Origin of the sequence: Streptomyces sp. CBMA152 (assembly GCF_014596475.1) — a bacterium.
In the GTDB taxonomy this organism is placed as follows: domain Bacteria; phylum Actinomycetota; class Actinomycetes; order Streptomycetales; family Streptomycetaceae; genus Streptomyces.
The window spans coordinates 1-109,378 of record NZ_MECJ01000023.1; the positions used below are offsets into that span (position 1 = coordinate 1).

Annotated in this window: 102 protein-coding genes, 5 tRNA genes and 1 riboswitch; of the genes, 78 read left to right on the forward strand and 29 right to left on the reverse strand. The window is 70.8% G+C overall.

Translation table 11 applies throughout. From position 1 onward, the window contains the following. On the reverse strand, positions 1 to 2,414 hold a 2,414-nt coding region (locus tag BG418_RS19790), incomplete at its 3' end, for a nitrate- and nitrite sensing domain-containing protein (RefSeq protein WP_188275264.1). A 583-nt stretch (positions 2,415 to 2,997) separates the two neighbouring features. Between BG418_RS19790 and BG418_RS19795 the strand changes: the two genes are divergently transcribed. From BG418_RS19795 to BG418_RS19835, 9 genes are all read left to right on the forward strand, one after another. Further along, positions 2,998 to 3,177, forward strand: coding sequence for a hypothetical protein (locus BG418_RS19795; RefSeq protein WP_188275347.1), 180 nt, complete (start codon positions 2,998 to 3,000; stop codon positions 3,175 to 3,177). Between the two features lie 92 nt (positions 3,178 to 3,269). Further along, positions 3,270 to 4,043 carry a fumarylacetoacetate hydrolase family protein gene (locus BG418_RS19800; RefSeq protein WP_188275265.1) on the forward strand — a complete coding sequence of 258 codons (774 nt, stop codon included), beginning with the start codon at positions 3,270 to 3,272 and terminating at the stop codon, positions 4,041 to 4,043. After that, positions 4,036 to 5,511, forward strand: a complete 1,476-nt coding sequence (gltX, locus tag BG418_RS19805; protein WP_188275266.1) for a glutamate--tRNA ligase — start codon at positions 4,036 to 4,038, stop codon at positions 5,509 to 5,511. The genes BG418_RS19800 and gltX overlap by 8 nt, the downstream gene beginning before the upstream one ends. 109 nt (positions 5,512 to 5,620) lie before the next feature. After that, complete coding sequence (locus BG418_RS19810; protein WP_188275267.1) at positions 5,621 to 6,340, forward strand: HAD family hydrolase; 720 nt, start codon at positions 5,621 to 5,623, stop codon at positions 6,338 to 6,340. A gap of 89 nt (positions 6,341 to 6,429) precedes the next feature. Next, positions 6,430 to 6,501: transfer RNA gene (locus BG418_RS19815), tRNA-Gln, on the forward strand. Between the two features lie 41 nt (positions 6,502 to 6,542). Then, positions 6,543 to 6,615: transfer RNA gene (locus BG418_RS19820), tRNA-Glu, on the forward strand. 62 nt (positions 6,616 to 6,677) lie between these two features. Next, positions 6,678 to 6,750 (forward strand) — tRNA-Glu (locus tag BG418_RS19825). A gap of 24 nt (positions 6,751 to 6,774) precedes the next feature. After that, a tRNA-Gln gene (locus tag BG418_RS19830) sits at positions 6,775 to 6,846 on the forward strand. Between the two features lie 49 nt (positions 6,847 to 6,895). Beyond that, positions 6,896 to 6,968: transfer RNA gene (locus BG418_RS19835), tRNA-Glu, on the forward strand. Between the two features lie 93 nt (positions 6,969 to 7,061). On the opposite strand, the gene BG418_RS19840 is transcribed toward BG418_RS19835, so the two are convergent. Continuing rightward, positions 7,062 to 7,706, reverse strand: coding sequence for a MerR family transcriptional regulator (locus tag BG418_RS19840; RefSeq protein ID WP_188275268.1), 645 nt, complete (start codon positions 7,704 to 7,706; stop codon positions 7,062 to 7,064). An 82-nt stretch (positions 7,707 to 7,788) separates the two neighbouring features. Here BG418_RS19840 and BG418_RS19845 point away from each other — a divergent pair, with 82 nt between their 5' ends. Then, positions 7,789 to 8,310, forward strand: a complete 522-nt coding sequence (locus BG418_RS19845; RefSeq protein ID WP_188275269.1) for a DUF4188 domain-containing protein — start codon at positions 7,789 to 7,791, stop codon at positions 8,308 to 8,310. A gap of 129 nt (positions 8,311 to 8,439) precedes the next feature. Here BG418_RS19845 and ndgR read toward each other — a convergent pair whose 3' ends face one another. Further along, positions 8,440 to 9,156 carry an IclR family transcriptional regulator NdgR gene (gene ndgR, locus BG418_RS19850; RefSeq protein ID WP_005311436.1) on the reverse strand — a complete coding sequence of 239 codons (717 nt, stop codon included), beginning with the start codon at positions 9,154 to 9,156 and terminating at the stop codon, positions 8,440 to 8,442. Positions 9,157 to 9,327: 171 nt separating this feature from the next. On the opposite strand from ndgR, the gene leuC reads away from it, so the two are divergent. From leuC to BG418_RS19870, 4 genes are all read left to right on the forward strand, one after another. Continuing rightward, positions 9,328 to 10,752 carry a 3-isopropylmalate dehydratase large subunit gene (gene leuC / locus BG418_RS19855; protein ID WP_188275270.1) on the forward strand — a complete coding sequence of 475 codons (1,425 nt, stop codon included), beginning with the start codon at positions 9,328 to 9,330 and terminating at the stop codon, positions 10,750 to 10,752. Between the two features lie 6 nt (positions 10,753 to 10,758). Continuing rightward, positions 10,759 to 11,352 carry a 3-isopropylmalate dehydratase small subunit gene (gene leuD, locus BG418_RS19860; protein ID WP_188275271.1) on the forward strand — a complete coding sequence of 198 codons (594 nt, stop codon included), beginning with the start codon at positions 10,759 to 10,761 and terminating at the stop codon, positions 11,350 to 11,352. A gap of 259 nt (positions 11,353 to 11,611) precedes the next feature. After that, positions 11,612 to 11,839, forward strand: coding sequence for a hypothetical protein (locus BG418_RS19865; protein ID WP_188275272.1), 228 nt, complete (start codon positions 11,612 to 11,614; stop codon positions 11,837 to 11,839). Positions 11,840 to 11,983: 144 nt separating this feature from the next. Further along, positions 11,984 to 12,637, forward strand: a complete 654-nt coding sequence (locus BG418_RS19870; protein ID WP_188275273.1) for an HU family DNA-binding protein — start codon at positions 11,984 to 11,986, stop codon at positions 12,635 to 12,637. Between the two features lie 76 nt (positions 12,638 to 12,713). On the opposite strand, the gene BG418_RS19875 is transcribed toward BG418_RS19870, so the two are convergent. Then, on the reverse strand, positions 12,714 to 12,917 hold the full coding sequence (locus BG418_RS19875; protein ID WP_188275274.1) for a hypothetical protein: 204 nt from the start codon (positions 12,915 to 12,917) through the stop codon (positions 12,714 to 12,716). A 10-nt stretch (positions 12,918 to 12,927) separates the two neighbouring features. Then, complete coding sequence (gene cofC / locus BG418_RS19880; RefSeq protein ID WP_188275275.1) at positions 12,928 to 13,647, reverse strand: 2-phospho-L-lactate guanylyltransferase; 720 nt, start codon at positions 13,645 to 13,647, stop codon at positions 12,928 to 12,930. Positions 13,648 to 13,786: 139 nt separating this feature from the next. Here cofC and BG418_RS19885 point away from each other — a divergent pair, with 139 nt between their 5' ends. Genes BG418_RS19885 through BG418_RS19895 form a run of 3 tightly spaced genes read left to right on the forward strand, consistent with a single transcriptional unit; the run spans position 13,787 to position 16,750 of the window. Then, positions 13,787 to 14,539 carry a 1-acyl-sn-glycerol-3-phosphate acyltransferase gene (locus BG418_RS19885; protein ID WP_188275276.1) on the forward strand — a complete coding sequence of 251 codons (753 nt, stop codon included), beginning with the start codon at positions 13,787 to 13,789 and terminating at the stop codon, positions 14,537 to 14,539. Then, entirely contained in the window at positions 14,536 to 15,549 is a 1,014-nt protein-coding gene (locus BG418_RS19890) for an NAD(P)H-dependent glycerol-3-phosphate dehydrogenase (RefSeq protein ID WP_188275277.1), read from the forward strand. Before BG418_RS19885 ends, BG418_RS19890 begins: the two co-directional genes overlap by 4 nt. Before the next feature lie 34 nt (positions 15,550 to 15,583). Further along, positions 15,584 to 16,750 (forward strand): D-alanine--D-alanine ligase family protein, encoded by a 1,167-nt coding sequence (locus BG418_RS19895; RefSeq protein WP_188275278.1) that lies wholly within the window; start codon positions 15,584 to 15,586, stop codon positions 16,748 to 16,750. Positions 16,751 to 16,764: 14 nt separating this feature from the next. Here BG418_RS19895 and BG418_RS19900 read toward each other — a convergent pair whose 3' ends face one another. Beyond that, on the reverse strand, positions 16,765 to 17,247 hold the full coding sequence (locus tag BG418_RS19900) for a DUF3515 domain-containing protein (RefSeq protein WP_188275279.1): 483 nt from the start codon (positions 17,245 to 17,247) through the stop codon (positions 16,765 to 16,767). 20 nt (positions 17,248 to 17,267) lie between these two features. Beyond that, positions 17,268 to 17,501, reverse strand: coding sequence for an Lrp/AsnC family transcriptional regulator (locus BG418_RS19905; RefSeq protein ID WP_064070330.1), 234 nt, complete (start codon positions 17,499 to 17,501; stop codon positions 17,268 to 17,270). 248 nt (positions 17,502 to 17,749) lie between these two features. On the opposite strand from BG418_RS19905, the gene BG418_RS19910 reads away from it, so the two are divergent. After that, complete coding sequence (locus tag BG418_RS19910) at positions 17,750 to 18,712, forward strand: thiamine-phosphate kinase (protein WP_188275280.1); 963 nt, start codon at positions 17,750 to 17,752, stop codon at positions 18,710 to 18,712. Next, complete coding sequence (thiD, locus tag BG418_RS19915; protein WP_188275281.1) at positions 18,709 to 19,509, forward strand: bifunctional hydroxymethylpyrimidine kinase/phosphomethylpyrimidine kinase; 801 nt, start codon at positions 18,709 to 18,711, stop codon at positions 19,507 to 19,509. The genes BG418_RS19910 and thiD overlap by 4 nt, the downstream gene beginning before the upstream one ends. A gap of 107 nt (positions 19,510 to 19,616) precedes the next feature. Here thiD and rpmB read toward each other — a convergent pair whose 3' ends face one another. Continuing rightward, the gene (gene rpmB / locus BG418_RS19920; RefSeq protein WP_003957616.1) at positions 19,617 to 19,802 is read right to left on the reverse strand and encodes a 50S ribosomal protein L28; all 186 of its coding nucleotides are present in this window, start codon (positions 19,800 to 19,802) and stop codon (positions 19,617 to 19,619) included. Positions 19,803 to 20,051: 249 nt separating this feature from the next. Between rpmB and BG418_RS19925 the strand changes: the two genes are divergently transcribed. The 9 genes from BG418_RS19925 to mutM all read left to right on the forward strand — a co-directional run bounded on the left by BG418_RS19925 (position 20,052) and on the right by mutM (position 29,252). Then, on the forward strand, positions 20,052 to 21,635 hold the full coding sequence (locus tag BG418_RS19925) for a DAK2 domain-containing protein (RefSeq protein WP_188275282.1): 1,584 nt from the start codon (positions 20,052 to 20,054) through the stop codon (positions 21,633 to 21,635). 72 nt (positions 21,636 to 21,707) lie between these two features. Continuing rightward, positions 21,708 to 23,906 carry an ATP-dependent DNA helicase RecG gene (recG, locus tag BG418_RS19930; RefSeq protein ID WP_188275283.1) on the forward strand — a complete coding sequence of 733 codons (2,199 nt, stop codon included), beginning with the start codon at positions 21,708 to 21,710 and terminating at the stop codon, positions 23,904 to 23,906. A gap of 82 nt (positions 23,907 to 23,988) precedes the next feature. Beyond that, on the forward strand, positions 23,989 to 24,573 hold the full coding sequence (rsmD, locus tag BG418_RS19935) for a 16S rRNA (guanine(966)-N(2))-methyltransferase RsmD (protein ID WP_188275284.1): 585 nt from the start codon (positions 23,989 to 23,991) through the stop codon (positions 24,571 to 24,573). Between the two features lie 20 nt (positions 24,574 to 24,593). Next, positions 24,594 to 25,076, forward strand: a complete 483-nt coding sequence (coaD, locus tag BG418_RS19940) for a pantetheine-phosphate adenylyltransferase (protein WP_188275348.1) — start codon at positions 24,594 to 24,596, stop codon at positions 25,074 to 25,076. Positions 25,077 to 25,172: 96 nt separating this feature from the next. Next, positions 25,173 to 26,264 (forward strand): ATP synthase F0 subunit B, encoded by a 1,092-nt coding sequence (locus BG418_RS19945; RefSeq protein ID WP_188275285.1) that lies wholly within the window; start codon positions 25,173 to 25,175, stop codon positions 26,262 to 26,264. A 253-nt stretch (positions 26,265 to 26,517) separates the two neighbouring features. Next, a complete protein-coding gene (locus BG418_RS19950) occupies positions 26,518 to 27,156 on the forward strand; it encodes a DUF177 domain-containing protein (protein ID WP_188275349.1) in 639 nt (212 codons plus the stop codon). 2 nt (positions 27,157 to 27,158) lie between these two features. Continuing rightward, positions 27,159 to 27,332, forward strand: a complete 174-nt coding sequence (gene rpmF / locus BG418_RS19955; RefSeq protein ID WP_026165248.1) for a 50S ribosomal protein L32 — start codon at positions 27,159 to 27,161, stop codon at positions 27,330 to 27,332. 19 nt (positions 27,333 to 27,351) lie between these two features. Next, positions 27,352 to 28,185: a ribonuclease III gene (gene rnc / locus BG418_RS19960; RefSeq protein WP_188275286.1), complete on the forward strand. Its 834-nt coding sequence runs from the start codon at positions 27,352 to 27,354 to the stop codon at positions 28,183 to 28,185. 206 nt (positions 28,186 to 28,391) lie between these two features. Beyond that, positions 28,392 to 29,252, forward strand: a complete 861-nt coding sequence (mutM, locus tag BG418_RS19965) for a bifunctional DNA-formamidopyrimidine glycosylase/DNA-(apurinic or apyrimidinic site) lyase (RefSeq protein WP_188275287.1) — start codon at positions 28,392 to 28,394, stop codon at positions 29,250 to 29,252. On the opposite strand, the gene BG418_RS19970 is transcribed toward mutM, so the two are convergent. Further along, positions 29,225 to 29,632: a helix-turn-helix domain-containing protein gene (locus tag BG418_RS19970; RefSeq protein WP_188275288.1), complete on the reverse strand. Its 408-nt coding sequence runs from the start codon at positions 29,630 to 29,632 to the stop codon at positions 29,225 to 29,227. The genes mutM and BG418_RS19970 overlap by 28 nt on opposite strands. Before the next feature lie 65 nt (positions 29,633 to 29,697). Beyond that, positions 29,698 to 30,591, reverse strand: coding sequence for a CAP domain-containing protein (locus BG418_RS19975; protein WP_188275289.1), 894 nt, complete (start codon positions 30,589 to 30,591; stop codon positions 29,698 to 29,700). Between the two features lie 178 nt (positions 30,592 to 30,769). Here BG418_RS19975 and BG418_RS19980 point away from each other — a divergent pair, with 178 nt between their 5' ends. From BG418_RS19980 to BG418_RS19995, 4 genes are all read left to right on the forward strand, one after another. Further along, entirely contained in the window at positions 30,770 to 31,051 is a 282-nt protein-coding gene (locus tag BG418_RS19980) for an acylphosphatase (RefSeq protein WP_188275290.1), read from the forward strand. 381 nt (positions 31,052 to 31,432) lie between these two features. Continuing rightward, complete coding sequence (locus tag BG418_RS19985; protein WP_188275291.1) at positions 31,433 to 31,651, forward strand: hypothetical protein; 219 nt, start codon at positions 31,433 to 31,435, stop codon at positions 31,649 to 31,651. A gap of 251 nt (positions 31,652 to 31,902) precedes the next feature. After that, positions 31,903 to 35,460, forward strand: a complete 3,558-nt coding sequence (smc, locus tag BG418_RS19990; protein ID WP_188275292.1) for a chromosome segregation protein SMC — start codon at positions 31,903 to 31,905, stop codon at positions 35,458 to 35,460. Positions 35,461 to 35,679: 219 nt separating this feature from the next. Beyond that, positions 35,680 to 37,098, forward strand: coding sequence for a sugar porter family MFS transporter (locus BG418_RS19995; protein ID WP_188275293.1), 1,419 nt, complete (start codon positions 35,680 to 35,682; stop codon positions 37,096 to 37,098). Positions 37,099 to 37,140: 42 nt separating this feature from the next. On the opposite strand, the gene BG418_RS20000 is transcribed toward BG418_RS19995, so the two are convergent. Both BG418_RS20000 and BG418_RS20005 read right to left on the reverse strand, forming a co-directional pair. Next, positions 37,141 to 38,112 (reverse strand): LLM class flavin-dependent oxidoreductase, encoded by a 972-nt coding sequence (locus tag BG418_RS20000; RefSeq protein ID WP_188275294.1) that lies wholly within the window; start codon positions 38,110 to 38,112, stop codon positions 37,141 to 37,143. 58 nt (positions 38,113 to 38,170) lie between these two features. After that, entirely contained in the window at positions 38,171 to 39,628 is a 1,458-nt protein-coding gene (locus BG418_RS20005; protein WP_188275295.1) for a cytosine permease, read from the reverse strand. A gap of 188 nt (positions 39,629 to 39,816) precedes the next feature. Here BG418_RS20005 and ftsY point away from each other — a divergent pair, with 188 nt between their 5' ends. Next, the gene (gene ftsY, locus BG418_RS20010) at positions 39,817 to 41,031 is read left to right on the forward strand and encodes a signal recognition particle-docking protein FtsY (RefSeq protein ID WP_188275296.1); all 1,215 of its coding nucleotides are present in this window, start codon (positions 39,817 to 39,819) and stop codon (positions 41,029 to 41,031) included. 158 nt (positions 41,032 to 41,189) lie between these two features. On the opposite strand, the gene BG418_RS20015 is transcribed toward ftsY, so the two are convergent. Then, complete coding sequence (locus BG418_RS20015) at positions 41,190 to 41,837, reverse strand: bifunctional DNA primase/polymerase (protein ID WP_188275297.1); 648 nt, start codon at positions 41,835 to 41,837, stop codon at positions 41,190 to 41,192. Between the two features lie 424 nt (positions 41,838 to 42,261). On the opposite strand from BG418_RS20015, the gene BG418_RS20020 reads away from it, so the two are divergent. The 6 genes from BG418_RS20020 (at position 42,262) to ftsH (ending at position 52,243) form a co-directional block, all read left to right on the forward strand. Continuing rightward, positions 42,262 to 43,737: a hypothetical protein gene (locus tag BG418_RS20020; RefSeq protein ID WP_188275298.1), complete on the forward strand. Its 1,476-nt coding sequence runs from the start codon at positions 42,262 to 42,264 to the stop codon at positions 43,735 to 43,737. A 333-nt stretch (positions 43,738 to 44,070) separates the two neighbouring features. Next, positions 44,071 to 45,414 carry an ammonium transporter gene (locus BG418_RS20025; protein WP_188275299.1) on the forward strand — a complete coding sequence of 448 codons (1,344 nt, stop codon included), beginning with the start codon at positions 44,071 to 44,073 and terminating at the stop codon, positions 45,412 to 45,414. Beyond that, on the forward strand, positions 45,411 to 45,749 hold the full coding sequence (locus BG418_RS20030) for a P-II family nitrogen regulator (RefSeq protein ID WP_101390346.1): 339 nt from the start codon (positions 45,411 to 45,413) through the stop codon (positions 45,747 to 45,749). The genes BG418_RS20025 and BG418_RS20030 overlap by 4 nt, the downstream gene beginning before the upstream one ends. Before the next feature lie 47 nt (positions 45,750 to 45,796). Then, positions 45,797 to 48,262, forward strand: coding sequence for a [protein-PII] uridylyltransferase (locus tag BG418_RS20035; RefSeq protein WP_188275300.1), 2,466 nt, complete (start codon positions 45,797 to 45,799; stop codon positions 48,260 to 48,262). A gap of 326 nt (positions 48,263 to 48,588) precedes the next feature. After that, positions 48,589 to 50,130: a signal recognition particle protein gene (gene ffh, locus BG418_RS20040; RefSeq protein WP_188275301.1), complete on the forward strand. Its 1,542-nt coding sequence runs from the start codon at positions 48,589 to 48,591 to the stop codon at positions 50,128 to 50,130. Between the two features lie 196 nt (positions 50,131 to 50,326). Continuing rightward, entirely contained in the window at positions 50,327 to 52,243 is a 1,917-nt protein-coding gene (ftsH, locus tag BG418_RS20045; protein ID WP_188275302.1) for an ATP-dependent zinc metalloprotease FtsH, read from the forward strand. 28 nt (positions 52,244 to 52,271) lie between these two features. Here ftsH and BG418_RS20050 read toward each other — a convergent pair whose 3' ends face one another. Continuing rightward, positions 52,272 to 53,111 carry a methyltransferase domain-containing protein gene (locus tag BG418_RS20050; protein ID WP_188275303.1) on the reverse strand — a complete coding sequence of 280 codons (840 nt, stop codon included), beginning with the start codon at positions 53,109 to 53,111 and terminating at the stop codon, positions 52,272 to 52,274. 165 nt (positions 53,112 to 53,276) lie between these two features. On the opposite strand from BG418_RS20050, the gene proS reads away from it, so the two are divergent. The 18 genes from proS (at position 53,277) to BG418_RS20135 (ending at position 68,506) form a co-directional block, all read left to right on the forward strand. Next, positions 53,277 to 54,689, forward strand: coding sequence for a proline--tRNA ligase (proS, locus tag BG418_RS20055; protein ID WP_188275304.1), 1,413 nt, complete (start codon positions 53,277 to 53,279; stop codon positions 54,687 to 54,689). A 260-nt stretch (positions 54,690 to 54,949) separates the two neighbouring features. Beyond that, positions 54,950 to 55,543, forward strand: a complete 594-nt coding sequence (locus tag BG418_RS20060; protein ID WP_101390352.1) for a hypothetical protein — start codon at positions 54,950 to 54,952, stop codon at positions 55,541 to 55,543. A 245-nt stretch (positions 55,544 to 55,788) separates the two neighbouring features. After that, positions 55,789 to 56,229 (forward strand): 30S ribosomal protein S16, encoded by a 441-nt coding sequence (gene rpsP / locus BG418_RS20065; RefSeq protein ID WP_188275305.1) that lies wholly within the window; start codon positions 55,789 to 55,791, stop codon positions 56,227 to 56,229. 2 nt (positions 56,230 to 56,231) lie between these two features. After that, entirely contained in the window at positions 56,232 to 56,471 is a 240-nt protein-coding gene (locus tag BG418_RS20070) for an RNA-binding protein (protein ID WP_030287397.1), read from the forward strand. 170 nt (positions 56,472 to 56,641) lie between these two features. Further along, entirely contained in the window at positions 56,642 to 57,268 is a 627-nt protein-coding gene (gene rimM / locus BG418_RS20075; RefSeq protein ID WP_188275306.1) for a ribosome maturation factor RimM, read from the forward strand. After that, positions 57,268 to 58,089 (forward strand): tRNA (guanosine(37)-N1)-methyltransferase TrmD, encoded by an 822-nt coding sequence (gene trmD, locus BG418_RS20080; protein ID WP_188275307.1) that lies wholly within the window; start codon positions 57,268 to 57,270, stop codon positions 58,087 to 58,089. The genes rimM and trmD overlap by 1 nt, the downstream gene beginning before the upstream one ends. A 132-nt stretch (positions 58,090 to 58,221) precedes the next feature. Further along, complete coding sequence (gene rplS / locus BG418_RS20085; RefSeq protein WP_188275308.1) at positions 58,222 to 58,572, forward strand: 50S ribosomal protein L19; 351 nt, start codon at positions 58,222 to 58,224, stop codon at positions 58,570 to 58,572. 77 nt (positions 58,573 to 58,649) lie between these two features. Continuing rightward, positions 58,650 to 59,423: a signal peptidase I gene (lepB, locus tag BG418_RS20090; protein ID WP_188275309.1), complete on the forward strand. Its 774-nt coding sequence runs from the start codon at positions 58,650 to 58,652 to the stop codon at positions 59,421 to 59,423. Beyond that, a complete protein-coding gene (gene lepB / locus BG418_RS20095; protein WP_188275310.1) occupies positions 59,416 to 60,795 on the forward strand; it encodes a signal peptidase I in 1,380 nt (459 codons plus the stop codon). Before lepB (BG418_RS20090) ends, lepB (BG418_RS20095) begins: the two co-directional genes overlap by 8 nt. A gap of 100 nt (positions 60,796 to 60,895) precedes the next feature. Next, a complete protein-coding gene (lepB, locus tag BG418_RS39995) occupies positions 60,896 to 61,612 on the forward strand; it encodes a signal peptidase I (protein ID WP_317453702.1) in 717 nt (238 codons plus the stop codon). A 93-nt stretch (positions 61,613 to 61,705) separates the two neighbouring features. Then, the gene (gene lepB / locus BG418_RS20100; RefSeq protein WP_188275311.1) at positions 61,706 to 62,455 is read left to right on the forward strand and encodes a signal peptidase I; all 750 of its coding nucleotides are present in this window, start codon (positions 61,706 to 61,708) and stop codon (positions 62,453 to 62,455) included. A gap of 97 nt (positions 62,456 to 62,552) precedes the next feature. Further along, positions 62,553 to 63,041 (forward strand): NUDIX hydrolase, encoded by a 489-nt coding sequence (locus tag BG418_RS20105; protein ID WP_188275350.1) that lies wholly within the window; start codon positions 62,553 to 62,555, stop codon positions 63,039 to 63,041. A 55-nt stretch (positions 63,042 to 63,096) separates the two neighbouring features. Then, on the forward strand, positions 63,097 to 63,405 hold the full coding sequence (locus BG418_RS20110; RefSeq protein WP_003965949.1) for a DUF2469 domain-containing protein: 309 nt from the start codon (positions 63,097 to 63,099) through the stop codon (positions 63,403 to 63,405). A 105-nt stretch (positions 63,406 to 63,510) separates the two neighbouring features. After that, entirely contained in the window at positions 63,511 to 63,873 is a 363-nt protein-coding gene (locus tag BG418_RS20115) for a YraN family protein (protein WP_188275312.1), read from the forward strand. Beyond that, the gene (locus BG418_RS20120; protein ID WP_188275313.1) at positions 63,874 to 65,490 is read left to right on the forward strand and encodes a YifB family Mg chelatase-like AAA ATPase; all 1,617 of its coding nucleotides are present in this window, start codon (positions 63,874 to 63,876) and stop codon (positions 65,488 to 65,490) included. Positions 65,491 to 65,534: 44 nt separating this feature from the next. Further along, a complete protein-coding gene (dprA, locus tag BG418_RS20125) occupies positions 65,535 to 66,776 on the forward strand; it encodes a DNA-processing protein DprA (protein WP_398999514.1) in 1,242 nt (413 codons plus the stop codon). A gap of 242 nt (positions 66,777 to 67,018) precedes the next feature. After that, entirely contained in the window at positions 67,019 to 67,861 is an 843-nt protein-coding gene (gene whiG, locus BG418_RS20130) for an RNA polymerase sigma factor WhiG (protein ID WP_188275314.1), read from the forward strand. Between the two features lie 87 nt (positions 67,862 to 67,948). Then, on the forward strand, positions 67,949 to 68,506 hold the full coding sequence (locus tag BG418_RS20135) for a TetR family transcriptional regulator (RefSeq protein WP_188275352.1): 558 nt from the start codon (positions 67,949 to 67,951) through the stop codon (positions 68,504 to 68,506). A 74-nt stretch (positions 68,507 to 68,580) separates the two neighbouring features. On the opposite strand, the gene BG418_RS20140 is transcribed toward BG418_RS20135, so the two are convergent. After that, the gene (locus BG418_RS20140; protein ID WP_398999518.1) at positions 68,581 to 69,003 is read right to left on the reverse strand and encodes a murein hydrolase activator EnvC family protein; all 423 of its coding nucleotides are present in this window, start codon (positions 69,001 to 69,003) and stop codon (positions 68,581 to 68,583) included. Between the two features lie 525 nt (positions 69,004 to 69,528). On the opposite strand from BG418_RS20140, the gene rpsB reads away from it, so the two are divergent. From rpsB to BG418_RS20185, 9 genes are all read left to right on the forward strand, one after another. Next, on the forward strand, positions 69,529 to 70,431 hold the full coding sequence (gene rpsB, locus BG418_RS20145; RefSeq protein ID WP_188275316.1) for a 30S ribosomal protein S2: 903 nt from the start codon (positions 69,529 to 69,531) through the stop codon (positions 70,429 to 70,431). A gap of 119 nt (positions 70,432 to 70,550) precedes the next feature. Beyond that, positions 70,551 to 71,387, forward strand: a complete 837-nt coding sequence (gene tsf / locus BG418_RS20150) for a translation elongation factor Ts (RefSeq protein WP_188275317.1) — start codon at positions 70,551 to 70,553, stop codon at positions 71,385 to 71,387. A 169-nt stretch (positions 71,388 to 71,556) separates the two neighbouring features. Next, entirely contained in the window at positions 71,557 to 72,336 is a 780-nt protein-coding gene (gene pyrH, locus BG418_RS20155) for a UMP kinase (protein ID WP_188275318.1), read from the forward strand. 117 nt (positions 72,337 to 72,453) lie between these two features. Next, entirely contained in the window at positions 72,454 to 73,011 is a 558-nt protein-coding gene (gene frr, locus BG418_RS20160; protein ID WP_188275319.1) for a ribosome recycling factor, read from the forward strand. Beyond that, positions 73,011 to 74,132 carry a phosphatidate cytidylyltransferase gene (locus BG418_RS20165; protein ID WP_188275320.1) on the forward strand — a complete coding sequence of 374 codons (1,122 nt, stop codon included), beginning with the start codon at positions 73,011 to 73,013 and terminating at the stop codon, positions 74,130 to 74,132. The genes frr and BG418_RS20165 overlap by 1 nt, the downstream gene beginning before the upstream one ends. A gap of 80 nt (positions 74,133 to 74,212) precedes the next feature. Next, positions 74,213 to 75,319 carry a 23S rRNA (adenine(2503)-C(2))-methyltransferase RlmN gene (gene rlmN / locus BG418_RS20170; protein ID WP_188275321.1) on the forward strand — a complete coding sequence of 369 codons (1,107 nt, stop codon included), beginning with the start codon at positions 74,213 to 74,215 and terminating at the stop codon, positions 75,317 to 75,319. A 19-nt stretch (positions 75,320 to 75,338) separates the two neighbouring features. After that, a riboswitch (TPP riboswitch) is annotated at positions 75,339 to 75,448 on the forward strand. An 83-nt stretch (positions 75,449 to 75,531) separates the two neighbouring features. Beyond that, positions 75,532 to 76,629: a thiamine ABC transporter substrate binding subunit gene (locus BG418_RS20175; protein ID WP_188275322.1), complete on the forward strand. Its 1,098-nt coding sequence runs from the start codon at positions 75,532 to 75,534 to the stop codon at positions 76,627 to 76,629. A gap of 53 nt (positions 76,630 to 76,682) precedes the next feature. Further along, entirely contained in the window at positions 76,683 to 78,293 is a 1,611-nt protein-coding gene (locus BG418_RS20180) for an iron ABC transporter permease (protein WP_188275323.1), read from the forward strand. Next, positions 78,293 to 79,306, forward strand: coding sequence for an ABC transporter ATP-binding protein (locus BG418_RS20185; RefSeq protein WP_188275324.1), 1,014 nt, complete (start codon positions 78,293 to 78,295; stop codon positions 79,304 to 79,306). Before BG418_RS20180 ends, BG418_RS20185 begins: the two co-directional genes overlap by 1 nt. 81 nt (positions 79,307 to 79,387) lie before the next feature. On the opposite strand, the gene BG418_RS20190 is transcribed toward BG418_RS20185, so the two are convergent. The 6 genes from BG418_RS20190 to BG418_RS20215 form a co-directional block, all read right to left on the reverse strand. Next, complete coding sequence (locus BG418_RS20190; protein WP_317453701.1) at positions 79,388 to 80,305, reverse strand: hypothetical protein; 918 nt, start codon at positions 80,303 to 80,305, stop codon at positions 79,388 to 79,390. A 123-nt stretch (positions 80,306 to 80,428) separates the two neighbouring features. Next, positions 80,429 to 81,502: an LOG family protein gene (locus BG418_RS20195; protein ID WP_317453703.1), complete on the reverse strand. Its 1,074-nt coding sequence runs from the start codon at positions 81,500 to 81,502 to the stop codon at positions 80,429 to 80,431. Positions 81,503 to 81,667: 165 nt separating this feature from the next. Then, on the reverse strand, positions 81,668 to 82,819 hold the full coding sequence (locus BG418_RS20200; protein WP_188275326.1) for a hypothetical protein: 1,152 nt from the start codon (positions 82,817 to 82,819) through the stop codon (positions 81,668 to 81,670). Further along, the gene (locus BG418_RS20205; protein WP_188275327.1) at positions 82,801 to 83,538 is read right to left on the reverse strand and encodes an ABC transporter ATP-binding protein; all 738 of its coding nucleotides are present in this window, start codon (positions 83,536 to 83,538) and stop codon (positions 82,801 to 82,803) included. The genes BG418_RS20200 and BG418_RS20205 overlap by 19 nt, the downstream gene beginning before the upstream one ends. 193 nt (positions 83,539 to 83,731) lie before the next feature. Next, positions 83,732 to 85,111: an aspartate aminotransferase family protein gene (locus BG418_RS20210; protein WP_188275328.1), complete on the reverse strand. Its 1,380-nt coding sequence runs from the start codon at positions 85,109 to 85,111 to the stop codon at positions 83,732 to 83,734. Next, the gene (locus BG418_RS20215; protein ID WP_188275329.1) at positions 85,096 to 85,587 is read right to left on the reverse strand and encodes an Lrp/AsnC family transcriptional regulator; all 492 of its coding nucleotides are present in this window, start codon (positions 85,585 to 85,587) and stop codon (positions 85,096 to 85,098) included. Before BG418_RS20215 ends, BG418_RS20210 begins: the two co-directional genes overlap by 16 nt. A gap of 229 nt (positions 85,588 to 85,816) precedes the next feature. Here BG418_RS20215 and BG418_RS20220 point away from each other — a divergent pair, with 229 nt between their 5' ends. Then, positions 85,817 to 87,256: a gamma-aminobutyraldehyde dehydrogenase gene (locus BG418_RS20220; RefSeq protein ID WP_188275330.1), complete on the forward strand. Its 1,440-nt coding sequence runs from the start codon at positions 85,817 to 85,819 to the stop codon at positions 87,254 to 87,256. A 204-nt stretch (positions 87,257 to 87,460) separates the two neighbouring features. Next, complete coding sequence (locus BG418_RS20225) at positions 87,461 to 88,630, forward strand: spermidine/putrescine ABC transporter substrate-binding protein (RefSeq protein ID WP_188275331.1); 1,170 nt, start codon at positions 87,461 to 87,463, stop codon at positions 88,628 to 88,630. Between the two features lie 78 nt (positions 88,631 to 88,708). Here BG418_RS20225 and BG418_RS20230 read toward each other — a convergent pair whose 3' ends face one another. From BG418_RS20230 to BG418_RS20250, 5 genes are all read right to left on the reverse strand, one after another. After that, positions 88,709 to 89,923, reverse strand: a complete 1,215-nt coding sequence (locus tag BG418_RS20230; protein ID WP_188275332.1) for a serine hydrolase — start codon at positions 89,921 to 89,923, stop codon at positions 88,709 to 88,711. Between the two features lie 159 nt (positions 89,924 to 90,082). Beyond that, positions 90,083 to 90,754: a response regulator gene (locus BG418_RS20235; RefSeq protein ID WP_188275333.1), complete on the reverse strand. Its 672-nt coding sequence runs from the start codon at positions 90,752 to 90,754 to the stop codon at positions 90,083 to 90,085. Between the two features lie 3 nt (positions 90,755 to 90,757). Beyond that, positions 90,758 to 91,876 carry a sensor histidine kinase gene (locus BG418_RS20240; RefSeq protein WP_188275353.1) on the reverse strand — a complete coding sequence of 373 codons (1,119 nt, stop codon included), beginning with the start codon at positions 91,874 to 91,876 and terminating at the stop codon, positions 90,758 to 90,760. Between the two features lie 68 nt (positions 91,877 to 91,944). Next, the gene (locus tag BG418_RS20245; RefSeq protein WP_188275334.1) at positions 91,945 to 92,649 is read right to left on the reverse strand and encodes a glycerophosphodiester phosphodiesterase; all 705 of its coding nucleotides are present in this window, start codon (positions 92,647 to 92,649) and stop codon (positions 91,945 to 91,947) included. A 20-nt stretch (positions 92,650 to 92,669) separates the two neighbouring features. After that, positions 92,670 to 93,701, reverse strand: a complete 1,032-nt coding sequence (locus BG418_RS20250; protein WP_188275335.1) for an adenosine deaminase — start codon at positions 93,699 to 93,701, stop codon at positions 92,670 to 92,672. A 338-nt stretch (positions 93,702 to 94,039) separates the two neighbouring features. On the opposite strand from BG418_RS20250, the gene BG418_RS20255 reads away from it, so the two are divergent. Continuing rightward, on the forward strand, positions 94,040 to 94,777 hold the full coding sequence (locus BG418_RS20255; RefSeq protein WP_188275336.1) for a DUF4190 domain-containing protein: 738 nt from the start codon (positions 94,040 to 94,042) through the stop codon (positions 94,775 to 94,777). Between the two features lie 140 nt (positions 94,778 to 94,917). Here the strand turns inward: BG418_RS20255 and BG418_RS20260 are convergent, their stop codons facing one another. Next, complete coding sequence (locus BG418_RS20260) at positions 94,918 to 95,466, reverse strand: NADAR family protein (protein ID WP_188275337.1); 549 nt, start codon at positions 95,464 to 95,466, stop codon at positions 94,918 to 94,920. A gap of 181 nt (positions 95,467 to 95,647) precedes the next feature. Between BG418_RS20260 and BG418_RS20265 the strand changes: the two genes are divergently transcribed. From BG418_RS20265 to BG418_RS20295, 7 genes are all read left to right on the forward strand, one after another. Further along, the gene (locus BG418_RS20265; protein WP_188275354.1) at positions 95,648 to 97,189 is read left to right on the forward strand and encodes a gamma-aminobutyraldehyde dehydrogenase; all 1,542 of its coding nucleotides are present in this window, start codon (positions 95,648 to 95,650) and stop codon (positions 97,187 to 97,189) included. Between the two features lie 77 nt (positions 97,190 to 97,266). Next, entirely contained in the window at positions 97,267 to 98,517 is a 1,251-nt protein-coding gene (locus BG418_RS20270; protein ID WP_188275338.1) for a spermidine/putrescine ABC transporter substrate-binding protein, read from the forward strand. 61 nt (positions 98,518 to 98,578) lie between these two features. Then, a complete protein-coding gene (locus BG418_RS20275) occupies positions 98,579 to 99,733 on the forward strand; it encodes an ABC transporter ATP-binding protein (protein ID WP_188275339.1) in 1,155 nt (384 codons plus the stop codon). Further along, positions 99,730 to 100,650: an ABC transporter permease gene (locus tag BG418_RS20280; protein ID WP_188275340.1), complete on the forward strand. Its 921-nt coding sequence runs from the start codon at positions 99,730 to 99,732 to the stop codon at positions 100,648 to 100,650. The genes BG418_RS20275 and BG418_RS20280 overlap by 4 nt, the downstream gene beginning before the upstream one ends. Then, the gene (locus BG418_RS20285; RefSeq protein WP_188275341.1) at positions 100,650 to 101,444 is read left to right on the forward strand and encodes an ABC transporter permease; all 795 of its coding nucleotides are present in this window, start codon (positions 100,650 to 100,652) and stop codon (positions 101,442 to 101,444) included. The genes BG418_RS20280 and BG418_RS20285 overlap by 1 nt, the downstream gene beginning before the upstream one ends. Positions 101,445 to 101,481: 37 nt before the next feature. Beyond that, complete coding sequence (locus tag BG418_RS20290) at positions 101,482 to 102,903, forward strand: FAD-binding oxidoreductase (protein WP_223185159.1); 1,422 nt, start codon at positions 101,482 to 101,484, stop codon at positions 102,901 to 102,903. A gap of 237 nt (positions 102,904 to 103,140) precedes the next feature. Further along, positions 103,141 to 103,599 carry a hypothetical protein gene (locus BG418_RS20295; RefSeq protein WP_188275342.1) on the forward strand — a complete coding sequence of 153 codons (459 nt, stop codon included), beginning with the start codon at positions 103,141 to 103,143 and terminating at the stop codon, positions 103,597 to 103,599. 91 nt (positions 103,600 to 103,690) lie between these two features. Here the strand turns inward: BG418_RS20295 and BG418_RS20300 are convergent, their stop codons facing one another. Together BG418_RS20300 and gabT are read right to left on the reverse strand one after the other, a co-directional pair. Further along, the gene (locus tag BG418_RS20300; protein WP_188275343.1) at positions 103,691 to 104,527 is read right to left on the reverse strand and encodes a phosphatase PAP2 family protein; all 837 of its coding nucleotides are present in this window, start codon (positions 104,525 to 104,527) and stop codon (positions 103,691 to 103,693) included. A 123-nt stretch (positions 104,528 to 104,650) separates the two neighbouring features. Then, entirely contained in the window at positions 104,651 to 105,985 is a 1,335-nt protein-coding gene (gabT, locus tag BG418_RS20305; RefSeq protein WP_188275344.1) for a 4-aminobutyrate--2-oxoglutarate transaminase, read from the reverse strand. A gap of 305 nt (positions 105,986 to 106,290) precedes the next feature. On the opposite strand from gabT, the gene BG418_RS20310 reads away from it, so the two are divergent. Next, the gene (locus tag BG418_RS20310) at positions 106,291 to 108,663 is read left to right on the forward strand and encodes an ATP/GTP-binding protein (RefSeq protein WP_188275345.1); all 2,373 of its coding nucleotides are present in this window, start codon (positions 106,291 to 106,293) and stop codon (positions 108,661 to 108,663) included. A gap of 124 nt (positions 108,664 to 108,787) precedes the next feature. Further along, positions 108,788 to 109,378, forward strand: a 591-nt coding sequence (locus BG418_RS20315; protein WP_188275346.1) for a PucR family transcriptional regulator ligand-binding domain-containing protein, incomplete at its 3' end; no start/stop codon positions are given.

The window sequence follows — 109,378 nt, forward strand, 5'->3', positions numbered from 1 at the left end:
GCACCCGGACCACCGGCCGGGCCGCTGCCGAGCGCGGCCGCGAGACCGGCCCGGGCACCGGGGCCCGGGGTGACACCGGGACGGCCGGCGCCGGGGCCCGAAGGGGCCTGCGTCTGGGGGCCGCCGGGCTTGCCCGGGGCCTTCTTGCCGCCCTGGGCGACATCGACGGGCAGCATGACGAGCGCCGTCGTACCGCCGGAGTCGGAGGGGCGCAGCTGGATGCGGATGCCGTGTCGCAGGGACAGGCGGCCGACCACGAACAGACCCATGCGGCGCGAGACCGAGACGTCCACGGTGGGCGGCGACGCGAGCCGCTCGTTGATCGCGGCCAGGTCCTCGGGGGAGAGGCCGATGCCGGTGTCGTGGATCTCGACCAGGACGCGGCCGTCGGGCAGCGCGTGACCGGTGACGCGGACCTTGGTCTGCGGCGAGGAGAAGGAGGTCGCGTTCTCCAGGAGCTCGGCGAGCAGGTGCACGAGGTCGTTGACCACGCGGCCGGCGACGTCGGTCGCGGGCACGGCGGCCAGTTCGATGCGCTCGTACTGCTCCACCTCGGAGGCGGCGGCGCGGAGCACGTCGACCAGCGGGACCGGGCGGGTCCAGCGTCGGCCCGGCTCTTCACCGGCGAGGACGAGGAGGTTCTCACCGTTCCGGCGCATACGGGTCGCGAGGTGGTCGAGCTTGAAGAGCGAGGAGAGCTGGTCCGGGTCGGCCTCGCGGGACTCCAGTTCGGAGATGAGCGAGAGCTGACGCTGGATGAGGCCCTGCGAGCGGCGCGAGAGGTTGGTGAACATCGCGTTGACGTTGCCTCGCAGAAGGGCCTGCTCGGCGGCGAGTCGTACGGCCTCGCGGTGCACGTCGTCGAAGGCCGCGGCCACCTGGCCGATCTCGTCCCGGGAGTGCACACCGACCGACTCCACGGAGGTGTCGACGTCCTGCGGGTCCGACTCGGAGAGCTGCTTGACGAGCTCGGGCAGCCGGTCCTGGGCGACCCGGGTCGCGGTGTCCTGCAGGCGCCGCAGCGAGCGGATCATGGACCGGGCCACGACGAACGCGCCGACCAGCGAGACGCCGAGGACGATGAGGATCAGGGCGCCGTTGAGGATCGCGTCCCGCTGCGACTGGTCGCGCAGCTCACGGGCCTTCTGCTCCATCTCGCCGAGCAGGGTCTGCTCGATCGTCTTCATCTGGTTGATCTTGTTGGAGTCCTGGTCGTACCAGTCGAGGTACGAGCGCTTGGTCTCCGTGGCCAGACCGCCCTTGAGGACACGCTGGGAGTACGCGTTGGCCGCGGTGATCTCCGAGTTGCCCTTGTCGAGGGGCGCGGTGAGCTCCTCGGCCTTGCCGCCGTTGCCGTTGTAGACCGTGGCGAACGACTGCAGCTGCTGGCGCTCGCCGTCCTGGGCGGACTTGGCGTACAGGCGGTCGGGCTCGGAGAGCGTGCCGGTCTTGTCCTTGGTCGCGGGCAGCGACGCGGCGATGATCGCGCGCTGGATCGAGGCGTACTCCTTGGCGGAGGAGAACGCGGCCAGCGCACGGGTCCGCTTGATCATCTCCGGGTTGGAGGTGGCCTGCGCCATGTCCTGGGAGAGGCTGAGCAGACCGCGGATGAGACGGCTGTAGCTCTCGACCGTCTGGGAGTCCGAGACATTGCCCTGGTAGGCGCTGCGGCGGATGTTGTCCAGGTCCTGGAGCTGGATCGCGATCGCCGTGACGTTTTGCCGGATCGATTCGAGCGCGTCGTCGTTGTCCGGGTTGTCGACGTCCTGGGTCGCGGTCATGAAGGACTGCTTGACCCGGTCGGTGGTGGACCGCGCCGTGGAGACCATGTCCGCGCCGGTGCCGGTGGCCAGCGGGCCGGCCGACTTGTCGCGCTCCTCCTGGAGCGCGGCGGCCAGCTCGGTGGCCTGCTTGGTCATGTCGGTGAGCAGCTGCATGTGGTCGAGCTGCTTCATGTCGTTCATCGACTGGTTGATGCGCAGCCCGCCGAGGGTGGTCGCGGCGACCACGGGCAGGGTCAGCAGCGCGACCAGTCGGGTGGAGATGCGCCAGTTGCGCAGGGCTATTCGCGAGCCGGTGTCGATGACGGGCTTCGCCGTGGGCGCGGCCGCGGGCTTCTCGGCGCCGGCGGACTTGGTGCCGCTCGACTTGGCGTTGCCCGCCTTGCCGCTCGCCTTGGCCGCCGCCTTGCCGGCCTTGGAGCCGCCCTTGCCGCCGCCCGACTTGCCCGGGCGACCGGGGGAGCCGGCCGGACCGGAGACCTCGTCGCCGCCCGGCGACGGAGCCGACGGGTTCTGGGTGGCCCGGGGGTTCTGGGCGTGCTGGGGCGAGGAACTGACTGATGTGGGGCCAGTCCCGCCGTGCGGCTCCTGCTCCGCCGCAGCGCTGCCATCCCTCTTGAAACGTCCCTGCACTAGCGTCGCAACCTCTGGACCAGGCGTCCCCCCGCTCTGAACGGAAGGGACGGTGTCGGCGTCGTGGGGCAAGTGTGCGCCCCATGTGTTGGTCGTGAGTGACCGGCGCTTGTTGGTCTCCCCCTCCCCGCCGCCACTCGGCGCTGCGTTGCGCCCCTGCGCGCCGGTCAGTGACCCGCGGCGGTGCGTGGAATTCCAGCACAGTGCCGGATCTCCAACAAGGCCCGCGTACCGGGCTGTGACCTAGGTGACACATGGTGATGGGTGGGTGACAAGCCGTAGAAACTGTCTACGGATGATTCGGACGTTTACGGACGAGTCGTTTAGGTGTGGGGAGTGACCCAGTCGCCATGATCAAGAGCGGAATGGAGGGTTCAGTGGTGCAATGTCCGTTTCGGTGGCCTGAATTGACGGGGCGTAATGCCCGGATTGTTCACCAACTCGTGAGCAAACTCACACGATGATCGTCGCCTCTACGGCCCTTTGCCGGGAATTCGAATGTTTAGCCTGACGCTTTACAGGGATGGCCAATCCGACAACCGGCGCCGCCGCGCGCCCACAACCGACAGGGTTCGAACGGCAGATGAAGACGACGATGATCATGCGCAACATAGCCAACCCCCGCCGCACCACCCTGGCGCACCTGACGGACGCCGAGGAGATGCAGGCGGAGCTCCTGCCCGAGCACTCCGTCGACCTGCCCACCCAGACGGCCAACCCGCGCCGCACCGTCCTCATGGACGCCCCGGTCGTCGGCGCGTAACGCGCCTGCACAGGGACGGTCGCCCCCCTCACCCGCGTTAGCCTGGAGCGTCAGTCTCCAGCCAGCGACCAAGTGAGGGGCGACAGCATCCCGTGCGCATCGCCAGGTTCTCCATCGACGGCAATGTCGCCTTCGGCGCGGTCGAGGACACCCCGCAAGGGCCCGTCCTCGACATCATCAAGGGCATCCCGTACGCCGAGTTCGAGCTCTCCGGTACGAAGGTGCCGCTGAGCAAGGTCCGGCTGCTGCCGCCGGTGCTCCCCAACAAGGTCGTGGCCATCGGCCGCAACTACGCGGAACACGCGAAGGAGCTCGGCAACGAGGTCCCCGAGGTTCCGGTCGCCTTCTTCAAGCCCACCACCTCGGTGATCGGCTCCGGCGACGCGATCGAGTACCCCTCCTTCTCCAACGAACTGCACCACGAGGCGGAGCTCGCCGTCGTGATCGGCCGGATGTGCCGCGAGGTCCCGCGCGAGCGCGTCAAGGACGTCATCTTCGGCTACACCTGCGCCAACGACGTCACCGCGCGCGACGCGCAGCAGCGCGAGAAGCAGTGGGCCCGGGCCAAGGGCTTCGACACCTCGTGCCCGCTCGGCCCCTGGGTGGAGACGGACCTCGACCCCACCGATCTCACGATCCAGGCGACGGTCAACGGCGAACAGCGCCAGCTGGGCCGCACGAGCGACATGATCCGCTCCATCGAGGACCTGGTCGTCCACATCACCGAGGCGATGACGCTGCTCCCGGGCGACGTCATCCTCACCGGCACCCCCGCCGGGGTCGGCCCCCTCAACGTCGGCGACGAGGTCGCCGTCACCATCGAAGGCATCGGCACTCTCACCAACAAGGTGATCAAGCGTGGCTAACGCGAACGTCCGCGTACGTTTCTGTCCCTCCCCGACCGGCAACCCGCACGTCGGTCTGGTCCGCACCGCCCTGTTCAACTGGGCGTTCGCGCGGCACAACCAGGGCACCATGGTCTTCCGCATCGAGGACACCGACGCGGCTCGCGACTCCGAGGAGTCGTACAACCAGCTGCTCGACTCGCTGCGCTGGCTGGGCCTCGACTGGGACGAGGGCCCCGAGATCGGCGGCCCGCACGCGCCCTACCGGCAGTCGCAGCGGATGGACATCTACAAGGATGTCGCCGAGAAGCTGCTCGCGGGCGGTTACGCGTACCACTGCTACTGCACGACCGAAGAGCTGGATGCGCGCCGCGACGCGGCCCGCGCGGCCGGCCGTCCCTCCGGCTACGACGGCGCCTGCCGTGAGCTGAGCGCGGAGCAGAAGAGCGCGTACGAGGCGGAGGGCCGCACGGCGATCGTGCGCTTCCGGATGCCCGACGAGCCGATCACCTTCACGGACCTGGTCCGCGGCGAGCTCACCTTCACCCCGGACAACGTGCCGGACTACGGCATCGTCCGCGCGAACGGCGCCCCGCTGTACACGCTGGTGAACCCGGTCGACGACGCCCTGATGGAGATCACCCACGTCCTGCGCGGCGAGGACCTGCTCTCCTCCACCCCCCGCCAGATCGCGCTCTACAAGGCGCTGATCGAGCTGGGCGTGGCCAAGGAGACCCCGGCCTTCGGCCACCTCCCGTACGTCATGGGCGAGGGCAACAAGAAGCTCTCCAAGCGCGACCCGCAGGCCTCCCTGAACATCTACCGGGAGCGCGGCTTCCTCCCGGAGGGCCTGCTCAACTACCTGTCGCTGCTCGGCTGGTCCTTCTCGGCCGACCAGGACGTCTTCTCGATCTCCGACATGATCGCGAAGTTCGACGTGGCGGACGTCAACGCCAACCCGGCGCGCTTCGACCTGAAGAAGGCCGAGTCGATCAACGCGGACCACATCCGCATGCTCGACGTGAAGGCGTTCACGGCCGCGTGCGAGCCGTGGTTGACCGCCCCGCACGCCAACTGGGCGCCCGAGGACTTCGACCGCGCCGCCTGGGAGGCCATCGCGCCGCACGCCCAGACCCGCGTCACCGTCCTCTCGGACATCACGGCCAACGTCGACTTCCTCTTCCTGAAGGAGCCGGTCGAGGACGAGGCGTCGTGGACGAAGGCGATGAAGGAGGGCTCCGACGCCCTGCTGCGCACGGCCCGCGAGAAGCTGGAGGCGGCCGACTGGACGTCCCCGGAGTCCCTCAAGGAGGCCGTCCTGGCCGCCGGTGAGGTGCACGGCCTGAAGCTCGGCAAGGCCCAGGCCCCGGTCCGCGTGGCCGTCACCGGCCGCACGGTGGGCCTGCCCCTCTTCGAGTCCCTGGAGATCCTGGGCAAGGAGAAGACCCTGGCACGGATCGACGCGGCCCTGGCGAAGCTGACCGCGTAACCGATTCCTCCTTCACGTCCCCGAGGGGCGGCGGCCGATCCGGCTGCCGCCCCTCGGGCATATGCGCAAAGCACCCGCCCGCCCCCGGTGGCCGGAGTACCGTCGGATCATGGTCACCCGAGCCGTTCTCTGGGACATCGACGACACGATCTTCGACTACGCGACGGCCGCGCGGGACGGGATGCGGGCGCATCTCGGGGCCGAGGGGCTGCCCGAGGCGTACGCGTCCGTCGAGCAGGCGCTGAAGAGCTGGGACGAGGTCACCGCGTACCACTGGACGCGGTTCGCGGCGGGGGAGACCGACTGGGCGGGGCAGCGGCGCGACCGGGTGCGGTCGTTCCTCGGGGCGGAGCTGGACGACGGCGCGGCGGACGCCTGGTTCGAGCGGCACGTCGTCCACTACGAGGCCGCCTGGTCGCTGTTCCCGGACGCCGTGCCCGCCCTCGACCTGCTCGCCGACGGCTACCGGCACGCGGTGCTCTCCAACTCCTCGCAGTACCACCAGGAGCGCAAGCTCAGCGTGCTCGGCGTACGCGACCGGTTCGAGGCCGTCGTGTGCGCGGCCGAGCTGGGGATCTCCAAGCCCGAGGCCGCGGCCTTCCACGCGGCCTGCGAGGCGCTGGAGCTGGCGCCCGACGAGGTCGCGTACGTCGGCGACCAGCCGGACATCGACGCGCGCGGCGCGGCCGACGCGGGGCTGCTCGGCATCTGGCTGGACCGCCGGGGGGTGGGCGGCAGGCCCGAACTCGTCCGCATCACCGGCCTGCACGAGCTGCCTGCGCTGTTGCGCGGCGATACCCGTTTTGGAGCGCCGGACACCTTCGGGTAATGTTCTTCCTGCGCCGAGGGGAGCGGGAAGAAAAGCCCGGAACCGAAAGCGCAAGCCGAGCAAGACCCCCCTCGGGGGTTGCGTTTTGGTGGCCTATGGTGTAATTGGCAGCACGACGGTTTCTGGTTCCGTTAGTCTTGGTTCGAGTCCAGGTAGGCCAGCTCGCAGAGCTTATCTGCACCGCGGATTCCAGATCCGCAAAGCCCCCGTTGTGTAGCGGCCTAGCACGCTGCCCTCTCACGGCAGTAGCGCCGGTTCGAATCCGGTCGGGGGTACAGATCCTTCCCAGGGAGGCAGTCCGGGTCGCACCCGCTGTCCCTCATGCAGGATCGCTAGGGCCCCCGTTGTGTAGCGGCCTAGCACGCCGCCCTCTCAAGGCGGTAGCGCCGGTTCGAATCCGGTCGGGGGTACGGTAGTACTGGTCTAAACCACCATGGGCTATGGTGTAATTGGCAACACTACGGTTTCTGGTACCGTCATTCTAGGTTCGAGTCCTGGTAGCCCAGCTGGATCCCACAGGATCCAAGGGTCTTCGTCAAGAAGATCCGAACGTGAGCCCCCGTTGTGTAGCGGCCTAGCACGCCGCCCTCTCAAGGCGGTAGCGCCGGTTCGAATCCGGTCGGGGGTACTTACGAAGCGAGGCCCTCCACTTCGGTGGGGGGCCTTCGCCGTTCCCGGGATCGGGGAGGCCGGGGACGCCGTACCGGCGTCGTGGCGACCGTCACTCGAAGCCGTACCGCCTCGCCGACTCCTCCTCCTGTGCCAGCCGGTGCAGCGCCTTCAGGACGGGCTCGACGAGGATCGTCGCAGCGACCGCCGTCTCGATCCGCTCCCGCTCCGTCGGTTGCGTCTCCACGTAGTCCAGATCGCGCACGGCCGCCTGGTGCATCAACTCGGCGTACGGCATGAGCAGTTCGGCGTCCCAGGTGTACCCGAGCCTTCTGAGCGCGGCGACCGCGAGCACCAGCGAGCGGTGGGCGGGGGAGATGGTGCTCAGGGCCTGGGCGTTCGTCCAGCCCAGCGTCCGGATGACCTTCTCCACCTCCTCGTGCGCCTCCCGCACGATCTCGTCGTCCTCCTTGGGCTCAGGTGCCTGCGGCAGTGCCCACAGCGCGGCCCCCAGCCGGATCGTGCGGCCCAGCGACTCGTCGTCGACGTGCCCGAGCACTTCCTTGGCCGTCGCCACCGACAGCCGCCCGACCTGGAGCATCGCGCGCACCAGCCGGAGCCGGCGCACATGCTCCTCGTCGTAGTCGGACGTGGTCGCGGTGATGCGGCGGCCGGGCGCCAACAGCCCTTCCCGCAGGTAGTACTTGATCGTCGCGGCGGGCACGCCGGTCTGCTCGCTCAACTCCGACAGTCGCATCCCTTGACACCTTTCCTTGGGTAGCGCCACTATCCAATCACCAGCACTTGGATAGTGCTGGTATCCAATGAGGGGGGTCGACATGTTTCGCAAGCCCGTCATGGGCAAGACGACCGCAGCCGCCGAGGGGGACGTGGTCGTCCTGCTGATCGGGATGCGCGTCAACCACTTCTGGGCGGTGCACCAGTGGGTGCCGGTGATGCTGTCGATGTTCCGCATGCTCAACGAGCTGGCGCGGAACCCCTCCCGGGGGCTGCTCAGCCGCGTCCTGCTGACGGGCTCGCCGCGGACGTACTACGTCGTCCAGTACTGGGAGTCCAAGGAGAAGCTCTACGCGTACGCCAAGTCCCCCGAGATGTTCCACCACCGGGCCTGGGCGGTCGTCAACCGCAAGGACCGTGCCGGGAAGATGCGCGGCCACGTCGGGATCTGGCACGAGACGTACATCGCGTCCAAGGGCTCGTACGAGGCCATCTACGCCGATATGCCGCCCATCGGCCTGGCGGCGGCCACGGGGGTGCTGCCGCTGGAGAAGCGCGGCCGGTACGCGGCGGACCGGTTCGCCCACCGCTCGGCCGGGGCGGAGGCCGAAAAGACCGGCTGAGCGGGTACGCGCACGGGGAGGGGCCTGCCACGGCGGCAGGCCCTTTCCCGTTCTATACACGTGCGGACACACCTACGGCCCACCGCTGCGGCGTTGAAGCGGTGGGCCGTAGATGGCAGAAGAGATACGTCAGCCGTTGCGGCGCAGGGCCTCCGAGAGGCGCGCCGCGGCGTCGATGACCGCCTGGGCGTGCATCCGGCCCGGGTGCCGGGTCAGGCGCTCGATCGGTCCGGAGACCGAGACGGCGGCGACCACGCGGTTGGACGGGCCGCGCACCGGCGCCGACACCGAGGCCACGCCCGGCTCGCGCTCTCCGATCGACTGGGCCCAGCCCCGGCGCCGTACGCCCGACAGGGCTGTCGCCGTGAAGCGCGCGCCCTGGAGACCGCGGTGCAGGCGCTCCGGCTCCTCCCAGGCCATCAGGATCTGCGCGGAGGACCCGGCCTTCATGGTGAGCGTGGAGCCCACCGGCACCGTGTCCCGCAGTCCGGACAGCCGCTCGGCCGCCGCCACGCAGATCCGCATGTCGCCCTGACGGCGATAGAGCTGGGCGCTCTCGCCCGTCACATCGCGCAGATGCGTGAGCACGGGGCCCGCCGTGGCCAGGAGGCGGTCTTCGCCGGCCGCGGCCGCGAGCTCCGCGAGTCGCGGGCCGAGTATGAACCGGCCCTGCATGTCCCTCGCCACCATGCGGTGGTGTTCCAGTGCCACGGCGAGACGGTGTGCCGTGGGTCGTGCGAGTCCGGTGGCCGCGACCAACCCCGCGAGGGTGGCCGGACCGGACTCCAGGGCGCTCAAGACGAGAGCCGCCTTGTCGAGAACGCCGACGCCGCTAGAGTTGTCCATGAAACGATACTCGCGTCTCACTCTGTGAAACGCAAGTTCAATTTTCTCCGGAACTTGCGAACCTGTACTGGCGGTCCGCACAACGGCCGCAGCCACCGTCCGGCCCCGGGGGCCCGGCGGTACACCCGGTCTCTAGTGGGGCCGGCGACGAAGCCGGCCGGAGGGAAAGCGATGGGTAGGACACTCGCCGAGAAGGTCTGGGACGACCATGTCGTCAGGCGCGCCGAGGGCGAGCCCGACCTCCTCTACATCGATCTGCACCTGCTGCACGAGGTGACCAGCCCGCAGGCGTTCGACGGCCTGCGCGCCAACGGCCGCCCGGTGCGGCGCCTCGACCTCACCATCGCCACCGAGGACCACAACACCCCGACCCTCGACATCGACAAGCCCATCGCCGACCCGGTCTCCCGGGCCCAGCTGGAGACGCTGCGCAAGAACTGCGCGGAGTTCGGGGTGCGGCTGCACCCGCTGGGCGACGTCGAGCAGGGCGTCGTCCACGTGGTGGGACCGCAGCTGGGCCTGACCCAGCCCGGCACCACCGTGGTCTGCGGCGACTCGCACACCTCCACGCACGGCGCCTTCGGTGCCCTGGCGTTCGGTATCGGCACCTCACAGGTAGAGCATGTGCTCGCCACCCAGACCCTGCCACTGGCGCCGTTCAAGACGATGGCCATCACGGTCGAGGGCGAACTGCCCGACGGCGTCACCGCCAAGGACCTGATCCTGGCCATCATCGCCCGCATCGGCACCGGCGGCGGCCAGGGCTACGTCCTGGAATACCGCGGCCCGGCCATCGAGAAGCTCTCGATGGAGGCCCGGATGACCATCTGCAACATGTCGATCGAGGCCGGTGCCCGCGCGGGCATGATCGCCCCGGACCGCACCACGTTCGACTACCTCCAGGGCCGCGCGCACGCCCCGAAGGGCGCGGACTGGGACGCGGCCGTCGCGTACTGGCAGACGCTGAAGACGGATGAGGACGCGGTCTTCGACGCCGAGGTGGTCATCGACGCCTCCGCGCTCTCGCCGTTCGTCACCTGGGGCACCAACCCCGGCCAGGGCGCGCCGCTTTCGGCGTCCGTCCCCGACCCGGCTTCGTACGAAGACGCTTCGGAGCGCCTGGCGGCCGAAAAGGCCCTGGAATACATGGGGTTGACGGCCGGGCAGCCGCTGCGCGCCATCGACGTCGACACCGTCTTCGTAGGTTCCTGCACCAACGGCCGCATCGAGGACCTGCGCTCGGCCGCCTCGATCCTGGAGGGCCGCAAAGTCGCCGACGGCGTACGGATGCTGGTCGTCCCGGGCTCGGTCCGGGTGGCGCTGCAGGCCGTGGAAGAGGGCCTGGACAAGGTCTTCACGGCCGCCGGCGCCGAATGGCGGCACGCGGGCTGCTCGATGTGTCTGGGCATGAACCCGGACCAGCTGGCCCCGGGCGAGCGCTCCGCGTCCACCTCCAACCGCAACTTCGAGGGCAGGCAGGGCAAGGGCGGCCGTACGCACCTGGTCTCGCCGCAGGTCGCCGCCGCGACGGCGGTTCTCGGCCATCTGGCCTCGCCCGCCGACCTCTCCGACGCCCGTACGCCCGCTGGAGTCTGATCAGCCATGGAAGCATTCACCACGCACACCGGCCGGGCCGTCCCGCTGCGCCGCTCCAACGTCGACACCGACCAGATCATCCCGGCCCACTGGCTGAAGAAGGTGACCCGGGACGGCTTCGAGGACGGTCTGTTCGAGGCCTGGCGCAAGGACCCCGCCTTCATCCTGAACAAGCCCGAGCGCCAGGGCGCATCGGTGCTGGTCGCGGGCCCCGACTTCGGTACCGGATCCTCCCGTGAGCACGCGGTCTGGGCGCTGCAGAACTACGGCTTCAAAACCGTGATCTCGTCCCGGTTCGCCGATATCTTCCGGGGCAACTCGCTGAAGAACGGCCTGCTCACGGTGGTTCTCGACCAGAAAGTCGTGGACGCGCTCTGGGAGCTGACGGAAAGCGACCCGAACGCCGAGATCACGGTCGACCTCCGGGACCGCCAAGTACGCGCCGAGGGCGTCACGGCGGACTTCGCACTGGACGAAAACGCCCGCTGGCGGCTCCTGAACGGCCTGGACGACATCAGCATCACGCTGCAGAACGAGCCGGACATCGCCGCGTACGAGGCGAAGCGGCCCTCGCACAAGCCGAGCACCTCGCAGGTCTGACCGCCGAGTACGGCCGGTCCGGAACACCTCCCGTAGGCCGTTCGGAACCTTTCGGCCCAACACGCCCCCCGTCTTTCGAGACGGGGGGCGTGTTGCGTCGGGGGGTGTCAGGGTGGCGTCAACTAGCCTAGTCTGCACCGTAGATGGCCGGATAGGGGCTTGTGCCCACGGCGGTGCTTGAGGGAGCCGGAAACCACCCGGAATCCCTCAGTTGCCCCCGCCGGAGGCGACAACTCGCCCCAGATGGCACAATCGGCGCATGGAACGCGACAGCCAACTCAAGCTCTACCGGGTCGTCGCGGACCAACTGAAAGAAGCGCACACAGCAGTGCGCGAACTGCAAGTCCCGGAGGGCGTACGGATGGCGCTGTCCCGGAAGCTGCTGGTCATCACAGCGGCTGCCAAACACGATCTCGCCGATGCGGCAAGGCGTCTGGACCGGTTGATGAAGGACCTCGACGAGGGCCGATTCCCCGAAGACGACTGAGCCACAAGGAACTCGGCGAAGGCCGACTTCGTTGCGGCACTAGGGTGATTAGCCCGTTTCGTGTTTGATTTGCGGTATATATCTGCCTAACGTGCGAAAAAGCCAGAACAGATTCGTTCCGGCAATGTCTCCGAAGGGGAAGACGTGAACAAGGCGCAGCTCGTAGAAGCGATTGCCGACAAGGTCGGCGGCCGTCAGCAGGCCGCGGACGCCGTGGATGCGGTCCTGGACGCGATCGTCCGGGCCGTCGTCGGCGGCGACCGTGTCTCGGTCACCGGTTTCGGTTCGTTCGAGAAGGTCGACCGCCCGGCCCGGTACGCCCGTAACCCGCAGACGGGTGAGCGGGTGCGGGTCAAGAAGACCTCGGTGCCGCGCTTCCGCGCGGGTCAGGGCTTCAAGGACCTGGTGAGCGGCACGAAGAAGCTCCCCAAGGGCGGCGAGGTCGCGGTCAAGAAGGCGCCCAAGGGCAGCCTCTCGGGTGGCACGACCGCCCGCTCCACGGTCAAGAAGGCCGCGGCCAAGAAGGCCACCGCCAAGAAGACGGTCGCCAAGAAGACCACGGCCGTGAAGAAGACCGCGGCGGCGAAGAAGACCACCGCCAAGAAGGCCACCACGGCCAAGAAGGCCACGGCGACGGCGAAGAAGACCACCGCCAAGAAGGCCACCACGGCGGCGAAGAAGACCGTCACCGCCAAGAAGACCGCGCCCGCGAAGAAGGCCGTGGCCAAGAAGGCCCCCGCCAAGAAGACCACCGCGCGCAAGACCACCGCCAAGAAGACGACCGCCCGCAAGAAGTAGGCACGTCGGACGGCTCACTCGCCGGGCCGGGCTCCCCTCGGGGAGCCCGGCCCGCGGTGTGATTCCAGGGCGCTTCTCAGAACGTCTGCAGGGTCACCAGCGTGATGCGCAGGGACTTGCCCTCGCCCTCCGTCTCGATGCGGACGCGCTGGCCCACCCGGAGCAGCCGCAGGCCGCCCGCTTCGAAGGCCTCGGGGCCGAATTCCACCGGGGTGCCGTCATCCAGCAGCACGCTGCCGCTGTGGGTCTCGAAGTCGTATGTGTACGCGGTCGCCTGCATGCCCAGCAGCCTAGTACCCGGGTACGACATCGACGGCGGCGCGCAGGGCCGTCGTGGCCGGGCCCGTGCCCAGCGCGAGCGCCGCGCGCAGATCGGCGCCGGTGTCCACGTCCCGGCGCACCGAGTCCACCCGGGCCAGCAGGATTTCGGCCGCCCCGGACGCCGAATGGGCGGCCCGCGACGGTCCGCCGAAAGCCGGGGCCAAATCCGTGCCCGACCCGGCCGAAAGAAATGTCGTGCCGATTCCGGCCGCATCGGCCAGAAATGCGCGGGGAAATAGGGACGCGGCGTCCAGGACCCGGCCCAATTCCCCCGGGCGCAGTGCGGGCAGATCGGCGTTGAGCGCGGCGACCGCGGCACCCGGCCGCGCCCGGCGCACCGTGTACGCGCCGTGCGCGAGGGCGGCGTTGAGGCCCGCGCCGGGGCGGTCGGCGACGATCCGGGCGCCCAGCGAGGCCAGCTCCGCGCCCGCCAGCGGATCGTCCGTGACGACCGCCACATCCCGTACCGCGGGGCAGGCCAGCGCGGCCGAAACGGTGTCCAGCGCGAACGCCAGCGCGAGCCGCGGGCGCAGCGCCGCGCCCACGGCGGCGGCGAGCCTGCTCTTGGCCAGTGCCAGCGGCTTCAGCGGTACGACGAGGGACCAGCGGGCGGTCGATGCGGTGTTCGTGGCGTCCCCTTCGTCCTCGGGCCTGGCCGGCGCGACGGCACTGGACAGGACGAGGCTCATTGTCACCCGGCCAGGAGCGGGCGTGGCACGGGCGGGGCGTACGGTGTTCTCGACAGACCGGAGGGCCGGGGCGACACTTGCTCCCTGCGTAAGTCGCGCAGTGGTCGACAGTGGTCTGTCCTAGAGGAAGGTGCTCCGAGTGTCCCGCCGCAGAATCGGCTTCTGGTACCGCCTTGCGGCGGTCATCGCCAAACCTCCACTGGTGGTGCTTTTCAAGCGGGACTGGCACGGAATGGAGAACATTCCGGCGGAGGGCGGTTTTATCACCGCCATCAATCACAACTCGTATCTCGACATGTTCTCCTACGGGCACTTCCAGTACAACACCGGACGAGTGCCCCGATTCCTCGCCAAGGCGGCCCTCTTCAAGGCCCCGGGTGTGGGACTGCTGCTGCGCGGCACGGGCCAGATTCCCGTCTACCGCGAGTCCACCAACGCGTTCGGCGCCTTCCGCGCCGCCGTCGACGCCGTGGAGCGCGGTGAATGCGTCGCGTTCTACCCCGAGGGCACCCTCACCCGCGACCCCGGCATGTGGCCGATGACCGCCAAGACCGGAGTCGCGCGCGCCGCGCTCCAGACCAGGGCGCCGGTCATCCCGATCGCCCAGTGGGGCGCCAACTTGGCGATGCCGCCGTACGCCAAGGAGAAGAAGGTCCGCCTCTTCCCCCGCAAGACCCTCCAGGTGCAGGCCGGTCCGCCGGTCGACCTCGCGCGCTTCTACGACAAGGAGCCCACCCCCGAGGTGCTGCGCGAGGCGACCGAGGCCATCATGGCCGCGATCACCCGCCAGCTGGAGGAGATCCGCGGCGAGAGCGCGCCCGCGAAGACGTACGATCCGCGCGAAGTCCGCGCACAGCAGCGCCGCAAGGCCGCTGGGGAGGGCACCAAGTGACGCACGCCGCCACCAAGGCAGCAGTATTCGGAAACGGCTCCTGGGGTACGGCGTTCGCCATGGTCCTCGCCGACGCGGGCTGCGAGGTGACCCTGTGGGGCCGCCGCCCCGAACTCGCCGAGGCCATCAACACCACCCGGACCAACCCGGACTACCTGCCGGGCATCGAACTGCCCGCGGGCGTACGGGCGACGACGGACGCGGCCGAGGCCGCCGAGGGCGCCGACTTCACCGTGCTCGCCGTGCCGTCGCAGACGCTGCGCGCCAACCTCGCCGCCTGGACGCCGCTGCTCGCGCCCGACACCGTCCTCGTCTCCCTGATGAAGGGCGTCGAACTCGGCACCGCCAAGCGGATGAGCGAGGTGATCGAGGAGGTCGCCAAGGTCTCCGCCGACCGCGTCGCCGTCGTCACCGGACCCAACCTCGCCAAGGAGATCGCCCAGCGCCGGCCCGCCGCCGCCGTGGTCGCCTGCCGCGACGAGGCCGTGGCCCAGCGCCTCCAGGCCGCCTGCCACACCCCGTACTTCCGCCCGTACACCAACACCGACGTCGTCGGCTGCGAACTCGGCGGCGCGGTCAAGAACGTGATCGGGCTCGCCGTCGGCATCGCCGACGGCATGGGCCTGGGCGACAACGCCAAGGGCTCGCTCATCACCCGCGGCCTGGCCGAGACCACCCGGCTCGGGCTCGCGATGGGCGCCGACCCGCTGACCTTCTCGGGTCTGGCGGGCCTCGGCGACCTCGTCGCCACCTGCTCCTCGCCGCTCTCGCGCAACCACACCTTCGGCACCAACCTCGGCAAGGGCATGACCCTTGAGGAGACCATCGCGGTCACCAAGCAGACCGCCGAGGGCGTCAAGTCCTGTGAGTCCGTGCTGGATCTGGCCCGTCGGCACGGGGTGGACATGCCCATCACCGAGACCGTGGTCGGCATCGTCCACGAGGGCAAGCCGCCGGTGGTCGCGCTCAAGGAGCTGATGTCGCGCAGCGCCAAGGCCGAGCGGCGCTGAAGTGCGCGAGGGGAGCGGGTACGCTCAACGCGATATGAGCAGCGAGAACCTCCCCCAGAGCCCTGAAACGGGCACCGAGCAGCCCCGCAAGCCGCGGGTGGCCGTCGTGTTCGGCGGCCGCAGCTCCGAGCACGGCATCTCGGTCGTCACCGCCGGTGCCGTGCTGCGCGCCATCGACCGGACGAAGTACGACGTGCTGCCCATCGGCATCACGACGGACGGCCGCTGGGCGCTGACCGCCGACGAGCCCGAGCGGATGGCGATCGCCGACCGCAAGGTGCCCAGCGTGGCCGAGCTCGCCGAGTCCGCCGACGGCGGCGTCGTGCTCCCCGTGGACCCGGGCAGCCGCGAGGTCGTCTACAGCGAGCCCGGCCAGGTCCCCAAGGCCCTGGGCGAGGTCGACGTCGTCTTCCCCGTGCTCCACGGCCCCTACGGCGAGGACGGCACCCTCCAGGGCCTCCTGGAGCTCTCCGGCATCCCCTACGTCGGCGCGGGCGTGCTCGCCTCGGCCGTCGGCCAGGACAAGGAGTACATGAAGCGCGTGTTCACCTCGTTCGGGCTGCCCGTCGGCCCGTACCTGGTGGTCCGGCCGCGCGAGTGGGAGCAGGACGAGCAGGGCGCGCGCAAGAGGATCGCCGCGTTCGCCGGTGAGCACGGCTGGCCGCTGTTCATCAAGCCGTCCCGGGCCGGCTCCTCCTTCGGCATCACCAAGGTCGAGTCCTTCGAGGGCCTGGACGAGGCCATCGAGGAGGCCCGCCGCCACGACCCGAAGTTCCTGGTCGAGGCGCTGCTGCGGGGCCGCGAGATCGAGTGCGGCGTCCTGGAGTTCGAGGACGGCCCTCGCGCGAGCGTGCCCGCCGAGATCCCGCCGGTCACCGCGCACGACTTCTACGACTTCGAGGCGAAGTACATCGACTCGGCGGACGGCATCGTGCCCGCGCCGATCGGCGCCGAGGCCACCGCCGAGGTGCGCCGGCTCGCGGTCGACGCCTTCGAGGCCGCGTCCTGCGAGGGGCTCGTCCGGGCGGACTTCTTCCTCCAGGAGAACGGCGAGTTCGTCATCAACGAGATCAACACGATGCCGGGCTTCACCCCGATCTCGATGTACCCGCGCATGTGGGAGGCCACCGGCGTCGACTACGCGGAGCTGGTCGACCGCCTGATCCAGGCGGCACTGCGCCGCAGGACGGGTCTGCGCTAGCAGGCGCTCAGCGGCTACAGGCTCTCCGGGACCGTCTTCTTGATGGGCCCGGAGAGCCCCGTGAGCCATCCGATATCCCCGGCCGGCCTGCCGGCCCCCGTGGGCATCGTCACTTCCACGTACGCCTTGCGATAGGTCGTCGTGAACCGGAAGCCGCCCTTGAGCTGCTCCAGGAGCCAGTTCACGCCGTCCACGGTGACCCCGTCCGCCTCGGGATCGCTCATCTTCTCCGGCCGGTCGATCCCGCAGCGCAGTACGATCCCGTCGTCACCCCACCCGGCGGTCAGCTCCGACGCCGGGCTGGGATCATTCCGCTTGAGCCCGTCGAGCTTCTGGGGCAGCGCCTTGTGCAGCGCCCCGCAGAGCGCGGCCGTGGCCTTCGGCGGACTGGGAACCGTGATCGTCGCCTTCGCGTCCGTGGAGGAGCAGCCCGCGGCGGCCAGCACGACCAGGGCGGCTGCGGGCAGGAGGAGGGACCGGCGGCGAGAGGAAGTCACCGGCCAAGGGTAAGCGGGGGCTACAGATGAACCACCGGGCAGGTCAGGGTGCGGGTGATCCCGTCCACCTGCTGGACCTTGGCGACCACCATGCGGCCCAGCTCGTCGACCGTGTCCGCCTGGGCCCGCACGATCACGTCGTACGGCCCGGTGACGTCCTCGGCCTGGATCACCCCCGGAATCTTTGCGATGGTCTCGGCGACTGTCGACGCCTTGCCCACCTCGGTCTGGATGAGGATGTACGCCTGTACCACGGAACCTCCAGGGCGGCCACGAGGATCATGTCCCCTCCCTACGGCGGGGAGGCCCAAGGGGGGAAGAAAGAGACGCCACGGTATCGCGTCGCCGTGCGCCCGGGGGAGTCCCGCGCAGGCGCGGGCGCTCGCACATCCGGGTGTGCCGAGAAGAAGTTGACGTATGTGTTGACGGTACCCACCGTGGTGACGGCTCGCGACCGCGAGCGCGCCGGGTGCCGAGGGGTACGAGGATGAGAGGTGGCACGGTGAAAGGCACTGTGGGCGAGTTGGGGGAGTTCGGGCTCATCAGGGAGCTGACCTCCCGGCTCACCTCGACCCCCGCGGTCCGGATCGGGCCCGGCGACGACGCCGCGGTCGTGACCGCACCCGACCGCAGGGTGGTGGCGAGCACGGACATCCTCCTGGAGGGCCGCCACTTCCGCCGCGACTGGTCGACCGCGTACGACGTGGGCCGCAAGGCCGCCGCGCAGAACTTGGCCGATATCGCCGCCATGGGCGCCGTGCCGACCGCCCTGCTGCTCGGGCTCGTCGTGCCCGCCGAGCTCCCGGCGACCTGGCCGATCGAGCTGATGGACGGGATCCGCGACGAGTGCCAGGTCGCGGGGGCGGCCGTGGTCGGCGGCGACGTCGTGCGCGGCGACACCATCACCGTCGCGATCACCGCGCTCGGCGATCTGCGCAACCACGAGCCGGTCACCCGGGGCGGCGCCCAGCCCGGCGACGTGGTCGCGGTCACCGGCTGGCTCGGCTGGTCCGCCGCGGGCTACGCGGTCCTCTCGCGCGGCTTCCGCTCGCCGCGCGCCTTCGTGGAGGCCCACCGCCGCCCCGAGCCGCCGTACCACGCGGGCCCCGCCGCCGCCGGGCTCGGCGCGACCGCCATGACGGACGTCAGCGACGGCCTGGTCGCCGACCTCGGGCACATCGCGGAGGCGAGCAAGGTCCGTATCGACCTGCGCTCGGGCCTCATCGACATCCCCACGCAGATGAACGACATCGGCCAGGCGGTCGGCGTCGACCCGCTCCAGTGGGTGCTGACCGGGGGAGAGGACCACGCGATCGTCGCGACGTTCCCGCCGGACGTGAAGCTGCCCGCCCGCTGGAAGGTCATCGGCGAGGTCCTGAACCCGTCGGCGCTGCCCCAGGTGACCGTCGACGGCGCCCCCTGGACCGCGAAGGGCGGCTGGGACCACTTCGGGGACGCGGAGTGACTCCCGCGCGCGTGCTCACCGTCGCCGGGTCCGACTCCGGCGGCGGCGCGGGCGTCCAGGCCGACCTCAAGACGATGCTGGCCCTGGGCGTCCACGGGATGAGCGTGATCACCGCGGTGACCGCGCAGAACTCGCTGGGCGTCCAGGGCGCCTGGGAACTGCCCGTCGAGGCGGTACGGGCCCAGTACCGCTCGGTCGTCGACGACATCGGCGTCCAGGCGGTGAAGACCGGCATGCTCTCGTCGGCCGCGCTGGTGGAGACGGTGGCGGAGCTGCTGTCCGGCACGGACGCGCCCGTCGTCGTGGACCCCGTAGGGATCTCCAAGCACGGCGACGCGCTGCTCGCGGCCGAGGCGCTGGATTCGGTACGTGAGCGGCTGCTGCCGACCGCGACCGTGGCCACGCCCAACCTCGACGAAGTGGCGCAGCTCACCGGCGTACGGGTCGAGGACGAGGCCGGGATGCGGCGCGCGGCCGAGGCGATCCTCGCCTTCGGCCCCCGCTGGGCCCTCATCAAGGGCGGCCACCTGGCGGACTCGACCTCGCCGCAGGCGGTCGACCTGCTCACCGACGGCACGCAGGAGCACTGGCTGCGCACCCCGCGTCTGGACAACCGCCACACCCACGGCACCGGCTGCACCCTGGCCTCCGCCCTGGCCTCGGGCCTGGCGAAGGGCCTCACGGTCCCGGAGGCGGCGCTGGCGGCGAAGGAGTACGTGACGGGGGCGATCGGGGCGGGGTTCGCGCTGGGGGGCGGGATCGGCCCGGTGGATCACGGCTGGCGGTTCAAGAGCTAGCCGCCCGCCACGCGCGTACGCGTGTGGGCACGACAAAAAGCCGGTCCACCGAGGTGGACCGGCTTTTTGGGCAACCGGAAAGGCTGCGCTACGACGAACCGTCGGCGTTAGCGCGAGACCTTGCCGGCCTTGATGCACGAGGTGCAGACGTTGAGCCGCTTCGGCGTCCGACCGACCACGGCACGCACACGCTGGATGTTCGGGTTCCAGCGACGAGACGTACGGCGGTGCGAGTGCGAAATGTTGTTGCCGAAGCCCGGCCCCTTGCCGCAGACGTCGCAGTTGGCAGCCACGGGTCACTCCAAAGACTTCAGATTTACAGTGAAATCCGGCGCACCGGAATCAGAGATCTGAAGTGGCTTGCCGGGGGAATGGCCCGACTCTCGCCGGGCAACCGAAGCAGCATACAACGGCTGCTCCTGAGATACGAAACTACCATGACGCCGGCCGCCGCCCACCCCGGGCCGACGGGTGGCCGCCCCGGGTCTAACCTGCCGCTAGCCCGGAGCTCAGCAGCTCAGCAGCCCCAAGGAGGACACCAGGTGCCGCAGACACTCGACGCCGTCGCGGTACGGACCTGGTGCTCGCTCGCGCTGGCCGGGCTCGGCCGGGACCGCGAGGAGATCGACTCGGTGAACGTCTACCCGGTCGCCGACGGGGACACCGGCACCAACCTCTACCTGACCGTGGAATCCGCCCACCAGGCCGTCGAGGCGGTCTTCGCCGCGTACACCGAGGCGCCCGGGACGGCCGACGTCATACGGGCCATGGCCCACGGCGCCCTGCTCGGCGCCCGGGGCAACTCCGGCACGATCCTGTCGCAGCTGCTGCGCGGGATGGCCGAGGTCCTGGCCCGGCCCGAAGCGGACCTCGCCGCGGCCCTGGCCCGCGCCGCGGAGGCCGCGTACGAGGCGGTCGCGCACCCGGTGGAGGGCACGGTGCTCACCGTCGCCACCGCCGCCGCCAAGGCGGCCCGGGACGCGTCCGGCGACGCCGCAGCCGTGGCCTGGGCGGCCTTCGACGGGGCCGGTGCGGCCCTGGAGGCCACTCCGGGGCAGTTGGAGGTGCTGGGCAGGGCCGGAGTCGTGGACGCGGGCGGCTGGGGCCTGGTGACGGTCCTGGGGGCGCTGGCGCAGGCACTGTCCGGCGAGGCTCCGGCCGTACGCCACGAGACGCATCCGCACCTCGACGCGCACGCCTGCCCGGCCGACCCCGCCGAGGAGTCCGGGCCCGCCTTCGAGGTGATCTACCTCCTGGACGCCGACGACGAGGCCGTGGCCCGGCTGCGGACCCGGCTCGACGCGCTGGGCGACTCCCTGGTGGTCGTCGGCGGCGACGGGCTGTGGAACGTCCACGTACACGTGGACGACGCGGGCGCGGCCGTCGAGGCCGGTGTGGAGGCCGGGCGCCCGCACCGGATCCGCATCACGCACTTCGGGACCCCGCCCGAGCCGCGCGAGCGGGTCCAGCGGGCCGTCGTCGCGGTCGTGCCGGGCGAAGGCCTGGCCGGGCTCTGCGCCGAGGCCGGGGCCCACGCCGTGCTGGCCAGGCCGGGCGAGGCCCCGGCCAGCGGCGAACTCGTCGACGCGATCCGCCGCGCCCACGCGCGCGAGGTCGTGCTGCTGCCCAACGACGCCGAGCTGCGCCACACGGCGGCCGCCGCCGTCGAACAGGCGCGCGCCGAGGGCGTACGGGTCGCGGTCATCCCGACCCGCTCCCCGGTCCAGGGCATCGCCGCCCTCGCCGTGCACGCGCCCGAGCGCCGCTTCGACGAGGATGTGGTCGCGATGACGGCGGCGGCGGGCGCCACCCGGTACGCCGAACTCGCCGTCGCCGAGCGGCAGTCCTGGACCACCGCCGGGATCTGCCAGGCCGGGGACATCCTCGGCCTGATCGACGGCGACGTCGCGGTGATCGGCCAGGACCTGGCGGCCACGGCGGCGGCGGTCCTGGACCGGATGCTGGCGGCGGGCGGCGAACTGGTCACCCTGGTGCTGGCCGCCGACACCCCGCCGGACCTGGCGCCGGGCCTTCAGGCCCACGTACGGGAGACGCATCTGGCGGTGGACACGCTGGTCTACGAGGGCGGCCACCAGGGGGCTCCGCTGCTGATCGGCGTGGAGTAGCCGTCTGCTCGCGGGGTGAGTTGTCCACAGGCGGCCGGGGGTTCCTGCGCGATGTCGGTGGTGTGGTGTGCAATGGATCGCGTGCCTGCGCTCGATGAACCTCTGAAGAAGCTGCTCGGCGGACCCACCGCGAAGGTGATGGCCGAGCAGCTCGACCTGCACACGGTCGGCGACCTCCTCCACCACTACCCCCGGCGGTACGAGGAGCGCGGCCAGCTGACCAAGCTCGCCGAGCTGCCCCTCGACGAGGACGTCACGGTGGTCGCGCAGGTCGCCGACGCCCGCGTGCACACGTTCAACGGCGGCCGCGGCCAGCGTCTGGAGATCACCATCACGGACGGCAGCGGCCGCCTCCAGCTGGTGTTCTTCGGGCGCGGTATCCACAAGCCGCACAAGGAGCTGCTGCCCGGCAGCCGCGCGATGTTCGCGGGCAAGGTGTCGATGTTCAACCGCCGTCTCCAGCTGGCCCATCCCACGTACGCGAAGCTGGGCGCCGACGGCGACGAGGACGGCGAGACGGTCGACTCGTGGGCGGGCGCGCTGATCCCGATCTACCCCGCCTGCAAGGGACTTGAGTCCTGGAAGATCGCCAAGGCGGTCGACGCGGTGCTGCCCAGCGCCCAGGAGGCCGTCGACCCGCTGCCCGGATCCCTGCGCGAGGGCCGGGGCTTCGTGCCGCTGCCCGAGGCGCTGCTCAAGGTCCACCGCCCGCACAGCAAGGACGACGTCGAGGACGCGCGGCAGCGGCTGAAGTGGGACGAGGCGTTCGTCCTCCAGGTGGCGCTGGCCCGGCGCCGGTACGCGGACGCCCAACTCCCGGCCGTTGCACGGCGACCCGCGCCCGGCGGCCTGCTCGACGCCTTCGACGCCAAGCTGCCGTTCACCCTCACCGACGGCCAGCGCAACGTCTCGAAGGAGATCTTCGACGACCTGGCGACCGAGCACCCCATGCACCGCCTGCTCCAGGGCGAGGTCGGTTCGGGCAAGACCATGGTCGCCCTGCGCGCGATGCTCGCCGTGGTCGACTCCGGGGGCCAGGCCGCGATGCTCGCCCCCACCGAGGTCCTCGCCCAGCAGCACCACCGCTCCATCACCGAGATGATGGGCGAGCTCGCCGAGGGCGGCATGCTCGGCGGCTCGGACCTGGGCACCAAGGTCGTGCTGCTCACCGGCTCCATGGGCATGCCCGCCCGCCGTCAGGCGCTGCTCGACCTGGTCACCGGCGAGGCCGGGATCGTGATCGGCACGCACGCGTTGATCGAGGACAAGGTGCAGTTCCACGATCTGGGCCTGGTCGTGGTCGACGAGCAGCACCGGTTCGGCGTCGAGCAGCGCGACGCCCTGCGCGGCAAGGGCAAGCAGCCGCCGCACCTGCTGGTCATGACGGCGACGCCGATCCCGCGCACGGTCGCCATGACCGTCTTCGGCGACCTGGAGACGTCGGTCCTGGACCAACTGCCCGCCGGGCGCTCGCCGATCGCCAGCCATGTCGTCCCCGCCCAGGACAAGCCGCACTTCCTGGCCCGCGCCTGGGAGCGGGTGCGCGAGGAGGTCGGCAAGGGCCACCAGGCGTACGTGGTGTGTCCGCGCATCGGTGACGATGAGGACGAGAAGAAGGCGGGCAAGAAGAAGTCCGCCGAGGACGAGGCCGAGAAGCGGCCGCCGCTCGCCGTGCTCGACATCGCCGACCAGCTCACCAAGGGCCCGCTCCAGGGCCTGCGCATCGAGGTGCTGCACGGTCGGATGCAGCCGGACGACAAGGACGCCGTGATGCGCCGGTTCGCCGCCGGCGAGGTCGACGTGCTGGTCGCCACGACCGTCATCGAGGTCGGCGTCAACGTCCCCAACGCCACCGCGATGGTGATCATGGACGCGGACCGGTTCGGTGTCTCACAGCTGCACCAGCTGCGCGGCCGGGTCGGGCGCGGCTCGGCCCCGGGACTGTGTCTGCTGGTCAGCGAGATGCCGGAGGCGAGCGCCGCCAGGGCCCGGCTCGGCGCGGTGGCCGCCACGCTCGACGGCTTCGAGCTCTCCCGGATCGACCTCGAACAGCGCCGCGAGGGCGATGTGCTGGGCCAGGCCCAGTCGGGCGTGCGCTCCTCGCTGCGGATGCTCGCGGTCATCGAGGACGAGGAGGTCATCGCCGCGGCCCGGGAGGAGGCGGTGGCGGTGGTGAGCCAGGACCCGGACCTGGAGCAGCTGCCCGCGCTGCGCACCGCGCTGGACGCGCTCCTCGACAAGGACCGTGAGCAGTACCTGGACAAGGGGTGACAGGGGCGCGCGGGCGGCGTCCGCGCCGGGTTCTGAGAAACTGGGGGACACCAGTGACGTACGTACACCGACAAGGACTCAGATGACCCGCGTGATCGCCGGCCGGGCCGGCGGACGCCGCCTGGCCGTACCGCCGGGCAACGGCACCCGCCCCACCTCCGACCGGGCGCGCGAGGGCCTCTTCTCCACCTGGGAGGCCCTGCTCGGCACCCTGGAGGGCATCCGGGTCGCCGATCTGTACGCCGGGTCGGGCGCGGTGGGCCTGGAGGCGCTGTCCCGGGGAGCCTCGCACGCCCTGCTCGTGGAGACGGACGCCCGGGCCGTGAAGACCGTCCGCGAGAACGTGCGCGTACTGGGCCTTCCGGGCGCCGAGGTACGTAACGGAAAAGCGGAACAGATCGTCGCGGGACCGGCCCCCGAAACCCCGTATGACGTGGTCTTTCTCGATCCGCCGTACGCCGTGACAGATGATGATCTTCGCGAGATCCTGCTCACACTCGCCACTGAGGGCTGGCTCGCGGAGGAGTGCCTGGTCACCGTGGAGCGCAGCACCAGAGGCGGGGAATTCGGCTGGCCGCAGGGGTTCGAGCCGCTGCGGGCCCGTCGTTACGGCGAGGGCACGCTTTGGTACGGTCGCGCCGCCTCTACGTGCGAAGACGCACCATGACCGGGAGCGAGGGACTTCAGTTGCGCCGAGCCGTTTGTCCAGGGTCGTACGACCCCGTCACCAATGGACACCTCGACATCATTGCCCGCGCCTCCAGGCTGTACGACGTGGTGCATGTCGTCGTGATGATCAACCAGGCCAAGAAGGGCCTGTTCACCGTCGAGGAGCGGCTCGACCTGCTCCGCGAGGTCACCGCCGACTACGGGAACGTCGAGGTCGAGTCCTTCCACGGCCTTCTCGTCGACTTCTGCAAGCAGCGGGACATCCCGGCCATCGTGAAGGGGCTCCGCGCGGTCAGCGACTTCGACTACGAGCTCCAGATGGCCCAGATGAACAACGGGCTCTCGGGCGTCGAGACCCTGTTCGTGCCGACCAACCCGACGTACAGCTTCCTGTCGTCGTCGCTGGTCAAGGAGGTCGCGGCGTGGGGCGGCGACGTCTCGCACCTGCTGCCCGCGACCGTCCAGGAAGCGCTGGTCGCGAAGATCGCCGAGCAGCGCTGAACTGACTGCCCGTCAGCTGGTGTCGGGCGGGGTCCGACTGGCCTTACAGTCGTCCCGTCCGTCTCCCAACCAGTCGTAGAGAGTGGCGAGCACACGGTGGACGTGCAGAAGAAGCTGGACGAGATCGTCGGTGCCGTCTCCGGCGCCCGCTCCATGCCGATGTCGGCCTCGTGCGTGGTCAACCGCGCCGAGCTGCTCGCGCTCCTCGAAGAGGTGCGCCAGGCCCTGCCCGGCTCGCTCGCGCAGGCCCAGGAGCTGATCGGCGGCCGCGAGCAGATGGTCGAGCAGGCCCGCCAGGAGGCCGAGCGGATCATCGAGTCCGCGCACGCCCAGCGCGGCACGCTGATCTCTGACACGGCCGTCGCCCGGCAGTCCCAGGACGAGGCCGACCGGATCCTCGCCGAGGCCAAGCGCGAGGCCGACGAGATCCGCGCCGAGGCCGACAACTACGTCGACTCCAAGCTGGCCAACTTCGAAGTGGTCCTCACCAAGACCATCGGCTCGGTCGACCGCGGCCGCGAGAAGCTGCTCGGCCGGGGTCCCGGCCTCGACGAGCAGGGACAGGCGGACGCGGACGCCCCCGAGTACAGCGCGGACCCGCAGACGCTCATCGCGCGGGCCGACGAGTACGTCGACGCCAAGCTCGGCGCGTTCGAGGCCGTGCTCGCCAAGACGCTGGAGGCGGTCGGGCGGGGCCGCGAGACGCTGCACGGCCGGATCGCCTCCGACGAGCTGGGCGCGCACATGGCCGCGCAGGACGCCGCGGGCGCCCTTGGCCGGCACACCAGTGACGCGGACTATCTGGCGGGGCTCGCCGAGCTGGCCGACCCCACGCCGCAGGCCGCCGCGCCCCAGGTCCAGGTGCCCGCGCAGGTGTACGACCCGTACGGCTACGGGCAGGCGCAGCCCCAGCAGGATCCGTACGCCGTCGCGGGTGACGGGTCGGCCGGGTACGCCACGCCGTACGCGGCGCAGACCCATCAGCAGTACGGGCAGTACGGCTACGACCAGCAGGTGCCGCAGCAGGATCCGTACGGGTATGAGCAGCAGGCGTACGGGCAGGTCCAGGGGCAGGCCCACATCCCGCAGCCCGCGCATCCGCAGCAGGGTGCGCTGGATGAGACCAGCCTCTTTGATACGAGCATGATCGACCTTGAGCAGTTGCGGCAGTACGAGCAGGGCCGGTAGGCGCGGATCTTCGGGTGCGGGCCGTCTGTGGCTGGTCGCGCAGTTCCCCGCGCCCCTAGGTAGGTACGGGTACCGCACCTGCATCCGCTCGGCGCGCCCCTGAAGCGCCGGGGTGGATTGGGCCAATCGGCGGCCGTCCAGTATCCTGGCTCTTCGGTCGCGCGTACGTCCGTGATCACCGCTGCCCGCGCAGCGCCGCACCCCACGGCGACGCCCGGCGGCCACCCTCCACGATCCGAAAGCGGGAAGAACCCTGAGCACGCACCTTGACCACCGCAACCCTCTCGTGTTCGACACACACGAGCTGGGTCGGCGTCCTGGTGCCCTGCAGCGGATCTCCCGCACGGTCGAGGCGCCCAAGGATCTCGGGATCCAGGACGTCGTGGGAGTGCCCGAGGGCGCGCCCGTGGAAATCGAGCTCCGCCTGGAGTCGGTCATGGAAGGGGTGCTTGTCACAGGCACCGCCCGTGCATCGGCCGAGGGTGAGTGCGTAAGGTGTCTGGAGCCGCTGGAGCTTGCGCTCGACGCGGACTTCCAGGAGTTGTTCTCGTACCCTGACGCCGACGACCGGGGCCGCAGCAAGCAGGCGGAGCCGGCCGACGACGCCGAGGACGAGGACATCATCCCGCTTGAGGACGGACTCTTCGACCTCGAGCCGGTGCTGCGTGATGCGGTGGTGCTCGCACTGCCGATGCAGCCGGTGTGCCGGGAGACGTGTCTCGGCCTGTGTTCCACCTGTGGATTCAGGCTTGAGGACGACCCCGACCACCACCATGACGCCGTCGACATCCGTTGGGCGGCACTGCAAGGACTCGCCGGGACCATCCAGGACGGCGAGAAGGACAACATGAGCGGCGCCGATTCGGGCGTCGACGAGAAGCAGGAGAAGTAGCCGTGGCTGTTCCGAAGCGGAAGATGTCGCGCAGCAACACGCGCCACCGCCGGTCGCAGTGGAAGGCTGCGGTCCCCACCCTGGTTTCGTGCGAGCGTTGCCAGGAGCCGAAGCAGCAGCACATCGCGTGCCCGAGCTGCGGCACCTACAACAAGCGCCAGGTCCTCGAGGTCTGAGCGGCTGGTGAGAGGCCCGATGTCTGATCTGTCGAATGCCGGCGCCAAGAAGGCGGGCACCAGCGACAACAACTCGGCCTCGTCCCACACGCTTCTGGAAGGGCGGCTCGGGTATCACCTTGAGTCCGCCCTTCTGGTGCGTGCACTGACCCACCGGTCGTACGCGTACGAGAACGGCGGTCTGCCGACCAACGAACGGCTCGAGTTCCTCGGGGACTCGGTGCTCGGTCTGGTCGTCACGGACACGCTGTACCGCACCCACCCGGACCTCCCGGAAGGCCAGTTGGCCAAACTCCGGGCCGCGGTGGTCAACTCTCGTGCGCTGGCGCAGGTGGGCCGCGGGCTCGACCTCGGCTCCTTCATCCGGCTCGGCCGGGGCGAAGAGGGCACGGGCGGCCGGGACAAGGCGTCCATCCTCGCCGACACCCTTGAAGCGGTGATCGGCGCGGTGTATCTGGACCAGGGCCTGGAGGCGGCTTCCGAGCTCGTCCACCGGCTCTTCGACCCCCTGATCGAGAAGTCCTCGAACCTCGGGGCCGGACTGGACTGGAAGACCAGTCTCCAGGAGCTGACCGCGGCCGAAGGCCTCGGTGTTCCGGAGTACCTGGTCTCCGAGACGGGTCCCGACCACGAGAAGACCTTTACTGCTGCCGCCCGCGTCGGTGGTGTCTCGTACGGCACCGGCACCGGCCGCAGCAAGAAGGAAGCGGAGCAGCAGGCCGCCGAATCGGCTTGGCTCGCGATTCGTGCGTCCGCCGACGAGCGGATCGCGAAGGCGAAGGCGGAGGCCGAGGCCCCCGCCACCGAGCAGGACGGCGGGACGCCGACCCCCGCCGCCGACCCGGCTGCCTGAACCGTTTTCTTCAGCCCCGCCCGCACGAGCTTCGTGCGGGCGGGTTTTTTTGCGCCCCCCGCTGTGGGCAGTCGTTCCGCTGGGGCGGAACGGGTGGGCACAGCGGACCACGGTCCGCAGACGAACAGGGGGCCAGGGCGTAGTCCCGGATGAGGAGCGGGATACCCTTCCAGCAACCCGCAAATCCGCCCCCTCCGGAGGACCCCGTGCCCGAGTTGCCCGAGGTCGAAGTCGTGCGCAGGGGACTTGAGCGCTGGGTCGCCGGGCGGACCGTCGCGGGCGTCGACGTGCTGCACCCCCGGGCCGTGCGCCGCCACCTCGCCGGCGGGGAGGACTTCGCGGCCCGCCTCAAGGGCCACCGCATCGGCGTCGCGCGCCGGCGCGGCAAGTATCTGTGGCTGCCGCTCGACGACACCGACCAGTCCGTGCTCGGGCACCTCGGCATGAGCGGGCAGCTGCTCGTACAGCCCGAGAGCGCGCCCGACGAGAAGCATCTGCGGATCCGCGTCCGGTTCCAGGACGCCGCCGGAACCGAGCTGCGCTTCGTCGACCAGCGCACCTTCGGCGGGCTGTCGCTGCACGACAACACCCCCGACGGCCTGCCCGACGTCATCGCGCACATCGCGCGCGACCCGCTCGACGAAGTCTTCGACGACGACGCCCTCTTCACCGCGCTGCGTCTGCGGCGCACGACGGTCAAGCGCGCGCTGCTCGACCAGTCCCTCATCAGCGGCGTCGGCAACATCTACGCCGACGAGGCGCTGTGGCGCGCCAAGTTGCACTACGAGCGCCCCACTTCGACCCTCACACGCCCCAAGTCCGCCGAACTCCTCGGCCACGTACGGGACGTGATGAACGCGGCGCTCGCCGTCGGCGGCACCAGCTTCGACAGCCTCTACGTGAATGTGAACGGGGAGTCGGGGTACTTCGACCGGTCACTCGACGCGTACGGGCGCGAGGGCGAACCGTGCCACCGGTGCGGTACCCCGATGCGCCGGCGCCCGTGGATGAACCGCTCCAGTTACTTCTGCCCGCGCTGTCAGCGGGCGCCGCGCGCCGTGTCGTAACTCTCGCGCGCCGCAAGGACCGTGGGCATCCGGTCCTCCATGAAGTGGATCAGGCCGACGAGCCGTTCGGCGACCTCTCGGCCGAGCGGGGTCAGGCTGTAGTCGACGCGCGGCGGATTGGTCGGCCGGGCGTCGCGGTGGACGAGCCCGTCGCGCTCCAAGGCGTGCAGTGTCTGGGAGAGCATCTTCTCGCTGACGCCGTCGACCCGGCGCCGCAGCTCGTTGAAGCGGAAGCCGCCCTCGTACAGCGCGCCCAGCGTGAGACTGCCCCAGCGCCCGGTGACGTGCTCCAGTGTGCCCCGGGACGGGCACGCCTTGGAGAACACGTCGAAGGGCAGGTCTGCGGGCGCGGTGACGGTCTCGGTGGCGGTCTCTTCCATGAACACCACCGTACTCCGACACAGCGCTAACCAGAAGTTAGCGCTGCATCAGGGGTGCGGGCGGCTCAGAAACCGAAGTCCTGCGTCCACCACGGGCCGCCCTCGCCGAAGTGCACTCCGACGCCCAGCGTCTTGTAGTCGCAGTTCAGGATGTTCGCGCGGTGGCCGGGGCTGTTCATCCACGCCTCCATGACCGCCTTGGCGTCCGCCTGGCCGCGCGCGATGTTCTCGCCGCCCAGGTTGCCGATGCCCGCCTTCGCGGCGCGGTCCCAGGGGCTTTTGCCGTCCGGGTCGGTGTGGTCGAAGAAGCCGCGCGCCGCCATGTCGTCGCTGAACGCGGTGGCCAGGGCGGCGAGCGAGCCGTCGGCCTTCAGCGGGGAACAGCCGGCCTGCGCGCGCTGCTGGTTGACGAGCGAGACGACCGTGGCGGCCGCTGCGGCCTCGGCGGTCGGCGCCTTGGCCTGCCGCTGCTCGGGCAGCACCGTGACCTTCGGCGCGTGCGTGAGAGGGGCCTCGGTCTTCGGCGCGACCGGAGCCGTCGACTTCTGCTCCGACGGGGTCGCGGAGGCCGACGGCGTCTTGCTGGGCGCTGAGGCCGAGGGGGAGGTGAGGGGCGCGTGGGTGCTCGGCGAGGTGGTGGCCGGCGTCGCCGAGGGGGCCGCGCTGGTCGGCTTCACCGCCTCGCCGCCCTGCTGGCGCAGATCGGACGTGCCGTCCGCCTGGACGTGCTTGTCGGCGCTGCTGCCACCGTTCAGTGCGAAGGTGGAGCCGCCCGGCAGCAGCCCCGAGGCTATGGCGACGGCGCCCACGGCGACGGCTGCGGACGCGCCGAGCAGGCCGGTGCGCACGGGCACCACGGGCCGCTTCTTGCGGCGCGCGGCACCCTGGGGCGTACTTCCCGTGCCCTGCGCGTGGTCTTCGGCGGCGGGCGCGGGGGCGGAGCGACGATGGCGTCCCATCTGCGGACCTTCCCTCATGGCTGCAGTGCTGTTCCGGTGCCTGAGCCCCCGGCGCCCGGTCGCCTTCGGGGGCGACTGGGTCTAGTCCGAACGGGTGAGGCTCATTGCGTCGGGACTGTACGCCATGACGCAGGAGGGCGAAGTGCTCCGTGTGCAATTGGCCGGTTAGCGTGCAGCCATGAACGAAGATGCACGGCTCGTCGCGTGGGTACGCGGCCGAGTACAGGGAGTGGGCTTCCGCTGGTTCACCAGGGCAAACGCTTTGGAGATCGGCGACCTCGTCGGATTCGCGCTCAATCTCGACGACGGCCGGGTGCAGGTGGTGGCCGAGGGTCCACGTGAGAATTGCCACCGTTTGCTTCAGTGGCTTCGCGGCGACGACACACCCGGCGAGGTCACGGGCGTCACCGAGATCTGGGACGCGCCGCGCGGCGGCTACGACACCTTCGCGATCCGCTAGGGCGCGCCCGCCGCGACCGGCGGGCCCCCGGCGCCGCTACTCGCGAGTCCGTTCCGTCCGCACGCCCCTGACCTCGTACGACTTCGTTGTTGCCATTCCGGTTCAGGCGTGCAAGGCTGCGGACGTAAGGATGATCTCCACGCCCCCAGGGCTCCGAGGAGAGGCCGCGCCCGAGTGCTTCCGGGCCGAACGGCCCCCGGAATGCCCGCCGATACGGGGCGTGATCGTGTTGACCGTCAAACTTTTTGGTGAGACGCTGGAAGCCCCGCGCACCTTAGCTGTTTGGCATGAAGAACCCCGTCAAGTCCAAGCACCGCGGGTGCGATTCCCTCACGACCCACACCGCTTCGGTCGGTCACTCAGTGTGGAGGACCATCCATCATGGCAAAGGCGCTTCTCGGTTACGTCGGCGGTTCCGACCCGCGACTCCTCGCCGAGATGCGACGGCTCCAGCAGCGTGTCCAGGACCTTGAGTCCGAGCTCGTACGGATCCAGTCCGAGAAGGACGCGCTGTCCGCTGCCGTTGCTTCGCACCACGGAGACTCGCTGCTCGAAGGCATCGACATCGACGTACCCCAGGCGGAGCCTGCGCTCACCTGATCCGGGCCGTACCCCGAAGGCCCGCAGGGTGAGGAACACTCTCCCAAGATAGATATGCAAGGGACGCTTTGGCGTCCCTTCTTTCTTGTCGCTCGCCGTTGCCAGGCGCTGCTCGTCGGTGACGCACGCTCGCGCGCGCAGACCACGGTTGATCTGTTCACGTCTGATCTGCCCCTGGTTCCCGGTGGTGAAACCGCCGCGACCGCGCCTTCCCGGTGCTTCGCTGTGGGCGGAGAGTAGAGTCCGACGGCGTGCACCTCAAGGCCCTGACCCTGCGCGGGTTCAAATCCTTCGCTTCCGCGACGACACTGAAGTTCGAACCGGGCATCACCTGTGTCGTGGGACCGAACGGCTCCGGCAAGTCCAATGTGGTGGACGCGTTGTCGTGGGTCATGGGCGAGCAGGGCGCCAAGTCGCTGCGCGGCGGCAAGATGGAGGACGTCATCTTCGCCGGGACGACCGGCCGCCCGCCGCTGGGCCGCGCCGAGGTCTCCCTCACCATCGACAACTCCGACGGCGCGCTGCCCATCGAGTACGCCGAAGTCACCATCACCCGGATCATGTTCCGGGGCGGCAGCAGCGAGTACCAGATCAACGGTGACACGTGCCGCCTGCTCGACATCCAGGAGCTGCTCTCCGACTCCGGCATCGGGCGCGAGATGCACGTCATCGTCGGGCAGGGCCAGCTCGACTCCGTGCTGCACGCCGACCCGATGGGCCGCCGCGCGTTCATCGAGGAGGCCGCGGGCGTCCTCAAGCACCGCAAGCGCAAGGAGAAGGCGCTGCGCAAGCTGGACGCGATGCAGGCCAACCTCGCGCGCGTGCAGGACCTCACGGAGGAGCTGCGCCGCCAGCTCAAGCCGCTCGGCCGGCAGGCGGCCGTCGCCCGCCGGGCCGCCGTCATCCAGGCCGATCTGCGCGACGCCCGGCTGCGGTTGCTCGCCGACGACCTGGTACGGATGCGGGAGGCGCTGCGCGGTGAGATCGAGGACGAGGCGGAGCTCAAGCGGCGCAAGGAGAGCGCCGAGGCCGAGCTGAAGGCCGCCCTCGCGCGCGAGGCGGAGCTGGAGGACGAGGTCCGCCGCCTCGCGCCCCGGCTGCAGAACGCCCAGCAGACCTGGTACGAGCTCTCCCGGCTGGCCGAGAGGGTGCGCGGCACCGTCTCGCTCGCCGACGCGCGCGTGAAGAGCGCCACCGCCCAGCCGCCCGAGGAGCGCAGGGGCCGCGACCCGGAGGACATGGAGCGCGAGGCCGCCCGGATCCGCGAGCAGGAGGCGGAGCTGGAGGCGGCCCGCGAGGCGGCCGACCGGGCCCTGGAGGACACCGCGTCCCACCGCGCCGACCTGGAGCGGGAACTCGCGCTGGAGGAACGGCGTTTGAAGGATGTGGCCCGGGCCATCGCCGACCGGCGCGAGGGGCTGGCCCGGCTGCACGGACAGGTCAACGCGGCGCGGAGCAGGGCGGGTTCGGCGCAGGCGGAGATCGACCGGCTGGCGGCGGCGCGCGACGAGGCGGGCGAGCGGGCGGCGCTGGCCCAGGAGGAGTACGAGACGCTGAAGGCCGAGGTGGACGGCCTGGACGCGGACGACCACGAGCTGGCCGAGGCGCACGACGGCGCCAAGCGCGAGCTCGCGGACGCCGAGGCGGCCCTGGGCGCCGCCCGCGAGGCGGTCACGGCCGCCGAGAGGAAACGTGCCGCCGTGGCCGCCCGCCACGACGCGCTCGCCCTCGGCCTGCGCCGCAAGGACGGCACGGGCGCGCTGCTCGCCGCGAAGGACTCGCTGACCGGGCTGCTCGGGCCCGCCGCCGCGCTGCTCACCGTCGCGCCCGGCCATGAGGTCGCGGTCGCGGCGGCCCTGGGCGCTGCCGCCGACGCGCTCGCGGTGTCGGGGCCCGCCACCGCCGCCGAAGCGATTCGCCTGCTGCGCAAGCAGGACGCCGGGCGGGCCGCGCTCCTGGTGGGCGGGCTGCCCGGGGCGGAGGAGCCCGTTCCCGTACGGCCGGGAGGTCCGCCGTTGGCGGCCGATCTCGTACGGGGGCCCGAGGAGTTGCTGCCCGCCGTGCGCAGACTGCTGCGCGGCGTCGTGGTCGTCGGCACGCTGGAGGACGCCGAGGACCTCGTCTACGCGCAGCCGGGGCTCACCGCCGTCACCGCCGAGGGCGATCTGCTCGGGGCGCACTTCGCACAGGGCGGGTCCGCCGGGGCGCCGAGCCTGCTCGAAGTACAGGCGTCCGTCGACGAGGCGGCCAGGGAACTCGCCGAACTGGCTGTGCAGTGCGAGGAGTTGGCAGGCGCCGAGCAGTCGGCGAAGGAGGTGCGCACGCACTGTGCGGCGCGCGTCGAGGAGCTGGGGGAGCGGCGCCGGGCCGCCGAGAAGGAGAAGGCATCCGTCGCCCAGCAGCTGGGGCGGCTCGCCGGACAGGCGCGCGGCGCGGCGGGCGAGGCCGAGCGCACCGCCGCAGCGGCCGCCCGCGCCCAGGAAGCGCTGGAGAAGGCGACCGAGGAGGCCGAGGAGCTCGCCGAGCGGCTGCTCGTCGCCGAGGAGATGCCCGTAGAGGAGGAGCCCGACACCTCCGTACGGGACCGGCTCGCCGCCGACGGGGCCAACGCGCGCCAGACCGAGATGGAGGCGCGCCTCCAGCTGCGTACGCACGAGGAGCGGGTCAAGGGGCTGGCCGGGCGGGCCGACGCGCTCGACCGGGGCGCACGCGCCGAGCGCGAGGCGCGCGCCCGGGCCGAGGAGCGGCGCGCCCGGCTGCGCCACGAGGCGGAGGTCGCCGGAGCCGTGGCGGCGGGCGCGCGCACCCTGCTCGGCCACGTCGAGGTCTCCGTCGTACGGGCCGAGCGGGAGCGGGCCGCCGCCGAGGCCGCGAAGGCCGCCCGCGAGCAGGATCTGGCGGGCGCCCGGGCCACGGGCCGCGACCTCAAGGGCGAGCTCGACAAGTTGACGGATTCGGTTCATCGCGGCGAGGTACTCGGCGCCGAGAAGCGGATGCGGATCGAGCAACTGGAGACCAAGGCGCTGGAGGAGCTGGGGGTCGAGCCGGCCGGGCTCGTCGCCGAGTACGGGCCCGACCAGCCGGTGCCTCCGTCGCCGCCCGCCGAAGGAGAGGAGCTGCCCGACGACCCGGACCACCCGCGCAACCGGCCCCGGCCCTTCGACCGGGCCGACCAGGAGAAGCGGCTCAAGTCAGCCGAACGGGCGTATCAGCAGCTGGGGAAGGTCAACCCGCTCGCCCTTGAGGAGTTCGCGGCGCTGGAGGAGCGGCATCAGTTCCTCTCCGAGCAGCTGGCGGACCTGAAGAAGACGCGCGCCGACCTTCTTCAGGTGGTGAAGGAGGTGGACGAACGCGTGGAGCAGGTCTTCACCGAGGCGTACCGGGACACGGCCCGGGAGTTCGAGGGCGTCTTCGCGCGCCTGTTCCCGGGCGGCGAGGGGCGGCTGATCCTGACCGACCCGGACAACATGCTGGCCACCGGCGTGGACGTCGAGGCGCGCCCGCCCGGCAAGAAGGTCAAGCGCCTGTCGCTGCTCTCGGGCGGCGAGCGCTCCCTGACGGCCGTGGCGCTGCTCGTCTCCATCTTCAAGGCGCGGCCGAGCCCGTTCTATGTGATGGACGAGGTCGAGGCGGCCCTCGACGACACCAACCTCCAGCGGCTGATCCGGATCATGCAGGAGCTCCAGGAGTCCTCGCAGCTGATCGTGATCACGCACCAGAAGCGGACGATGGAGGTCGCGGACGCGCTGTACGGCGTGTCGATGCAGGGCGACGGCGTCTCCAAGGTCATCAGTCAGCGCCTTCGCTGAGGCCCTCAAGATCACCTATCAAGATCTTTTCAAGACTTGAAGCATCATGCCCAAAAACTTCGTTCGAAGTCACACCTCACCCACTATTGACTTCGAAACTTGAAGGCATAGTCTCTGCAACGTTGCTTTTACCTTCAAGTGGTGGGTGACCCGAAGTTGTGCGCCACTTGAAGTGCCCCCAACGCCCGGCGACGCTGCCGGGCGGCCCCAGGAGTACACGTGACCAGCACTACGCGCCCACCGGCCTCGGGAGCCCGCACGGCACACCCCGAGCACCTCGGCCATGTCATCTTCATCGCGGCCGCCGCCGCCATGGGCGGTTTCCTGTTCGGCTACGACAGTGCCGTGATCAACGGCGCCGTCGAGGCCATCCGGGGCCGTTACGACATCGGGTCCGCGGCCCTCGCCCAGGTCATCGCGATCGCCCTGATCGGCTGCGCCGTCGGCGCCGCGACGGCGGGCCGCATCGCCGACCGCATCGGCCGCATCCGCTGTATGCAGATCGCGTCCGTGCTGTTCACGATCAGCGCCGTCGGCTCGGCGCTGCCGTTCGCCCTGTGGGACCTGGCGTTCTGGCGCATCATCGGCGGCTTCGCCATCGGCATGGCGTCGGTGATCGGCCCCGCCTACATCGCCGAGGTCGCTCCCGCCGCGTACCGCGGGCGCCTGGGCTCCTTCCAGCAGGCCGCCATCGTCATCGGCATCGCGATCTCGCAGCTGGTCAACTGGGGCATCCTCAACGCCGCGGGCGGCGACCAGCGCGGCAAGCTGATGGGCATCGAGGCCTGGCAGGTCATGCTCGGCGTGATGGTCATCCCGGCCGTCCTCTACGGTCTGCTCTCCTTCGCGATCCCCGAGTCGCCGCGCTTCCTCATCTCCGCGGGCCGCGACGCGCGCGCCCGTGAGGTGCTCAAGGAGGTCGAGGGCGACGACATCGACCTGGACGCCCGGGTCGCCGAGATCGAGCACGCCATGAAGAGCGAGCACAAGTCGACCTTCAAGGACCTGCTCGGCGGCGGCTTCTTCTTCAAGCCGATCGTCTGGGTCGGCATCGGCCTCTCGGTCTTCCAGCAGTTCGTCGGCATCAACGTCGCGTTCTACTACTCCTCGACGCTGTGGCAGTCGGTCGGCGTCGACCCCTCGCAGTCGTTCTTCTACTCGTTCACCACGTCGATCATCAACATCATCGGCACCGTGATCGCGATGATCTTCGTCGACCGGATCGGCCGCCGCCCGCTGGCGCTCATCGGCTCCGTCGGTATGGCGATTGGTCTCGCCCTGGAGGCCTGGGCGTTCTCGTACGACCTCGTCGACGGCAAGCTGCCGGGCACCCAGGGCTGGGTCGCCCTGATCGCCGCCCATGTCTTCGTGCTCTTCTTCGCCCTGTCCTGGGGTGTCGTGGTGTGGGTCTTCCTCGGCGAGATGTTCCCGAACAGGATCCGTGCCGCCGCCCTCGGCGTCGCCGCCTCCGCGCAGTGGATCGCCAACTGGGCCATCACCGCGAGCTTCCCGTCGCTGGCCGACTGGAACCTGTCCGCGACCTACGTGATCTACACGATCTTCGCCGCCCTCTCGATCCCCTTCGTACTGAAGTACGTGAAGGAGACCAAGGGCAAGGCGTTGGAGGAGATGGGCTAATCCCCGCTGCCCCTCTCTCCTCGAACCACGTACTGCCCCGGCTCAGCCCTTGAGCCGGGGCAGTACGTCGTCGGTGAACAGACGCAGACTGCGCCAGCCCTCCTCCGGCGGCATCCCGCCGCACAGCGGATGCAGGACCAGGCTGTCGGCGCCCAGGGACGCGCACTCGTCCGGGGTCAGCACCCGGTAGACGCCCTCGGCGCGCAGCTCCTCGACCGTGCCGGCCGCCGAACGCACCGCCGAGCGGATGTCCTTGGACTGCCAGGACGCGTACGTCCGTGCCTCGTGCAGGAAGTGCTCGCCGTACTTCGCCCAGGTGCGGTCGGGGTCCTCGCTGAGGTGCAGCAGCGGCGTGTGTTCGCCGGGCATCATCGTCCAGCCCTCGGTGCCGTGCGCCGCCAACTGCTCGCGGTAGTACGCCTCCAGCTCCGGCAGATGCGCGCTCGGGAAGAACGGCAGACCGAGCCGGGCCGCCCGCCGCGCCGCCGCCCTGGACGAGCCGCCGACGAGCAGCATGGGGTGCGGCTGGGTGAACGGACGCGGGGTGACCCGTACCGTGCGGCCCTCGTGCTCGAACGGCTCGCCCGTCCACGCCTTCAACAGGGTGTCCAGGAGCCGGTCCTGGAGCGCGCCGCGCCTGCTCCACTCGACGCCCGCCCGCTCGTACTCCTCGGGCCGGTAGCCGATCCCCGCCACCGTCACCAGGCGCCCGCCGCTCAGCAGATCGAGTACGGCGATGTCCTCGGCGAGGCGCAGCGGGTCGTACAGAGGCCCGATGATCGCGGAGACCGTGACCGCGATCCGGTGCGTGGCGCCCAGGACCGCGCCCGCGAAGGTGAACGGCGAGGGCAGCCAGCCGTTGCCGGTGCCGTGGTGCTCCTCGGTCTGGACGGTGTCGACGCCGTGCTCGTCCGCGTACGCGGCCATCTCCACGGCGGCCCGGTAGCGGGCCGAGCGGGACTCGGGCGGCTCGTGCGGGGCCACCAGGTTCATCCGGACGACCGTGAACGGCATGGCAAGTCCCCCTCCACCGGGCTGGGTTCGGTGCAGGGGGACGGTAGCTGACGACGCGTCAGACAGCCAGAGGCGCGCGCTCCTCGGCCGCTTCCGCCGCCTCGGCCTTCGCCGGGGCGTACACGGCGGGCTTCGGCAGGACCATGTACAGCAGGGCGGAGACCACGATGGTGGCCACCCAGCCCAGGCCGTACTCGCCGATCGGGTTGTTCGAGGAGAGCGGGCCGGTGAACCAGTCCGAGGTGGTGAACATCAGACCCGCCAGCAGACCGAGCGCCCAGGAGGCGACGGCGGCGGGGGAGAAGCCGCCCTTGTACCAGTAGGCGCTGGTGGGCGTGGTGTCGAGCAGCGCCTTCGCGTCGTACTCGGTGCGCCGCAGCATGTCCGCGCCGAAGACGCCGACCCAGGCCGAGAACGCGACGGCGAGCAGCGAGAGGAAGGCGATGAAGGAGCCCATGAAGCTCTTGGCGACCAGCATCAGGATGCCGCCGAAGACCAGCGAGATCACCGCGTTGACCGAGACCGCCCAGTGGCGCGGGATCTTGAAGCCGAGGGTCTGCGCGGTGAAACCGGCCGAGTACATCGACATCGAGTTGATCAGCACCATGCCGACCAGGGCGATCAGCAGATACGGCACCGCGATCCACATCGGCAGGATCTCGCCGAGGAAGGAGACCGGGTCCGCGGCCGAGGCCAGGTCCGGCGTGGAGACGGCCATGACCGCGCCCATCAGGACCATCGGCAGCACGACGATCCCGGCGCCGCCGACCGAGCTCGCGACCATGGCCTTGGAGGAGGCCGTACGCGGCAGATAGCGGGTGAAGTCCGGGGCGGACGGGATCCAGCTGACACCACCGGCGGCGATCAGACCGGTACCGGCGACCATCAGCGACATCTTGCCCGCCGGGCGGTCGAAGACCGCGCTCCAGTCGGTGTTCACGGCGAGATACGCGAGCACGAGCACGGAGAACGCACCGAACAGGTAGGTCGCGTACTTGTTGCACTTCTGTACGACGTTGATGCCGAGCCCGGAGATCGCGAAGGTCGTCACCACGAAGAGCAGCAGCGTCACGATGATCAGGAACGTGTTGCTCTTGATGCCGAACACGATGTCCAGGACGGTCAGCATCGCGTAGGCGCCGGTGACCGCGTTGATCGTCTCCCAGCCCCAGCGGGCGACCCAGATCAGGGCGCCGGGCAGCAGGTTGCCGCGCTGTCCGAAGACCGCGCGCGACAGCGCCATACCGGGCGCGCCACCGCGCTTGCCGGCGATGGATATGAGCCCGACGAGGCCGTAGCTGACGAGCGGCGCCGCGATCGCGACGACGATCGCCTGCCAGAAGTTCAGCTTGTACGTCACGACGAGGCTGGCGCCCATCGTGAGCAGCAGCACGCTGATGTTCGCGGCGACCCAGGTCGGGAAGAGGTCCCGGGTTCTGGCGGTGCGCTCGCTGTCGGGGACGGGCTCAAGGCCACGGGTTTCCAGTGCGCCTTCGGACTGGGAAGTGGTGCTCATGAGGTGCGGTTGCCTCTCGCTCGGCTCTGGCGGGAGCCGGTGGGGGTCATCTCGGGGGACTCTACGCGCGTTGACGTCACCTCTTCCATCGTAACTTAATACGACGATTGCCCCATAATTCCCTTTGATCTTCGGCGGAAGACACGAGCGGGGCCCGTCGGCGGCCCATGACTGATACTGGGGAGGTTATGGAATTCGTCATCCTTGCCGTAGTCATCGCCCTGGTCGCGGTCGGCGCGATCAGCGGGCTCGTGGTCAGCAGCCGCAAGAAGAAGCAGCTGCCGCCCTCGGCCCCGTCGTCCACGCCGACCATCACTGCCCCGCCCGCCGAGCCTCACGTCGGCGAAGAAGCCGCGGAGACCGCCGAGGAGCAACGCCGCACCATCGAGGAGGTCGCCCTCCCCGAGGCCCCGGCGAGCCCCGTGGTGGTCGAGGAGGCGCTTCCCGAGGCGCCCGCCGCGCCCGAGATCGAGGTGCCCGAGCCGACGGCCGGCCGCCTCGTGCGGCTGCGCGCCCGGCTCGCCCGCTCGCAGAACTCGCTGGGCAAGGGGCTGCTCACGCTCCTGTCCCGGGACAACCTCGACGAGGACACCTGGGAGGAGATCGAGGACACCCTCCTCACCGCCGACGTCGGCGTCGCCCCCACCCAGGAACTGGTCGAGCGGCTGCGCGAGCGCGTCCGCGTGCTCGGCACCCGCACCCCGGCCGAGCTGCGCGCCCTGCTGCGCGAGGAGCTCATCGCGCTCCTCGGCCCGGACTTCGACCGCGCGGTCAAGACCGAGGGCGGCCTGGAGAGCCCCGGCGTCGTGATGGTCGTCGGCGTCAACGGCACCGGCAAGACCACCACCACCGGCAAGCTCGCGCGCGTGCTCGTCGCCGACGGCAAGTCGGTCGTCCTGGGTGCGGCGGACACCTTCCGCGCGGCCGCCGCCGACCAGCTACAGACCTGGGGCGAGCGCGTCGGTGCCCGCACCGTGCGCGGCCCCGAGGGCGGCGACCCGGCGTCGATCGCCTTCGACGCGGTCAAGGAGGGCATCGCCGAGAGCGCGGACGTCGTCCTCATCGACACCGCGGGCCGGCTGCACACCAAGACCGGGCTCATGGACGAGCTCGGCAAGGTCAAGCGCGTCGTGGAGAAGCACGGCCCGCTGGACGAGATCCTGCTGGTCCTCGACGCCACCACCGGCCAGAACGGCCTGGTCCAGGCCCGGGTGTTCGCCGAGGTCGTCGACATCACCGGCATCGTCCTCACCAAGCTCGACGGCACCGCCAAGGGCGGCATCGTCATCGCCGTCCAGCGCGAGCTGGGCGTCCCGGTCAAGCTGATCGGGCTCGGCGAAGGCGCGGACGATCTGGCGCCGTTCGAGCCGGGCGCCTTCGTGGACGCGCTCATCGGCGACTAGCGCTCCGCGGGGAGGCGGGTTTTTCGACTGCGGACCGTGCTGGGCTGGTCGCGCAGTTCCCCGCGCCCCTTACAGGGCTTGGGTGTTGCGCAGGTAACGCCCGTACGCGTGGCAAGTGCCCCGCTCCATCGTGCAGATGGAGGCGGGGCACCGTCATGTCACGACGGCGCGCGATGGCAGATGTACGCCAACGTGCCGAGCAGTAGCCGGGCCTCCGGGGGGCGGATGGCGGTGTCCAGGGACGGCGGGCGCAGCCAGCGCACGTCGGCCGACGGGGGCGCCGGGACATACGTGCCCGGCCCCGGGCAGACCAGGTCCAGGTCGGCGTCGTCCCAGCCCATCCGGTAGAGCAGGCGCGGGAGTTGGGCCGCCGCTCCCGGGGCGACGAAGAAGTGCGTACGGCCCGCCGGGGTGGTGGAGACCGGGCCCAGCGGCAGCCCCATCCGCTCCAGGCGCACCAGCGCGCGCCGACCCGCCGGGGCGGCCACGTCCAGGATGTCGAAGGTGCGCCCCACCGGCAGCAGCACCGTGGCCCCCGGGCACTCGGCCCACGCCTTGCAGACCTCGTCCAGGGTCGCGCCCGCCGGGACCTCCGGGGCGAAGCCCAGCGGATGGGCGCCCGGCTCCGGGCACGCCGGGGCGCCGCAGGAGCACTCGCCGGACAGCTCCCGGGCCCCGGGGGCGACGTCCCAGCCCCACAGTCCCGTGTACTCGGCCACCGCGGTGACCTCGGTCGCGCGGCCGCGCCGCCGCGGGCCGGGCCGGATTTCGCGGATCCCCCGGCTGCCGCCGATCGTGAAGCCCATGCCCCCTCCAACGGATCTGACTCTGCGGTGGTTACGAACCGGAGTTTCCTCGTTACGCATTGCATACCCGGCGGCTTGCGGCGGAGGGAAGGGTGGTGTGAACCGGTCCGCGCGCCCCGGCGTGCACCGTTCCACCAACTCCGTTTCGGCCTGTGTCAAGTGAATCGCGCGCAGCGCCAGGGCAGTTCATTCGAAGGGGTGGCGAATGGTGGCGTTTCTGCAATCGCCCTCGCGGGAGCAGTGATCGTAGGATTACTTTCAGTACATGGACCCTGTAGACCCACGCGCTCGTGGGTATGCCAACGGCAAGGCGCATTCCCGTCCGAGGGGCCAGGTCCGGCGGACAGGAAGGCCCGACTAGCGGCATTCTGATAGCGGTTCGCGCGGAAAAAGCACAAGGCTTCAGCAGAATGGGGGCGTTCCAGTGGTCGGCAGTGGGGCTAGCGGTACGAGCGCCGGGAAGCGCCCCAACGAGCAGCTGAGTTCGTGGTTCGTACGGAGCGGCTGGTCGAAGGGCGAGCTTGCTCGGCAGGTCAACCGGCGGGCGCGTCAGCTCGGCGCGCACCACATCAGCACGGACACCTCCCGGGTGCGCCGCTGGCTCGACGGCGAGATGCCGCGCGAGCCGATCCCGCGCATCCTCTCCGAGCTGTTCTCCGAGCGGTTCGGCAGCGTCGTGGCGGTCGAGGACCTCGGCCTGCGCACCGCCCACCAGTCCCCGTCCGTCTCCGGCGTCGACCTGCCCTGGGCCGCCCCCCAGACCGTCAGCCTGCTCAGCGAGTACTCGCGCAGCGACCTCATGCTGGCCCGGCGCGGCTTCCTCGGCACCTCGCTCGTCCTGTCCGCAGGCCCCGCCCTGATCGAGCCCATGCAGCGCTGGCTGGTGCCCTCGCCCGGCAACGAGCGCATCCTCGCCGAGACCCCCGCCAACGCCCGGCGCCCCTCCCGGCTCTCCAAACCGGAGCTCGACCTCCTGGAGACCACCACCGAGATGTTCCGCCAGTGGGACGCGCAGTGCGGCGGGGGACTGCGCCGCAAGGCCGTCGTCGGCCAGCTCCACGAGGTCACCGACCTCCTCCAGGAGCCCCAGCCCGACGCCACCGCCAAACGCCTGTTCCGGGTCGCCGCCGAACTCGCGGAACTGGCCGGGTGGATGAGCTACGACGTGGGCCTGCAGCCCACCGCCCAGAAGTACTTCGTGCTCGCCCTGCACGCCGCCAAGGAATGCGGCGACAAGCCGCTCGGCTCGTACATCCTCTCCTCGATGAGCCGCCAGATGATCCATCTGGGCCGCCCCGACGACGCCCTGGAACTCATCCACCTCGCCCAGTACGGCAGCCGGGACTGCGCCACCCCCCGCACCCAGGCGATGCTGTATGCGATGGAGGCGCGCGCGTACGCGAACATGGGCCAGCCCAGCAAGTGCAAGCGGGCCGTCCGGATGTCCGAGGACACCTACGGCGACGCCGGGCTCGACGGCGAGCCGGAGCCCGACTGGATCCAGTTCTTCTCCGAGGCCGAGCTCAACGGGGAGAACGCGCACTCCTTCCGCGACCTCGCCTATGTGGCCGGGCGCAGCCCCACGTACGCCTCGCTCGCCGAGCCCGTGATGGAGAAGGCCGTCATGCTCTTCGGCAAGGACGACGTCCACCAGCGTTCGTACGCGCTCAACCTCATCGGCATGGCCACCGTCCACCTCCTCAAACGCGAGCCCGAGCAGTCCACGGTGCTGGCCGGAGAGGCACTGAAGATCGCCAAGACGGTCCGCTCGGAGCGGGTCAACACCCGGCTGCGCAAGACCGTCGACACCGCCCTGCGCGAGTTCGGCGACGTCGCCGAAGTCGTCGACTTCACCGATCTGCTCGGCAAGGAACTGCCCGAGACCGCCGAGGCGGTCTGACGCCCCCGGCCGCCCCGCGGCCGGCATACAAGGACGCCGGCCGCGGCGCCCGCCCCGTACAGCCCGACTCGGCTCCCTCACGCCAGGTCAACCGGGAGACGTCGCGGCCGGTCACCCGTTCGGGGGGCCGCGGAGGGTAGCCGTCCCTCCGGACACCGATCCGACGGTTCATGTGTGCGTAACACGCCCGACCTCTTCGTCACGGACGCGAAACATCGTGCGGCATCCCTCGAAACGGCGCTGCGCCAACCTCATGGCGCATAACCGGCCCACCGTTTTGACCCACTCGTTCGCCCCCGCACGGGCCGCCGTACCGACGACGAGGAGACGCCGATGCCCCCAGGCATCACGCTCGCAGCAGCCACGCCGCAGCTGTCCAGCGCCAACACCGGGTTCATGCTGATCTGCTCAGCGCTGGTGATGATCATGACCCCCGGCCTGGCCTTCTTCTATGGAGGCATGGTCCGCGTCAAGAGCACGCTCAACATGCTGATGATGAGCTTCATCAGCCTCGGCATCGTCACGATCCTGTGGGTGCTCTACGGCTTCAGCCTCACCTTCGGTGAGTCCAACGGCTTCATCGGCTGGAGCAAGGCCTACTTCGGGCTCAGCGGCATCGGCCTCGTCCAGCTCTGGCCCGGATACACCATCCCGATCTACGTCTTCGCGGTCTTCCAGCTGATGTTCGCGGTGATCACCCCGGCGCTGATAAGCGGCGCGCTGGCCGACCGCGTCAAGTTCAGCGCCTGGGCCCTGTTCATCACCCTGTGGGTCACGGTCGTCTACTTCCCGGTCGCGCACTGGGTGTGGGCCTCCGACGGCTGGCTCTTCAAGAAGGGCGTCATCGACTTCGCGGGCGGCACCGCCGTCCACATCAACGCCGGCGCCGCGGCCCTCGGCGTGATCCTCGTCATCGGCAAGCGCGTCGGCTTCAAGAAGGACCCGATGCGCCCGCACAGCCTCCCGCTGGTCATGCTCGGCGCGGGCCTGCTGTGGTTCGGCTGGTTCGGCTTCAACGCCGGGTCCTGGCTCGGCAACGACGACGGCGTCGGCGCGGTGATGTTCGTCAACACCCAGGTCGCCACCGCCGCCGCCATGCTCGCCTGGCTGCTCTACGAGAAGCTGCGCCACGGCACCTTCACCACGCTCGGCGCCGCCTCCGGCGCGGTCGCGGGCCTCGTCGCCATCACCCCGTCCGGCGGCTGCGTGAGCCCGCTCGGCGCGATCGCGGTCGGCGCCATCGCCGGTGTGCTGTGCGCCATGGCAGTGGGCCTGAAGTACCGCTTCGGCTACGACGACTCCCTCGACGTCGTCGGCGTCCACATGGTCGGCGGCATCGCCGGCTCGCTGCTCATCGGCCTCTTCGCCACCGGCGGCGTACAGTCCGACGCCAAGGGCCTGTTCTACGGCGGCGGCCTCGACCAGCTCGGCAAGCAGGCCATCGGCGTCGGCGCGGTCCTCGGCTACTCGCTGGTCGTCTCCGCGGTCCTCGCCTTCGCCCTCGACAAGACGATCGGCATGCGGGTCAGCGAGGACGACGAGGTCTCCGGCATCGACCAGGTCGAGCACGCCGAGACGGCGTACGACTTCAGCGGCGCCGGCGGCGGTACCGTCGCCCGCACGGCCGCCCCGGCCCCGAGCGGAACGGCGGCGCAGAACAAGAAGGTGGACGCATGAAGCTCATCACCGCGGTCGTCAAGCCGCACCGCCTCGACGAGATCAAGGAAGCCCTCCAGGCCTTCGGAGTCCAGGGCCTCACGGTCACCGAGGCCAGCGGATACGGCCGCCAGCGCGGCCACACCGAGGTCTACCGCGGCGCCGAGTACACCGTCGACCTCGTCCCCAAGATCCGGATAGAGGTGCTGGTCGAGGACGACGACGCCGAGCAGCTGATCGACGTCGTGGTCAAGGCGGCCAGAACCGGGAAGATCGGGGACGGCAAGGTGTGGAGCGTGCCGGTCGAGACGGCCGTACGCGTCCGCACCGGCGAACGCGGCCCCGACGCCCTCTGAGCCCGCCTCAGAAGTTGGCCTTAGTCGGTACGGACAGGAGCTGCCGGGTGACGAGCGTGGAAGTCAGCACAGAGACAGAAGACTCCGGACCCGGCGGCTACGCGGCGGCCCGGCTGCGCCTCCTGCACCAGGAGGCGCAGTCCGGGCCGCCGCGCCGTGCGGCCCTCGCCAAGCTCACCGACGAGTGGCTGGCCACGCTCTTCGTGGGCGCGGCCGAGGCGGCCGGTGTGCCGGGCGGCGCCGCTCTGGTCGCCGTCGGCGGCTACGGGCGCGGCGAACTCTCCCCGCGCAGCGACCTCGACCTGGTGCTGCTGCACGACGGGAGCGCGGGCGCGGGCGCCGTCTCCACGCTCGCCGACCGCCTCTGGTACCCCGTGTGGGACCTCGGCCTCGCCCTCGACCACTCGGTCCGCACCCCCGCCGAGGCCCGCAAGACGGCGGGCGCCGACCTCAAGGTCCACCTCGGCCTCCTGGACGCCCGCCATCTGGCGGGCGACGCGGGCCTCACCGCCGGGCTGCGCAGCGCCGTACTCGCCGACTGGCGCAACCAGGCCACCAAAAGGCTCCCCGAACTCGACGAGATGTGCCGCGAACGGGCCGAGCGCCAGGGCGAGTTGCAGTTCCTGCTCGAACCCGACCTGAAGGAAGCGCGCGGCGGACTGCGGGACGCGACCGCCCTGCGCGCCGTCGCCGCGTCCTGGCTCGCCGACGCGCCCCGCGAAGGACTCGACGAGGCCCGCCGGTGCCTCCTGGACGTCCGCGACGCGCTGCACCTGGCGACCGGCCGCGCCACCGACCGCCTCGCCCTCCAGGAACAGGACGCCGTCGCCGCCGGACTCGGTCTGCTGGACGCGGACGTCCTGCTGCGGCAGGTGTACGAGGCCGCGCGGACCATCTCGTACGCCGGTGACGTCACCTGGCGCGAGGTCGGCCGGGTCCTGCGGGCCCGCTCGGCGCGGCCCCGGCTGCGCGGGCTGATCGGCGGCGGCAGGACGGCCGCGCCCGTGCGCACCCCGCTCGCCGAGGGCGTCGTCGAGCAGGACGGCGAGGTCGTCCTCGCGCTCGCCGCCAAACCCGAACGCGACCCGGTGCTGCCGCTGCGGGCCGCCGCGGCCGCCGCCCGGGCCGGTCTGCCGATCTCGCTGCACGCGGTACGCCGCCTCGCCTCGGCGGTGCGGCCGCTGCCCGTGCCGTGGCCCGCCGAGGCCCGCGACGAGCTGGTCACGCTGCTGGGCGCGGGCGAGTCCACCCTGCCGGTGTGGGAGGCGCTGGAGGCCGAAGGCCTCATCACCCGGCTGCTGCCGGACTGGGAGCGGGTGCGCTGCCGCCCGCAGCGCAACGCGGTGCACACCTTCACCGTCGACCGCCACCTGGTGGAAACGGCGGTACGGGCCTCCTCGCTGACCCGCCGGGTGGGCCGCCCCGACCTGCTCCTGGTCGCGGCCCTGCTCCATGACATCGGCAAGGGCTGGCCCGGCGACCACAGCGTGGCGGGCGAGGTCATCGCGCGCGATGTGGCCGCCAGGATCGGCTTCGACAAGGACGACGTGGCCGTCGTCGCCACTCTCGTACGCCATCACCTCCTGCTCGTGGAGACGGCGACGCGGCGCGACCTGGACGATCCCGCGACGGTACGGGCGGTCGCCGAGGCGGTCGGCGGCGCCGCCACGCTGGAGCTGCTGCACGCGCTCACCGAGGCGGACGCGCTGGCCACCGGCCCCGCCGCGTGGTCGTCGTGGCGCGGCTCGCTGGTGGCGGATCTGGTGAAGCGGGTGGGCGCGGTGCTCGCGGGGGAGGCGGTGGAGCGGGAGGCGCCGGCGACCACGGCCGAGCAGGAACGGCTGGCGGTCGAGGCGTACCGCACGCGCGGTCCGGTTCTGGCTCTGCGTGCCCAGCCGGACGTTCCCGTCTCCGGGGAGGAGGGGGCGCGCGAGCCGCTGGGTGTCGAGCTGGTGATCGCGGTTCCGGACCAGCCGGGAGTGCTTCCCGCTGCGGCGGGCGTGCTGGCGATGCACCGTCTGACCGTGCGGGCGGCGGAGTTGCGCGCGATCGAACTCCCGGATCCGGTGGGGGGCGAGATCCTGCTGCTGGAGTGGCGGGTGGCGGCGGAATACGGCTCGCTGCCGCAGGCCGCCCGGCTGCGGGCGGATCTGGTGCGGGCGCTCGACGGCTCCCTGGACATCCGCTCCCGCCTCGCCGAACGCGAGGCGGCCCGCCGCCGTGGCCCCGCGGCCCCGCCGCCCCGCGTCACCGTCGACCCGGCGGCGTCCCGCCTGGCCACGGTGATCGAGGTCCGCGCCCAGGACGCGCCGGGTCTGCTGCATCGCATCGGGCGGGCGCTGGAGACGGCGGGGGTGCGGGTGCGGAGTGCGCGGGTGTCGACGTTGGGGGCGAATGCGGTGGACGCGTTTTACGTGACGGATGTGTCCGGTGCGCCGCTGGTGGCGGAGGTGGCGGGGGAGGTGGCGCGCCTGGTGGAACGGTCATTGGCCCCCACCCCACCCCTTCCCTGAACCCTCCGGGGGTGGGTGGGGGTGAGGGCGGTCTCCCATGGGCTGCGCCCCCGGACCCCGTTCGCGGGGCCTGCGGCCCCTGCACCCCGCTACGTCTGCGGATCGTGCTTGGTCGCTCGCGCAGTTCCCCGCGCCCCTTAGATGGGCCCTTCAGGCCCTCCTAGGGGCGCGGGGAACTGCGCGACAAGCCCCCACCGGCCCGCAGTCGGCGTACCCGGCCGCCCGCCCAGGGCTTTAGGTGAAGGGGCGGGGTGGGGAAAAGCCTGCCCGGGATACCCTGGGGGGCGTCACCCGACCGCCCTACGAGCCGAGGATCCGCGACCACCGTGTTCGATACCCTCTCCGACCGCCTCAGCGCGACATTCAAGAACCTCCGGGGCAAGGGCCGCCTGTCCGAGGCGGACATCGACGCCACGGCGCGCGAGATCCGTATCGCGCTGCTCGAAGCCGACGTCGCGCTCCCCGTAGTCCGCGCGTTCATCAAGAACGTCAAGGAGCGCGCCCTCGGGGCCGAGGTCTCCAAGGCGCTGAACCCGGGCCAGCAGGTCCTCAAGATCGTCAACGAGGAGCTCGTCACCATCCTCGGTGGCGAGACCCGCCGCCTGCGGTTCGCCAAGACCGCCCCGACGGTCATCATGCTGGCCGGTCTCCAGGGTGCCGGTAAGACCACCCTCGCGGGCAAGCTCGGCCAGTGGCTGAAGGGCCAGGGGCACTCGCCGCTGCTCGTCGCCTGTGACCTCCAGCGCCCCAACGCCGTCAACCAGCTCAGCGTCGTCGCCGAGCGCGCCGGTGTCGCCGTGTACGCGCCGGAGCCCGGCAACGGCGTCGGCGACCCGGTCAAGGTCGCCCAGGACTCCATCGAGTTCGCCCGGTCGAAGCAGTACGACGTGGTCGTGGTCGACACCGCCGGCCGTCTCGGCATCGACCAGGAGATGATGCAGCAGGCCGCGGACATCCGCGATGCCGTCAAGCCCGACGAGATCCTCTTCGTCGTCGACGCGATGATCGGCCAGGACGCGGTCAACACCGCCGAGGCCTTCCGCGACGGCGTCGGCTTCGACGGCGTGGTCCTCTCCAAGCTCGACGGCGACGCCCGGGGCGGTGCGGCGCTCTCCATCGCCCACGTCACCGGCAAGCAGATCATGTTCGCCTCCAACGGCGAGAAGCTCGACGAGTTCGACGCGTTCCACCCGGACCGCATGGCGTCCCGCATCCTCGACATGGGTGACCTGCTCACCCTGATCGAGCAGGCGGAGAAGACGTTCAGCCAAGAAGAGGCCGAGAAGATGGCCTCCAAGCTGGCGTCGAAGAAGGGCCAGGACTTCACGCTCGACGACTTCCTGGCGCAGATGGAGCAGGTCCGCAAGATGGGCTCCATCTCCAAGCTGCTCGGCATGCTGCCCGGCATGGGGCAGATCAAGGACCAGATCAACAACATCGACGAGCGCGACGTGGACCGCACCGCCGCGATCATCAAGTCGATGACCCCGGGCGAGCGCCAGGACCCGAACCTCATCAACGGCTCGCGCCGCGCCCGTATCGCCAAGGGCTCCGGCGTCGAGGTCAGCGCGGTCAAGAACCTGGTCGAGCGGTTCTTCGACGCCCGCAAGATGATGTCGCGCATGGCCCAGGGCGGCGGAATGCCCGGCATGCCGGGGATGCCCGGCATGGGTGGCGGCCCCGGCCGGCAGAAGAAGCAGGTCAAGCAGGCCAAGGGCAAGCGCAAGAGCGGCAACCCGATGAAGCGCAAGGCCGAGGAAGAGGCCGCCGCCGCACGCCGCGAGCAGGGCGCCCTCGGCCTCCCGTCCGCCGCCCAGGCCCCCGAGGACTTCGAACTGCCCGACGCCTTCAAGAAGTTCATGGGCTGACGGACGTACGGAACGGACCCGCCTCCTACGTACGTAGTACGTAAGCGCGTCTTACGAGAAGGGCCCGCGAGCCGACCGGCCGCGGGCCCTTCCGTATGTCCGCCCCCGTCCTCCGTCCAGGCCCCATCGGCCCATCCGGGAATGCCCTGGTCGCCGTGCTCTTCGATACTGGCCGTACTGGCCCAAGGAGAGCAGCGTGCCCACTCCCGTACCCCCGCGAGATCGCACCGACCAGCCGTGGCGCTCGGAGGGCGCGCCCCCGCCGCCTCCGCCGAAGCGGAAGATGCCCGGGGGCTGGGGCAGCCTGATCCTCACCGCTCTCGTCGTCTACCTGATCACCAATCTCATCCTGTCCTTCTTCAACGAGGGCAATGAGCCGACCCTGTCGTACACCGAGTTCAGCAAGCAGGTCGCGGCCGGGAACGTCGAGAAGATCTACGCCAAGGGCGACGCGATCCAGGGGCAGCTCAAGAGCGCGCAGGACCAGCCGAGCGGCGGTGGCAAGTACACGAAGTTCACCACCCAGCGGCCGACCTTCGCCGACGACGACCTGTGGGCGCAGCTGACCAAGCAGCAGGTCACGGTGACGGCCCAGCCGGTCGTCGAGCACCGCAGTTTTCTCTCCAACCTGCTGATCTCGCTCGCCCCGATGCTGCTGCTCGTCGTGCTGTGGCTGTTCATCGCCCGCCGGATGAGCGCGGGCCTCGGCGGCGGGATGCTGGGGCGCAAGGCGCCGCCCAGGCCCGTCGAGCTGACCGAGGACAAGCGGACCACGTTCGAGGACGTGGCGGGCATCGACGAGGTGGAGGGCGAGCTCAACGACGTCGTGGACTTCCTCAAGAACCCGGACGCCTACCGGCGGATGGGCGCCAAGATGCCCGGCGGTGTGCTGCTCGCGGGCCCGCCCGGCACCGGCAAGACACTGCTGGCCCGGGCCGTGGCGGGGGAGGCGGGGGTGCCGTTCTTCTCCGCGTCGGCCTCGGAGTTCATCGAGATGATCGTGGGCGTGGGTGCCTCGCGCGTACGTGAACTCTTCGCCGAGGCGCGCAAGGTGGCCCCCGCGATCATCTTCATCGACGAGATCGACACCATCGGACGCGCGCGTGGCGGGGGCGCCGGGATGGGCGGGCACGACGAGCGCGAACAGACGCTCAACCAGATCCTCACCGAGATGGACGGGTTCTCCGGGTCCGAGGGCGTCGTGGTCATCGCCGCCACCAACCGGGCCGACGTGCTCGACCCGGCGCTCACCCGGCCCGGCAGATTCGACAGGATCGTGCAGGTCAGCCCGCCCGACCGGGGCGGCCGCGAGTCGATCCTGAAGATCCACACCCGGGAGATCCCGATGGCCCCGGACGTCGACCTCGCCCAGCTGGCCCGCACCACCCCCGGCATGACCGGCGCCGAACTCGCCAACCTGGCCAACGAGGCGGCCCTGCTCGCCGTCAAACGCCGCCAGAGCGAGGTCACCCATTCGGACCTCTCCGACGCGCTGGAGAAGGTGCAGCTCGGCGCGGTGCGGCCGCTGGTGATGCCGCAGGAGGAGCGCCGGCGCACCGCGTACCACGAGAGCGGCCACGCCCTGCTCGGCATGCTCCAGCCCGGCGCCGACCCCGTCCGCAAGATCACCATCGTGCCCCGGGGGAGGGCGCTGGGCGTCACGCTCTCCACGCCCGACGCCGACAAGTACGCCTACACCGAGGACTATCTGCGCGGCCGGATCATCGGCGCGCTCGGCGGGATGGCGGCCGAGCACGTCGTCTTCGACGTCATCACGACGGGCGCCGAGAACGACCTCGAACAGGTCACCAACCTCGCGCGCGGCATGGTCGCCCGCTGGGGCATGAGCAAGAAGATCGGCCCACTCACCGCCCTGCCCAGCGACGCCCAGCAGGCGTACGGGCTCTCGGCCGCCCCGCAGACGCTGGACAACATCGACGGCGAGATGCGCCGCATCGTCGACGAGTGCTACGCCGAGGCCTGCCGCCTGCTGCGCGACAACCGCGCCCGCCTGGACGCGCTGGCCGAGGCGCTGCTGCAGAACGAGACGCTGGAGGAGGAGGCCGCCTACCGGGCTGCGGGCATCCCGCGCCTGGCCAAGAGCGAGTCCTGACCCCTTTCCTACGGCGTACGCGCGTCTCTTACGGCGTACGCGCGATCAGGTACCGGAAAATGTTCGGCATCCACACGGTCGCGTCCCGGCGCAGATACGGGTGGAGCGCCTCGGTGAGCTCCTTGACCACCTGGACGTGGTCGGTCGCCCGCTCGGCCGCGTCGAACAGGCCCGTCGACAGCAGCCCGCGCACCGCGCTCTCCATGTCCGCGTAGCCGAACGGGCACGCCACCCGCCCCGACCCGTCGGGCCGCAGACCGGCCCGGGACGCCACGTCCTCCAGGTCGTCGCGCAGGCTCGGCCGCCAGCGGGGCGCGTCGGTGAGGCGGGAGGCGATCCGCAGGACGCCGGAGGTGGCACACCGTTCCGGCGGGCCCCAGCCGGCCAGCACCACCGTGCCGCCGCGCTCCGCCAGCGGCACCGCGGCCGCGAGCGCCGGGGCCAGACCGTCGGAGTCGCCCGCCGCGCAGCCCACCGGTTCGAAGGCGGTCACGAGGTTGTACGGGGCCCCGTCGGGCCCTGCCGCAGCCGAGTCGTCCACCAGGCGGGTGCCGCCGCCGTCGCGGCCGCCGCCCCACACACCGTCCGGGAGCAGCCGTTCGCGGGCCAGCGACAGGCGCTCCGGGCGGCTGTCGACGCCCGTCACGCGCGCGCCGCGCGAGGCCGCGATCAACAGGGCGAGCCCGGAGCCGCAGCCCAGGCCCAGCAGCCGGGTGGCGGGTCCCACCTCCAGCCGCTCGTACACCGCTTCATAGAGCGGTACCAGCATCCGTTCCTGGATCTCGGCCCAGTCCCGGGCGCGGGCGCACGCCTGCGCCGGCGGGGCGGAGGCCGCCAAGGACTGATGCCGGACGAGCACAGGTGTCATGGAAAGCGCCCCAATCCGCAGAAGAGGTCAGCCGTGCACTGAATGACAGCCCCCGTACACGTGCGGTCGCACTCCCCCCGTATGCCAGGGAACTCCGCATCCGCCACCGCGTCCAGAGGGAGGGCGATTCACGTTCGGGGCCGCCGGGCCCGTACCATTCGCGCCATGGCAAAGGCACCCGTTCTCACGCCCCAGGCGGAAGACTTCCCCCGCTGGTACCAGGATCTGATCAACAAGGCCGAGCTCGCGGACAACGGTCCGGTGCGCGGCACCATGGTGATCCGACCGTACGGCTACGGCCTGTGGGAGCGGATGCAGCAGGAGATGGACGCACGCATCAAGGACGCGGGCGCCCAGAACGCGTACTTCCCGCTCTTCATCCCCCAGTCTTACCTGACTCGCGAGGCGGAGCACGTCGAGGGCTTCGCGCCCGAGCTCGCGGTGGTCACGCACGGTGGCGGCAAGGAGCTCGAAGAGCCCGTCGTGGTGCGCCCCACCTCCGAGACGATCATCAACGACTACTTCTCCAAGTGGGTGCAGAGCTACCGGGACCTGCCGCTGCTCATCAACCAGTGGGCCAACGTGGTCCGTTGGGAGATGCGGCCGCGCGTCTTCCTCCGTACGAGTGAGTTCCTCTGGCAGGAGGGCCACACCGCGCACGCTTCTTATGAAGACGCCCGCGACTACGCGGCGCGCATCCACAAGGACGTGTACGCGGACTTCATGATCAACGTGCTGGGCATCGACGTGGTCCTCGGCCGCAAGACGCCCAAGGAGCGCTTCGCCGGCGCCATCAACACCCTCACGCTCGAAGGCATGATGGGCGACGGCAAGGCCCTGCAGATGGGCACCAGCCACGAGCTGGGCACCAACTTCGCCAAGGCCTTCAACACCCAGTACCTGTCCAAGGACGGCAAGCAGGAACTCGTCTGGCAGACCTCCTGGGGCGTCTCCACCCGCATGGTCGGCGGTCTGATCATGTCGCACGGCGACGACAACGGCCTGCGCGTGCCGCCGCGGCTCGCCTCCGTCCAGGTCGTCGTCATGGCCATCAAGGGCGACGAGGCCGTCGCCAAGGTCCGCGAGCTCGGTGACCGCCTGAAGGCCGCGGGCATCCGCGTGCAGGTCGACGACCGTGTGGACACCCCGTTCGGCCGCCGCGCGGTGGACTGGGAGCTCAAGGGCGTGCCCGTACGCGTCGAGATCGGCCCGCGCGACCTGGAGGCCGGCACCGCGATGCTGGCCCGCCGCATCCCCGGCGGCAAGGAGCCCGTCTCCATCGACGCGCTCGCCGAACTGCTGCCCACCGTCCTCGAAGAGGACCAGGCGCAGCTGCTGCGCGAGTCCCGCGAGCGCCGCGAAGCCCGTACGAGTGAGGTCGCCACCATCGAGGAGGCCGCCGAGGCCGCCACCTCCGGCGGCTGGGCGCGCATCCCGTGGGCGACGCTCGGCGCCGAGGGCGAGGCCAAGCTGGCCGAGCAGGCGGTGTCCGTACGGTGTCTGGTCGCCGAGGACGGGTCGGTCCCCGAGGCCGACGACGCACCCGGTACCGTCGCGATCGTCGCGCGCGCGTACTGACGGCCCACCGGCCCGTCCCGGTCGGCCGAAAACGCCTCTTGCGCAACGGCCGGTTCCCGTAATCCCGGCGCGTGGACATCATCTACGCGCCGGGGCGTACGCGCCGCTACGTACTACCTTGGTGTGAGCTGTGAGGCTTCTCCGCAGATCAGCGCACCCGCCCTCGTCCGGACGCATCAACGGCAACTGACGGGTACGTGCAAATTATTTGGGATGCCCCGGAATAGGAACACCGGGGCACTCCGGCTCGTTGTCACGACGTGAGCACGACACCACCTGTTCTCGCCGCAGAGCTGGCGCAGGCGTGGGCCGACATTCAGCGGTACCACCCCGAGCTGCCCGACCTTGCCGCGCCCGAGTCCCTGATCGGAGAGTCCTCGTCCGCCTGTGGCGCCGAGCTCTCCTTCGAGCGACTGCTTCATGAAGCAGTCCACGGCATTGCCGCCGCCCGGGGTGTCCGCGACACCTCCCGGGCCGGCCGCTACCACAACCGCAGATTCCTGGCCATCGCCGAGGAGTTGGGCCTGGACCATCCCGAGGAGCCGCACCCCAGCAGCGGATTCTCGCTGGTCGCGCTGAACCCCGAGGCACGGCGCCGCTACCGGCCGACCATCGAACGGCTCCAGCGCGCCCTGAAGGCCCACACCGTCGCCACGGCCGCCGACACCAAGCGCTCCTTCAGAGGACCGGCCGCCCGGCACGGCTCCTCCGGCGGCGGCGTGCGCGTCAAGGCGGTCTGCGACTGCGGCCGCAATGTGCGCGTCGTCCCGTCCGTGCTCGCCCAGGCGCCGATCGTCTGCGGCGGCTGCGGCAAGCCGTTCCGTATCCCCGAGGTCGTGGCAGCGGCGAGCTGATCCCGGGCCGGCTGCCGGACGATCCGCGCAGCCGCCGGTCAGCCGCCGCCCGGCCGCCCGGGGGTGCCCCACGGACCCCCGGCGTGCGCGGCGCCGGCATGTGGCACAATGACTAGCTGTACTCGACAGCCGCATAGGAACCCTCTCGCCTCCGGCTGACGCGTCCATCGGGCACTTTGAGTACCGCAACCCCACGTGGCATCCCGTTGTGCCCCACCACGTCAAGACCAGGAGACACCACTCCAGTGGCAGTCAAGATCAAGCTCAAGCGCCTCGGCAAGATTCGCCAGCCGCACTACCGCATCGTCATCGCCGACTCGCGCACCCGCCGCGATGGCCGCGCGATCGAGGAAATCGGTCTGTACCACCCGACGTACAACCCGTCGCGCATCGAGGTCGACTCGGAGCGCGCCCAGTACTGGCTGTCCGTCGGCGCCCAGCCGACCGAGCCGGTCCTCGCCATCCTGAAGCTCACCGGCGACTGGCAGAAGCACAAGGGCCTGCCGGCCCCCGCGCCGCTGCTGCAGCCGGTCACGAAGGAGAGCAAGCGCCGCTCCTTCGACGAGTTCGCCAAGTCCCTCGAGGGCGACGACGCCAAGGGTGAGGCCATCACCCCCAAGGCCAAGAAGGCTGACAAGAAGGCGGACGAGGCTCCGGCCGACGCCGCCGAGTCGACCGAGGCCTGAGCATGCTCGAGGAGGCTCTTGAGCACCTCGTGAAGGGCATCGTCGACAACCCCGACGACGTGCAGGTTGCCTCGCGCACCCTGCGCCGCGGGCGCGTGCTGGAGGTCCGGGTCCACCCCGACGACCTCGGCAAGGTGATCGGCCGCAACGGCCGCACCGCTCGCGCCCTGCGGACCGTCGTGGGGGCGCTCGGTGGCCGTGGCATCCGCGTCGACCTCGTCGACGTGGACCAGGTCCACTGAAAAATCTGGTCGTTTCATTGTGATGCGCCGGCTCGGGCCGGGGAGGGCTTCGGCCAGCCCCGGCCCGCAGTCGTCTGTAGAACACACACGTCTGCAGAGCAACGCGTCTTTAGAACACAGGCGTTTTCCGAGCACATGCCGCAGGGCACCCGACAGGAGAGTTGAACGACGTGCAGCTGGTAGTCGCGCGGGTCGGCCGCGCCCACGGCATCAAGGGCGAGGTCACCGTCGAGGTGCGCACCGACGAGCCGGAGCTGCGGCTCGCGCCCGGCGCCGTACTGGCCACGGACCCGGCGTCCACCGGGCCGCTCACCATCGAGACGGGCCGCGTCCACAGCGGCCGGCTGCTGCTGCGCTTCGCGGGCGTGCACGACCGCACCGCCGCCGAGGCGCTGCGCAACACGCTGCTCATCGCCGACGTGGACCCGGAGATGCGTCCCGAAGAGGACGACGAGTACTACGACCACCAGCTCATCGACCTCGACGTGGTCCTCGCCGACGGCACCGAGGTCGGCCGGATCACCGAGATCTCGCACCTGCCGTCGCAGGACCTGTTCATCGTGGAGCGCCCCGACGGCACCGAGGTCATGATCCCGTTCGTCGGCGAGATCGTCGCCGAGATCGACCTGGACGAGCAGCGGGCCGTCATCACGCCGCCGCCCGGCCTGATCGACGACCGCGCGGAGATCGTCTCCACCCGGGACGCCGAGGCGGAAGCCGCGGCCGAAGCCGAGGCGGCCTCGGCCAAGGAATCCGGCGAGGACTCCATCAAGGACTCCAGCGGGGACGACGCCTGATGCGGCTCGACGTCGTCACGATCTTCCCCGAGTACCTGGAACCGCTGAACGTCTCCCTCGTCGGCAAGGCACGCGCGCGTGGCCAGCTCGACGTCCAGGTGCACGACCTGCGGCAGTGGACGCATGACCGGCACAACACGGTCGACGACACCCCGTACGGCGGCGGCCCCGGCATGGTCATGAAGACCGACCCGTGGGGCGACTGCCTCGACGACACGCTCGCGAGCGGGTACGAGGCGGGCGCGCACGGCCCCGTCATGGTCGTGCCCACGCCCAGCGGGCGCCCCTTCACCCAGGAACTCGCCGTCGAGCTCTCCGCCAAGCCGTGGCTGATCTTCACGCCCGCGCGCTACGAGGGCATCGACCGCCGCGTCATGGACGAGTACGCGACCCGGATGCCGGTGTACGAGGTGTCCATCGGCGACTACGTCCTGGCGGGCGGGGAAGCCGCCGTACTGGTGATCACCGAGGCCGTGGCGCGACTGCTGCCCGGCGTGCTCGGCAACGCCGAGTCCCACCGCGACGACTCCTTCGCCCCCGGCGCCATGGCCAACCTCCTGGAGGGCCCGGTCTACACCAAGCCCCCCGAGTGGCGCGGCCGCGGCATCCCGGACGTCCTGCTCAGCGGCCACCACGGCAAGATCGCCCGGTGGCGCCGCGACGAGGCGTTCCGGCGCACCGCCGAGAACCGGCCCGACCTGATCGAGCGGTGCGAGGCGTCCGCCTTCGACAAGAAGGACCGCGAAACGCTGAGCATCATGGGCTGGCAGCCCACCGACGACGGCCGATTTTGGCGCAGGCCCCGAGCCGTGGAAGAATAGGCGGCTGCTGTACGCCCGACTGCGCCCCTGCCACAGGGGGACCGTCGCACACCGGGTGGCACAGCTCCCGAACTCTCATCGAAAACCCGCCCGGCGACCTGTGGCGTCGTGCGAAGAAAGCAGACGAAGAACATGTCTCACCTGCTCGACTCCGTCAACGCGGCCACGCTGCGCTCCGACGTCCCGGCCTTCCGCCCCGGTGACACCGTCAACGTTCACGTCCGCGTGATCGAGGGCAACCGCTCCCGTATCCAGCAGTTCAAGGGTGTCGTCATCCGCCGTCAGGGCTCGGGCGTCTCCGAGACCTTCACGGTCCGCAAGGTCTCCTTCTCCGTCGGCGTCGAGCGCACCTTCCCGGTGAACTCCCCGATCTTCGAGAAGATCGAGCTCGTCACCCGCGGTGACGTCCGCCGCGCGAAGCTGTACTACCTGCGCGAGCTCCGCGGCAAGGCCGCGAAGATCAAGGAGAAGCGCGACAACTGAGCTCAGGCTCGGGGGTGAGCCACCGCTCACCCACTCGCGTACGGGTCCACAGGCCGGGCGGATAGGCTCTGCCCCCGATGGACACCGAAGCACAGCACACGGAGCGCGACCTCCCCTCCACCCCTCAGCCGGGGCCGGAGCGGGGGTCGCGCTCCGCGCGTTTTCCCGCCCTCGCCGGCCACCTGGAAGGGCCCTGGCGCAAGGCCGTGGCCCTGCTCGCGCTGTGCCTGGTCTTCCTGCTGCTGCTCAGCCACTTCGTCGTCCAGCCCTTCGTCATCCCCAGCGGCTCCATGGAACCCACCCTGAAGGTGGGCGACCGGGTGCTCGTCGACAAGCTGGCGTACCGTTTCGGCGGCCATCCCGCGCGCGGTGACGTCGTCGTCTTCGACGGCCGGGGCTCGTTCACGGACGAGCCGCCGGAGGGGAACTGGGTGGGCAGGGCCCTTCGTTCAGCGGTTGCGTCCCTCGGGCTTCGTGAGTCCGAGGGGAACGTGTACGTGAAGCGCGTCGTCGGTGTCGGCGGCGACCGGATCGTGTGCTGCGACAAGGGCGGGAGGCTCCGGGTGAACGGGACACCGGTGACCGAGGAGTACGTGTACCCGGGCGACACCCCGTCCCAGGTGCCGTTCGACATCGTCGTGCCCGACGGCACCCTGTTCGTCCTGGGCGACCACCGCTCCCACTCCAGCGACTCCCGCGACCACCTGGGCTCACCGGGCGGCGGCATGGTGCCGGTCGACCATGTGGTGGGGCGCGTCGACTGGATCGGCTGGCCCGTCGGCCGCTGGTCGCAGGTTCCCGGCTCTGGCGCCTTCGCGCGCGTGGGCTCACCGGGCGGCGCCCATGGGTAACCGGGGGCGCCCGCGCTCGGGCGGCCGCTCGACGCCTCCGCCTCCGGTGGACGAGCCGCTGCCCACGGGGACGCGGAGTACGTCGCGGGTCGCGCCGCCGGTCTCCGAACCCGCGGCCGCGTCCGGGTCGGCCGGCGAGAGCTTCGAGCCGAGTGCCGGGGGATTCGATCCGGTGCCCGCCGCGACGGCCGAGGACTTCGAACCGGCCGGGCCCGCCGAGCCGTCGACGTCGTCGTCCGGGGCGGGCGGGGGCGACTTCGACCGTCCGCCGGGCCGCCGGGCCCAGCAGGGCCGGGCCGACCGGCGCAGGCTCGCCCGCAAGGTGAAGCGGCGCCGACGCAGGTCCGCAGTACGGGAGATACCCCTGCTCGTCGGGGTGGCGCTGCTGATCGCCCTCGTGCTGAAGACGTTCCTCGTGCAGGCCTTCGTGATCCCGTCCGGCTCGATGCAGGACACCATCACCATCGGCGACCGGGTGCTCGTCGACAAGCTCACGCCCTGGTTCGGCTCGAAGCCGCAGCGCGGGGACGTGGTGGTCTTCAAGGACCCCGGCGGCTGGCTGAAGGACGAGAAGAAGACCACCGGCGGCAGCGACCCGGTGGTCGTCAAACAGGTCAAGCAGGCCCTGACCTTCATCGGACTGCTGCCCTCCGACAACGAACAGGACCTCATCAAACGGGTCATCGCCGTCGGCGGGGACACGGTCAGGTGCTGCGACGCGAACGGCAAGGTCACCGTCAACGGCGTACCGCTCGACGAGCCGTATGTGCAGGCGGGCAACCCGCCGTCGAAGATCCCGTTCGAGGTGAAGGTGCCGCCGGGCAGGCTCTTCGTGATGGGCGACCACCGCTCGAATTCGGCCGATTCCCGCTTCCACCTCAACGAGGCGTACCACGGGACGGTCTCCGAGGACGGGGTCATCGGACGGGCCGTCGTCATCGCCTGGCCGTTCGACCGCTGGCGGCGTCTGGAAGAACCCGGGACATTCGGCTCGGTGCCGGACGCGCCCGGCAGGTCGGACACCGCGCGAGGTGCGTCGCATAGGGTGTCCTCCCGGGATCCGGCTGCGGATTCCGACAAAACGCATGAACTGATGTCAATCGATTCGATGTCGAACGAACCGATATCGAACGAAGCGATCCGGCCCCCGAGCCCTGCGGAACTCCCGCTCGTTATGGGAGTGGTGGGCCTGCGTCTGGCATGGCGCGGGCGGTGGCACGGAGTGAGGAGTGGATGTGGGGGATTTGGCGGTCGGCGCACGATCCGGACACGACGAGCCCGAGGAGCGGCCGGAACGGCCCGCCGATTCTCCCGCACAGGCTCAGGCCGACAGCGGCGGTGGAGGCATCGAGGGCACCGGCCCCGGCGATGACGGGAAGCCGGACGGCGAAGGGCGCAGCCCCAAGAAGCCGCGTTCCTTCTGGAAGGAACTGCCCCTGCTCATCGGCATCGCGCTGATCCTCGCGCTGCTGATCAAGACGTTCTTCGTGCAGGCGTTCTCGATCCCCTCCGACTCGATGCAGGACACCCTGCAGCGCGGCGACCGGGTGCTCGTGGACAAGCTGACGCCGTGGTTCGGCGCCACGCCCAAGCGCGGCGAGGTCGTCGTCTTCCACGACCCGGGCGGCTGGCTGGAGGACCAGAAACCGGCCGAGCCCAACGTGGTGCAGAAGTTCCTCAGCTTCATCGGGCTGATGCCGTCCGCCGAGGAGAAGGACCTGATCAAGCGGGTCATCGCGACCGGCGGCGACACGGTGGAGTGCAAGAAGGGCGGCCCGGTCAAGGTCAACGGCCACGCCCTGAACGAGCCGTACATCTTCCCCGGCGACAGCGCCTGCGACGACATGCCGTTCGGCCCGATCAAGGTCCCCAAGGGCCGGATCTGGGTGATGGGCGACCACCGGCAGAACTCGCTGGACTCCCGCTACCACCAGGAGCTGCCCGGCGGCGGCACCGTCTCCGACGGCGAAGTCGTGGGCCGCGCCTTCACCATCGCCTGGCCGCTCAACCGCATCGACTGGCTGGGCATCCCGGGCACCTTCGACCAGAAGGGCCTCAGCGGCATGGCGTCGAGCGCGCCGGTCGCGGCCGGGCTGGCCGGTGCCGTGCCGATCGTGCTGTGGCGCCGCCGCAGGCTCACCCGGCAGAGTGACGCGATCGACCGCACCGAGCTGAGCCGCGAGGGCTGACCCGGCGGGATACCGCCGGGTAGGGTGCCGTCCCAGATCGTCGATCTCCGGACCCGCGCGCACAGCGCGGGCGGCCGGGGGAGGAGCACTGGGATGAGCGGAACAGGACGTACGGGCGACGGCCGCGGCCGCGGTCTCGGCAATCTGCTGTCGGGGCTGGCCGTGGCCGTCGGCTGTGTGCTCTTCCTCGGCGGCTTCGCCTGGGGAGCCGTGGAGTACAAGCCGTACACGGTGCCCACCCAGTCCATGAACCCGACGGTCAAGGCGGGCGACCGCGTCCTCGCGCAGCGCATCGACGGCGCCGACGTGAAGCGCGGCGACGTGGTGATCTTCAAGGACAAGGTCTGGGGCAACGTCCCCATGGTCAAGCGCGTCGTCGGCATAGGCGGCGACACCGTCAAGTGCTGCGATGAGGGCGGCAAACTCACTGTCAACGGCAAACCGATCGACGAACCGTATCTGCACGGCACGGCCCCCTCCACGACCAAGTTCAGCGCCACCGTCCCCAAGGACCAGCTCTTCCTCCTCGGCGACGAACGCGATGTCTCGCTGGACTCCCGGGTCCACCTGGAGGACGCGGCCAGCGGGTCCGTACCGCGCTCCGCCGTCAGCGCGCGCGTGGACGCCATCGCCTGGCCACTGGACGGCATGCTGAAGCGCCCGACGGGCTTCAAGGCCCTGCCGGGCGGCATCTCACAGCCCGGGCCGCTGATGCTCGTGGTGGTCGCCATCGTCGTCGGGACGGTCCTCATCGTCCTGGGAGCGGCGTACGGGCCGGTGGCCCGCCGCCTCGGCAGGCGCGGGGCCGGGAGCCGGCGGGAGGTGCCGGTCGGTGGGGCGTGAGACGGGTCCGCCCGGCGGGCCGGGTCCGGCGGATTCGCGGGGCGTGGCGGACGGGTCCGGTTCGGCGGGTGAGCGGGGCCCGGCCTCGGCCGGAGAGCTGCCCGGCGAGCCCCGCAAGGTCGCCCGGGTCGTATTGCTCGATCCGCAGGACCGCATTCTGCTGATGCACGGTTACGAACCGGACGATCCCTCCGACACCTGGTGGTTCACCCCGGGCGGCGGCCTGGAGGGCGACGAGACCCGGGCCGAGGCGGCCCTGCGCGAACTGGCCGAGGAGACCGGGATCACGGACGTGGAGCTCGGGCCGGTGCTGTGGCGGCGGATGTGCTCGTTCCCGTTCGACGGCCGCCGCTGGGACCAGGACGAGTGGTACTACCTGGCCCGTACGACGCAGACCGAGGCCGCGCCGACAGGCCTCACCGAGCTGGAACAACGCAGTACCGCGGGGCTGAGGTGGTGGACCTCCGCCGAACTGTCGGCGGCCCATGAGACGGTGTACCCGACCAGACTCGCCGAGCTGCTGCGCACGCTGCTCGACGAGGGTCCTCCGCGTACGCCGGTGGTCCTGGCTCCGGAAATCGTCTAGGTATCCGGGGGGCTGACGCACAATAGGGGGACGCACGGCTGAAGGGGAACATGCCATGAGCGCCGAGGACCTCGAAAAGTACGAGACCGAGATGGAGCTGAAGCTCTACCGGGAGTACCGCGACGTCGTCGGTCTGTTCAAATACGTGATCGAGACCGAGCGGCGTTTCTACCTCACCAACGACTACGAGATGCAGGTGCACTCGGTCCAGGGCGAGGTGTTCTTCGAGGTGTCGATGGCCGATGCCTGGGTCTGGGACATGTACAGGCCGGCCCGGTTCGTCAAGCAGGTGCGGGTCCTCACGTTCAAGGACGTGAACATCGAGGAGCTCAACAAGAGCGACCTCGAACTTCCGGGCGGCTGATCACACTCGTTCGGGTGGCGGGGTTTTCCACAACGCCCGGGTTATCCACCAAGATCCACTCGATCGCGGCGGGTGCGTGACAGTCGGTACCGGAGGTGGTGCCGAATGAACGCACGAGGAGCACTCGGACAGTACGGCGAAGACCTGGCGGCCAGGCTGCTGGCCGACGCCGGAATGACCGTGGTCGCCCGCAACTGGCGGTGCGGCAGGACCGGAGAGATCGACATCGTCGCCCGCGACGGTGACGTGCTGGTGGTCTGCGAGGTCAAGACCCGCAGAGCCGGCGCGTTCGAACACCCCATGGCGGCCGTCACCCCGGCCAAGGCCGAGCGGCTCAGACACCTGGCCGAGCGATGGCTCGCCGACCACGGCGGACCGCCACCGGGCGGCGTCCGCATCGACCTGGTCGGAGTCGTCCTGCCCGACCGGGGCGCACCGCAGGCCGAGCACGCGCGGGGGGTGGCCTGAATGGGATTCGCCCGCACCTGCTCCGTCGCGCTCGTCGGAGTCGAAGGCGTCGTCGTCGAAGTCCAGGCCGACCTCGAACCGGGCGTCGCCGCCTTCACCCTCGTCGGCCTGCCCGACAAAAGCCTCAGCGAAAGCCGCGACCGCGTCAGAGCCGCCGTCGTCAACTCCGGCGCCGACTGGCCCCAGAAGAAACTCACCGTCGGCCTCAGCCCCGCCTCCGTCCCCAAGGGCGGCAGCGGCTTCGACCTCGCCGTGGCCTGCGCGGTCCTCGGCGCCGCCGAGCGCATCGACCCCCGCGAGCTCGCCGACCTGGTGATGATCGGAGAGCTCGGACTCGACGGCCGCGTGCGCCCCGTGCGCGGCATCCTGCCCGCCGTCCTCGCCGCCGCCGAAGCCGGATACCAGCAGGTCGTCGTGCCCGAACAGACAGCGGCCGAAGCGTCCTTGGTGCCCGGCATCTCCGTCCTCGGCGTACGGAGCCTGCGCCAGCTCATCGCCGTCCTCACCGACGAACCCGTGCCCGAGGAGGAACCCGCCGAAGAGGGCAGACCCGACGCCATGCTCGCGGGCCTGGTAGTACCGGGCGCCGGCGTCGGCACCGGTCTGTCCGCCGACGCCGACAGCAGCCCGCCCGACCTCGCCGACGTCGCCGGACAGCACGGCGCCCGCACCGCCCTGGAAGTCGCCGCCGCCGGCGGCCATCACCTGATGCTGTACGGACCGCCGGGCGCGGGCAAAACCATGCTCGCCGAACGGCTCCCCGGCATCCTGCCGCCGCTCACCCGCCAGGAATCCCTCGAAGTCACCGCGATCCACTCGGTCGCGGGCATCCTTCCCCCGGGCAAACCCCTGGTCCGCAAAGCGCCCTACTGCGCGCCCCACCACTCGGCGACCATGCAGTCCCTGGTCGGCGGAGGCAACGGCTTACCGCGGCCCGGAGCTGTCTCCCTAGCCCACCGGGGCGTGCTGTTCCTGGATGAGGCCCCGGAGTTCACGGGCAAGGCCCTCGACTCCCTGCGCCAGCCCCTGGAAGCCGGACACGTCATCGTCGCCCGCAGCGCCGGCGTCGTGCGCCTGCCCGCCCGCTTCCTGATGATCCTCGCCGCCAACCCCTGCCCCTGCGGGCGCCACACCCTGCACGGCGCGGGCTGCGAATGCGCCCCGTCCATGATCCGCCGCTACCAGTCCCGGCTCTCCGGACCGCTCCTGGACCGCGTCGACCTGCGCGTCGAGGCCGAGCCCGTCCGGCGCGAGGACCTGCTCGCCCAGGGCGGGCGCGGCGAATCCACGGCGGTGGTCGCCGAACGCGTCCTGGCCGCCCGCGAACGGGCCGCCGCCCGCCTCGCGGGCACCCCCTGGACCACCAACAGCGAAGTCCCCGGACACGAACTGCGCACCCGCTGGGTGACCGCCCCCGGCGCCCTCGCCGCAGCCGAACGCGACATGGAACGCGGCCTGCTCACCGCCCGCGGCCTCGACCGCGTCCTGCGCGTCGCCTGGACCATCGCGGACCTCTGCGGCAAGGACCGCCCGGACGAGAACCACATCGGGCTCGCCCTGGAACTGAGAACCGGCATCTCGCGGGGTGCGCCGATGCCGGTGGGAGGCGCGGGGTGAACGACGACGAGGCCTGGTCGGGAGGGCGGAGGAGGGACGAGCCGGTGGACGCAGAGTCGGCCGGTGGCGGTGGCGGTGGCGGTGGCGATGCCGGTACCCGGCCGGTTGGCGCCGACGCCGTGACGGTCGGCGCGGCCGACGGCGAGCGGCTCGCGCGGGTCGCGCTGACCCGGGTCATCGAGCCCGGCGACGAACGCGGTGGCCGCTGGCTGCGCACCTACGGCGCCGTGGAGCTGATGCGGCGCCTCACCTCGCCCGAGGACCCCGATGCCCCGCTCACCGGAGCAAGCACCGCACGGCTCGCCAGCTACCGCAGACGCGCGGCCGCCGCCGACCCCGAGCGGGACCTCGCCACCCTGGCCGACATCGGCGGGCGGTTCGTCTGCCCCGGGGACGGCGAATGGCCCGGGCAGCTCGACGACCTCGGCGACGCCCGGCCCGTCGGACTCTGGCTGCGGGGCCCGGCCGACCTGCGGATATGGGCACTGAGATCGGTCGCGGTGGTCGGCGCCCGCGCCTGTACGCCCTACGGCGCCCACATGGGCGCCGGCCTCGGCGCCGGGCTCGCCGAAAAAGGCTGGGTGGTGGTGTCCGGCGCGGCGGCAGGGGTGGACGGCGCGGCCCATCGCGGCGCCCTCGCCGCGGGCGGCGCCACCATCGCCGTACTCGCCAGCGGAGTCGATGTCGTCTACCCGCGCGGCCACACGGAGTTGATCGGCCGTATCGCCGAACAGGGCGTCCTCGTGGCGGAGTTGCCGCCCGGTGACCACCCCACGCCGAGCCGGTTCATCCTGCGCAACCGCGTGATCGCCGCGCTCACCCGGGGCACGGTCGTCGTCGAGGCCGCGTACCGCAGTGGCTCCCTCGCCACCGCCCGCACCGCGCAACGCCTCGGCCGTCACACCATAGGAGTGCCCGGACCCGCCACCAGTGGACTCTCGGCCGGAGTGCACGAACTGCTGCGCGGTGAGGCCGTCCTGGTCACCGACGCCGCCGAAATCGTCGAACTCGTCGGAGAGATGGGCGAGCTCGCCCCCGCGCGCCACGGCCCCGTCCTGCCCAGAGACCTCCTCGGCCCCGCCACCGCACGCGTACTCGACGCCCTGCCAGGCCACGGCGAAGCCCCCGTACGGGCCATCGCCCGCGACGCAGCCACCACCGAGGACGAAGCGCTCAACCGGCTCTACGAACTCCACTCGCTGGGGTTCGTCGAACGTGAAGGCGACCGCTGGCGGTTGACGTCAAGCGCGCTCCGCCTGCCGGGCGCGCGGCGAGGCGGTGCTTGACCTGGAGCATTCGGGTGAAAAGGTAAGGCCGATGACCACCGAGGGCCGCATCGCAGCGCTTTCGGGGCCGACGCACCCCGCGACGGCCCCGAACCGCGCCTGCCACCCGCCGCCCCCACCGCGCAAGGTCTACCCACCCGGCGTTCGCGCACCGCGACAGCCCGGTCACGCTACGCTCACGAGGGCCCCGCATCAGAAACAGCTTCCCGCACACGTCACAGCAGAACGGCTCAAGGCAACGAATGCCCCAGCACACCTCCGGGTCTGATCGCACGGCAGCTCCCCCCGCTGCCCGCGCCGGCGGCACCGTGCGACCACCGGCGCCCTCGTCCGTCGACGAACTGTGGCGCTCGTACAAGAACAGCGGCGACGAGCGCCTGCGCGAGCAGCTGATCCTGCACTACTCACCGCTGGTGAAGTACGTCGCGGGCCGGGTGAGCGTAGGACTGCCCTCCAACGTCGAGCAGGCCGACTTCGTCTCCTCCGGAGTCTTCGGACTCATCGACGCCATCGAGAAGTTCGACATCGAACGGGCCATCAAGTTCGAGACCTACGCCATCACCCGCATCCGCGGCGCGATGATCGACGAACTCCGCGCACTCGACTGGATCCCGCGCTCCGTACGCCAGAAGGCCCGCGCCGTCGAACGCGCCTACGCCACCCTGGAAGCGCAACTGCGCCGCACCCCCTCGGAGAGCGAAGTCGCCACCGAGATGGGCATCGCCGTCGAGGAACTGCACGCCGTATTCAGCCAGTTGTCCCTCGCCAACGTGGTCGCGCTCGAAGAACTGCTGCACGTCGGCGGTGAGGGCGGCGACCGGCTCAGCCTCATGGACACTCTTGAGGACACCGCGGCCGACGACCCCGTCGAGGTCGCCGAGGGCCGCGAACTGCGGCGACTGCTCGCCCGCGCCATCAACACGCTCCCCGAGCGCGAGAAGACAGTCGTCACCCTCTACTACTACGAAGGGCTCACCCTCGCCGAGATCGGCAACGTCCTCGGGGTCACCGAGAGCCGGGTCAGCCAGATCCACACCAAATCCGTACTCCAGCTGCGGGCCAAGCTGGCCGACGTAGGCCGCTGAGCACCGCCCCGGAATCCTCCCCGCCCCCATCCGCTTACAGCGGCCCGGCCGTACAGTGGACCGGTGCCAAGGATTCGAGCGGCCTCGGTGGCCGAGCACCGCACCATGCAGCGTGCCGCACTGCTGGACGCCGCACGCGCCCTGCTGTCCGAGGGCGGCACCGAAGCCCTGACCTTCCCGGCCCTGGCCGAGCGCACCGGGCTCGCCCGGTCCTCCGTGTACGAGTACTTCCGCTCCCGGGCCGCCGTGGTGGAAGAGCTGTGCTCCGTCGACTTCCCGTTCTGGGCCGCCGACGTCGAAGCCGCGATGCAGCAGGCCGCCGACCCCGAGGGCAAGGTCGCCGCGTACGTACGCCGCCAGCTCGAACTCGTCGGCGACCGGCGCCACCGGGCCGTCGTCGCCATCTCCGCCAGCGAACTCGACGCCGGCGCCCGCGAGAAGATCCGCGCCGCCCACGGCGGCCTCATCGCCATGATCGTCGAAGCCCTCGGCGAACTCGGCCACACCCAGCCCCGACTCGCGGCCCTGCTGCTCCAGGGCGTGGTCGACGCGGCGGTGCGCCGCATCGAACTGGGCGCGGCGGAAGACCCGGCGGCCATCACGGACGCGGCGGTGGGGATGGCACTGCGGGGCGTGGTCGGCTAAATCGGCCTGTGGGGAGGGGGCCTCCCCCCCCGCCCCCCTCCCACCCCCGCCCCGCCCCCGATCACCTCACCCCCTCACCCCACCTCCACCTCCACCCCAAACACCGGCAGCAGCCGCGCATGCCCCCGCCGCACAAGAACCAGCGGGTTCAGATACGAGTCCCCCCGCCTGAGCCCCCAGTGCAGGCACCCCTCCGCGCAGTGCCACGGTCCCGCGTCCAGGACCGCGACCGGTTGCCCGGCCGTAACTCGTTCGCCCGGGTGGACCAGCGCGCGCACCGGTTCGTATGTGGTGCGCAGCGGTGGGCTTCCGGACCCGTCGAGGGTGATCGTCAGTACGCCCTGCCCCGCGACGGGGCCCGCGAAGGTGACCCGGCCCGGCGCCACCGCACGGATCTCCGTGCCCGGTGGTGCCGCCAGGTCGACGCCCCGGTGGCCGGGGCCGTACGGCGTGGCGGGCGGTTCCCAGCCCCGTTTCACCACGGGCGGACCGGGCACAGGCCACAGTCCGCCTCCGGCAAAGCCAGCAGGACGGGGCCCCGGCACCTGAACCGAGTCACCAAGGCCAGCCGGACGGGCCACCGGCACCCGAGCCGAGCCGCCGGGCCCACCCATCGACCCAGCCAGCCCACCCCCTGGCACCACAGGCCCCACCGGCCCCACAGAGGACGTGACAACCAACGCGAGCAAAGTGCAGTACGTGCGGTACATGGAAAAATGATGGCGGCCGAACCGGAATCCCGATGATCATGGGCCGGATCTGTGGATAACCAGGCCGTTGTGGATAGTGCCGTCACCCGGCACTGTCACGGTCCCGTACACTTCTTGTGGCGATCCGGGTCACCGGGTCGACTTCGCACGCCCCGCCAGTGGTCCACTTCTGATCCGTCAGAGGTCAAGGTCACCGGCCGCGTCTCTCGGTCCTTCACCTGTTCAGTCCGGTGCGGGGCACGGCGCATCGGGGCGTCAGGCGCGGCAGCCGACCGGCCGCCGCGGTAACCGAGTACCTCAAGGAGTACGGCCATGGCCGTCGTCACGATGCGGGAGCTGCTGGAGAGCGGCGTCCACTTCGGTCACCAGACCCGTCGCTGGAACCCGAAGATGAAGCGCTTCATCTTCACCGAGCGCAACGGCATCTACATCATCGACCTGCTCCAGTCGCTGTCGTACATCGACCGCGCCTACGAGTTCGTCAAGGAGACCGTCGCGCACGGCGGCTCCATCATGTTCGTGGGTACGAAGAAGCAGGCCCAGGAGGCCATCGCGGAGCAGGCGACTCGCGTGGGCATGCCCTACGTGAACCAGCGCTGGCTCGGCGGCATGCTGACCAACTTCTCCACCGTCTACAAGCGTCTGCAGCGCCTCAAGGAGCTTGAGCAGATCGACTTCGAGGACGTCGCGGCCTCGGGTCTCACCAAGAAGGAGCTCCTGGTCCTCTCGCGTGAGAAGGCCAAGCTGGAGAAGACCCTCGGTGGTATCCGCGAGATGTCGAAGGTCCCCAGCGCCGTCTGGATCGTCGACACCAAGAAGGAGCACATCGCCGTCGGTGAGGCGCGCAAGCTCCACATCCCGGTCGTCGCGATCCTCGACACCAACTGTGACCCCGACGAGGTCGACTACAAGATCCCGGGCAACGACGACGCGATCCGCTCCGTCACCCTGCTCACCCGCGTGATCGCCGACGCCGTCGCCGAGGGCCTCATCGCCCGTTCCGGCGTCGCCACCGGTGACTCGAAGCCGGGCGAGAAGGCCGCCGGCGAGCCGCTCGCCGAGTGGGAGCGCGACCTGCTCGAGGGCGACAAGAAGGCCGATGACGCCGAGGCCCCCGCGGCCGAGGCTCCGGCCGCCGAGGCCGAGAAGCCGGCCGAGGCCGCTGCGGAGGCTCCGGCCGCCGAGGCGCCGGCCGCGGACGCCGAGCAGGCCTGACCTTCGGGTCCACGCTTCGGTGATGACGGCGGGGGCACACGCTGTGCCCCCGCCGTCACCCCGTAGCCCCGTAGATCTTTCAGACTTCGAGTCAGACTTCGAGAGAGAAACACAGACTCATGGCGAACTACACCGCCGCTGACGTCAAGAAGCTCCGCGAGCTCACCGGCGCCGGCATGATGGACTGCAAGAAGGCGCTGGACGAGGCCGAGGGCAACGTCGACAAGGCCGTCGAGGCGCTGCGCATCAAGGGCCAGAAGGGCGTCGCCAAGCGCGAGGGCCGTTCCGCCGAGAACGGTGCCGTGGTCTCCCTCCTCGCCGAGGACAACACCTCCGGTGTCCTCCTCGAGCTGAAGTGCGAGACGGACTTCGTCGCCAAGGGCGAGAAGTTCCAGGCCACCGCCGCCGCGCTCGCCGCGCACGTCGCCGCGACCTCCCCGGCCGACCTGGAGGCGCTGCTCGCCTCCGAGATCGAGGCCGGCAAGACCGTCCAGGCGTACGTCGACGAGGCCAACGCCAACCTGGGCGAGAAGATCGTCCTGGACCGCTTCGCGCAGTACGCCGACGGTTTCGTCTTCGCGTACATGCACCGCACCATGCCCGACCTGCCGCCGCAGATCGGTGTCCTGGTCGAGCTGGACAAGGCCGACGCCGACGTCGCCAAGGGCATCGCCCAGCACATCGCCGCGTTCGCGCCGAAGTGGCTGTCCCGCGAGGACGTCCCGGCCGAGGTCGTCGAGACCGAGCGTCGTGTCGCCGAGGAGACCACGCGCGCCGAGGGCAAGCCCGAGGCCGCGCTCCCGAAGATCGTCGAGGGTCGTGTCAACGGCTTCTTCAAGGACGCCACCCTTCTTGGCCAGCCGTACGCGCTGGACAACAAGAAGTCGGTCCAGAAGGTTCTGGACGAGGCCGGTGTCACCCTGAAGCGCTTCACGCGCATCAAGGTCGGCATCTGAGTCCGTCCAGCGATCGACGGAAGACCTGGCTGGGACCAGCTAGGGTCTGAGGCAGTCGTCGGCCGCGCTCGCGACGGACGACCGCAGATCTGACGAGGAGGCCATTGCCGCTCAGGGACACAGCACCCACCGGCAATGGCCTTCTTCGTATGTGTACGAGGAGATCCCCATGAATCAGGGCGCGGACGCCGCCACCCAGGCTGACCACAAGCGCGACGACGGCAAGGTCACCGGACGCTTCATGCTGAAGCTCTCCGGTGAGGCGTTCGCCGGCGGAGGGGGTCTCGGTGTGGACCCCGACGTCGTGCACGCGATCGCCCGCGAGATCGCCGCGGTCGTACGGGACGGCGCGCAGATCGCCGTCGTCATCGGCGGCGGAAACTTCTTCCGCGGCGCAGAGCTGCAGCAGCGCGGCATGGACCGGGCCCGCTCCGACTACATGGGCATGCTCGGCACCGTCATGAACTGCCTCGCCCTCCAGGACTTCCTGGAGAAGGAGGGCATCGATTCCCGGGTCCAGACCGCCATCACCATGGGCCAGGTCGCGGAGCCGTACATTCCGCTGCGCGCCGTGCGCCACCTGGAGAAGGGTCGCGTCGTCATCTTCGGCGCGGGCATGGGCATGCCGTACTTCTCCACCGACACCACCGCCGCCCAGCGCGCCCTGGAGATCGACGCCGAGGCCATGCTGATGGGCAAGAACGGGGTCGACGGGGTCTACGACTCCGACCCGCGCGTCAACCCGGACGCCGTGAAGTTCGACGCGCTGGAGTACGGCGAGGTCATCACCCGCGACCTGAAGGTGGCGGACATGACCGCCATCACCCTGTGCCGCGACAACAACCTCCCCATCCTCGTCTTCGAACTGCTCGCCGAGGGCAATATCGCGCGTGCGGTCAAGGGTGAGAAGATCGGCACTCTCGTGAGCGACCAGGGCACCCGGGCCTGACCGGGGGATGGACAATCCCCTGACGGTCGGACACCGTGCAGGGAAAGACGCGGGTTTACGCAGGGCCATGAGCTCGCTGAGAACTCCCGGCCCACTCAAGACATGCAGGAGCAAGTGGTGATCGAAGAAATCCTCCTCGAGGCCGAGGAGAAGATGGAGAAGGCCGTCGTGGTCGCCAAGGAGGACTTCGCCGCGATCCGCACCGGGCGTGCGCACCCGGCGATGTTCAACAAGATCGTGGCGGACTACTACGGCGCGCTGACGCCGATCAACCAGCTGGCCTCGTTCTCGGTGCCGGAGCCGCGCATGGCCGTGGTGACCCCGTTCGACAAGAGCGCGCTGCGCAACATCGAGCAGGCGATCCGCGACTCGGACCTCGGCGTCAACCCGAGCAACGACGGCAGCATCATCCGGGTGAACTTCCCGGAGCTGACGGAGGAGCGCCGCCGCGACTACATCAAGGTCGCGCGCACCAAGGCCGAGGACTCCAAGGTGTCGATCCGCTCCGTGCGCCGCAAGGCGAAGGACGGCCTCGACAAGCTCGTCAAGGACAAGGAGTCCGGCGAGGACGAGGTCCGCCGTGCGGAGAAGGAGCTCGACGACACCACCGCGAAGTACGTCGCGCAGGTGGACGAGCTGCTCAAGCACAAGGAAGCCGAGCTGCTCGAGGTCTGATGAACGACTCTTCCTGGGGGGCTCCGCCGCGACCTGAGCACTGGGGGCCGCCCGACCAGGGGCCTTCCCAGGAGGTGCCGTCGGCGGGTCCTGCTTACGATGCGTATGACGCCCCGTCCCGGACGCAGCCCATGCCCATCGTGCCCGATGCGGGACCGGCCACCGAAGACCGCGAAGCACGTGAAAGGGGGACCGCTCGGCTGAGCGGGCCCCTGTTCCGCGAAGAGACGCCGCAGGAGCCCATGCCCAGCTCGGTACCACCTTCGACTCCGCAGCAGCCGCAGCGGCCCGCGCAGCCGGAGAAGAAGCGGGCCGGACGCGACCTGCGGGCCGCGATAGGGGTCGGCGTCGGGCTCGGCGCGGTCATCCTGGCCTCGCTGTTCGTGGTCAAGGCCGTCTTCGTCGGCGTGATCGCGGTCGCGGTCGTCGTCGGGCTGTGGGAGCTCACCTCCCGCCTCGACGAGCGCAAGGGCATCAAGGCTCCGCTGGTGCCGCTCGCGGTGGGCGGCGCGGCGATGGTCGTCGCCGGCTACGCGCGCGGTGCCGAGGGCGCCTGGGTCGCGATGGCGCTGACCGCGCTCGCGGTGCTGGTGTGGCGGATGACGGAGAAGCCCGAGGGCTACCTCAAGGACGTCACGGCGGGCGTTTTCGCGGCGTTCTACGTGCCGTTCCTGGCCACGTTCGTCGCGATGATGCTGACCGCCGACGACGGGCCGTGGCGGGTGTTCGTCTTCCTGCTGCTGACCGTGGTCAGCGACACCGGCGCGTACGCGGTCGGCTGGCGCTTCGGCAAGACCAAGCTGGCGCCGCGCATCAGCCCCGGAAAGACCCGTGAGGGCCTGCTCGGCGCGGTGACGTTCGCGATGGCGGCGGGCGCGGTGTGCATGCAGTTCCTCATCGACGACGGCCAGTGGTGGCAGGGCCTGCTCCTGGGCCTCGCGGTCGCGGCCAGCGCCACGCTCGGCGACCTCGGCGAGTCGATGATCAAGCGGGACCTCGGCATCAAGGACATGGGCACGCTGCTGCCGGGCCACGGCGGCATCATGGACCGCCTGGACTCCCTGCTGCCCACGGCACCCGTGGTGTGGCTGCTGCTCGTCATCTTCGTCGGCGGCAGCTGACCTGCTGTTCTTACGGTTCGGGGCTCGTTGTCCACAGGACGGCGAGCCCCTTTCCGTATGTCTGAGACACTGGTGGGACCATGCCGAAGCCCGGAGAACTCACTTTCGTCGCCCCCCGCGGAGCCAAGAAGCCGCCGCGGCACCTCGCCGACCTCTCGCCCGCCGAGCGCAAAGAGGCTGTCGCCGCGATCGGCGAGAAGCCGTTCCGCGCCAAGCAGCTCTCGCAGCACTACTTCGCGCGGTACGCGCACGACCCGGCCCAGTGGACCGACATCCCGGCGGGCGCGCGCGCCAGGCTCCAGGAGGAGCTGCTGCCGGACCTGATGTCGGTGGTGCGGCACATCTCGTGCGACGACGACACCACCCGTAAGACGCTGTGGCGCCTGCACGACGGGACGCTCGTCGAGTCGGTGCTCATGCGCTACCCGGACCGGGTCACCATGTGCATCTCCTCGCAGGCGGGCTGCGGCATGAACTGCCCGTTCTGCGCGACCGGCCAGGCGGGCCTGGACCGCAACCTGTCGACCGCCGAGATCGTCCACCAGATCGTCGACGGCATGCGCGCGCTGCGCGACGGCGAGGTCCCCGGCGGCCCGGCACGCCTGTCGAACATCGTCTTCATGGGCATGGGCGAGCCGCTCGCCAACTACAAGCGGGTCGTCGGCGCGATACGCCGCCTCACCGACCCCGAGCCGGACGGCCTGGGCCTGTCCCAGCGCGGCATCACCGTCTCCACCGTCGGCCTGGTCCCGGCGATGCACCGCTTCGCCGACGAGGGCTTCAAGTGCCGCCTCGCCGTGTCGCTGCACGCCCCCGACGACGAGCTGCGCGACACGCTCGTGCCGGTCAACACCCGGTGGAAGGTCCGCGAGGTCCTGGACGCCGCCTGGGAGTACGCGGAGAAGTCGGGCCGCCGTATCTCCATCGAGTACGCGCTGATCCGCGACATCAACGACCAGGCCTGGCGTGGTGACCTCCTCGGCCGCCTTCTCAAGGGCAAGCGGGTCCACGTCAACCTGATCCCGCTGAACCCGACGCCCGGCTCCAAGTGGACCGCCTCGCGCCCCGAGGACGAGAAGGCGTTCGTCGAGGCGATCGCCGCCCACGGTGTGCCGGTGACCGTGCGCGACACCCGTGGCCAGGAGATCGACGGAGCGTGCGGTCAGCTCGCCGCGTCCGAGAGGTAGTCTGGGCTCGAAAATCTGCATATTCCGACAGGGGAGCGCCACAGCGCTGAGAGTGCGACACCGTCAGGTCGCAGACCCTCTGAACCTTGCCCAGGTCATTCTGGGTAGGAAGTTCGGTCATCACTCAAGCTGTTGCGCCCTGCCCACCGGCCGCCCGCTCGGGCCCGGTGGGCAGGGCCGCGTCTCTTCCTGGTCATGTCCAGGAGGAAGAAATGAGCAGTACCAAGAAGCTGGCGGCAAGCGCGCTCGCCGCCGCCCTCGGCGTCAGTACGCTCGCCGCGTGCGGCGGCAAGTCCGACAGCGGCTCGAAGTCCGACGGCGGCACCAAGTCCAAGACCGTCACGCTGGTCAGCCATGACTCGTTCGCCGCCTCCGACGCCGTGCTCAAGGAGTTCACGGCGCAGACCGGCTACACGGTCAAGGTCCTCAAGAGCGGCGACGCGGGCGCCGCCCTCAACCAGGAGATCCTCACCAAGGGCTCCCCGCGCGGCGACGTCTTCTTCGGCGTCGACAACACCCTGCTCTCCCGCGCCCTCGACAACGGGATCTTCACCCCGTACACGGCCAAGGGCCTGGACCGGGTGGCCGCCGACGTACAGCTCGACAAGGACAAGCACCGGGTCACGCCCATCGACTCCGGCGACATCTGCGTCAACTACGACAAGAAGTACTTCGCGGACAAGAAGCTGACGCCGCCGAGCTCCTTCGACGACCTGATCAAGCCCGAGTACAAGAACCTGCTGGTCACGGAGAACGTCGCCACCTCCTCGCCCGGCCTCGGCTTCCTGCTCGGCTCGATCGCCAAGTACGGCGACGAGGGCTGGCAGGACTACTGGAAGAAGCTGAAGGCCAACGGCGTCAAGGTCGACGACGGCTGGGAGCAGGCCTACAACCAGGACTTCTCCGGCTCGGCCGGCGGCAAGAAGGCCAAGGCGGAGCGCCCGCTGGTCGTCAGCTACGCCTCCAGCCCGCCCGCCGAGGTCGTCTACGCCAAGCCGCAGCCCACCGAGGCCCCCACCGCCGTCGCCACCGGCACCTGCTTCCGCCAGACCGAGTTCGCGGGCCTGCTCAAGGGCGCCAAGAACGAGGCCGGCGGCAAGGCACTCCTCGACTTCCTGATCACCAAGAAGTTCCAGGAGGACATGCCGCTGAACATGTTCGTGAACCCGGTGGTCAAGGACGCGGCCCTGCCCGAGGTCTTCACCAAGTTCGGCGCCGCCTCCAGCGAGAAGCACGACGTGGCCCCCGACAAGATCTCCAAGAACCGTGAGCAGTGGGTCAAGACGTGGTCCTCGCTCGTGCTGAAGTAGTACGCGCCTCCCGTGCGAAGAGGGCGCGGGCGAACGCGGTGCGGCTGGGGCTCATGGCCCTGCCGCTCGCGTTCTTCGCGCTCTTCTTCGCCTGGCCCGTCGCCGCCATCGTGGGGCGCGGGCTGCGGGTGGACGGAGTCTGGCAGTTCGGCCGGATCGGCGAGGTGGTCACCGAGCCCGACATCGGGCACGTCCTGTGGTTCACCACCTGGCAGGCCCTCGCCTCCACCGCGCTCACCCTGCTGATCGCGCTGCCCGCCGCCTATGTCTTCGCGCGCCTCGACTTTCCCGGACGCCACCTGCTGCGGGCGGTGGTGACCGTCCCGTTCGTGCTGCCGACGGTCGTCGTCGGCACCGCGTTCCTGGCGCTGCTCGGCCGGGGCGGATTGCTCGACCAGCTGTGGGGCGTACGCCTGGACACGACGGTGTGGGCGATCCTGCTCGCGCACGTCTTCTTCAACTACGCGGTCGTCGTGCGCACGGTCGGGGGCCTGTGGGCGCAGCTCGACCCGCGTCAGGAGGAGGCCGCGCGGGTGCTCGGCGCCTCTCGGTTCGCCGCCTGGCGCCAGGTCACGCTGCCCGCGCTCGCGCCCGCCGTGTCGGCGGCGGCGCTGATGGTCTTCCTGTTCACCTTCACCTCGTTCGGCGTCGTGCAGATCCTCGGCGGGCCGATGTTCTCGACCCTTGAGGTCGAGATCTACCGGCAGACCGCCGAACTGCTGGACCTGCCGACGGCCGCCGTGCTCACCCTCGTCCAGTTCGCGGCGGTCGGCGCGATCCTCGCCGTGCACGCGCGCACCGTACGGCGCCGCGAGAGCACGCTGAAGCTGGTGGACCCGGCGCAGACCGCGCGGCGCCCGCGCGGCGCCGGGCAGTGGACGCTGCTCGCCTCCGTCCTCGCCGTCATCGCGCTGCTGATCCTGCTGCCGCTCGGCGTCCTGATCACCCGCTCTCTGGACACCCCCGACGGCTACGGCTTCGGCTACTACAGCTCCCTCCAATCGGTGGGCGCGGGCGGCACGTTCCTGGTGCCGCCGCTCGAAGCCGTCTGGAACTCCGTGCAGTACGCGCTCGCCGCCACCGCCATCGCGGTCGTCATCGGGGGACTCGCGGCCGCGGCCCTGGCGCGGCGCGGCGGACGCCTGGTGCGCGGCTTCGACGCGCTGCTGATGCTGCCGCTCGGGGTGTCGGCGGTGACCGTCGGCTTCGGCTTCCTGATCACCCTGGACAAACCGCCGCTCGACCTGCGCACCTCCTGGATCCTGGTGCCGCTGGCGCAGGCATTGGTGGGCGTGCCGTTCGTCGTACGCACCATGCTCCCCGTCCTGCGGGCGGTGGACGCGCGGCTGCGCGAGGCGGCGGCCGTGCTCGGCGCGTCCCCGCTGCGCGCCTGGCGGGAAGTGGATCTGCCGCTGGTGCGGCGGGCGCTGCTGATCGCGGCGGGGTTCGCGTTCGCCGTCTCCCTCGGCGAGTTCGGCGCGACCGTCTTCATCGCGCGCCCTGACCGCCCGACCCTGCCGGTCGCGGTCGCCCGCCTCCTCGGCCGGGCCGGAGATCTCAACTACGGCCAGGCGATGGCGCTGAGCACGATTTTGATGGTGGTGTGCGCGGTGGCCCTGCTGGCCCTCGAACGCCTACGTACGGACCGGACCGGAGAGTTCTGATGCTGAAGCTGGACGGGGTGACGGTCCGGTTCGGCGAGCGGGCGGCGCTCGACGCGGTGGACCTGGAGGTCGCCGACCACGAGACCGTGTGCGTGCTCGGCCCCAGCGGCAGCGGCAAGTCGACGCTGCTGCGGGTCGTCGCCGGGCTCCAGGCGGTCGACTGCGGGCGGGTGCTGCTCGGGGGCGCCGACCAGGCGGGCGTGCCGGTGCACCGGCGGGGCGTGGGCCTGATGTTCCAGGACCACCAGCTGTTCCCGCAGCGGGACGTGGCCGGCAACGTCGGCTTCGGGCTGCGCATGCGCGGGGTCGGGCGCGCTGAACAGGCGCGGCGGGTCGCGGAGTTGCTGGAGCTCGTCGGGCTGCCGGGGGCCGGGAAGCGGGCGGTGGCCGCGCTGTCGGGCGGTGAGCAGCAGCGGGTGGCGCTGGCGCGCGCGCTCGCGCCGGAGCCTCGGCTGCTGATGCTGGACGAGCCGCTCGGTCAGCTGGACCGTACGCTACGGGAACGTCTCGTCGTCGAACTTCGTTCCCTGTTCGGGCAGTTGGGTACGACCGTGCTCGCGGTCACCCACGACCAGGGCGAGGCGTTCGCGCTCGCCGACCGGGTCGTGGTGATGCGCGAGGGCCGCATCGCGCAGACCGGCACGCCGCTGGAGGTGTGGCGGCATCCCGCGTCCGAGTTCGTGGCGCGCTTCCTCGGCTTCGAGAACGTGGTGGCGGCGACGGTGTCGGGGGCGGTGGCGGACACGGAGTGGGGCGAGGTGCCGGTCCCGGCGGACTCCCCGCAGGGCTCGGCCCGGTTGCTGGTCCGCCCGGCGGGGGTGCGGGTCGCGGCGGACGGGTTGCGGTGCGAGGTGCTGGCGCGCACGTTCCGGGGCAACCATGTGGCGGTACGGCTGCGGCCGGAGTCCGGGGCGGTCCTTGAGGTGGAGTGCGCGCTGCGGGATGCGCCGGAGGTGGGGGAGCGGGTGGGGGTGTCGTTCTTGGCGGACGAGGTGGTGGTGTTGGCGGGGTAGGTTCTGGGGGCTTCGCCCCCAGGCCCCCAGCGGGGCTGCGCCCCTGCACCCCCTCGCCCCTGCGCCCCGCCCCCGCCCCGGCTAGCCCACGCGTTCCGGTACGGCTGCCGGCGTCTCCTCCGCCGGCTCCACCCCGTGCGCCCCCTCCGACCCGAACCACGCCACCGCCACCGCGCCCGCGACCGCCAGGACGAAGCCGAGGACCGCCATCCAGGCGAAGCCCTCGCGGGAGGCGTCGCCGAGCCAGAGGACGCCTATCGCGCCCGGGAGGACCGTTTCGCCTACTACCAGGGCCGCTGTCGCGCCGTTGACCGAGCCGATCTGGAGGGCGACCGTGTGCAGGTACATGCCGCCGCAGCCGGCGATGAGGATCGCGTAGAGGGCCGGGTCGGCGAGGAGTTCGCCGAGGTCGAAGGGGTCGACGCCGTTCAGGACGCGTACGCCCACGCCCAGCGCGCCGAAGCCGAGCCCCGACAGCAGGCCCGCCAGGATCGCGGCGCGGGCGCCGAGCAGGCGTACCGCCACCGCGCCGCCCGCCATCAGCACCACCGACACCACCAGCAGCCACCAGTGCGTGGCCAGCGGCGTGTGGCCGCTGCCCTCCGCGCCCGCCGCCGTCGCCAGCAGCACCAACGCCGAGCACACCACGGCTATCGAGCCCCACTCGGCACGGCTCAGCCGTATCCCGAGCAGCTTCACGCTCAGGACCGCCGTGATCACCAAGTTCGCGCTGATCACCGTCTGGGAGAGGAACAAAGGCAAGAGGCGGGCTGCCAGGGCTCCCAGCGCGAAGCCCACGAAGTCCAGTGCCGTGCCGACCATGAACTCCCATGTCATCGCCGCCTTCGCGGTCGACGACAGGCTGGGGCCGCCGTGCTGGGTGCGGGCCGTCGCCGCCGCCTCGCGGCGCGCGGACTTGCGGGATCCGACGGCTTGCAGGACCGAGCCCGTGCCGTAACAGATCGAGGCCGCGATCGCGGTCAGTAGGCCGATCAGCACCAAAAGCTCCGTTCCATGGGGTTACGTCCTGCTCAAAGGGCAGACGTCAGCCGCGCGCCGCGCGTTGCCTTGACGTCGCCTTGGTGATCTAGGCGTTATACGGGCGTACCGAGCGTGGTGCGGTTACGCTCCCAGGCGCGTCAGCGCCTCCGGGGCCTCGTCCACCGAGTCCACCAGCGCGATCCGCGCCGCCATCGGGCGCTCCTTCGCCAGCGCCTGGAGCAGCGGCCAGACCGGCAGGTGCTCGGTCCAGTGCGCCCGGTTGACCAGCACCATCGGGGTCGGGGCGCCGCGCGAGCCGTAGTAGTTCGGGGTCGCGTTGTCGAAGATCTCCTGTACGGTGCCGGCCGCGCCCGGCAGGAAGACGACGCCCGCCGTGGAGCGGGCGAGCAGGCCGTCCTCGCGGGTGGCGTTGGCGAAGTACTTGCCGATGTGGCTGGCGAACGCGTTCGGCGGCTCGTGGCCGTAGAACCAGGTGGGGATGCCGACCGACTCGCCGCCCCGGGGATGGCGCCTGCGTACCGCGAAGGCCGCCCGGGCCCAGTCGGAGACGGACGGGGTGAACGACGGCACCCCGGCGAGGAGTTCGAGCGCCTCGCCGAGCATCGCGTCGCGGAACGGCGCGGCGTACGCGCCGAGGTTGGCGGCCTCCATCGCGCCCGGCCCGCCGCCGGTGGCGACCGTGTAGCCGTGCCGGGTCAGGGTGCGTCCGAGCCGCGCGGCCCCCGCGTACTCCTCGCTGCCCCGGCCCATCGCGTGCCCGCCCATCACGCCCACGACCCGCGCCCCGGCGAGGTATTCGTCGAGCGCGTCCGAGACCGAGTCGTCGTGGATCGAGCGCAGCATCGACGCGAAGATGTCGCCGTCGGAACGGGTGCGCTGGAACCAGGCGTACGAGCGGGCGTCGGGGGTGCGGTCGTAGCCGTCGTCGACGCCGTCGAACAGCTCGTCGGGGGTGTAGAGCAGACCCCGGTACGGGTCGAACGGCAGGTCGGGGACGGGCGGGAAGACCAGTGCGCCGTCGGCCCGCACCTTGGCGGTGGCGTCCGGCGCCATCCGGCAGCCAAGGAAAACCGCGCCCGCGGTGTCGGTGGCCAGGAGCGCGAACGTACGGTCCGTCAGATCGAGGGACTGCAGGCGGTATCCGACGAGCGTGCCGCCCGTGACGACCTCGTCGAACTCGGCGACGGACTCGATCTCCCGGTCCCGCGCCGCGCGAAGACCTGCCGGGTGCTCCGGACGACCTGCTTTTCCGGCTGGGGGTCCGGGGGTCGTCCCCCGGGAAGACGCAGTACTGGCCACCTGGCCACGATAGGCGGTGCGGGGAGTGGGGGGCCTGGCCGGGCCGCCCGTCCGAACCCGTCACCCTGTCAACGGCAGCGCCGCCAACTCCGCGATCCCCCACGTCAGGGGCGCGAACACGGCCAGAACCGCGGCCCCGCGCATCGCCGCCGAGGCGCGCAGCACCTTCGCCGGGGTGCCCAGACGCAGCATCGCCGCCGTCGTCTCGCCGCGGGCGTACTTGGATTCCAGCGCGGCGGTCAGCAGTGTCGCCACCGTGCAGCTCGTCACCAGGGCCGCGCCCAGGCCGGTCAGCGGGCCGAACGGGTGCGGCCCGGCCTCGTCCCCGTACAGCACCGACGCGGCGATCATCGCGGACGCCACCGCGCACACCACGCCCAGCGGGCGGCCGATGCGGCGGGCCTCCGCCATCAGGACGCGGCCCGCGAGCAGCCGCGCGGCCCCCGGGCGCGCGCACTGCAGGAGGCGGCCGCACAGGTGGGTGAGGGCGGGCCCGGCCACCGCCAGGCCGAACGCCGTCAGCAACCAGCCGACCAGCGCCCCGGCCGGGCTGGAGTCGGGGTGGCCGGGCAGCGGGATCGCCGAGCTCGGGTTGCCCCGGCTCGCCCAGCTCTCCATCGCCAGGCCCGCCGTGACCAGCGTGATCCCCCAGGGCAGCCCGAGCGGGACGGCACTCGCGCGCCGCTCGGCCGCGCTCTTGCCGCCTTTCTCCTTGCGCGGGCGCAGCGCCAGCCCGGCGGCCGCCGACGCGGTCACCGGCAGGATCGCGAGCAGGGTGAGGGCCGCGGCCGGCGGCAGCGGCTGGTCCGCTTCGAGCAGCCCGGCCGCCGCCCCGGCGAACGGGAGCCCGGTGATGTCGCCGCGCAGATGGAGGTAGGTGCCGAGGGCCACCGTGGAGCCGAGGGTGCAGGCCACGGCTGTCGACGACGCGGCGATCGCGGCCAGTTTCCCGGGGCCGAGGCCCACCGACGACAGGCCCGGGCGCGGGCGCGTACTGGGGTCGGTGCGGGCCACCGCGACCGCGAAGTGCACGGTCGCGGCGAGCGGCACCGCGCACCACAGCAGCCGCAGCAGCGAACCGCCCGGGTGCCCGACCGCGTAACCGAGGGTGCACAGGAACAGGAAGCCGACGCCCGCCGACGCCGCCGCCACCAGCAGACGGCGCAGCAGGACCAGCGGATGGCTGCCGCGGGCTAGACGGAGAGCGAGCACGCGGCGCGGCCCTCCGCGTCGGGGGCGCCCGCGATTCCGGCCGCGGTGACCCGGCGGCCGTCGAGCAGCCACACCGTGCGGTCGGCGAGCGCCGCGACCTCCGCGTCATGGGTGGCCAGGACCGTGGTGATGGCGTGCGAGCGCGCGGCCGCCGTCAACGTGCGCAGCACCTGGGCGCGGTCGGCGCGGTGCAGCGTGGCGGTCGGCTCGTCGGCGAACAGGACCGCCGGGGAGGTGACCAGCGCGCGGGCGATCGCCACGCGCTGACGCTGCGCCGTGAGCAGCGCGCAGGGGCGTTTACGGGCGCACGCGCCGATGTCGAGACGCTCCAGCCACTCCAGCGCGGCCTTCTTCGCGGTGCGGTGCGAGACGCCGCGCAGCAGCAGCGGCAGCGCGGCGTTCTCCCACGCCTTGAGCTCGGGCACCAGCGCCGGCTCCGGGTCGATCCAGCCGAACCGGTCGCGGCGCAGCCGCTCGCGGGCGAGCGCGCCGAGGGTGTGGACGGGTGCGCTGTTGAACCACACCTCGCCCTCGTCGGGCACCAGTTGGCCCGACAGGGCGCGCAGCAGGGTGGTCTTGCCGCTGCCGCGCGGGCCGCCGACGGCCAGGATCTCGCCCTCGCGGATCCCGATCGAGACGCCGGTCAGGGCGGGCGAGCCGCCGTGGGAGTGGTGCAGGGAACGTCCCCAGATCACATCGTTGTCCGGCGGGGCCACCATGGGTACACCTCGGTTCAGATCAGATTTCCTACTTCCCCGTATGGGGGAACGAAGGCAGGGCCGATCGGTCACTGGGCACCGTAGGGACTCATGGAGCACGGGGGCGCACAGCACGCGGCCCGGTCGCGCCATCTCACTCGGATGGCGCGCCCGGGCCGGTGCGTTCAGACGAATCGCGGGGATCCGGAAAGGACTACAGCTTCGTCCAGGCCTCCGTCAGGACCTGGCGCAGCACACCCTCGATCTCGTCGAAGGTCTCCTGGTTGGAGATCAGCGGCGGGGCCAGCTGGACCACCGGGTCGCCCCGGTCGTCGGCGCGGCAGTACAGGCCGTTCTCGAAGAGCGCCTTGGAGAGGAAGCCGTACAGGACGCGCTCGGTCTCCTCGTCGTTGAAGGACTCCTTGGTGTTCTTGTCCTTCACCAGCTCGATGCCGTAGAAGAAGCCGTTGCCACGCACGTCGCCGACTATCGGCAGGTCGTGGAGCTTCTTGAGGGTGTCGAAGAAGGCGCCCTCGTTGTCGAGCACGTGCTGGTTGAGGCCCTCGCGCTCGAAGATGTCGAGGTTGGCCAGGCCCACGGCCGCGGAGACCGGGTGGCCGCCGAAGGTGTAGCCGTGCAGGAACGTGTTGTCGCCCTTGTAGAACGGCTCGGCGAGCTTGTCGGAGATGATGCAGGCGCCGATCGGCGAGTAGCCCGAGGTCATGCCCTTGGCGCAGGTGATCATGTCCGGCACGTAGTCGAACTTGTCGCACGCGAACATCGTGCCGAGGCGGCCGAAGGCGCAGATGACCTCGTCGGAGACGAGCAGCACGTCGTACTTGTCGCAGATCTCGCGTACGCGCTGGAAGTAGCCGGGCGGCGGCGGGAAGCAGCCGCCCGCGTTCTGCACCGGCTCCAGGAAGACGGCCGCGACCGTTTCCGGGCCCTCGAAGAGGATCTCCTGCTCGATCTGGTCGGCGGCCCAGCGGCCGAAGGCCTCGGGGTCGTCGCCGTGGATCGGCGCGCGGTAGATGTTCGTGTTCGGCACCTTGTGCGCGCCGGGGACCAGCGGCTCGAAGGGCGCCTTCAGGGCGGGCAGACCGGTGATGGACAGGGCGCCCTGCGGGGTGCCGTGGTAGGCGACCGCACGCGAGATGACCTTGTACTTCGTGTGGTTGCCGGTGAGCTTGTGGTACTGCTTCGCCAGCTTCCAGGCGGTCTCGACCGCCTCGCCGCCACCCGTGGTGAAGAAGACCTTGTTGAGGTCGCCCGGCGCGTAGTGCGCCAGGCGCTCGGCGAGCTCGACGGCCTTGGGGTGGGCGTAGGACCACACCGGGAAGAAGGCCAGTTCCTGGGCCTGCTTGTAGGCGGTCTCGGCGAGCTCGTGACGGCCGTGGCCGGCGTTGACGACGAACAGGCCGGAGAGGCCGTCGAGGTACTTCTTGCCCTTGTCGTCGTAGATGTAGGTGCCCTCGCCCCGCACGATGGTGGGAACGGGCGCGTTCTCGTACGACGACATGCGGGTGAAGTGCATCCACAGGTGGTCGTAGGCGGTCTGGCTCAGGTCCTTGCTCACGGCTATCGGGTTCCCCACATATAGGTCTGCTTCTTCAACTTGAGGTAGACGAAGCTCTCGGTGGAGCGCACGCCGGGGAGGGCGCGGATCCGCTTGTTGATGACGTCCAGCAGGTGGTCGTCGTCCTCGCAGACGACCTCCACCATCAGGTCGAAGGAGCCCGCGGTCATCACCACGTACTCGCACTCGGCCATGGCCGTCAGGGCGTCGGCCACGGGGTCGAGGTCGCCCTCGACGTTGATCCCGACCATCGCCTGGCGCCGGAACCCCACGGTGAGGGGATCGGTGACGGCGACGATCTGCATCACGCCCTGGTCGAGCAGCTTCTGCACGCGCTGGCGCACGGCCGCCTCCGACAGGCCCACGGCCTTGCCGATCGCGGCGTACGGGCGGCGCCCGTCTTCTTGGAGCTGCTCGATGATCGCCAGGGAGACGGCATCGATCGACGGGGACGATCCGTTCCCGGTCCTGGGGTCTGCGCTTCGACTGGCCACGGAGCCACTGTGCACCCCGACTCGTCTGTCCCGCAACCCCAAAGCGATGAAATTCGTTGTTCCGTGACCTCACGGGAACTGAATCCGAAGTTGCCGGGGGTCGGGTCTGTCGAAATGGTCGACCGGGCGACTAGGGTGGCCGGGGAGGGGTGTCTCATCCCTCGGACAAGGGACATCAGGCAGGAGATCGGACGACGGCGTCCGATCCCATCGGACCGGGAGGCCGTACGTGACCACCGAACTGCGTCGTCTGCGCAACTACATCGACGGAGAGTTCCGGGACGCCGCTGACGGGCGGACCATCGAGGTGGTCAACCCGGCCACGGGCGAGGCGTACGCCACCTCGCCGCTCTCCGGCCAGGCGGACGTCGACGCCGCCATGGCCGCGGCCGCCGCGGCCTTCCCGGCCTGGCGCGACACCACCCCGGCCGAGCGCCAGAAGGTCCTGCTGAAGATCGCGGACGCCTTCGAGGAGCGCGCCGAGGACCTGATCGCCGCCGAGTCGGAGAACACCGGCAAGCCGCTCGCGCTCACCGCGAGCGAGGAGATCCCGCCGATGGTGGACCAGATCCGCTTCTTCGCGGGCGCGGCCCGGCTGCTCGAAGGCCGCTCGGCCGGTGAGTACATGGAGGGGATGACCTCGATCGTCCGCCGTGAGCCGGTCGGCGTCTGCGCGCAGGTCGCGCCGTGGAACTACCCGATGATGATGGCCGTGTGGAAGTTCGCCCCGGCGCTCGCCGCGGGCAACACCGTCGTCCTCAAGCCGTCGGACACCACGCCCGCCTCGACCGTCCTGATCGCCGAGATCATCGGCGCGATCGTCCCCAAGGGCGTCTTCAACGTCATCTGCGGCGACCGCGACACCGGCCGCGCCATGGTCGAGCACCCCACCCCGGCGATGGCCTCCATCACCGGTTCCGTACGGGCCGGCATGCAGGTCGCCGAGTCCGCGGCCAAGGACGTCAAGCGCGTCCACCTGGAGCTCGGCGGCAAGGCCCCGGTCGTCGTCTTCGAGGACGCCGACATCGCCAAGGCCGTCGAGGACATCGCGGTCGCGGGCTACTTCAACGCCGGTCAGGACTGTACGGCCGCGACCCGCGTCCTGGTCCACGAGTCCATCCACGACGAGTTCGTGACCGCGCTCGCCAAGGCCGCCGCCGACACCAAGACCGGCCAGCCCGACGACGAGGACGTGCTGTACGGCCCGCTCAACAACGCCAACCAGCTGAAGCAGGTCAGCGGCTTCATCGAGCGCCTGCCCGCCCACGCCAAGGTCGAGGCGGGCGGCCACCGGGTCGGCGACAAGGGCTACTTCTACGCCCCGACCGTCGTCTCCGGCCTCAAGCAGGACGACGAGATCATCCAGAACGAGGTCTTCGGCCCGGTCATCACCGTCCAGTCCTTCACGGACGAGAAGCAGGCCCTGGAGTACGCGAACGGCGTCGAGTACGCGCTCGCCTCCTCGGTCTGGACGAAGGACCACGCCCGCGCGATGCGCATGTCCAAGTACCTGGACTTCGGCTGCGTCTGGATCAACACGCACATCCCGCTCGTCGCGGAGATGCCGCACGGCGGCTTCAAGAAGTCGGGCTACGGCAAGGACCTGTCGGCGTACGGCTTCGAGGACTACACGCGCATCAAGCACGTGATGACGTCGTACGAGGGCTGATCGACCTGAGCGGTTGCCCCGCGCCCCTTGAGGGGCGCGGGGAACTGCGCGACCAGCCCCCACGGTCCGCAGCCGAAAGCCGCCCACTTCCAGCGGAACGGCTCCGGTCGACACCTTGTCGGGCCAGCCACGTAGGGCTGTACGCAGCGTCCATTGCCCCCTGCGGCAGCAGCCCGGCATGCTTCCGGGGTGCCAGCGACCCCCATGAACAACCTTTCCCGCCGCCACCTCCTCCGTGCCCTAGGCGGCGGAGCCGCCTTCGCGCTGGCGGGCTGCGGTGTGCCCGCGGCGTACGTCGGACCCGGTGACCGCGCGGCCCGCGACCGCTCGGCCGCCGAGCACCGGCTGACCTTCGCCAACTGGCCGCTCTACATCGACACCGACGAGCACGACAAGTCGAAGCGGCCCACCCTCGAAGGCTTCACCAAGAAGACCGGGATCTCCGTCACGTACACCGAGGAGATCAACGACAACGACGAGTTCTTCGGGAAGATCAGCCCGGCCCTGATGAACCATCAGGCGACCGGTCGGGACATCGTCGTGGTCAGCGACTGGATGGCGGCCCGGTTCGTCCGGCTCGGCTGGGTGCAGGAGATGGACCGCTCCCGTCAGCCAAACGTGGCCAAGTACCTGGATCCGCAGCTCACTTCGCCCGCCTTCGACAAGGGGCGGCTGCACAGCGTGCCCTGGCAGTCCGGGATCACCGGCATCGCGTACAACAAGAAGAAGCTCGGCCGCGAGATCAAGCACACCGGCGATCTGTGGGACCCGCGTCTGGCGGGCAAGGTGACGCTGCTGTCGGGGCTCGACGAGTCGTTCGCGCTGCTGATGCAGGGCGACGGCGTCGATGTGACGCGGTGGACCGCCGACGACTTCCACCGGATGTGCGACCGCGTCGAGAAGCAGGTGCGCAAGAAGCAGATACGCCGCTTCACCGGCAACGACTACATCAAGGACCTCTCCACCGGCGATGTGCTGGCCTGCCAGGCGTACTCGGGCGATGTGATCCAGCTCCAGGCGGACAACCCCGACATCGCGTTCGTGGTGCCCGAGGAGGGCGCCGAGCTGTGGGCCGAGTCGATGATGATCCCCAACCTGGCCGCGCACAAGGCCAACGCGGAGGCGCTGATCGACTACTACTACGACCCGCAGGTGGCGGCGGAGCTGGCGGTCTGGGTCAACTACGTCTGCCCGGTCCCGGCCGCGCGCGAGGTCCTTGCCGCCTCCAAGGACAAGGACCGGGCCCAACTCGCCGAGGACCCGCTGATCTTCCCGGACGCGACGATGCGCCAACGGCTCGCCATCGCCCGGGACATCAGCTCGGACGAGCGGGTGGAGTTCGCGAAGAGGTGGAACTCGATAGTGGGGCTGTAGGGGCCCGGAGGCCTTCGGGGCTGCTTTTGAACGTGTTCAAGCCACGGCGTCGGGGGAAGCGGCGCCGGTTGTCTGAGGTCAGGAGGCGTCCGGGGTGCCGAAGGCGGCGAGCATGAGCCGCTGGGCCGTGCGGTTCATGTCCGTACCCTTGGCGTCCGTGGAGTTGAGGCTGTAGACGAGGGTCCGCGACAGCTCGCCGGTGGGCGACAAGGCGCCCCCGATCAGGGTGGTGTAGCCCCAGCGCCCGCCCGTCTTGCCCCACACGTCACGCCCGCCGAGCCGCATCGTCGTCAGGCCCGCGCTGTACGCGGCCCGCTTGCCCGTCTTCGCGTCGCGCACCGACGCGTCCGGCAGCGTGAACATCTCCTTGAGCAGCGGACCGCGCACCACATGCCCGGTGAACAGGGCGCGGGTGAAGCGCTCCAGGTCGGCGGTGGTCGAGATCAGATCGCCCGCCGCGAAGGTGTCGCCCTCGCCCCACACCGACACGTCCACCAGCTCGGTGGTGCCGTCCGGCTTGGTGAAGACCTGGTAGCCGTGGTTGTGGCGGCCGCGGATCGTGGTGGCGGTGCCGGTGACGGAGGTGTCGTTCAGGTGCAGCGGCCGCAGGATGCGGCGGGAGAGCTGATGGGCGTACGAGTCGCCGGTGACGCGCTCGATCAGCAGACCGGCTACCGTGTAGCCGATGTTGTCGTAGTGCTGCTTGGTGCCGGGCGCGAAGTCCGGCTTCTGCGCGGTTGCCTCGCGCACCACGTCGGCCGGGTCGCGGCTCTCCAGGCGGTGCGCGTACCAGTAGTCCAGCGTGTCGCCCCCCGAGCCGACGGACGGGATGCCGCTGGTGTGGTTGAGCAGCTGGCGCACGGTGACCTGGTCGTACGCCGCCGGGATCAGCTCGGGCAGGTACGCGCGGACCGGCTTGTTCAGATCGACCCTGCCCTCGCCCGCCAGCTGGAGCACCACGGCCGCCGTGAACACCTTGGTCACCGACCCGGCCCGGAAGCGGGCGCCGGGGTCGGCCGGGCGGTTCGTCTCGATGTCGTGCACCCCGGCGCTGCCGCGCCAGGTCCCTTCCGTGCCCCCGACCCGTACGAGCGCGGCCGTCGTGTCGGCGCCGGGCCGGCCCGCGTTCGCTATGGCGGCCTTGAGGGCGGCGGTGTCGACGGAGCCGGTGCCGTCCTGGTGGCTCGCGGTCGTCGTGCGGTCGGCGGCCGGAGCGGCGGCGGTGGCCGGGCCCGCGGCGATCCCCAGGACCAGGGCGGTGGCGATCAGCGTGGTGCGGGTACGGGCGTTCATCGTGGGGTCTCCGTCGTCGGGTCGGGCGTCGTGCTGACGGATTCCATCCTGCTGATCACGGGCGGCCGGGGGATCGCCCCGGCGAGCGGTTGTGGGGGACGGGTTTCCTCCCCGGCGCGGGGGAGTACGGGGTGCTCGGCTCCCCCGTGCGGGGGAGACTCAGGGCCCGGTCGGCGCCCCCGCCGCGATCAGCCCCGTCTCGTACGCGCAGATCACCGCCTGGATACGGTCGCGCAGCCCCAACTTCGCCAGCACATTGCCGACATGGGTCTTCACCGTGTGCTCGGAGACGGTGAGCTCGGCCGCGATCTCGGCGTTGGACAGACCGCGCCCGAGCAGCACCAATGTCTCGCGTTCGCGCGTGGTCAGGACGTCGAGCCGATCGGAGGCCGGTGCGGGCGCGGCCGCCGGGCGGGAGGTGTACTCGGCGATGAGCCGTCGCGCCACCGAAGGCGCCACCAGCGACTCGCCGGCCGCCACCACCCGTACCGCGTGCACGAGATCGTCCCGCCGTACGTCCTTGAGCAGAAACCCGCTGGCCCCGGCGTGCAGCGCCGCGTACACGTACTCGTCCGAGTCGAACGTCGTCAGCATGACGGTCCGGCAGGTGCTCTCGGCGCTGATGGTGCGGCACGCCTCGATGCCGTCGGTGCCGGGCATCCGGATGTCGAGCAGGGCGACGTCGGGGCGCAGCCGGCGTACGGCGTCCACCGCGCTCGCCCCGTCGCCCACTTCGGCCACCACCTCGATGTCGTCCTGGACGCCCAGGATCAGGGCGAATCCGCTGCGGACGAGCTCCTGGTCGTCGGCGACGACTACGCGGATCGTCACTGCTCACACCTCCGTTTTCATCAACAGGGCAGCTGTCTTACGGGTGTTCGTCGCGGTGTGGGGGAGTCTCGCCCGGACCTGGAACCCGCCGTCCGGGCCCGCGCCCGACCACGCCGTACCGCCGTGCGCGGCCGCGCGTTCGCTGATGCCGATGAGGCCGTGGCCGGTGCCGGGGCCGGATGCGGCGCCGGGGCCGCGTCCGTCGTCCGTGACGGTGAGGGCCAACTCTCCGTCGTCGTAAGCGAGTTGGACCGAAATTGCATCCGCCCGCGCGTGCTTCACCGCGTTCGTCAGGGCTTCCTGCGTGATCCGGTACAGCGTCGTCTCCAGGTCCGGCGGAAGCGCCCGGGGCTCGCCCGTCGTCTCGTACGTGACGGACGGGCCGCCCGACGCCACGCGGCCGATCAGCTCCGGCAGTTCCGCGAGGCCCGGCTGGGGGCGGCGCGGGGACTCGGGGGCCTCGCGCAGTACGCCCAGCATCCGCCGCAGCTGCACCATCGCGTCCCGGCCGGTCTCCGAGATCGCGTCGAACGCCGCCTCGGCCCGCTCGGGCGCGGCCCGTACCGCCAGCGGCCCCGCCTCCGCCTGCACGATCATGATGCTGACGGCGTGCGACAGGATGTCGTGCATCTCCCGGGCGATACGGGCCCGTTCACGGGCGGCGGCCTGCTCGGCCTCGATCCGGTTGGCCCGCTCCAGCTGCGCGGCCCGGTCCTCGACGGCCGCCGTGTACGCCTGGCGGGTGTGGGTGAGCCGGCCGAGCGCGTACGCAGCACCGAAGACGAAGAAGCTGAACAGCATCTCCCGCGTGTCCTGGGTGTTGAGCGCGACCGACGGCGCGATCAGCGCCGCCGTCAGCGCCGCCATGCCGAGGCGCTGGCGCACGGGCGAGAGCGCGGCGACCGTGTACAGCGCGATCAGGCCGGAGTACGGCAGCGGCTGGCCCGGGCCGTCGAGGGTGAGCTTGTACAGCGAGCCTGCCGTCAGGACCGCCAGCATCACCGTCACTGGCGCCCGGCGCCGCCACACGAGCGGCAGCACCATCAGCGTCATCAGGGCGTAGTCCGCCGAGGTCGCCGGGCGCAGCCCGGTCGGGCGCTCGGTCAGGAACGGGATCGTCATCGCGGCCTGCACCAGCAGGGTCAGCCCGATGTCGACCGCCCAGGGGTTCGCCGACCGCAGCCGTGCCGTCAGCCGTCCCTCGTCCAATCCGTACCCCCCGTAAGGACCGCGCGCAGCGCGTCCACCCGATTCGTGGTGATCGAGTCCACGCCCCGATCGATCAGCTTGCGCATGGTCCGCCGGGTGTCGGCGGTCCACACGGAGACCAGCATGCCGTCGCGGTGCACGCGTGCGGCGAGCTCCGAACTCATCAGTCCGAAGCGGTAGTTGAGCCAGCGCGGCTTCACGGCCGCGATGAGCTCCGGGCGCGGCGGCGCCAGCGTCGTCCAGGTGAGGGCGATCTCGGCGGACGGGTCGGCGGCGCGGACCTTCAGCATCGCGTTCGCGCCCGCGCAGTAGTAGACGCGGTCGCTCGCCCCGCACTCCTGCACCATGCCGACGACCGCGCGCACGCACGCCTCGCTCGCGCCCGGCAGATCGAGCATCACCCGGTGCGCGCCCGCCGCCATCAGGGCCGCGCGCAGGGTCGGGACGCCGCTGTGGGTCAGCTCGCGCACATCCTCGTACAGCAGGGAGGAGAGCGGGCGGTCGACGCCCCACAGCCGATTGAGCGTCTCGTCGTGCAGCAGCACGGGAACGCCGTCGTGGGTGAGGCGTACATCGAGCTCGATCGCGTCCGCGCCCCGCTCGATCGCCGAGTGGATCGAGGGGAGCGTGTTCTCACGGACGCGGTACGGGTCGCCGCGGTGGGCCACGACAGTCACGGTGCGCATGGGCCCATTGTCGTCACGCGTTACGAGGCGGGCCACTTCGCCGTGTACTCGTCGATCTCGGCGGCGAGCTTCGCCTTGCCCGCCGAGTCCAGGAACGACGCCTCGACGGCGTTCTTGGCGAGGTCGGCCACGCCCCGCTCGTCCAGCTGAAGGAGGCGGGCGGCGACCGCGTACTCGTTGTTGAGGTCGCTGCCGAACATCGGCGGGTCGTCGCTGTTGATCGTGACGAGCACGCCCGCCTCGACCATCTCCTTGATGGGGTGCAGCTCGATGTCGGTGACGACGCGGGTCGCGAGGTTGGAGGTCGGGCAGACCTCCAGGGCGATCCGGTGGTCGGCGAGGTGCTTCAGGAGATTCCGGTCCTGGGTGGCGCTGGTGCCGTGGCCGATGCGCTCGGCCCGCAGATCGTTGAGGGCGTCCCAGATGGACTGGGGTCCGGTGGACTCGCCCGAGTGCGGCACCGAGTGCAGCCCGGCGGCGATGGCCTGGTCGAAGAAGGGCTTGAACTGCGGGCGCGGGACGCCGATCTCGGGGCCGCCGAGGCCGAACGAGATCAGGCCCTCGGGGCGCAGGCGGTCGGAGGTGGCGAGCCGGGTGGTCTCGGCGGCGGCCTCGGAACCGGCCTCGCCCGGGATGTCGAAGCACCAGCGCAGTACGGTGCCGAGCTCGCGCTCGGCCGACTTGCGGGCGTCCTCGATCGCGTCCATGAAGGCGCGCTCGTCGATGCCGCGGCGGGTGGAGGAGAACGGGGTGATGGTCAGCTCGGCGTAGCGGATGTTCTGCCGGGCCATGTCCCGGGCGATCTCGTACGTGAGAAGCCGCACATCTTCCGGGGTGCGGATCAGGTCCACGACCGACAGATACACCTCGATGAAGTGCGCGAAGTCGGTGAAGGTGAAGTAGTCCGCGAGCGCCTCGGGGTCGGTGGGGACCTTCGAGTCGGCGTGCCGGGCGGCGAGTTCGGAGACGATGCGGGGCGAGGCCGAGCCGACGTGGTGCACATGGAGCTCGGCCTTGGGCAGGCCCGCGATGAACGCGTGCAGGTCGGTCATGGTTTCCTCCGCAAGCTGGGGGCTTCGCTCTTCGGGGATCATGTTAGGCGGGGCGGATCCCGCGCTTCGCGCCTAGGGTCTGTCCGGTGGGTCTGGCCGCTATCGGCGCTGGACGCCTTTTCGGTGCTGGTGAGTGGGGGTCTGGTGCGTGCAGCTGCAAGGCGGAGGAGGGCGGCATGGCGGAGCCATGGCAACCGACGACAACGCCGCTGGGGGTCCCCCCTGGCCCTTTAGGCCTTGGGGGAGGGCGCACCAGACCCCCGCGTCCCAGGCCGGATCCACCGGACAGGCCCTAGGGCGCGACCTTTAGCATGTCGGAACCACGATGGGGGAGGCCCATGTCAGACCACCGCGATCAGTCGTCCCCGGGCCCCGAGCCCGTGGACCCGTGGGCACCGCCGGAGCACAAGGTTCCGCTGGACAAGCCGGGCCATGACCGGACGATGACCGACCAGCCGCTGACCGGCCAGGGCCCGCAGGGGCAACCCGTGCACAACCAGCCGACGGTGACGTCGATGCCAGCGGCTCCCTCTGACGCGACGCCCGCGTCGGGCTATGTCCCGCCTGCCGCGGGTCCGGCGGGTCCGGTCGGCGGCCAGGGCTGGGCCGGTCCCGTGCCGCCGCCCCCGACCGCGCCGGGCGGCCCCGGCCAGGCGGTCCCGGGCAGCTACGGCTACCCGGCGTACCCCGGCTACCCGGACTATCCCGGATACAGCTACGGCCACCCCGGCTGGACCGGTATGGGCGCCCCGCTCAACGGCTTCGGCACCGCCGCGATGGTCCTCGGCATCCTCTCCGTCGTCCTGTTCTGCCTGTGGGGCCTCGGCATCATCCTGGGCATCCTCGCCCTGATCTTCGGCTTCCTGGGCCGGGGCCGGGCGAAGCGCGGTCAGTCCACCAACGGCGGCCAGTCCCTGGCCGGGATCATCCTGGGCGCGGTCGGCATCGCGGTCAGCGCCGTCTTCCTGGGCCTGATGATCTGGGCGGTGACCCACCACGACGACACGTCCGACGACACCTCCACAGCCGACGACCCGTTCGCGACGTCGCTGGTGGTGGAAGACGACGGGGTCTAGGCGGTCCCGGGTGTCCTACAAGGGGCGCGGGCTGGTGCCAGTGCCCTGCGGTCCCCCGCACTTATAGGGGCGCGGGGCCGTGACATTTGCGGCTCCGCCGCGTGGGCGCGACCAGCCCAAGCCGGCCCGCACCCGAACAACTACGCCGCGCGAAGCGCCTCTCGGGCGTCCATGAGGGCGAAGCCCAAGAGGTTCAGCCCACGCCACCGCGAAGGGTCATCCGCCTCGGGCGCGTCGGCCGCAAGTCCGATCCCCCATATCCGGTCCAGCGGGCTGGCTTCCACCAGCACGCGGTCCCCGGTGGCCAGCAGGTACTCCCGAAGCGCCGGGTCCTGGCTGAACTTGTGGACGCTCCCCGCCACAACGATGTCGTACCGCTCCCGCGACCACACCGCGTCGTCGAAGCCCTGGACCAGCCGTCCAGCCTTCTTGGCGGCGGCCGGGGAGGTGGCCGAGAGCACCGCCCGCTCGGCGGACGCGTCGCCGAACAGCTGCGCCTTGGACGCCATCATCCAGTGCTCCGCCGTCGCGTACTCCACACCGTCCACGGCGAACGCCGACGGCCACCACTGGCTGAAACAGCTCGGTCCCAGGCTCCCGTCCCGCCGGGGCGTGTGGCCCCAGAAGTGCAAGAACTTGACCCTCTCACCATCCTTGACCTGCGCGATCAAATTGTCGATCTTCTCCATGCACGTGAGTCTGCCACCCGCCACTGACACTCCGTACGGGTATTTACAGCCGGACGCGACACATGGTCGACAGATTCCGTCGCGTAACCAAAAGGCAACAACGGAATCACTTGTTGGTCAGATGCCGCTCTGTCAGGATCGGCACTCAAATCGAGCTGGAGCTACGGAGACCGTGAGCGAGATGGGCAACAGCAGCAGCGGCAACAGCAGCAGCGAGCACGCCGGCCGCTTCCCGGCGCAGGACCGTTTCGAGGCCGGTGCGCAGTACATCGGCGGACGCCTTCGGCCGGGCACCTCCGGGCGCAAGCAGGACGTCGTGGACCCGGCGACCGGCGAGACGGTGTACACGTACGAACTGGCGGGCACCGCCGATGTGGACGCGGCCGTGGCGGCCGCCAAGGAGGCGTTCCCGGGCTGGTCGGGCGCGACCCCGGCCGAGCGTTCGGACGCGCTGCACCGCTTCGCGGCCGTCCTGGCCGAGCGCGCCGAGGAGTTCGCGCAGGCCGAGTCGTTGCAGTGCGGCAAGCCGATCAAGCTGAGCCGGGAGTTCGACGTCCCGGGCACGATCGACAACACCGCGTTCTTCGCGGGAGCCGCCCGCCACCTCCAGGGACAGTCGGCCGGCGAGTACTCCGGCGACCACACCTCGTACGTACGCCGTGAGGCCATCGGTGTCGTCGGGTCCATCGCACCCTGGAACTACCCGCTCCAGATGGCCGCCTGGAAGGTGCTCCCGGCGATCGCGGCCGGGAACACCATCGTCCTCAAGCCCGCCGAGATCACCCCGCTGACCTCGCTGCTCTTCGCCGAGGCCGCGACCGCCGCAGGGATCCCGGACGGCGTCGTCAACATCGTCTCGGGCGCAGGGCGGGACGCCGGGGAGCACCTGGTCGGCCACCCCGACGTCGTGATGACCTCGTTCACCGGCTCCACCCCGGTCGGCAAGCGGGTCGCCGAGATCGCCACCGCCACGGTCAAGCGCCTGCACCTGGAACTCGGCGGCAAGGCCCCCTTCGTCGTCTTCGACGACGCGGACCTCGAAGCCGCCGTCCACGGCGCCGTCGCCGCCTCCCTCATCAACTCGGGCCAGGACTGCACCGCCGCCACGCGCGCGTACGTCCAGCGGCCGCTCTACGACGCCTTCGTCGCCGGGGTCGCGGACCTGTTCGCGACCGTCCGCGTCGGCGACCCGTTCGACGCGACGACGGATCTCGGCCCCCTCATCAGCCATGTCCACCGCGACCGCGTGGCGGGCTTCGTCGAGCGGGCCCGCTCCTACGCGCGCGTGGTCACCGGCGGCGCGGCGCCCGACCACGACGGCGCCTTCTACCTTCCGACGCTCATCGCGGACGCCGCCCAGGACAGCGAGGTCGTCCAGTCCGAGATCTTCGGGCCGGTCCTGGTCGCGCTGCCCTTCGACTCCGACGACGAGGGCATCGCGCTCGCCAACGACACCCCGTACGGCCTGGCCGCCTCCGCCTGGAGCCGGGACGTCTACCGGGCGGGCCGGGCCACGCGGGAGATCAAGGCGGGCTGCGTCTGGGTCAACGACCACATTCCGATCATCAGCGAGATGCCGCACGGCGGCTTCAAGGCGAGCGGCTTCGGAAAGGACATGTCGGCCTACTCCTTCGAGGAGTACACGCAGGTCAAGCATGTGATGTACGACAACACCGCGGTGGCGGCCAAGGACTGGCACCGCACGATCTTCGGGGACCGATAACTATCCGCTTGCGGCTCCGCCGCGTGCCGGGCGCCTGACCAGCGGCCGTCACCTCCACCCGGAAGGGCATACAGCGCATGGAGCAGTACGAGCCGGACCGCCTCTCCGCGGCCCAGGCGGCCGCCATACGGCGCTCTCTGACCAGCGGCCGGGGCGCGCTCACCCGCCGTTCGGTGCTGCGCGCCACCGGATTCGGCGCGCTCACCGTCGGCTCGCTGGCGGGACTCACCGCCTGCGGCATCCCGGCCGCCAAGCGGTCGGACGGCACGGCCCCGGCGTCGAACGACCACTCGGCCAGTGAGAAGGAGATCAACTTCTCCAACTGGACCCAGTACATGGACGTCAGCGACGACAAGAAGCACCGGCCGACGCTGGAGGCGTTCACCAAGCGCACCGGGATCAAGGTCAAGTACACCGAGGACATCAACGACAACGTCGAGTTCTTCGGCAAGGTCAAGCCGCAGCTCGCGGCCGGCCAGGACATCGGCCGCGACCTCATCGTGCTCACCGACTGGCTGGCCGGGCGGCTCATCCGGCTCGGCTGGGCGCAGAAGCTCGACGCGTCCCTGCTGCCGCACGCCTACGCCAACCTCTCCGCCGCCTTCCGCAGCCCCGACTGGGACCCGGGCCGGGCCTACTCGTATCCCTGGACCGGCATCCCCACCGTCATCGCGTACAACTCCAAGGCGACCGGCGGCAAGACGGTCGACTCCATCACGCAGCTGCTCGACGACCCGACGCTGAAGGGCCGGGTGGGCTTCCTGACCGAGATGCGCGACACGGTCGGGATGACCCTGCTCGACATGGGCAAGGACCCGGCGAACTTCACCGACGCCGACTTCGACGCGGCGATCGGGCGGCTCCAGAAGGGCGTCGACAAGAAGCAGATCCGGCGCTTCACCGGCAACGACTACACCGGCGACCTGGACAAGGGGGACCTCGCCGCGTGTGTGGCGTGGGGCGGCGACATCACCCAGCTCCGGTCCGACAACCCGGACATCAAGTACGCGGTCCCGGCGGCCGGTTACATGCTCTCCAGCGACAACCTGCTCATCCCCGCGAACGCCCGCCACCAGGCCAACGCCGAGCGGCTGATCGACTACTACTACGAGCCACCGGTCGCGGCCAAGCTCGCCGCGTTCATCAACTACGTCTGCCCCGTGGACGGTGTGCGCGACGAGCTGGCGAAGATCGATCCGAAGCTGGCGGAGAACACGCTGATCCTCCCCGACAGGGCCATGACCGCCAAGGCCCACTCCTTCCGCTCGCTGAGCAGCGCGGAGGAGACCTCGTACGAGCAGAAGTTCGGCAAGCTCATCGGCGCGTGACAGCGGCGCCCGCGCCCCCCACACCTCCCCTCAGCCCTCACCACCCCTGGGATCGCAACCCATGACTGACGACAAGAACGACGGCGGCGACGTCCGCCTCACCGGGATCAGCAAGACGTACGGCTCGTTCACCGCCGTCCATCCGCTCGAACTGACCGTCCCGCAGGGCTCGTTCTTCGCCCTGCTCGGCGCCTCCGGATGCGGCAAGACCACCACCCTGCGCATGATCGCCGGCCTGGAGGAGCCCACCACCGGGACCGTCTTCCTCGGCGACAAGGACGTCACCGATCTGCCGCCGTACAAGCGGCCGGTGAACACCGTCTTCCAGTCGTACGCGCTCTTCCCGCACCTCGACGTCAGCGAGAACATCGCCTTCGGGCTGCGCCGGCGGGGCATCAAGTCGGTGAAGAAGCAGGTCGACGACATGCTGGAGCTGGTCCAGCTCGGCGACTTCGCCAAGCGCAAGCCGCACCAGCTCTCCGGCGGCCAGCAGCAGCGCGTGGCGGTCGCCCGCGCCCTCATCAACCACCCCCGGGTGCTGCTCCTCGACGAGCCGCTCGGCGCCCTCGACCTCAAGCTGCGCCGCCAGATGCAGCTGGAGCTCAAGCGCATCCAGACCGAGGTCGGCATCACCTTCATCCATGTCACCCACGACCAGGAGGAGGCCATGACCATGGCCGACACGGTCGCGGTGATGAACGGCGGACGCGTCGAGCAACTGGGCGCCCCGGCCGACCTCTACGAGAACCCGAACACCACGTTCGTGGCGAACTTCCTCGGCACCTCCAACCTCATCGAGGCCGAGGTCGTCGCCAGGAGCGGCGAGGACGTCGTCGTCACGGCGGGCGGCGCCAAGCTGACGCTGCCCGGCGGGCGATGTTCGGCCCCCGCCACCGACGGCGGCAAGATCCTCGTCGGGGTGCGCCCCGAGAAGATCTCGCTGGCCCACCGCGACGACGAGTCCTCGATAGCGGACGGCCGCAACCGCGTCCCGGGCACGATCGTCGACTCCTCCTTCATCGGCGTCTCCACCCAGTACGTCATCGACTCACCGGCGGGTGACGGCCTCGCCGTCTACGAGCAGAACATCGAGCGCGACACCCGCTTGGTGCCCGGCGCCGAGGTCGTCCTGCACTGGAACCCGGCGCACACCTTCGGCCTGGACGCGGCGCAGGCGATCGACGCGGGCGTGGAGAAGGTCGAGGACGCCGCGTGAGCGCCCTGACCGAGGCGCCCCCGGCCGCCGACCTCCCCGTACGCAAGGCGTCGGCGCGCAAGCGGCTCGTGCCCTACTGGCTGCTGCTGCCCGGCATCCTGTGGCTGATCGTCTTCTTCGCGCTGCCGATGGTCTACCAGGCCTCCACCTCGGTGCAGACCGGCTCCCTGGAGAAGGGTTTCCAGGTCACCTGGCACTTCCAGACGTACTGGGACGCCTTCAAGGAGTACTACCCGCAGTTCGTGCGCTCCCTGCTGTACGCGGGCACCGCGACCGTTCTGTGTCTGCTGCTCGGGTATCCGCTCGCGTATCTGATCGCCTTCAAAGCGGGCCGCTGGCGCAATGTGATCCTGGTGCTCGTCATCGCGCCGTTCTTCACCAGCTTCCTGATCCGCACGCTGGCCTGGAAGACGATCCTGGCCGACGGCGGGCCGGTGGTGCACGCGCTCAACACGCTGCATGTGCTGGACGTGACGAACTGGCTGGGCTGGACCGAGGGCAACCGCGTGCTCGCCACGCCCATGGCGGTGGTCTGCGGACTCACGTACAACTTCCTGCCGTTCATGATCCTGCCGCTCTACACCTCGCTCGAACGGATCGACCCGAGGCTGCACGAGGCGGCCGGGGATCTGTACGCGACCCCCGCGACCACCTTCCGCAAGGTGACGTTCCCGCTCTCCATGCCGGGCGTCGTCTCGGGCACGCTGCTCACCTTCATCCCGGCGAGCGGCGACTACGTGAACGCCGAACTGCTCGGCTCCACCGACCAGAAGATGGTCGGCAACGTCATCCAGTCGCAGTTCCTGCGGGTCCTCGACTATCCGACGGCCGCCGCCCTCTCCTTCATCCTGATGGCGATCGTCCTGGTGATGGTCACCGTCTACATCCGCCGAGCCGGGACGGAGGACCTGGTCTGATGCGCTGGCTCCGACGCAATGTGATCGTGATCGCGGGACTCGCGACCCTCGCGTACCTGATCCTGCCGAACGTCGTCGTGATGGTGTTCTCGTTCAACAAGCCGAACGGGCGCTTCAACTACTCCTGGACGCGGTTCTCCACCGACGCCTGGAAGGACCCCTGCGGCGTCGCCGACATGTGCGGCTCGCTCTCGCTCTCGCTCCAGATCGCGACCTGGGCGACGGTCGGCGCGACCGTGCTCGGCACGATGATCGCCTTCGCCCTGGTCCGCTACCGGTTCCGGGCGCGCGGCGCGATCAACTCGCTGATCTTCCTGCCGATGGCGATGCCCGAGGTCGTCATGGCCGCGTCCCTGCTCACGCTCTTCCTCAACCTGGGCGCGCAGCTCGGCTTCTGGACCATCCTCATCGCGCACATCATGTTCTGCCTGAGCTTCGTGGTGACGGCGGTCAAGGCGCGCGTGATGTCGATGGACCCGCGCCTGGAGGAGGCCGCACGCGACCTGTACGCGGGACCGGTGCAGACGTTCGTCCGGGTCACCCTGCCGATCGCCGCCCCCGGGATCGTCGCGGGCGCGCTGCTCGCCTTCGCGCTCTCCTTCGACGACTTCATCATCACCAACTTCAACGCGGGCTCCACCGTGACGTTTCCCATGTTCGTCTGGGGATCCGCACAGCGGGGCACGCCCGTTCAGATCAATGTCATCGGTACGGCGATGTTCGTCATCGCCGTGGTGGTGGTCGTCGCCGGCCAGCTCGTAGCCAACCGGCGCAACAAAGGTGCCAAAGCCTAAGCAACAACTGCCGAACCCTTCGAGGGAGTTGGAAATCATGGCCGCAACCCGAGCCATGAGCAGTGCCGCAGCCCAATCACTGACGGACGCCCAGCCCGTCCCCTTCTGGCTGGAGGACCCGGGCAGGCCCGGTGCCCACCCCGCGCTCGCGGGCGACGAGCGGTGCGATCTGCTCGTCGTCGGCGGCGGCTACAGCGGACTGTGGACCGCGCTCCTGGCCAAGGAGCGCGACCCGCAGCGCGATGTGGTGCTCATCGAGGGCAAGGAGATCGGCTGGGCCGCCTCCGGCCGCAACGGCGGCTTCTGCGCCGCCTCCCTCACCCACGGCCTCGGCAACGGCCTGGCCCGCTGGCCCGACGAGATGCCCACGCTCGAACGGCTCGGCGCGGCCAACCTCGACGCCATCGAGGCGGCCGTCGCCCGCTACTCACTGGACTGCGACTTCGAGCGCACCGGCGAGATCGACGTGGCCACCGAGCCGCACCAGGTGGACGAGCTCCACGAGATGTACGAGGAGGCGGTCGGGCTCGGCTTCGAGGGGCTCGAACTCCTGGACCGCGACGCGATGCGGGCCGAGGTCCACTCGCCTACCTTCCTCGGCGGCCTCTGGGACCGGCGCGGTGTCGCCATGCTCCACCCCGCCAAGCTCGCCTGGGGCCTCAAGCGCGCCTGTCTGGAACTGGGCGTACGGATCTACGAACACACCCCCGGCCTCGACCTGGTGTCGGCGGGACCGGGCATGGCGGTGCGCACCCCGTACGGACGCATCCGCGCCCGCCACGTGGCGCTCGGCACCAATGTGTTCCCGTCCCTGGTCAAGCGCGTACGTGCGTACACCGTGCCGGTCTACGACTACGCGCTGATGACCGAACCGCTGAGCGCCGAGCAACTGGCCTCGATCGGCTGGAAGAACCGGCAGGGCCTGGGCGACTCGGCCAACCAGTTCCACTACTTCCGGCTCACCGACGACCACCGCATCCTGTGGGGCGGTTACGACGCGGTGTACAAGTACGGCGGGAAGGTGCGGGCCGAGTACGACGACAGCCCGGCCACCTATCTGAAGCTGGCCGAGCACTTCTTCGACTGCTTCCCGCAGCTCGAAGGGCTGCGTTTCAGCCACACCTGGGGCGGCGCGATCGACACCTGCTCGCGCTTCTCGGCCTTCTTCGGCACGGCCCACGGCGGCAAGGTCGCCTACGCCGCCGGATACACCGGCCTCGGCGTCGGCTCGACCCGCTTCGGGGCGGACGTGATGCTCGACCTGCTCTCGGGGGAGCGCACGGAACGCACCGAACTGGAGATGGTCCGCAAAAAGCCCCTCCCGTTCCCCCCGGAACCGGTCGCCTGGGCAGGCATCGGCATCACCAAGTGGGCCCTGGCCAGAGCAGACGCGAACGGCGGCAGACGCAACTTGTGGCTGAAGGCAATGGACAGGGCGGGCCTGGGCTTCGACAGCTGAGCTCTAAATCGCGCTTGAGAGGTAGCGCCTTTAGGGGCGCGGGGAACTGCGCGACCAGCCACGCACGGTCCGCAGCCAAAAATCCTCGCACCCCGCGGAGCGCACCGGCGCACGACCGGCGGATCATGACGCGCCCCAATTCACTACCAACAAGTAGCGAAACCCGCGTCATAGCCGAGCCCCACCCGGCTCTCCACCCGTGACAGCACACCGCGCTCACGGAAGGAAGCCCGGGCGATGAACGGCTCAGGAGCCAAGACCGCAGTGGAATGGCTGGCATCGGTCGCGCCGGATCCCGACGCCTGCCGGTGGGAGTGGGAACGCAACCCCCTGGGGGTCGCGCTCCTTCCCGCCGGCAGGCGCTGGGACGTACTGATCCTGCCGGGCGAGCTGGGGCATCCCACGCTCGACGTACTGACCCGGCTCGTCGACCGCCCCGGGCCCGTGCTCGCCGACTTCGGCGACGCGCGCCTGGGGTTCTTCGTGCCGCCGGGCACGGCCGCGCGCTGGCTCGGCACGGGGGTGCGGGGGGCCGGTCAGGGCACCTGGATCGTGGTGCCGTACCCGGGCCGGGTCTCCGGCGGGGTGCGCTGGCTGATCCCGCCGGACGGCTCGGGCAACCTCACCGACCCGACGCTGCTAGAACTCGCGATGCACGAGGCCGCGGCCCGTATCGCCCGGGAGGACTGGGACTGAAACACAGGGGCGCAGTACGCGGGGCACCGAAACTGACGGGCAGTCAGGTGCCGCCGGAGCGCTGCCAGAGGTCTCGACAACCCCACGGGTCCTACGCAGCCGGATCCTTCATCTTCCCCGCCGCGCTCGCAGCGGCCCTCCTCGAACTTCGACGCATACCCATGGAGCTGACGATCAGCAGCACCCCGCACAGGCAGCCGCTGGCCAGTACATCCAGCGGCCAGTGGTAGCCGTGCAGCACCAGACCGATGCCCGTCGCCACCGTGAGCACCCCGGCGGCGACGGGCGGCACCCATCGTCTGCGTACATACGAGGTGAGGAGCAGCGCCGAGACGCCGTACGCCACCATCGCGGTGGCCGTGTGGCCGGACGGGTAGTAGCCGGTGTCGCTGGTCAGCGGGCCCGCGCGGTCGGTCCAGGTCTTCAGCGGGACGATCAGCGCGGGCACGAGAGCCATCGTCAGCGCCGCGATCAGCGCGGTCGCCCGGGCGCCGCGCCACAGCGCGTATCCGAGGGCGAGCGCGAGCACCGGCAGGGCGACGGGCATGCTGCCGAGGTCGGCGAGGACCTGTGCCAGTGACTGGGGGCCGCGCCCGGCGAGGTGATGGTCCACGCGCTCGTCGAGGCGGCGCAGGGGGCCGTCGGCGACGACCTGCCAGGTGATCACCGCGAAGAGGGCGGTGAGGACCGCGAGCGCGGAGAAGAGGAAAGCCGGCCGTCCCGGAACAGGGGGGGAGGTTCCGGGACGGCCGGTTCGACCGGTGTGCCGTGCGCCCCGGGGGGTGTGGGGCGTACGGCCGTCCGATCGGTGAGGAGTTCCGGAGCCAGAGGCGCCGGCGGTGTGCGCGAGGGCACGACCAGAACGAGGCTGGGGATGCGCCGCCCTGGAGCCGCCCGCAGTTTCCTGCGGGCGAGGTGTTTCTCTCATCTGCAGAAACCGTACGGCAGTGAGCGGGGGACCGACAGGCGGCACTCCATCCCGCCATCGCCCCCGCACACCTTCTTCACAGGCCGTGGTCACGGCTCCGGTCAGAGCGTCCGCAGATCATGCTCAGAGCGTGGAAAAGGCCTGCTCGATGATGTCGAGACCCTCGTTGAGCAGGTCCTCGCCGATGACCAGCGGCGGCAGGAAACGCAGCACGTTGCCGTAGGTGCCACAGGTCAGGACCAGCAGGCCCTCCGCGTGGCAGGCCTTGGCCAGCGCGCCGGCGGCGGCCGCGTTCGGCTTCTTGCCGTCCCGGTCCTCGACGAGCTCGATGGCGATCATGGCGCCGCGGCCGCGGATGTCGCCGATGATGTCGAACTTCTCGGCCATGGCGGCGAGGCGGCCCTTCATGACCTCCTCGATGCGCTTGGCCTTGCCGTTGAGGTCCAGCTCGCGCATGGTCTCGATCGCGCCCAGCGCACCGGCGCAGGCCACCGGGTTGCCGCCGTAGGTGCCACCGAGGCCGCCCGCGTGCGCGGCGTCCATGATCTCGGCGCGGCCGGTCACGGCGGAGAGCGGCAGACCGCCCGCGATGCCCTTGGCGGTGGTGATCAGGTCCGGGACGATGCCCTCGTCCTCGCAGGCGAACCACTGGCCGGTGCGGCAGAAGCCGGACTGGATCTCGTCCGCGACGAAGACGATGCCGTTGTCCTTGGCGAACTGGGCGATCGCGGGCAGGAAGCCCTTGGCGGGCTCGATGAAGCCGCCCTCGCCGAGCACCGGCTCGATGATGATCGCGGCGACGTTGTCGGCGCCGATCTGCTTGCTGATCATGTCGATGGCCTGGGCGGACGCCTCGGCGCCGGCGTTCTCCGCGCCGGTCGGCCAGCGGTACCCGTAGGCGACCGGGACGCGGTAGACCTCGGGCGCGAACGGGCCGAAGCCGTTCTTGTACGGCATGTTCTTGGCGGTCAGCGCCATCGTCAGGTTCGTACGGCCGTGGTAGCCGTGGTCGAAGACGACGACGGCCTGGCGCTTGGTGTACGCACGGGCGATCTTGACCGCGTTCTCGACGGCCTCGGCGCCGCTGTTGAACAGCGCGGACTTCTTGGCGTGGTCGCCCGGGGTCAGCTCGGCGAGCTGCTCGCAGACCTCCACGTAACCCTCGTACGGCGTGACCATGAAGCAGGTGTGGGTGAAGTCCGCGAGCTGGGCGGCGGCGCGGCGCACCACGGCCTCGGCGGAGGCGCCGACGCTGGTCACGGCGATGCCGGAGCCGAAGTCGATCAGGCGGTTGCCGTCGACGTCCTCGATGATGCCGCCGCCCGCGCGCGCGGTGAAGACGGGCAGCACGGAGCCCACGCCGCCGGCCACCGTCTCCAGACGGCGGGCCTGCAGCTCCTGCGACTTCGGGCCGGGGATGGCGGTGACGATGCGGCGCTCCTGCGGGATGGCGCTCATGAGGGGCTCCCTGGATGATCTGTTTTTGGACGCTTCCTGGCTTTCTTCGCAGGCTAGGGCGCGGGGGCGGGTGCTGGCATGCTCCGTTGGGGAGTGGTGCGGGTGTGTCCTTGTCCTTGGCGGACATAGCGGTGCGGTGCGGTGCGCTCCGCGCCGGGTGCGTGGTCGGCTGCGGGCCGTCTGTGGCTTGTCGCGCAGTTCCCCGCGCCCCTGTGTGGGCGCGGGATCACTGCATGCGGCTGCAAGTCCGCTTAGATTGGGCTGGACTTGGTTACGGACCTGGCTGGTCAGGGGGCAAGGGGCCGATGGACACCGAAGGTACGCACGACGCACGGGGCATCGAGGCGCGGCCGGTGCCGCGGCCGGTCGTGCCGCCGCCCGTTCCGGCGCTGCCGCCCGCGTTTCCGCCGCAGCCCGGTCGGCCCCCCGGGCGCCCCCCGCTGGGGGAGTGGCTGCGGACGCCGCGTGCGGCCGCCGAGCCGGGGCTGTGGCGGTACGGGCATCGGCCCCGGGCGCAGGACGACGGGCACCGGGTGCCGGACCGGGCGCTGATCAGCGGCGCCCTGGTCGCGCTGCTCGCGGCGATTCTGGTGTGGTCGCTGTGGCGCAACGGGTATGTGCCGCGCAGCCGGGTCCCCCTTGAGCTGTTCACGCCGTCCGACTGGTGGCTGGGTCTGCATCGGCGGCCCCCGGCGGCCCTGACCGCGCTCGCCGCGTACAACAGCCTGGTCGCCGGTGCGGTGATCTACGGGTTCGGGCATCTGGGCAACTGGCGCGAGATCTTCCGCCGGTACGCGGCCGACCACCCGCAGCCCGCGCGCGCGGTGCGCACCGCGCTGGTCGCCGGGGCCCTGGTGTGGTTCCTGATCTGGGCCGACGACTATCTGCCGTTCTACTCCTTGGCCATCGGTCTGGTGCCGCACTCGTGGATCTTCAGCGACGACCCGGTGGCCACCAAGGACGCCATCGACACGACGACGACCGTCTACCACGTAGTGGTAGCGGTGGCTGTGGTGTGGTTCTGCGGTCGGGCGGGGGACTGGCTCGGGCTGTGGCGCGAACGGACTGGGCGCGCCCCGGTCCGTAACGCGGCCACGTCCACCGGACCCGCCGAGAGTCCCGCCGACTGGCCGCAGTTGCGCGCGGCCGGGCAGCACGCCGCCGCCGACCGGCTGGCCGCCGACGCCGACAGCGGCCGGATGAATGACGTGGACTGCGCCCGTATCCGGCGGGCCTGGACGTCCGTGGTCGCCGACCCGGGCCGCCTGAGCGCGTTCACGGACGCGGTGCTGCGGGACGGATCGCGCGCGTGCCTGCACCCGTCCGGCGACCGCGACCTGCCCGCCCGGACCGCCACCCACGACCTGCTCACCTCGCAGGTGCGGCTCGGCCGGTTCGCGGACCTGGAGAACAACCCGCCCGCCCGCCGGGGCGCGGGCGCGGCCGTCGACCCGGCGGCGCTCGGCACCTCGCTGCTCGCGCTCGGCCCGTCCGGCGCGGGCAAGACGCGCCATCTGGTGCGGCCCGTGGTGGAGTCCCTGGCCCTCCAGGCGCTCGCCGGACAGGCCGCCGTGGTCGCGGTCGGCGCTGCGGGCACCCCGCTGGGCGCCGACGAGGCGTACGACGTGATCGTGCGGCCGGGCGACGCGCAGTCCGAGTACGACCTCGACCTCTACGGCGGCACCGACGACCCGGACGAGGCCGCCGCGCTGCTCGCCGAGGCCTGTGCGGGCGATCTGCCGGACGCCGACGTACGCCGGGCCGCGACCGCGCTCGCCCAGCTGCTCGGGCCGTACCGGGCCGCGTACGACCGGTTCCCCTCGGTGCCGCAGCTGCGCGAGCTCCTGGACGGCTCCGGCGACACGTTCGCCGCGCTCCGCGCCGATCTGGACCGCACGGCGCACCCCGCGCTCCACCGCGAGCTGGAGGCGCGCGCCCGGCAGGCCGACATCCCGGGCGAGCCCGGCCTGGTCCTCGCCGACCGCCTCGCGTGCCTGGACCGGCCCGCCTTCGCCGCCTTCTTCGACACCACCGGCCACACCCGGCCGTTCTCGCTGCGGGCTCTGGAGCACCCCGTACGAGTGAGGGTCGACCTGCCCGAGCGGGCGCATCCGGAGGCCGCGCGGCTGCTGAACCGGCTGCTGCTCGCGCAGTTCACGACGAGCGCGGCCGCCCGCCGGGACCGTTCGCTCTTCGCCTGCCTGGTCGTGGACGACGCCACGCACGCGGTGACCGCCGGTTCCGTACGGGCGGTGCAGCGGCTGCGGCAGGCCAACGCCGGTGTGGTGCTCAGCCTGCGGGCGCTCGCGGACGTGCCCGAGCGGCTGCACACCTCGCTGCTCGCGGCGGTCGGCTGCCATATGGCGTTCCGGGGGGTCACCACCTGGGACGGGCAGCTGCTCTCCCAGCTGTGGGGCACCGAGTGGATCGAGACCACCGAGGTCGCCCGGCACGCCGTCTTCGCCGATCAGCCGCTCACGCGCGCGATGCACGCGCTGCGCAAGCTGGCCACGGGCAAGCCGGTGACCCGGGACGCGGTGACCGTGCGCAAGGTCGAGCGGGAGCGCTGGTCGGCGTCCCAGCTGGCCCACCAGGTGCCGGCCGGGCACGCGGTGCTCTCGCTGAGCGATGTACGGGGGGAGCACTCGCCGCCGCTCCTTGTGGATCTGCGGGGCTGACGAGCTGGTGGTGGCGGGGCTCGGGCGGGCGCCGGGACCCCGCCGTTCTGGCAGAATCGAGGGGCGTGGTTCATACGGGACGGCGCATTTCTCCTCCCTCCCTCCGAAGGTCGTCGAAGGCCCCATGCCGCCCACCCTCGCCTCCCTCGTCCAGCACTCGGCGCTGAAACTCACCGTGCGCGCGGGCGAGGACCGGCTCGACACGCCGGTGCGCTGGGCGCACGTCAGTGAACTGGCCGACCCCGTCCCGTACATGGAGGGCGGCGAGCTCCTGCTCATCACGGCGATGACGCTGGACGCGGAGGATCCGGAGACGATGCGGCGCTATGTCCGCAGGCTCGCCGGAGCCGGGGTCGTCGGGCTCGGCTTCGCCGTCGGCGTCAACTACGAGACGGTGCCGGACGCGCTGCTCGACGCGGCGCGGGCCGAGGACTTCCCGCTGCTCGAAGTGCCGCGCCGCACCCCGTTCCTGGCGATCTCCAAGGCGGTGTCCGCCGCCATCGCGGCCGACCAGTACCGGGCGGTGACGGCGGGTTTCGAGGCCCAGCGCGAGCTGACGCGCGCGGCGCTCGCCGAAGGCCCCGCCGAACTGCTCGCGCGGCTCGCGGCGCATGTGGACGGGTGGGCGGCGCTGTACGACACCTCGGGCGCGGTGGTCGCGGTGCAGCCCGAGTGGGCGGGGCGGCGGGCGGCCCGGCTCACCGCCGACGTGGCC

Bases quoted from the DNA above. Each gene is read 5' to 3' on its own strand.
- BG418_RS19795 (WP_188275347.1), top strand. From the start codon at position 2,998: ATGAAGACGACGATGATCATGCGCAACATAGCCAACCCCCGCCGCACC.
- BG418_RS19810 (WP_188275267.1), top strand. From the start codon at position 5,621: ATGGTCACCCGAGCCGTTCTCTGGGACATCGACGACACGATCTTCGAC.
- BG418_RS19840 (WP_188275268.1), bottom strand. From the start codon at position 7,706: ATGCGACTGTCGGAGTTGAGCGAGCAGACCGGCGTGCCCGCCGCGACG.
- BG418_RS19845 (WP_188275269.1), top strand. From the start codon at position 7,789: ATGTTTCGCAAGCCCGTCATGGGCAAGACGACCGCAGCCGCCGAGGGG.
- ndgR (WP_005311436.1), bottom strand. From the start codon at position 9,156: ATGGACAACTCTAGCGGCGTCGGCGTTCTCGACAAGGCGGCTCTCGTC.
- leuC (WP_188275270.1), top strand. From the start codon at position 9,328: ATGGGTAGGACACTCGCCGAGAAGGTCTGGGACGACCATGTCGTCAGG.
- leuD (WP_188275271.1), top strand. From the start codon at position 10,759: ATGGAAGCATTCACCACGCACACCGGCCGGGCCGTCCCGCTGCGCCGC.
- BG418_RS19865 (WP_188275272.1), top strand. From the start codon at position 11,612: ATGGAACGCGACAGCCAACTCAAGCTCTACCGGGTCGTCGCGGACCAA.
- BG418_RS19875 (WP_188275274.1), bottom strand. From the start codon at position 12,917: ATGCAGGCGACCGCGTACACATACGACTTCGAGACCCACAGCGGCAGC.
- cofC (WP_188275275.1), bottom strand. From the start codon at position 13,647: ATGAGCCTCGTCCTGTCCAGTGCCGTCGCGCCGGCCAGGCCCGAGGAC.
- BG418_RS19895 (WP_188275278.1), top strand. From the start codon at position 15,584: ATGAGCAGCGAGAACCTCCCCCAGAGCCCTGAAACGGGCACCGAGCAG.
- recG (WP_188275283.1), top strand. From the start codon at position 21,708: ATGGATCGCGTGCCTGCGCTCGATGAACCTCTGAAGAAGCTGCTCGGC.
- rsmD (WP_188275284.1), top strand. From the start codon at position 23,989: ATGACCCGCGTGATCGCCGGCCGGGCCGGCGGACGCCGCCTGGCCGTA.
- rnc (WP_188275286.1), top strand. From the start codon at position 27,352: ATGTCTGATCTGTCGAATGCCGGCGCCAAGAAGGCGGGCACCAGCGAC.
- BG418_RS19970 (WP_188275288.1), bottom strand. From the start codon at position 29,632: ATGGAAGAGACCGCCACCGAGACCGTCACCGCGCCCGCAGACCTGCCC.
- BG418_RS19975 (WP_188275289.1), bottom strand. From the start codon at position 30,591: ATGGGACGCCATCGTCGCTCCGCCCCCGCGCCCGCCGCCGAAGACCAC.
- BG418_RS19980 (WP_188275290.1), top strand. From the start codon at position 30,770: ATGAACGAAGATGCACGGCTCGTCGCGTGGGTACGCGGCCGAGTACAG.
- BG418_RS19985 (WP_188275291.1), top strand. From the start codon at position 31,433: ATGGCAAAGGCGCTTCTCGGTTACGTCGGCGGTTCCGACCCGCGACTC.
- BG418_RS20000 (WP_188275294.1), bottom strand. From the start codon at position 38,112: ATGCCGTTCACGGTCGTCCGGATGAACCTGGTGGCCCCGCACGAGCCG.
- BG418_RS20005 (WP_188275295.1), bottom strand. From the start codon at position 39,628: ATGAGCACCACTTCCCAGTCCGAAGGCGCACTGGAAACCCGTGGCCTT.
- ftsY (WP_188275296.1), top strand. From the start codon at position 39,817: ATGGAATTCGTCATCCTTGCCGTAGTCATCGCCCTGGTCGCGGTCGGC.
- BG418_RS20015 (WP_188275297.1), bottom strand. From the start codon at position 41,837: ATGGGCTTCACGATCGGCGGCAGCCGGGGGATCCGCGAAATCCGGCCC.
- BG418_RS20025 (WP_188275299.1), top strand. From the start codon at position 44,071: ATGCCCCCAGGCATCACGCTCGCAGCAGCCACGCCGCAGCTGTCCAGC.
- BG418_RS20030 (WP_101390346.1), top strand. From the start codon at position 45,411: ATGAAGCTCATCACCGCGGTCGTCAAGCCGCACCGCCTCGACGAGATC.
- BG418_RS20050 (WP_188275303.1), bottom strand. From the start codon at position 53,111: ATGACACCTGTGCTCGTCCGGCATCAGTCCTTGGCGGCCTCCGCCCCG.
- proS (WP_188275304.1), top strand. From the start codon at position 53,277: ATGGCAAAGGCACCCGTTCTCACGCCCCAGGCGGAAGACTTCCCCCGC.
- BG418_RS20070 (WP_030287397.1), top strand. From the start codon at position 56,232: ATGCTCGAGGAGGCTCTTGAGCACCTCGTGAAGGGCATCGTCGACAAC.
- trmD (WP_188275307.1), top strand. From the start codon at position 57,268: ATGCGGCTCGACGTCGTCACGATCTTCCCCGAGTACCTGGAACCGCTG.
- rplS (WP_188275308.1), top strand. From the start codon at position 58,222: ATGTCTCACCTGCTCGACTCCGTCAACGCGGCCACGCTGCGCTCCGAC.
- lepB (WP_188275309.1), top strand. From the start codon at position 58,650: ATGGACACCGAAGCACAGCACACGGAGCGCGACCTCCCCTCCACCCCT.
- lepB (WP_188275310.1), top strand. From the start codon at position 59,416: ATGGGTAACCGGGGGCGCCCGCGCTCGGGCGGCCGCTCGACGCCTCCG.
- lepB (WP_188275311.1), top strand. From the start codon at position 61,706: ATGAGCGGAACAGGACGTACGGGCGACGGCCGCGGCCGCGGTCTCGGC.
- BG418_RS20110 (WP_003965949.1), top strand. From the start codon at position 63,097: ATGAGCGCCGAGGACCTCGAAAAGTACGAGACCGAGATGGAGCTGAAG.
- BG418_RS20115 (WP_188275312.1), top strand. From the start codon at position 63,511: ATGAACGCACGAGGAGCACTCGGACAGTACGGCGAAGACCTGGCGGCC.
- BG418_RS20120 (WP_188275313.1), top strand. From the start codon at position 63,874: ATGGGATTCGCCCGCACCTGCTCCGTCGCGCTCGTCGGAGTCGAAGGC.
- whiG (WP_188275314.1), top strand. From the start codon at position 67,019: ATGCCCCAGCACACCTCCGGGTCTGATCGCACGGCAGCTCCCCCCGCT.
- rpsB (WP_188275316.1), top strand. From the start codon at position 69,529: ATGGCCGTCGTCACGATGCGGGAGCTGCTGGAGAGCGGCGTCCACTTC.
- tsf (WP_188275317.1), top strand. From the start codon at position 70,551: ATGGCGAACTACACCGCCGCTGACGTCAAGAAGCTCCGCGAGCTCACC.
- pyrH (WP_188275318.1), top strand. From the start codon at position 71,557: ATGAATCAGGGCGCGGACGCCGCCACCCAGGCTGACCACAAGCGCGAC.
- BG418_RS20165 (WP_188275320.1), top strand. From the start codon at position 73,011: ATGAACGACTCTTCCTGGGGGGCTCCGCCGCGACCTGAGCACTGGGGG.
- rlmN (WP_188275321.1), top strand. From the start codon at position 74,213: ATGCCGAAGCCCGGAGAACTCACTTTCGTCGCCCCCCGCGGAGCCAAG.
- BG418_RS20175 (WP_188275322.1), top strand. From the start codon at position 75,532: ATGAGCAGTACCAAGAAGCTGGCGGCAAGCGCGCTCGCCGCCGCCCTC.
- BG418_RS20180 (WP_188275323.1), top strand. From the start codon at position 76,683: ATGGCCCTGCCGCTCGCGTTCTTCGCGCTCTTCTTCGCCTGGCCCGTC.
- BG418_RS20185 (WP_188275324.1), top strand. From the start codon at position 78,293: ATGCTGAAGCTGGACGGGGTGACGGTCCGGTTCGGCGAGCGGGCGGCG.
- BG418_RS20205 (WP_188275327.1), bottom strand. From the start codon at position 83,538: ATGGTGGCCCCGCCGGACAACGATGTGATCTGGGGACGTTCCCTGCAC.
- BG418_RS20225 (WP_188275331.1), top strand. From the start codon at position 87,461: ATGAACAACCTTTCCCGCCGCCACCTCCTCCGTGCCCTAGGCGGCGGA.
- BG418_RS20230 (WP_188275332.1), bottom strand. From the start codon at position 89,923: ATGAACGCCCGTACCCGCACCACGCTGATCGCCACCGCCCTGGTCCTG.
- BG418_RS20240 (WP_188275353.1), bottom strand. From the start codon at position 91,876: ATGACGATCCCGTTCCTGACCGAGCGCCCGACCGGGCTGCGCCCGGCG.
- BG418_RS20245 (WP_188275334.1), bottom strand. From the start codon at position 92,649: ATGCGCACCGTGACTGTCGTGGCCCACCGCGGCGACCCGTACCGCGTC.
- BG418_RS20250 (WP_188275335.1), bottom strand. From the start codon at position 93,701: ATGACCGACCTGCACGCGTTCATCGCGGGCCTGCCCAAGGCCGAGCTC.
- BG418_RS20255 (WP_188275336.1), top strand. From the start codon at position 94,040: ATGTCAGACCACCGCGATCAGTCGTCCCCGGGCCCCGAGCCCGTGGAC.
- BG418_RS20260 (WP_188275337.1), bottom strand. From the start codon at position 95,466: ATGGAGAAGATCGACAATTTGATCGCGCAGGTCAAGGATGGTGAGAGG.
- BG418_RS20265 (WP_188275354.1), top strand. From the start codon at position 95,648: ATGGGCAACAGCAGCAGCGGCAACAGCAGCAGCGAGCACGCCGGCCGC.
- BG418_RS20270 (WP_188275338.1), top strand. From the start codon at position 97,267: ATGGAGCAGTACGAGCCGGACCGCCTCTCCGCGGCCCAGGCGGCCGCC.
- BG418_RS20275 (WP_188275339.1), top strand. From the start codon at position 98,579: ATGACTGACGACAAGAACGACGGCGGCGACGTCCGCCTCACCGGGATC.
- BG418_RS20285 (WP_188275341.1), top strand. From the start codon at position 100,650: ATGCGCTGGCTCCGACGCAATGTGATCGTGATCGCGGGACTCGCGACC.
- BG418_RS20290 (WP_223185159.1), top strand. From the start codon at position 101,482: ATGGCCGCAACCCGAGCCATGAGCAGTGCCGCAGCCCAATCACTGACG.
- BG418_RS20295 (WP_188275342.1), top strand. From the start codon at position 103,141: ATGAACGGCTCAGGAGCCAAGACCGCAGTGGAATGGCTGGCATCGGTC.
- BG418_RS20300 (WP_188275343.1), bottom strand. From the start codon at position 104,527: ATGAGAGAAACACCTCGCCCGCAGGAAACTGCGGGCGGCTCCAGGGCG.
- gabT (WP_188275344.1), bottom strand. From the start codon at position 105,985: ATGAGCGCCATCCCGCAGGAGCGCCGCATCGTCACCGCCATCCCCGGC.
- BG418_RS20310 (WP_188275345.1), top strand. From the start codon at position 106,291: ATGGACACCGAAGGTACGCACGACGCACGGGGCATCGAGGCGCGGCCG.